This window comes from Streptomyces sp. 7-21, assembly GCF_016741785.1.
Lineage (GTDB): Bacteria > Actinomycetota > Actinomycetes > Streptomycetales > Streptomycetaceae > Streptomyces.
On record NZ_JAERRL010000007.1, the window covers coordinates 169,938 to 281,348 of the forward strand.

At 73.7% G+C, this 111,411-nt stretch carries 106 protein-coding genes, 5 tRNA genes and 1 pseudogene (2 of these 112 running past the window's edge); 31 read left to right on the plus strand and 81 right to left on the minus strand.

Going from position 1 to position 111,411, the window contains the following annotated elements:
• The 10 genes from ruvB to pgsA all read right to left on the minus strand — a co-directional run.
• On the minus strand, positions 1–896 hold the 5' portion of the coding sequence (gene ruvB, locus JK356_RS11525; protein ID WP_201867563.1) for a Holliday junction branch migration DNA helicase RuvB. Its footprint begins 187 nt before the window's first position; 896 of the gene's 1,083 nt are visible here — the first part of the coding sequence; the start codon lies at positions 894–896; its stop codon lies beyond the left edge, outside the window.
• A 27-nt stretch (positions 897–923) separates the two neighbouring features.
• Positions 924–1,538, minus strand: coding sequence for a Holliday junction branch migration protein RuvA (ruvA, locus tag JK356_RS11530; protein WP_201867564.1), 615 nt, complete (start codon positions 1,536–1,538; stop codon positions 924–926).
• Positions 1,535–2,104, minus strand: a complete 570-nt coding sequence (ruvC, locus tag JK356_RS11535; protein WP_201867565.1) for a crossover junction endodeoxyribonuclease RuvC — start codon at positions 2,102–2,104, stop codon at positions 1,535–1,537. The genes ruvA and ruvC overlap by 4 nt, the downstream gene beginning before the upstream one ends.
• A 106-nt stretch (positions 2,105–2,210) precedes the next feature.
• A complete protein-coding gene (locus JK356_RS11540) occupies positions 2,211–2,963 on the minus strand; it encodes a YebC/PmpR family DNA-binding transcriptional regulator (protein ID WP_201867566.1) in 753 nt (250 codons plus the stop codon).
• Positions 2,964–3,019: 56 nt separating this feature from the next.
• A complete protein-coding gene (gene pdxT / locus JK356_RS11545; RefSeq protein ID WP_201867567.1) occupies positions 3,020–3,613 on the minus strand; it encodes a pyridoxal 5'-phosphate synthase glutaminase subunit PdxT in 594 nt (197 codons plus the stop codon).
• 11 nt (positions 3,614–3,624) lie between these two features.
• Positions 3,625–4,539, minus strand: a complete 915-nt coding sequence (gene pdxS / locus JK356_RS11550) for a pyridoxal 5'-phosphate synthase lyase subunit PdxS (RefSeq protein ID WP_201867568.1) — start codon at positions 4,537–4,539, stop codon at positions 3,625–3,627.
• A gap of 184 nt (positions 4,540–4,723) precedes the next feature.
• On the minus strand, positions 4,724–5,296 hold the full coding sequence (locus JK356_RS11555; RefSeq protein WP_201867569.1) for a hypothetical protein: 573 nt from the start codon (positions 5,294–5,296) through the stop codon (positions 4,724–4,726).
• The gene (locus JK356_RS11560) at positions 5,293–6,510 is read right to left on the minus strand and encodes a glycosyltransferase family 4 protein (protein ID WP_201867570.1); all 1,218 of its coding nucleotides are present in this window, start codon (positions 6,508–6,510) and stop codon (positions 5,293–5,295) included. Before JK356_RS11560 ends, JK356_RS11555 begins: the two co-directional genes overlap by 4 nt.
• Positions 6,507–7,403: a phosphatidylinositol mannoside acyltransferase gene (locus JK356_RS11565; protein WP_201867571.1), complete on the minus strand. Its 897-nt coding sequence runs from the start codon at positions 7,401–7,403 to the stop codon at positions 6,507–6,509. Before JK356_RS11565 ends, JK356_RS11560 begins: the two co-directional genes overlap by 4 nt.
• A complete protein-coding gene (gene pgsA, locus JK356_RS11570) occupies positions 7,400–8,074 on the minus strand; it encodes a phosphatidylinositol phosphate synthase (RefSeq protein ID WP_201867572.1) in 675 nt (224 codons plus the stop codon). Before pgsA ends, JK356_RS11565 begins: the two co-directional genes overlap by 4 nt.
• 248 nt (positions 8,075–8,322) lie before the next feature.
• Here pgsA and JK356_RS11575 point away from each other — a divergent pair, with 248 nt between their 5' ends.
• The gene (locus JK356_RS11575) at positions 8,323–9,999 is read left to right on the plus strand and encodes a hypothetical protein (RefSeq protein ID WP_201867573.1); all 1,677 of its coding nucleotides are present in this window, start codon (positions 8,323–8,325) and stop codon (positions 9,997–9,999) included.
• A 9-nt stretch (positions 10,000–10,008) separates the two neighbouring features.
• Here the strand turns inward: JK356_RS11575 and JK356_RS11580 are convergent, their stop codons facing one another.
• The 3 genes from JK356_RS11580 to JK356_RS11590 all read right to left on the minus strand — a co-directional run bounded on the left by JK356_RS11580 (position 10,009) and on the right by JK356_RS11590 (position 12,822).
• Positions 10,009–10,566, minus strand: coding sequence for an HIT domain-containing protein (locus JK356_RS11580; RefSeq protein WP_201867574.1), 558 nt, complete (start codon positions 10,564–10,566; stop codon positions 10,009–10,011).
• A 32-nt stretch (positions 10,567–10,598) separates the two neighbouring features.
• The gene (gene thrS, locus JK356_RS11585) at positions 10,599–12,578 is read right to left on the minus strand and encodes a threonine--tRNA ligase (protein ID WP_201867575.1); all 1,980 of its coding nucleotides are present in this window, start codon (positions 12,576–12,578) and stop codon (positions 10,599–10,601) included.
• A 172-nt stretch (positions 12,579–12,750) separates the two neighbouring features.
• Positions 12,751–12,822: transfer RNA gene (locus JK356_RS11590), tRNA-Val, on the minus strand.
• Between the two features lie 524 nt (positions 12,823–13,346).
• Here JK356_RS11590 and JK356_RS11595 point away from each other — a divergent pair.
• Positions 13,347–13,760, plus strand: coding sequence for an SsgA family sporulation/cell division regulator (locus JK356_RS11595; protein ID WP_201867576.1), 414 nt, complete (start codon positions 13,347–13,349; stop codon positions 13,758–13,760).
• A 185-nt stretch (positions 13,761–13,945) separates the two neighbouring features.
• Positions 13,946–14,515 (plus strand): CGNR zinc finger domain-containing protein, encoded by a 570-nt coding sequence (locus tag JK356_RS11600; protein ID WP_201867577.1) that lies wholly within the window; start codon positions 13,946–13,948, stop codon positions 14,513–14,515.
• A 20-nt stretch (positions 14,516–14,535) separates the two neighbouring features.
• Here the strand turns inward: JK356_RS11600 and JK356_RS11605 are convergent, their stop codons facing one another.
• Positions 14,536–14,703, minus strand: coding sequence for a hypothetical protein (locus tag JK356_RS11605; protein WP_201867578.1), 168 nt, complete (start codon positions 14,701–14,703; stop codon positions 14,536–14,538).
• A 147-nt stretch (positions 14,704–14,850) separates the two neighbouring features.
• A complete protein-coding gene (locus JK356_RS11610) occupies positions 14,851–15,264 on the minus strand; it encodes a hypothetical protein (protein WP_201867579.1) in 414 nt (137 codons plus the stop codon).
• A 129-nt stretch (positions 15,265–15,393) separates the two neighbouring features.
• Between JK356_RS11610 and JK356_RS11615 the strand changes: the two genes are divergently transcribed.
• On the plus strand, positions 15,394–15,912 hold the full coding sequence (locus tag JK356_RS11615) for a DsbA family protein (protein WP_201867580.1): 519 nt from the start codon (positions 15,394–15,396) through the stop codon (positions 15,910–15,912).
• Positions 15,913–15,933: 21 nt separating this feature from the next.
• Here the strand turns inward: JK356_RS11615 and JK356_RS11620 are convergent, their stop codons facing one another.
• Together JK356_RS11620 and JK356_RS11625 are read right to left on the minus strand one after the other, a co-directional pair.
• Positions 15,934–16,740, minus strand: coding sequence for a GNAT family N-acetyltransferase (locus JK356_RS11620; protein WP_201867581.1), 807 nt, complete (start codon positions 16,738–16,740; stop codon positions 15,934–15,936).
• A gap of 31 nt (positions 16,741–16,771) precedes the next feature.
• Positions 16,772–17,596, minus strand: a complete 825-nt coding sequence (locus JK356_RS11625; RefSeq protein WP_201867582.1) for an aminotransferase class IV — start codon at positions 17,594–17,596, stop codon at positions 16,772–16,774.
• Between the two features lie 189 nt (positions 17,597–17,785).
• Between JK356_RS11625 and JK356_RS11630 the strand changes: the two genes are divergently transcribed.
• From JK356_RS11630 to JK356_RS11645, 4 genes are all read left to right on the plus strand, one after another.
• A tRNA-Gly gene (locus JK356_RS11630) sits at positions 17,786–17,858 on the plus strand.
• Positions 17,859–17,881: 23 nt separating this feature from the next.
• Positions 17,882–17,952: transfer RNA gene (locus JK356_RS11635), tRNA-Cys, on the plus strand.
• Position 17,953: 1 nt separating this feature from the next.
• Positions 17,954–18,025 (plus strand) — tRNA-Val (locus JK356_RS11640).
• Between the two features lie 24 nt (positions 18,026–18,049).
• A tRNA-Val gene (locus tag JK356_RS11645) sits at positions 18,050–18,124 on the plus strand.
• Positions 18,125–18,311: 187 nt separating this feature from the next.
• Here the strand turns inward: JK356_RS11645 and JK356_RS11650 are convergent.
• On the minus strand, positions 18,312–18,488 hold the full coding sequence (locus JK356_RS11650; protein WP_201867583.1) for a hypothetical protein: 177 nt from the start codon (positions 18,486–18,488) through the stop codon (positions 18,312–18,314).
• Positions 18,489–18,880: 392 nt separating this feature from the next.
• Here JK356_RS11650 and JK356_RS11655 point away from each other — a divergent pair, with 392 nt between their 5' ends.
• Complete coding sequence (locus tag JK356_RS11655) at positions 18,881–19,975, plus strand: serine/threonine-protein kinase (RefSeq protein ID WP_201867584.1); 1,095 nt, start codon at positions 18,881–18,883, stop codon at positions 19,973–19,975.
• A gap of 16 nt (positions 19,976–19,991) precedes the next feature.
• Here JK356_RS11655 and JK356_RS11660 read toward each other — a convergent pair whose 3' ends face one another.
• From JK356_RS11660 to JK356_RS11695, 8 genes are all read right to left on the minus strand, one after another.
• Entirely contained in the window at positions 19,992–20,843 is an 852-nt protein-coding gene (locus JK356_RS11660) for an RNA methyltransferase (RefSeq protein ID WP_201867585.1), read from the minus strand.
• Positions 20,840–22,099 (minus strand): uroporphyrinogen-III C-methyltransferase, encoded by a 1,260-nt coding sequence (gene cobA, locus JK356_RS11665; protein ID WP_201867586.1) that lies wholly within the window; start codon positions 22,097–22,099, stop codon positions 20,840–20,842. Before cobA ends, JK356_RS11660 begins: the two co-directional genes overlap by 4 nt.
• A 167-nt stretch (positions 22,100–22,266) precedes the next feature.
• Positions 22,267–25,077: a nicotinate-nucleotide--dimethylbenzimidazole phosphoribosyltransferase gene (gene cobT, locus JK356_RS11670; RefSeq protein ID WP_201867587.1), complete on the minus strand. Its 2,811-nt coding sequence runs from the start codon at positions 25,075–25,077 to the stop codon at positions 22,267–22,269.
• 157 nt (positions 25,078–25,234) lie between these two features.
• The gene (gene cbiE / locus JK356_RS11675; protein ID WP_201867588.1) at positions 25,235–26,503 is read right to left on the minus strand and encodes a precorrin-6y C5,15-methyltransferase (decarboxylating) subunit CbiE; all 1,269 of its coding nucleotides are present in this window, start codon (positions 26,501–26,503) and stop codon (positions 25,235–25,237) included.
• Between the two features lie 79 nt (positions 26,504–26,582).
• Positions 26,583–27,179, minus strand: coding sequence for a GNAT family N-acetyltransferase (locus tag JK356_RS11680; protein WP_201867589.1), 597 nt, complete (start codon positions 27,177–27,179; stop codon positions 26,583–26,585).
• Positions 27,180–27,301: 122 nt separating this feature from the next.
• Positions 27,302–28,165: a MetQ/NlpA family ABC transporter substrate-binding protein gene (locus tag JK356_RS11685; RefSeq protein WP_201867680.1), complete on the minus strand. Its 864-nt coding sequence runs from the start codon at positions 28,163–28,165 to the stop codon at positions 27,302–27,304.
• Between the two features lie 95 nt (positions 28,166–28,260).
• Positions 28,261–28,932 (minus strand): methionine ABC transporter permease, encoded by a 672-nt coding sequence (locus JK356_RS11690; protein ID WP_201867590.1) that lies wholly within the window; start codon positions 28,930–28,932, stop codon positions 28,261–28,263.
• The gene (locus JK356_RS11695; RefSeq protein WP_201867591.1) at positions 28,929–29,999 is read right to left on the minus strand and encodes a methionine ABC transporter ATP-binding protein; all 1,071 of its coding nucleotides are present in this window, start codon (positions 29,997–29,999) and stop codon (positions 28,929–28,931) included. Before JK356_RS11695 ends, JK356_RS11690 begins: the two co-directional genes overlap by 4 nt.
• Positions 30,000–30,412: 413 nt before the next feature.
• Here JK356_RS11695 and JK356_RS11700 point away from each other — a divergent pair, with 413 nt between their 5' ends.
• A complete protein-coding gene (locus JK356_RS11700) occupies positions 30,413–30,787 on the plus strand; it encodes a hypothetical protein (protein ID WP_201867592.1) in 375 nt (124 codons plus the stop codon).
• A complete protein-coding gene (locus JK356_RS11705) occupies positions 30,780–31,241 on the plus strand; it encodes a hypothetical protein (protein ID WP_307815530.1) in 462 nt (153 codons plus the stop codon). Before JK356_RS11700 ends, JK356_RS11705 begins: the two co-directional genes overlap by 8 nt.
• Here JK356_RS11705 and JK356_RS11710 read toward each other — a convergent pair.
• The gene (locus tag JK356_RS11710) at positions 31,221–31,718 is read right to left on the minus strand and encodes a GNAT family N-acetyltransferase (protein WP_201867594.1); all 498 of its coding nucleotides are present in this window, start codon (positions 31,716–31,718) and stop codon (positions 31,221–31,223) included. The two genes, JK356_RS11705 and JK356_RS11710, sit on opposite strands and share 21 nt — an antisense overlap.
• 513 nt (positions 31,719–32,231) lie before the next feature.
• Between JK356_RS11710 and JK356_RS11715 the strand changes: the two genes are divergently transcribed.
• Positions 32,232–32,912, plus strand: a complete 681-nt coding sequence (locus tag JK356_RS11715; protein ID WP_201867595.1) for a 1-acyl-sn-glycerol-3-phosphate acyltransferase — start codon at positions 32,232–32,234, stop codon at positions 32,910–32,912.
• Between the two features lie 82 nt (positions 32,913–32,994).
• On the opposite strand, the gene JK356_RS11720 is transcribed toward JK356_RS11715, so the two are convergent.
• Entirely contained in the window at positions 32,995–33,966 is a 972-nt protein-coding gene (locus JK356_RS11720; RefSeq protein ID WP_201867596.1) for an aldo/keto reductase, read from the minus strand.
• Between the two features lie 176 nt (positions 33,967–34,142).
• Here JK356_RS11720 and JK356_RS11725 point away from each other — a divergent pair, with 176 nt between their 5' ends.
• Positions 34,143–35,144, plus strand: a complete 1,002-nt coding sequence (locus JK356_RS11725; RefSeq protein ID WP_201867597.1) for a Gfo/Idh/MocA family protein — start codon at positions 34,143–34,145, stop codon at positions 35,142–35,144.
• Between the two features lie 52 nt (positions 35,145–35,196).
• Here the strand turns inward: JK356_RS11725 and argH are convergent, their stop codons facing one another.
• Together argH and JK356_RS11735 are read right to left on the minus strand one after the other, a co-directional pair.
• The gene (gene argH, locus JK356_RS11730) at positions 35,197–36,627 is read right to left on the minus strand and encodes an argininosuccinate lyase (RefSeq protein ID WP_201867598.1); all 1,431 of its coding nucleotides are present in this window, start codon (positions 36,625–36,627) and stop codon (positions 35,197–35,199) included.
• Positions 36,624–37,820, minus strand: coding sequence for an argininosuccinate synthase (locus JK356_RS11735; protein WP_201867599.1), 1,197 nt, complete (start codon positions 37,818–37,820; stop codon positions 36,624–36,626). The genes argH and JK356_RS11735 overlap by 4 nt, the downstream gene beginning before the upstream one ends.
• A 291-nt stretch (positions 37,821–38,111) precedes the next feature.
• Here JK356_RS11735 and JK356_RS11740 point away from each other — a divergent pair, with 291 nt between their 5' ends.
• Positions 38,112–38,612 carry a hypothetical protein gene (locus JK356_RS11740; RefSeq protein WP_201867600.1) on the plus strand — a complete coding sequence of 167 codons (501 nt, stop codon included), beginning with the start codon at positions 38,112–38,114 and terminating at the stop codon, positions 38,610–38,612.
• Between the two features lie 82 nt (positions 38,613–38,694).
• Here the strand turns inward: JK356_RS11740 and JK356_RS11745 are convergent, their stop codons facing one another.
• From JK356_RS11745 to JK356_RS11770, 6 genes are all read right to left on the minus strand, one after another.
• A complete protein-coding gene (locus JK356_RS11745; RefSeq protein WP_201867601.1) occupies positions 38,695–39,282 on the minus strand; it encodes an arginine repressor in 588 nt (195 codons plus the stop codon).
• 37 nt (positions 39,283–39,319) lie between these two features.
• Positions 39,320–40,519, minus strand: coding sequence for an acetylornithine transaminase (locus JK356_RS11750; RefSeq protein WP_201867602.1), 1,200 nt, complete (start codon positions 40,517–40,519; stop codon positions 39,320–39,322).
• Complete coding sequence (gene argB / locus JK356_RS11755) at positions 40,519–41,505, minus strand: acetylglutamate kinase (RefSeq protein WP_201867603.1); 987 nt, start codon at positions 41,503–41,505, stop codon at positions 40,519–40,521. The genes JK356_RS11750 and argB overlap by 1 nt, the downstream gene beginning before the upstream one ends.
• Complete coding sequence (gene argJ / locus JK356_RS11760) at positions 41,502–42,653, minus strand: bifunctional glutamate N-acetyltransferase/amino-acid acetyltransferase ArgJ (RefSeq protein ID WP_201867604.1); 1,152 nt, start codon at positions 42,651–42,653, stop codon at positions 41,502–41,504. Before argJ ends, argB begins: the two co-directional genes overlap by 4 nt.
• Positions 42,650–43,678: an N-acetyl-gamma-glutamyl-phosphate reductase gene (gene argC, locus JK356_RS11765; protein ID WP_201867605.1), complete on the minus strand. Its 1,029-nt coding sequence runs from the start codon at positions 43,676–43,678 to the stop codon at positions 42,650–42,652. Before argC ends, argJ begins: the two co-directional genes overlap by 4 nt.
• 104 nt (positions 43,679–43,782) lie before the next feature.
• Positions 43,783–44,424: a TetR/AcrR family transcriptional regulator C-terminal ligand-binding domain-containing protein gene (locus JK356_RS11770; protein ID WP_307815531.1), complete on the minus strand. Its 642-nt coding sequence runs from the start codon at positions 44,422–44,424 to the stop codon at positions 43,783–43,785.
• Between the two features lie 159 nt (positions 44,425–44,583).
• Between JK356_RS11770 and JK356_RS11775 the strand changes: the two genes are divergently transcribed.
• Complete coding sequence (locus JK356_RS11775; RefSeq protein ID WP_201867606.1) at positions 44,584–45,696, plus strand: FAD-dependent monooxygenase; 1,113 nt, start codon at positions 44,584–44,586, stop codon at positions 45,694–45,696.
• A 464-nt stretch (positions 45,697–46,160) separates the two neighbouring features.
• Here JK356_RS11775 and JK356_RS11780 read toward each other — a convergent pair whose 3' ends face one another.
• Positions 46,161–47,081: an alpha/beta fold hydrolase gene (locus JK356_RS11780; protein ID WP_201867682.1), complete on the minus strand. Its 921-nt coding sequence runs from the start codon at positions 47,079–47,081 to the stop codon at positions 46,161–46,163.
• 424 nt (positions 47,082–47,505) lie between these two features.
• Here JK356_RS11780 and JK356_RS11785 point away from each other — a divergent pair.
• Positions 47,506–48,219, plus strand: a pseudogene (locus JK356_RS11785) (type I glyceraldehyde-3-phosphate dehydrogenase); the annotation flags it as partial.
• Between the two features lie 114 nt (positions 48,220–48,333).
• On the opposite strand, the gene JK356_RS11790 reads toward JK356_RS11785, so the two are convergent.
• Together JK356_RS11790 and JK356_RS11795 are read right to left on the minus strand one after the other, a co-directional pair.
• Positions 48,334–49,395 carry a beta family protein gene (locus JK356_RS11790; protein ID WP_201867607.1) on the minus strand — a complete coding sequence of 354 codons (1,062 nt, stop codon included), beginning with the start codon at positions 49,393–49,395 and terminating at the stop codon, positions 48,334–48,336.
• Between the two features lie 151 nt (positions 49,396–49,546).
• On the minus strand, positions 49,547–50,950 hold the full coding sequence (locus JK356_RS11795) for an FAD-binding oxidoreductase (protein ID WP_201867608.1): 1,404 nt from the start codon (positions 50,948–50,950) through the stop codon (positions 49,547–49,549).
• 123 nt (positions 50,951–51,073) lie between these two features.
• Between JK356_RS11795 and JK356_RS11800 the strand changes: the two genes are divergently transcribed.
• Positions 51,074–52,066, plus strand: a complete 993-nt coding sequence (locus tag JK356_RS11800) for a YafY family protein (protein ID WP_201867609.1) — start codon at positions 51,074–51,076, stop codon at positions 52,064–52,066.
• Positions 52,067–52,087: 21 nt separating this feature from the next.
• Here the strand turns inward: JK356_RS11800 and JK356_RS11805 are convergent, their stop codons facing one another.
• On the minus strand, positions 52,088–52,648 hold the full coding sequence (locus tag JK356_RS11805; RefSeq protein WP_201867610.1) for a histidine phosphatase family protein: 561 nt from the start codon (positions 52,646–52,648) through the stop codon (positions 52,088–52,090).
• 97 nt (positions 52,649–52,745) lie between these two features.
• Here JK356_RS11805 and JK356_RS11810 point away from each other — a divergent pair, with 97 nt between their 5' ends.
• A complete protein-coding gene (locus tag JK356_RS11810) occupies positions 52,746–52,955 on the plus strand; it encodes a DUF1918 domain-containing protein (protein ID WP_201867611.1) in 210 nt (69 codons plus the stop codon).
• Between the two features lie 13 nt (positions 52,956–52,968).
• On the opposite strand, the gene JK356_RS11815 is transcribed toward JK356_RS11810, so the two are convergent.
• On the minus strand, positions 52,969–54,231 hold the full coding sequence (locus tag JK356_RS11815) for a glycoside hydrolase family 10 protein (RefSeq protein ID WP_201867612.1): 1,263 nt from the start codon (positions 54,229–54,231) through the stop codon (positions 52,969–52,971).
• Positions 54,232–54,440: 209 nt separating this feature from the next.
• Between JK356_RS11815 and JK356_RS11820 the strand changes: the two genes are divergently transcribed.
• Positions 54,441–55,301 (plus strand): 3-hydroxybutyryl-CoA dehydrogenase, encoded by an 861-nt coding sequence (locus JK356_RS11820; protein ID WP_201867613.1) that lies wholly within the window; start codon positions 54,441–54,443, stop codon positions 55,299–55,301.
• A gap of 12 nt (positions 55,302–55,313) precedes the next feature.
• On the opposite strand, the gene JK356_RS11825 is transcribed toward JK356_RS11820, so the two are convergent.
• Positions 55,314–56,369 carry a Ku protein gene (locus JK356_RS11825; protein ID WP_201867614.1) on the minus strand — a complete coding sequence of 352 codons (1,056 nt, stop codon included), beginning with the start codon at positions 56,367–56,369 and terminating at the stop codon, positions 55,314–55,316.
• A 38-nt stretch (positions 56,370–56,407) separates the two neighbouring features.
• On the opposite strand from JK356_RS11825, the gene ligD reads away from it, so the two are divergent.
• On the plus strand, positions 56,408–57,289 hold the full coding sequence (gene ligD, locus JK356_RS11830) for a non-homologous end-joining DNA ligase (RefSeq protein WP_201867615.1): 882 nt from the start codon (positions 56,408–56,410) through the stop codon (positions 57,287–57,289).
• A gap of 32 nt (positions 57,290–57,321) precedes the next feature.
• Here ligD and pheT read toward each other — a convergent pair whose 3' ends face one another.
• The 7 genes from pheT to infC form a co-directional block, all read right to left on the minus strand.
• On the minus strand, positions 57,322–59,847 hold the full coding sequence (pheT, locus tag JK356_RS11835) for a phenylalanine--tRNA ligase subunit beta (protein WP_201867616.1): 2,526 nt from the start codon (positions 59,845–59,847) through the stop codon (positions 57,322–57,324).
• Positions 59,847–60,971, minus strand: coding sequence for a phenylalanine--tRNA ligase subunit alpha (pheS, locus tag JK356_RS11840; RefSeq protein ID WP_201867617.1), 1,125 nt, complete (start codon positions 60,969–60,971; stop codon positions 59,847–59,849). Before pheS ends, pheT begins: the two co-directional genes overlap by 1 nt.
• 97 nt (positions 60,972–61,068) lie before the next feature.
• Positions 61,069–62,145, minus strand: coding sequence for an ATP-binding protein (locus tag JK356_RS11845; protein ID WP_201867618.1), 1,077 nt, complete (start codon positions 62,143–62,145; stop codon positions 61,069–61,071).
• Positions 62,146–62,205: 60 nt separating this feature from the next.
• Entirely contained in the window at positions 62,206–63,102 is an 897-nt protein-coding gene (locus tag JK356_RS11850; protein WP_201867619.1) for an RNA methyltransferase, read from the minus strand.
• A gap of 141 nt (positions 63,103–63,243) precedes the next feature.
• The gene (gene rplT / locus JK356_RS11855; RefSeq protein WP_201867620.1) at positions 63,244–63,627 is read right to left on the minus strand and encodes a 50S ribosomal protein L20; all 384 of its coding nucleotides are present in this window, start codon (positions 63,625–63,627) and stop codon (positions 63,244–63,246) included.
• Between the two features lie 114 nt (positions 63,628–63,741).
• Positions 63,742–63,936, minus strand: coding sequence for a 50S ribosomal protein L35 (gene rpmI, locus JK356_RS11860; protein ID WP_201867683.1), 195 nt, complete (start codon positions 63,934–63,936; stop codon positions 63,742–63,744).
• Between the two features lie 103 nt (positions 63,937–64,039).
• Positions 64,040–64,699 (minus strand): translation initiation factor IF-3, encoded by a 660-nt coding sequence (gene infC / locus JK356_RS11865; protein WP_374100643.1) that lies wholly within the window; start codon positions 64,697–64,699, stop codon positions 64,040–64,042.
• A 278-nt stretch (positions 64,700–64,977) separates the two neighbouring features.
• Between infC and JK356_RS11870 the strand changes: the two genes are divergently transcribed.
• Positions 64,978–65,331 (plus strand): DUF1844 domain-containing protein, encoded by a 354-nt coding sequence (locus JK356_RS11870; RefSeq protein ID WP_201867621.1) that lies wholly within the window; start codon positions 64,978–64,980, stop codon positions 65,329–65,331.
• Between the two features lie 34 nt (positions 65,332–65,365).
• Here JK356_RS11870 and JK356_RS11875 read toward each other — a convergent pair whose 3' ends face one another.
• Positions 65,366–66,124 carry an aquaporin gene (locus tag JK356_RS11875; RefSeq protein WP_201867622.1) on the minus strand — a complete coding sequence of 253 codons (759 nt, stop codon included), beginning with the start codon at positions 66,122–66,124 and terminating at the stop codon, positions 65,366–65,368.
• Between the two features lie 125 nt (positions 66,125–66,249).
• Entirely contained in the window at positions 66,250–66,975 is a 726-nt protein-coding gene (locus tag JK356_RS11880) for an SseB family protein (RefSeq protein WP_201867623.1), read from the minus strand.
• A 190-nt stretch (positions 66,976–67,165) separates the two neighbouring features.
• Between JK356_RS11880 and JK356_RS11885 the strand changes: the two genes are divergently transcribed.
• Entirely contained in the window at positions 67,166–68,152 is a 987-nt protein-coding gene (locus JK356_RS11885) for a serine hydrolase (protein ID WP_201867624.1), read from the plus strand.
• Here JK356_RS11885 and mycP read toward each other — a convergent pair.
• From mycP to JK356_RS11900, 3 genes are all read right to left on the minus strand, one after another.
• Positions 68,121–69,320 carry a type VII secretion-associated serine protease mycosin gene (gene mycP, locus JK356_RS11890; RefSeq protein ID WP_201867625.1) on the minus strand — a complete coding sequence of 400 codons (1,200 nt, stop codon included), beginning with the start codon at positions 69,318–69,320 and terminating at the stop codon, positions 68,121–68,123. The two genes, JK356_RS11885 and mycP, sit on opposite strands and share 32 nt — an antisense overlap.
• Positions 69,317–70,246 carry a hypothetical protein gene (locus tag JK356_RS11895; RefSeq protein ID WP_201867626.1) on the minus strand — a complete coding sequence of 310 codons (930 nt, stop codon included), beginning with the start codon at positions 70,244–70,246 and terminating at the stop codon, positions 69,317–69,319. The genes mycP and JK356_RS11895 overlap by 4 nt, the downstream gene beginning before the upstream one ends.
• A gap of 240 nt (positions 70,247–70,486) precedes the next feature.
• Entirely contained in the window at positions 70,487–71,695 is a 1,209-nt protein-coding gene (locus JK356_RS11900) for a cation:proton antiporter (RefSeq protein ID WP_201867685.1), read from the minus strand.
• Between the two features lie 278 nt (positions 71,696–71,973).
• Here JK356_RS11900 and JK356_RS11905 point away from each other — a divergent pair, with 278 nt between their 5' ends.
• On the plus strand, positions 71,974–72,879 hold the full coding sequence (locus tag JK356_RS11905) for a 5'-3' exonuclease (protein WP_201867686.1): 906 nt from the start codon (positions 71,974–71,976) through the stop codon (positions 72,877–72,879).
• Positions 72,880–72,910: 31 nt separating this feature from the next.
• Here the strand turns inward: JK356_RS11905 and JK356_RS11910 are convergent, their stop codons facing one another.
• The 15 genes from JK356_RS11910 to arc form a co-directional block, all read right to left on the minus strand.
• Positions 72,911–75,733 (minus strand): RNA helicase, encoded by a 2,823-nt coding sequence (locus JK356_RS11910; RefSeq protein WP_201867627.1) that lies wholly within the window; start codon positions 75,731–75,733, stop codon positions 72,911–72,913.
• Between the two features lie 57 nt (positions 75,734–75,790).
• Entirely contained in the window at positions 75,791–76,720 is a 930-nt protein-coding gene (locus tag JK356_RS11915; RefSeq protein ID WP_201867628.1) for a diacylglycerol kinase, read from the minus strand.
• Positions 76,717–77,577 (minus strand): twin-arginine translocase subunit TatC, encoded by an 861-nt coding sequence (tatC, locus tag JK356_RS11920; RefSeq protein WP_236671148.1) that lies wholly within the window; start codon positions 77,575–77,577, stop codon positions 76,717–76,719. The genes JK356_RS11915 and tatC overlap by 4 nt, the downstream gene beginning before the upstream one ends.
• A gap of 123 nt (positions 77,578–77,700) precedes the next feature.
• Positions 77,701–77,985 carry a Sec-independent protein translocase subunit TatA gene (tatA, locus tag JK356_RS11925; protein ID WP_201867630.1) on the minus strand — a complete coding sequence of 95 codons (285 nt, stop codon included), beginning with the start codon at positions 77,983–77,985 and terminating at the stop codon, positions 77,701–77,703.
• Positions 77,986–78,128: 143 nt separating this feature from the next.
• On the minus strand, positions 78,129–78,335 hold the full coding sequence (locus JK356_RS11930) for a hypothetical protein (protein ID WP_201867631.1): 207 nt from the start codon (positions 78,333–78,335) through the stop codon (positions 78,129–78,131).
• A gap of 17 nt (positions 78,336–78,352) precedes the next feature.
• Positions 78,353–79,321, minus strand: coding sequence for a WYL domain-containing protein (locus JK356_RS11935; RefSeq protein WP_307815532.1), 969 nt, complete (start codon positions 79,319–79,321; stop codon positions 78,353–78,355).
• Positions 79,322–79,368: 47 nt separating this feature from the next.
• Positions 79,369–80,322, minus strand: a complete 954-nt coding sequence (locus JK356_RS11940) for a YafY family protein (protein WP_201867633.1) — start codon at positions 80,320–80,322, stop codon at positions 79,369–79,371.
• A gap of 155 nt (positions 80,323–80,477) precedes the next feature.
• Positions 80,478–80,852 (minus strand): FKBP-type peptidyl-prolyl cis-trans isomerase, encoded by a 375-nt coding sequence (locus JK356_RS11945; protein ID WP_201867634.1) that lies wholly within the window; start codon positions 80,850–80,852, stop codon positions 80,478–80,480.
• Between the two features lie 42 nt (positions 80,853–80,894).
• On the minus strand, positions 80,895–81,854 hold the full coding sequence (locus tag JK356_RS11950; protein ID WP_201867635.1) for an FKBP-type peptidyl-prolyl cis-trans isomerase: 960 nt from the start codon (positions 81,852–81,854) through the stop codon (positions 80,895–80,897).
• Positions 81,855–81,996: 142 nt separating this feature from the next.
• Positions 81,997–83,358: a Pup--protein ligase gene (pafA, locus tag JK356_RS11955; RefSeq protein ID WP_201867636.1), complete on the minus strand. Its 1,362-nt coding sequence runs from the start codon at positions 83,356–83,358 to the stop codon at positions 81,997–81,999.
• A gap of 152 nt (positions 83,359–83,510) precedes the next feature.
• A complete protein-coding gene (gene prcA, locus JK356_RS11960; protein ID WP_201867637.1) occupies positions 83,511–84,302 on the minus strand; it encodes a proteasome subunit alpha in 792 nt (263 codons plus the stop codon).
• 41 nt (positions 84,303–84,343) lie between these two features.
• The gene (gene prcB, locus JK356_RS11965) at positions 84,344–85,189 is read right to left on the minus strand and encodes a proteasome subunit beta (RefSeq protein WP_201867638.1); all 846 of its coding nucleotides are present in this window, start codon (positions 85,187–85,189) and stop codon (positions 84,344–84,346) included.
• A 133-nt stretch (positions 85,190–85,322) separates the two neighbouring features.
• On the minus strand, positions 85,323–85,541 hold the full coding sequence (locus tag JK356_RS11970) for a ubiquitin-like protein Pup (RefSeq protein ID WP_201867639.1): 219 nt from the start codon (positions 85,539–85,541) through the stop codon (positions 85,323–85,325).
• 131 nt (positions 85,542–85,672) lie between these two features.
• On the minus strand, positions 85,673–87,184 hold the full coding sequence (gene dop, locus JK356_RS11975; RefSeq protein WP_201867640.1) for a depupylase/deamidase Dop: 1,512 nt from the start codon (positions 87,182–87,184) through the stop codon (positions 85,673–85,675).
• 180 nt (positions 87,185–87,364) lie between these two features.
• Complete coding sequence (gene arc / locus JK356_RS11980) at positions 87,365–89,128, minus strand: proteasome ATPase (RefSeq protein ID WP_201867641.1); 1,764 nt, start codon at positions 89,126–89,128, stop codon at positions 87,365–87,367.
• Between the two features lie 242 nt (positions 89,129–89,370).
• On the opposite strand from arc, the gene JK356_RS11985 reads away from it, so the two are divergent.
• Complete coding sequence (locus JK356_RS11985; RefSeq protein WP_201867642.1) at positions 89,371–89,682, plus strand: ferredoxin; 312 nt, start codon at positions 89,371–89,373, stop codon at positions 89,680–89,682.
• Positions 89,683–89,757: 75 nt separating this feature from the next.
• Here the strand turns inward: JK356_RS11985 and JK356_RS11990 are convergent, their stop codons facing one another.
• The 3 genes from JK356_RS11990 to JK356_RS22195 all read right to left on the minus strand — a co-directional run bounded on the left by JK356_RS11990 (position 89,758) and on the right by JK356_RS22195 (position 92,647).
• A complete protein-coding gene (locus tag JK356_RS11990) occupies positions 89,758–90,306 on the minus strand; it encodes a hypothetical protein (RefSeq protein WP_201867643.1) in 549 nt (182 codons plus the stop codon).
• A gap of 176 nt (positions 90,307–90,482) precedes the next feature.
• On the minus strand, positions 90,483–91,373 hold the full coding sequence (locus tag JK356_RS11995) for a tRNA (adenine-N1)-methyltransferase (RefSeq protein ID WP_201867644.1): 891 nt from the start codon (positions 91,371–91,373) through the stop codon (positions 90,483–90,485).
• A gap of 17 nt (positions 91,374–91,390) precedes the next feature.
• Positions 91,391–92,647: a site-2 protease family protein gene (locus JK356_RS22195; protein WP_307815533.1), complete on the minus strand. Its 1,257-nt coding sequence runs from the start codon at positions 92,645–92,647 to the stop codon at positions 91,391–91,393.
• A 105-nt stretch (positions 92,648–92,752) separates the two neighbouring features.
• Between JK356_RS22195 and JK356_RS12005 the strand changes: the two genes are divergently transcribed.
• Positions 92,753–93,769 carry a PD-(D/E)XK nuclease family protein gene (locus tag JK356_RS12005; RefSeq protein ID WP_201867645.1) on the plus strand — a complete coding sequence of 339 codons (1,017 nt, stop codon included), beginning with the start codon at positions 92,753–92,755 and terminating at the stop codon, positions 93,767–93,769.
• Between the two features lie 57 nt (positions 93,770–93,826).
• A complete protein-coding gene (locus JK356_RS12010; RefSeq protein ID WP_201867646.1) occupies positions 93,827–94,495 on the plus strand; it encodes a response regulator transcription factor in 669 nt (222 codons plus the stop codon).
• Positions 94,496–94,499: 4 nt separating this feature from the next.
• Here the strand turns inward: JK356_RS12010 and JK356_RS12015 are convergent, their stop codons facing one another.
• The 4 genes from JK356_RS12015 to metH all read right to left on the minus strand — a co-directional run bounded on the left by JK356_RS12015 (position 94,500) and on the right by metH (position 101,250).
• On the minus strand, positions 94,500–95,057 hold the full coding sequence (locus JK356_RS12015) for a GNAT family N-acetyltransferase (protein ID WP_201867647.1): 558 nt from the start codon (positions 95,055–95,057) through the stop codon (positions 94,500–94,502).
• Between the two features lie 55 nt (positions 95,058–95,112).
• The gene (locus tag JK356_RS12020) at positions 95,113–96,705 is read right to left on the minus strand and encodes an ABC transporter substrate-binding protein (protein WP_374100644.1); all 1,593 of its coding nucleotides are present in this window, start codon (positions 96,703–96,705) and stop codon (positions 95,113–95,115) included.
• A 126-nt stretch (positions 96,706–96,831) separates the two neighbouring features.
• Positions 96,832–97,566, minus strand: a complete 735-nt coding sequence (locus JK356_RS12025) for an HAD family phosphatase (protein ID WP_201867648.1) — start codon at positions 97,564–97,566, stop codon at positions 96,832–96,834.
• Positions 97,567–97,689: 123 nt separating this feature from the next.
• Positions 97,690–101,250: a methionine synthase gene (metH, locus tag JK356_RS12030; protein WP_201867649.1), complete on the minus strand. Its 3,561-nt coding sequence runs from the start codon at positions 101,248–101,250 to the stop codon at positions 97,690–97,692.
• A 218-nt stretch (positions 101,251–101,468) separates the two neighbouring features.
• Here metH and JK356_RS12035 point away from each other — a divergent pair, with 218 nt between their 5' ends.
• From JK356_RS12035 to JK356_RS12050, 4 genes are all read left to right on the plus strand, one after another.
• Positions 101,469–102,233, plus strand: coding sequence for an IclR family transcriptional regulator (locus JK356_RS12035; RefSeq protein WP_201867650.1), 765 nt, complete (start codon positions 101,469–101,471; stop codon positions 102,231–102,233).
• Between the two features lie 145 nt (positions 102,234–102,378).
• Entirely contained in the window at positions 102,379–103,191 is an 813-nt protein-coding gene (locus JK356_RS12040) for an MIP/aquaporin family protein (RefSeq protein WP_201867651.1), read from the plus strand.
• 33 nt (positions 103,192–103,224) lie between these two features.
• The gene (gene glpK / locus JK356_RS12045; protein WP_201867652.1) at positions 103,225–104,754 is read left to right on the plus strand and encodes a glycerol kinase GlpK; all 1,530 of its coding nucleotides are present in this window, start codon (positions 103,225–103,227) and stop codon (positions 104,752–104,754) included.
• Between the two features lie 198 nt (positions 104,755–104,952).
• Positions 104,953–105,942: a PAC2 family protein gene (locus JK356_RS12050; protein WP_201867653.1), complete on the plus strand. Its 990-nt coding sequence runs from the start codon at positions 104,953–104,955 to the stop codon at positions 105,940–105,942.
• A 72-nt stretch (positions 105,943–106,014) separates the two neighbouring features.
• On the opposite strand, the gene mshC is transcribed toward JK356_RS12050, so the two are convergent.
• From mshC to JK356_RS12075, 5 genes are all read right to left on the minus strand, one after another.
• The gene (gene mshC / locus JK356_RS12055; protein ID WP_201867654.1) at positions 106,015–107,253 is read right to left on the minus strand and encodes a cysteine--1-D-myo-inosityl 2-amino-2-deoxy-alpha-D-glucopyranoside ligase; all 1,239 of its coding nucleotides are present in this window, start codon (positions 107,251–107,253) and stop codon (positions 106,015–106,017) included.
• A gap of 63 nt (positions 107,254–107,316) precedes the next feature.
• On the minus strand, positions 107,317–108,177 hold the full coding sequence (locus JK356_RS12060) for an SCO1664 family protein (RefSeq protein WP_201867655.1): 861 nt from the start codon (positions 108,175–108,177) through the stop codon (positions 107,317–107,319).
• Positions 108,138–108,731 carry a DUF3090 domain-containing protein gene (locus tag JK356_RS12065; protein ID WP_201867656.1) on the minus strand — a complete coding sequence of 198 codons (594 nt, stop codon included), beginning with the start codon at positions 108,729–108,731 and terminating at the stop codon, positions 108,138–108,140. Before JK356_RS12065 ends, JK356_RS12060 begins: the two co-directional genes overlap by 40 nt.
• A gap of 118 nt (positions 108,732–108,849) precedes the next feature.
• Positions 108,850–109,542: an MSMEG_4193 family putative phosphomutase gene (locus JK356_RS12070; protein ID WP_201867657.1), complete on the minus strand. Its 693-nt coding sequence runs from the start codon at positions 109,540–109,542 to the stop codon at positions 108,850–108,852.
• Between the two features lie 149 nt (positions 109,543–109,691).
• The gene (locus tag JK356_RS12075) at positions 109,692–110,741 is read right to left on the minus strand and encodes an LLM class F420-dependent oxidoreductase (protein ID WP_201867689.1); all 1,050 of its coding nucleotides are present in this window, start codon (positions 110,739–110,741) and stop codon (positions 109,692–109,694) included.
• Between the two features lie 81 nt (positions 110,742–110,822).
• Between JK356_RS12075 and JK356_RS12080 the strand changes: the two genes are divergently transcribed.
• A protein-coding gene (locus tag JK356_RS12080; RefSeq protein ID WP_201867658.1) for an aldo/keto reductase crosses the window boundary here: on the plus strand, positions 110,823–111,411 show its 5' portion. The gene runs 395 nt beyond the window's last position; 589 of the gene's 984 nt are visible here — the first part of the coding sequence; it begins with the start codon at positions 110,823–110,825; its stop codon lies off the right edge, out of view.

The following is a 111,411-nucleotide window of genomic DNA, read 5'->3' on the forward strand; positions in this document are numbered from 1 at the left end:
GTGGACAGCCCCACCGGGCCGCCGCCGAAGAGGCGCAGCAGCGCGTCGAGGACGGCCCGGTCGAGCCGGTCCAGGCCCCGCTCGTCCACCTCGTACACGGCCAGGGCGCGTGCGGCGATCTCCCGCGTGATCACGCCGTCGGCCCGGACCTGGGCGTAGTCCCGCACCCGGCGCAGCAGCCGGTTGGCGATGCGGGGCGTGCCGCGGGAGCGGCCGGCGATCTCGGCGGCGCCGTCACTGGTGACGGCCACGTCCAGCAGCCGGGCGGAGCGGCGCACCACCTGTTCCAGCTCTTCCGGCTCGTAGAACTCCATGTGGCCGGTGAAGCCGAAGCGGTCCCGCAGCGGCGGCGGCAGCAGCCCGGCCCGGGTGGTGGCGCCGACGAGGGTGAAGGGGGGCAGTTCCAGGGGGATGGCGGTGGCGCCGGGGCCCTTGCCGACGACGACGTCGACGCGGAAGTCCTCCATCGCCATGTACAGCATCTCCTCGGCGGGACGGGACATCCGGTGGATCTCGTCGAGGAAGAGCACCTCGCCCTCGGAGAGGGAGGACAGCAGCGAGGCCAGGTCACCGGCGTGCTGGATGGCCGGGCCCGAGGTGACGCGCAGCGGGGCGCCCATCTCCGCGGCGATGATCATGGACAGCGTCGTCTTGCCGAGGCCGGGGGCGCCGGAGAGCAGCACGTGGTCCGCGGTCCCGCCGCGGGCACGCGCCGCGCGCAGCACCAGGTCGAGCTGCTCGCGCACCTTGGCCTGGCCGATGAACTCGCTGAGGTCGCGCGGCCGCAGCGCGGCCTCGACGGCCCGGTCCTCGCCGTCGGCCTCGGCGCCGACGAGGCGCTCGGGGGCGGCACGGGAGGCGGCGGGGGTGTGCGTGAGGTCGTCGTCCCGGGTCATGGGGGATCACTCCTGGCGTGGGCCGCGTCAGCGGGAGCGGTTGAGCGTGCGCAGGGCGGCGCGCAGCAGGTCGGGCACGGAGGGCTGGCCGTCCGCCGCCTCCGCCTGGGCGGCGACGGCCTCGACCGCCTCGTCCGCCTGCCGGGGCGCGTACCCCAGGCCGGTCAGCGCGCTGTGCACCTGCTCGCGCCAGCCGGAGGCGGCCGCCGGGGCCGGGCCGGCCGGCGGCACGGCGGCCGCCGGCTCGCCGAGGCGGCCGGCCAGCTCCAGCAGGAGCTTCTGCGCGCCCTTCTTGCCGATACCGGGCACGGCGGTCAGCGCCTTCTCGTCGCCCTCGGCGACCGCGCGGCGCAGCGCGTCCGGCGTGTGCACCGCGAGCATGGCCTGCGCCAGCCGGGGCCCGACGCCGCTGGCGGTCTGGAGCAGCTCGAACACCTGCCGCTCGTCGTCCGTGGCGAAGCCGTACAGCGTCAGGGAGTCCTCGCGCACGACGAGCGACGTGGCCAGGCGGGCCTGCTCTCCCACCCGCAGCCCGGCGAGGGTGCCGGGCGTGCACTGCACCGCGAAGCCGACGCCGCCGACCTCCACGACGGCGCTGTCCGGCCCGAGCGCGGCGACCGGGCCCGAAACAAAGGCGATCATGTCGGGGGCGTGCCCTTCCTGGGAATGGTGCGGCGGACGCCGGGCACAGCGGCACCGCGGACGGCGGCGGACGCCGACCGGAGCCTGGCCTGGGCCGGTGCCCGCCAGACGTGGCAGATGGCCAGCGCCAGCGCGTCGGCCGCGTCGGCGGGGCGCGGCGGGGCGTCGAGCCGCAGCAGCCGCGTGATCATGGCGCCCACCTGGTCCTTGCCCGCACTGCCGCTGCCGGTGACGGCGGCCTTGACCTCGCTGGGCGTGTGCAGCGCGACGGGAAGCCCGCGCCGGGCGGCGCAGAGCATGGCCACCGCACCCGCCTGCGCCGTGCCCATCACGGTGCGGACGTTGTGCTGGCTGAAGACACGCTCGACGGCGACGGCGTCGGGCCGGTGCGTCTCAAGCCACTCCTCAACGCCCCGCTCGATGCCCAGCAGCCGCCGGTGCGTCTCCTCGTCGGGCGGGGTACGGACGACCCCGGCCGCGACCATGCGCAGCGCGCGGCCGGGGAGGCCGTCCACCACGCCGATGCCGCAGCGGGTCAGCCCCGGGTCCACGCCAAGTACCCGCATGGCTCTCCTCGCTCGCCGGTCCGATCCTGTTCGCCGCAGGCTACCGGCGGGCACCGACAACGCCCGTGCGGGGCGCCGCCGGCCGGGCGCGCGGAGCGGGCAGGGCTCAGGCGCCGACCTTCGCCATGACGTCGTCGGGGACGTCGAAGTTGGCGAAGACGTTCTGCACGTCGTCGCTGTCCTCCAGCGCCTCGATCAGCCGGAAGATCTTCTTCGCGCCTTCCTCGTCGAGTTCGACCTGCATGGTGGGCACGAAGCTGTTCTCGGCCGAGTCGTAGTCGATCCCGGCCTCCTGCAGGGCGGTGCGCACCGCGACGAGGTCGCTGGCCTCGCTGATCACCTCGAAGGACTCGCCGAGGTCATTGACCTCCTCGGCGCCGGCGTCGAGGACCGCGCCGAGCACGTCGTCCTCGGTCTGCCCGTTCTTGGGCACGATGACGACGCCCTTGCGGTTGAACAGGTAGGACACCGAACCGGGGTCGGCCATCGATCCGCCGTTGCGCGTCATGGCGACGCGCACGTCGGAGGCGGCGCGGTTGCGGTTGTCAGTGAGGCACTCGATGAGGATCGCGACGCCGTTGGGCCCGTAGCCCTCGTACATGATCGTCTGGTAATCGGCGCCACCCGCCTCGAGTCCGGCGCCGCGCTTGACGGCGCGCTCGATGTTGGCGTTCGGGACGGAGCTCTTCTTGGCCTTCTGAATGGCGTCGTAGAGCGTCGGGTTGCCCTCCGGGTCGGGGCCGCCCAAGCGGGCCGCGACCTCGACATTCTTGATCAGCTTGGCGAAGAGCTTCCCCCGCTTGGCGTCGATCACCGCTTTCTTGTGCTTGGTGGTTGCCCACTTAGAGTGGCCGGACACAGCCCATGCTCCTTCGATGTCGCGACGTCGGGGGACCCGCCGATCTTACCGGGAGCTCACGGGCGCGCCTCGCGCACCATATCCGCGAAAAGCCGGTGGACCCGGTGGTCGCCGGTGAGTTCGGGGTGGAAGGCGGTGGCGAGCAGACGCCCCTGGCGCACGGCGACGGCGTGCCCGCCGTAGACGGCGAGCGGCTCGGCCCCCGCGCCGGTGGACTCGACCCAGGGCGCCCTGATGAACACGCCCTGCACCGGGCCGCCTTCGATGCCGGTGACGTCAAGCGCCGCCTCGAACGACTCGTTCTGGCGCCCGAAGGCGTTACGCCGCACGATCATGTCGATGCCGCCGATGGTCTCCTGGCCCGCGCGCGGGTCGAGGATCTTGTCGGCGAGCATGATCATGCCGGCGCACGAGCCGTAGGCGGGCATGCCCGCCGCGACGCGCGCCCGCAGCGGCTCCATGAGGCCGAACGCGCTGGCCAGCTTGGAGATCGTGGTGGACTCGCCGCCGGGGATAACCAGGCCGTCCACCGCGGCCAGCTCCTCGGGCCGGCGCACGGACTCGGCCCGCGCGCCGGCCGCGGTGAGCGCGGCGAGATGTTCCCTGACGTCGCCCTGCAGGGCCAGCACGCCGATGCGCGGAGCGGACACGGCGCCCCCGCTCACCAGCCGCGCGAGGCGTAGCGCTCGGCCTCGGGCAGCGTGTCGACGTTGATGCCGACCATGGCCTCGCCGAGACCGCGCGAGACGTCGGCGATGACCTTGGGGTCGTCGTAGAAGGTGGTGGCCTTCACGATCGCGGCGGCGCGCTGGGCCGGGTCGCCGGACTTGAAGATGCCGGAGCCGACGAAGACGCCCTCCGCGCCGAGCTGCCGCATCAGGGCGGCGTCCGCGGGCGTGGCCACGCCGCCGGCGGAGAACAGCACCACGGGCAGCTTGCCGAGCTCGGCGACCTCGCTGACCAGCTCGTAGGGGGCGCGCAGCTCCTTGGCCGCGGCGTACAGCTCGTGCCGGTCCAGGCCCCGCAGGCGGGCGATGTCGCCCTTGATGCGCCGCAGGTGGCGGACGGCCTCCACGACGTTGCCGGTGCCGGCCTCGCCCTTGGAGCGGATCATGGCCGCGCCCTCGGAGATACGCCGCAGCGCCTCGCCGAGGTTGGTGGCGCCGCAGACGAAGGGCGTGGTGAACGCCCACTTGTCCGTGTGGTTGACCTCGTCGGCGGGGGTGAGGACCTCGGACTCGTCAATGTAGTCGACGCCGAGGGCCTGGAGCACCTGGGCCTCGACGATGTGCCCGATGCGGGACTTGGCCATCACCGGGATCGAGACGGCGTTGATGATGCTCTCGATCATGTCCGGGTCGGACATGCGGGCCACGCCGCCGTGGGCGCGGATGTCGGCGGGGACGCGCTCCAGCGCCATGACGGCCACGGCGCCCGCGTCCTCGGCGATCTTGGCCTGCTCGGGCGTGACGACGTCCATGATGACGCCGCCCTTGAGCTGCTCGGCCATCCCCCGCTTGACCCGGGCGGTGCCGGTCTCGGGGCCCTGCGGGGTACTGGGAGACGCGCTCGACATGCTGTTTCGACCTCACTCACGTGCTGGAAACGGTGGCGGCCGCGCGCCATGGCGTGCTTCCGGTGCCCAGCGTCCATGGTAGGCAGGCCCGCTGGCATACCCGGCGGGCTTTCCGGCGCCGCGGTGGCGCACCGTCATCCAGGAGAACGCGAAGTGGCCCCGGCGGGAAAGGGCCAATCGTCCCTCAGTGGCCTGGTCCGCCGCGGCTCTGGGCGTACTCCACCAGGGCGGGCGGCGGCTCGTCGTCCATCTCGAAGGCGAGGGGGGCGGGCGCGTGCCCGGCCAGCCGCAGCCAGCGCACGGTGCGGTGGCGGCGCAGCGCGCGGGCGGCGCGCACAGCGTCGTTGTGGAAGCGGCGGGCCATGGGCACGCGGCGCACGGCGGCCGTCAGCTCCGCGACGGTGTCCTCGCCGCCGGGTGCCTCGCCGACGGCCCGCACCTGTGCACCGTCCGCGAACACCGCGCGCAGCGCCTGGCTCAGCTCGCTCTCGGCGACCTCGCGCTGGTCGTCTTCCGCCAGCCGCGCCGCGTGCGCGGCCTGGTACAGCACCATCGACGCGGCCGGGTCGAACACGCCGGAGGTGGCGAGCTCCTGGGTGATGGAAGCCCGGCGCAGCAGCTGGGCGTCGAGAGCGGCCCGCGCGGCGTCGATGCGGGCGTGGAGCCGGTCGAGCCGGCCGGCGGTCCAGCTGAGGTAGACGGCCACCAGCAGCAGGGCAGCCGCGGAGCAGACGAGGATCCAGACGGGAGTGGTCACACGTCGCCTCCGCGGTCACGCGTCTGGTCACGGTCCCGGGCCTGGTCCCGGCCCAGGTCGCGGTGGAAGCCCAGGCGGCCCAGCAGTCCGGCGCGCTCATCGGGGGCGACCGCCCCGGCGCCGTCCCGGACGGTTTCGTAGACGGCGAGGATGTCGGAGCCCACGGTGGACCAGTCGTAGCGCCGCACGTGCACGCTGCCCCGCGCCCGCAGCTCTTCCCGCCGCGCCGGATCGCCCAGCAGCCGGACGGCGGCGTCGGCGAGGGCGTCGGCGTCCTCGTTGCGGAACAGCTCGCCGGCGCGTCCGCCGTCGAGGACCTGCGCGAACGCATCGAGGTCGCTGGCCAGCACGGGCGCGCCCGCGGACATGGCCTCGACGAGGATGATGCCGAAGCTCTCCCCGCCCGTGTTGGGGGCCACGTACAGGTCAACGCTCCGCAGCAGCCTGGCCTTGTCCTCGTCGCTGACCATGCCGAGGAACTCCACGCGGCGGCGCGCCTCCTCCGGCAGCCCGGCCACGGCCTGCTGCTCGTCCCCCCGGCCCGCGACCAGCAGCCGGGCCCCGGGGTGCGCGGCCAGGATGGCGGGCAGCGCGCGCATGAGCACCGGCAGGCCCTTGCGGGGCTCGTCGATCCGGCCGATGAAGCCGATGGTCTGGCCCTGCCACTCGGCCTTGGGCTCGGCGCCGGCGAAGAAGGAGACGTCGACGCCGTTGGGGATGACGACGGCGTCGCCCCCCAGATGCTCGACGAGGGTGCGGCGGGCGTACTCGCTGACAGCGATGCGGGCACTGATCTTCTCCAGCGCCGGCTGCAGGATCGGGTAGGCCGCGATCATGGCCCGGGAGCGGGGGTTGGAGGTGTGGAACGTGCCGACGATCGGGCCGCGCGCCGCCCAGCAGGTCAGCAGCGCCAGCGAGGGGGCGGCCGGCTCGTGGATGTGCAGCACGTCGAAGTCGCCCTCATGCACCCAGCGGCGGGCGCGGGCGGCCGAGAGGAAGCCGAAGTTGAGCCGGGCCACGGACCCGTTGTAGGGGACGGGCACGGCACGCCCGGCGGAGACGACGTACGGGGGCAGCGGGGTGTCGTCGTCGGCGGGGGCGAGCACGGAGACGTCGTGGCCGCGCCGGGTGAGGTGCTCGGCCAGGTCGCGCACGTGGAACTGGACGCCGCCGGGCACGTCCCAGGAGTACGGGCAGACGATGCCGATTCTCATGCGCCGTGCCCCCCGTCCCGGTCCGGCCACAGCCGCTGCAGCATGTGCCAGTCCTGCGGGTGGCGGGAGATGCCCGCGGCGAAGCTGTCGGCGACGGCCTGTGTCATCACCCGCGCCTTCTCGGCCCGGGTCCCGGCCTCGGGGACCGCGACGGGCGGGTGGACGCGGCCGCGCATCACGGGCGGGTCGTCGTACCACAGGGTGACCGGCAGCAGCGCCGCGCCCGTGTGCAGGGCCAGCATGGCGGGTCCGGCCGGCATGCGGGCCGTCTCGCCGAAGAACGTCACCTCGGTGCCGGAGGCGGACAGGTCACGGTCGGCGACCAGGCAGACCAGGCCGCCCTTGCGGAGCCGCCGGGAGAGCGCCCCGAACGCCGTGCCGCCGTTGTGCGGCAGCACCTCCATGCCGAGGCCCTCGCGGTAGGCGACGAAACGGTCGTAGAGGCTCTCGGGCCGCAGCCGTTCGGCGACGGTGGTGAACGGGACACCGAGCTCGGTGACGACCCAGGCACCGGCCAGGTCCCAGTTGGCCATGTGCGGCAGCGCGAGGACGGCGCCGCGACCGGAGTCCAGGGCGTCGGTGAGCAGCTCGACGCCCTCGGGCGCGAAGCTGGCGCGGATGCGTGCGGCGCTCATCACGGGCAGCCGGAAGGACTCCATCCAGTACCGCAGGTAGGAGCGCATACCGGCGCGCGAGAGGGCGCGCAGCTCCTCGGGCGTCGCGTCCCGGCGCACACGCGCCAGGTTGTGTTCCAGGCGCCGGACGCCCGCGCCGCGGCGCCGCCAGGCCGCGTCGGCGACGCGGCGGCCGAGCGCCCGGGCGGCGGGCTCGGGCAGGCGCTTGACCGCGCCCCAGCCGAGCCCGTACAGCGCATCGACCGCCTGTTCTCTCATGCCTGCCCGCTCCCCTGATCGGCTTCGGACTGCTCCCGGGCGTCGGCCTCGGCGGCCTCGCGCCGGACGGTGACCACCCGCTGGACGAGGGTGATGAGGCTGCCGGCAGCCACGGTCCACAGGGCGATGGGCAGCAGCACGTCGATGTGCGGCACACCGAAGGTCTTCTCGAATCCGGCGAACCCGGTCAGGACAAGCGTGATCACCAGCCGCTCGGCCCGCTCCACCAGGCCGTTGACGCTCACCGGCAGGCCGATGCTCTGGCCGCGCGCCTTGGTATAGGAGACGACCTGCCCGCTGGCCAGGCAGAAGAGCGTGACCGCGCACAACATCTGGTCGTCGCCGTCCCCGGCGTACCACAGGGCGATGCCGGAGAAGACCGCCGCGTCGGCGAGCCGGTCGAGCGTGGAGTCCAGGAACGCGCCCCAGCGGCTGGAGGCGCCCGACTGGCGCGCCATATTCCCGTCGACCAGGTCGGAGAACACGAACAGCGTGATCACGACGGTGCCCCAGAAGAACTCGCCGCGCGGGTAGAAGGCCAGGGCCCCCGTCATCACTCCCGCCGTGCCGAAGAGCGTCACCGCGTCGGGGCTCACCCCCAGCCTCAGCAGCAGGGCGGCGAACGGCGTGAGGACACGCGTGAAGAAAGCACGCGCGTACTTGTTGAGCATGTCCTTCCCAGGGGTCGCAGCGGGCCGCACCGCGTCGGGCGGCTACCGGCAGGTGCCCATCGTAGCCACGCCCCCGCCGGCGCCTGACAGGCCCTAAGCTGATGCCACCGGCCCGCGTCCCGGTGGCGCCCCGCGCCCGGGGAGGGTTGCCCGGCGGGCGGGCCGGGAACGGGCCAGACGGTGAGGCGTGACGGCAGTGGCGCGCGCGGACGCGGCGCGGCCGGATGAGGTCAGGACTGGGGGTAGGGATGGCGGGGCTGGACGACCTGCGGAACGCCGCGGGCGTGGACTTCGACTTCGCGCCGGGCGCCCAGGTGCCGCTCTCCGGGGCAACGCAGGGAGGCAGCGGGCTCAGCCAGGCGATCGCGTCGGTCGCCTACCGCGACTCGCCGCCCGAGGAGATCCGCGAGCCGAACGACGGGGCCTCGGTCAGCAAGGGCAAGTTCTCCCTGCTGGAACCGGACCTGGGCGAGGCGTTCACCCGCGCCATCGAGCAGCGCATGCTGGGCGATGGCCGCAAGCCGCTGATCCAGTCCTTCGGCGTGGAACCGCAGACCGTGGTGGAGCACTGCCTGGCGGCCAAGCGGCTGCGGCGGCAGCGGGACCGGCGGCTCACGCTGATCATGGTGTCATTCGGGCTGCTGTTCCTGCCCGGCGTGCTGGTGTGGCTGGGCCTGTTCCAGCTGCGGCGCACGTTCGCGGGTTCCAAGGACCGCCGGGCCGGGATCCTGGGGCAGCTGGCGCTGGCCGCGCTTGCGGTGCTGATCGTGCTGGCGGTGCTGCGGCTGCCGCTCACCGGTATTCCCCGCATCTACTCGCTGGTCGTGCTGCCCGCCCCGGTCCTGGGCTGGTACTGGGCGCGCGGTATCTGCGAGCGGACGGCGAAGACGCTGCGCGCGCACTGGGACCAGCTCGCGGGCGGCGGCGGCAGCGGCGCCCGGATCCCTGAGGCCGTGCCGAAGAACCCGAACGACGCGGACGCCGAGCGGCTGCGGGTCGGTCTCGCCAAGCTGGCGGCCGAGCAGAGCAGCAACCTGGTCTTCTACGCCGGGCCCAAGGGGATACTCGGCATGGGCGTCCGCTGGGGCAGCTGGCAGCTCGCGGAGGAGCTGCGCCCGGCCGACCCGAACCGCGACATCGACCCGTTCCGCTCCTGGGACGTGGCGCGGGCCATCCACGACCGGCTCAAGCTGCTGGAGCGCGGCCCGCTGCACACCGGCGGTTTCCCCACGCCGTCGGTCGTCCACTGGGTGGTGCGGCATGTCGGCGAGGGCGCGACCGAGGTCTCCCGGCCCGAGGGCCCGACCGCGGACGGCTACAGCATCAGCGCCATCGAGGTCCAGCGGATCTGCAACGAGGACCAGTACGACAGCAACGACCGCCACTACGTGGGCGTGCAGTTCGTGCTCTGGGGCGGCGAGCTGGTGGTGACGATGATGATCAACGTCACCGTCCTGCACCACACGCTGCGGATCGAGGTGACGGGCCACGCGCTCGGCCCGCTGCACGGCTTCTTCCGCAAGAAGCCCGGCGGGAAGTCCAAGAAGGTGCGTCACCCGCTCAAGTTCTGGAAGACCGTGGACCGGCCGCTGCCGCTGGTGGACGCCAAGGAAGCGGTGCGGCTGGCGGCCCGGGCGCCGCTGACGTGGTTCCCCAAGCAGCTCGACAAGTGGGGCGGCACGGTCGCGCTGCCCGAGCCGTTCGGCCTGCGGCATACCTGGGCCACCTCGCCGTGGCGGCACCGCTTCATGGTCGACGACGTGCTGCGCACCGCCACCCCCGTGCTGCGGGTGACGCACGCCGCCGCGCTGCGGGTGCTGAAGGAGCACGGCGTGGACATCGCGCCGTTCGAGGCGCGGGCCCAGGCCCTCAGCGGGCAGGTGCAGGCGGCCGATCCCAAGAAGGCGGACGAGTACCCGATGTGAGCCGGCCGGTCAGGCGGGCCACGCCTCGGCCAGCATCCGCCGGGTGTCGCCGAGCAGCTGCGGCAGCACCTTGGTCTGGCCTACGACCGGCATGAAGTTGGCGTCGCCGCCCCACCGCGGCACCACGTGCTGGTGCAGGTGGGCAGCGATACCGGCGCCCGCGACAGCGCCCTGGTTCATGCCGATGTTGAAGCCGTGGGCCCCGGAGGCGGCGCGCAGCGCGGTCATGGCCTGCTTGGTCAGCTCCGCCAGCTCGGCCGTCTCCGGCGCGGTGAGGTCGGTGTAGTCGGCGACGTGCCGGTAGGGCACGACCATCAGGTGGCCCGGAGAGTACGGGTAGAGGTTGAGGACGGCGTACACCTGGTCGCCGCGGACGATGATGAGGCCGTCCTCGTCGCTCTTGCCGGGGATCGCGCAGAACGGGCAGCCATCGTCCGCTCCGGGACCGGTCGGCTTTCCCTCGCCCTTGATGTAGGCCATGCGGTGGGGCGTCCACAGGCGCTGGAAGCCGTCCGGGGTCCCCACACCGATCTGCTGCTCCGGCTCACTGCTCATGGCCGCCAGCATATGGCGTCACCGCAAGGGAGCGGCGCCCGGCGTCACACCTGGACGCGCCGCTCCACGGCCTCGGCGATCTCGCGCAGCGCCTCGGCGCGCGGGATGCCGTTCTTCTGCGAGCCGTCGCGGTAGCGGAAGCTGACCGCGCCCCGGGCCACGTCGTCGTCGCCCGCGATCACCATGAACGGCACCTTGGCCTTCTGGGCGTTGCGGATCTTCTTCTGCATGCGGTCGGCGGAGGTGTCCACCTCCATGCGCAGCCGCTGCTTCCTGGCCTCGGCGGCGAAGGACTCCAGGTACGGCACGTGGCTGTCGCCGACGGGGATGCCGACGGCCTGCACGGGGGCGAGCCAGGGCGGGAAGGCGCCGGCGTAGTGCTCCAGCAGGACGGCGAAGAACCGCTCGATGGAGCCGAACAGCGCGCGGTGCAGCATGACCGGGCGCTGCCGGGAGCCGTCGGGTGCCGTGTACTCCAGGCCAAACCGCTTCGGCTGCTGGAAGTCGACCTGGATGGTGGACATCTGCCAGGTGCGGCCGATGGCGTCCTTGGCCTGGACGGAGATCTTCGGCCCGTAGTAGGCGGCCCCGCCCGGGTCCAGGACGAGTTCCAGGCCCTGCTTCTCCGCCGCGCGGCGCAGGTACTCGGTGGCCTCGGCCCACTCCTCGGGCTCGCCCAGGAACTTGTCGGAGTCGTCTCGGGTGGACAGCTCCAGGTAGAAGTCGTTCAGGCCGTAGTCACGCAGCAGGTTGAGGACGAAGGTGAGCAGCCCGTCCAGCTCGTCGGGCATCTGCTCCTTCGTGCAGTAGATGTGCGAGTCGTCCTGGGTGAAACCCCGGGCCCGGGTCAGGCCGTGGACCACACCGGACTTCTCGAAACGGTAGACGGTGCCGAACTCGAAAAGCCGCAGCGGCAATTCCCGGTAGGACCGCCCGCGCGCCCGGAAAATCAGGTTGTGCATCGGGCAGTTCATTGCCTTGAGGTAATAGTCCTGTCCCTCGAATTCCATGGGAGGGAACATGGACTCGGCGTAGTTCGGCAGGTGCCCCGACGTCTCGAAGAGCTTGCGCTTCGTGATGTGCGGGGTGTTGACGAATTCGTAGCCCTCTTCCTCGTGGCGGCGCCGCGAGTACTCCTCCATGACGCGCCGCACGGTGCCGCCCTTGGGGTGGAATACCGCCAGGCCGGAGCCGAGTTCCTCCGGAATGGAGAACAGGTCCAGCTCGGCGCCCAGCCGCCGGTGGTCACGCTTCTCGGCCTCGGCGAGGAACGCCAGGTGGGCCTTCAGCTCGTCCCGGGTCGGCCACGCGGTGCCGTACACCCGCTGCAGCTGCGGGTTCTTCTCGCTGCCGCGCCAGTAGGCCGCCGCGCTGCGCATCAGCGAGAACGCGGGAATCAGCCGGGTGCTGGGCAGGTGCGGGCCGCGGCACAGGTCCTTCCAGCAGACCTCGCCCGAGCGCGGGTCGAGGTTGTCGTAGATGGTCAGCTCCCCGGCGCCGACCTCGGCCGAGGCGCCGTCGGCGGCCTGCCCCGCCGCGCCTTTGAGGCCGATCAGCTCCAGCTTGTAGGGCTCGTCGGCCAGTTCGGCGCGGGCCTCGTCGTCACTGACCACGCGGCGGGAGAACCGCTGGCCCTGCTTGATGATCTGCTGCATCCGCTTCTCGATGCGGCGCAGGTCCTCGGGCTGGAACGGCTCGCGGACGTCGAAGTCGTAGTAGAAGCCGTCCTTGATGGGCGGGCCGATGCCCAGCTTGGCCTCGGGGTACAGCTCCTGCACGGCCTGCGCGAGCACGTGCGCCGTGGAGTGGCGCAGGATGTCCAGGCCGTCGGGCGACCCGATCAGCACGGGCTCGACGACGTCGCCGTCGGCGAGCGGGTAGGACAGGTCACGCAGCTCGCCGCCCACGCGGGCGGCGACAACGGCGCGCTCGCCCTCGAAGAGCGCGGCGGCCGTCGTGCCCGTGGTCACCACACGCTCTTCCCGCTCGGAATCGCGCTGGAGGATCACACGGACTTCGGACACCGGTCTTCTCCTGACTCATGTGAGGGGGGCAGCGGTGCTGCCTCGGAAGGGCCGCGGCGGGCGCCGCGTAGCGCATCGTACCGGCCGCGCGACGGCGCCCGCGAAGGGGTAAGCGGCCGGGCACGGCACGCGAAAGGCCGGTCCGCCAAGGGACGGACCGGCCGGTTGCCGGTGGGCGATACTGGGATCGAACCAGTGACCTCTTCGGTGTGAACGAAGCGCTCTCCCGCTGAGCTAATCGCCCTTCAGGCCTGGCCTCGCGGCTCTTCGCCGCTCGGCACGGTGAGAACCATACAGGGCCACCGTCCGCCAGTCCAAATGGACTTCGCACGAGGCCGTCCGCACCCCGCTCCCGCGCCGCCGGGCGCCGTCCCCGGCACCGCCGCCCGCACCGCCTCCCCCTGCCGCTTTCCCCGCCGTCCCCCCGCCGTCCCCCCGCTCCGGCTGCCGGCCCCCGGCCGTCCCGGCACCGCGCCGCACGGTCCGGTCCGGCCGGCGGATTCACGGCCGGCGGGCGGGGTACCCGGCGGTGTCCACATCGTCCGCTCGCCGGCGGCGCAGCTCCCCTTCCGCCGCCCGGCACGGGTTTTTCTCATTCGCTATAGAACGATTCACGTCCGCCTTATCCGATCGAGAGACTGGTCCATTCGAATGATGTTATCCGGCACAATGATGCCGGAGGTGTTTACAACCGTCCCGCATGTGGCATGTCGATTTCGCCGACGTGCGAATCCCCGAGCGCACACTGAGCGAAAGGCCCTGGCGCTTATGAACACCACGGTCAGTTGCGAGCTGCATCTGCGCCTCGTTGTATCGAGCGATTCCTCGCTGCCTGTTCCCGCGGGGCTGCGGTATGACACGGCGGACCCCTACGCCGTCCACGCCACCTTCCACACCGGAGCGGAAGAAACCGTCGAGTGGGTTTTCGCCCGCGACCTGCTCGCCGAAGGTCTTCACCGGCCGACGGGCACCGGAGACGTGCGGGTGTGGCCCTCCCGCAGCCACGGGCAGGGCGTGGTGTGCATCGCCCTGAGTTCACCGGAGGGCGAGGCACTGCTGGAGGCTCCGGCCCGCGCCCTTGAGTCGTTCCTGAAGCGGACGGACGCCGCGGTGCCGCCCGGCACCGAGCACCGCCATTTCGATCTCGACACCGAGCTTTCCCACATTCTCGCGGAGAGCTGACAGACCCGCCGGTTCTCCGCGCCGTCTGACTCGGGGCGGCGGCGCGGAACCGGCGACGGCCACCACGGGCGGGGCGCGGCCATGCGCGGGTGCTCGCCGGCTCCGCCGGCATGGCCCGCGCCCCGCCCGCACGCAGCGGCTAGAGTCCTTGAGGGTGAACTCCCCCTACGGACCGGACAACCGCCGTGCTGCTCACTCACGACACCCGGTGCGCCCTTGACTGCGCCGTCGCGCTGCTGAACACCGAGCCGCACGGCGGCAGACCCGACCTGCTGACGGACGTCGACGCGCTGCGGCGCTTCGTGCGGGACCACGCGATCAGCGATGTGCGGCTGGAGCTGCTGGAGCCCCGGGACCTGCGGGACGTGCTGCGGGTCCGCGCCGGATTCGCCGACGTGTTCGCGGCGGATTCGGACGCCCGGGCCGCCGAGCTGATCAACGGCATGGTGGCGGCCGCCGGGACCACGCCGCGGCTGACGGACCACGACGGACACGACTGGCACGTGCACTACTTCGCTCCCGGCGCGGCCCTCGCCGACCACCTGGCCGCCGACTGCGGCATGGCGCTGGCGTTCCTGGTGGTGGCCGGGGAACGGGAGCGGCTGCGCCGCTGCGCGGCCCCGGGGTGCGGGCGGGCCTTCGTGGACCTCACGCGCAACCGGTCACGCCGGTACTGCTCCAGCCGCACGTGCGGCAACCGTCTCCACGTGGCGGCCTACCGCGCCAGGCGCCGGGGCGGCGGCGCGGGCGGCTGAGGGCCGCCGGGGAGAGGTTCTCAGAGCAGGAACTGGTCATGGAGCCCGGTGATCAGCAGCAGCCCGCCGATCACCGTGAGGAAGAGGATCAGCGGCGGCTGGGAGAGGGCGAACAGGCAGCCGCGCCCCTCCGGAGCGGGCTCGGTGTCCGGTGTGCGGGAGGTGTCTGGGCTGGTGCTGTGTGCCATGTCGCGGTGATCATGGCGCAGGCCGGGCCTCTCGCGCGATCAACACGTCTCGTTTCCGCCGTGATCTGTACAACATCGCTCTTGTCGCGTCCGCGGCCTTGATCCCGTTTCGGCCGGAGGCCGGGGCGGCGAGGGCGCACGAACGGCTCAGATGCCGTGCTTCTTCAGGATCGCCTCGATCTCGGAGAAGTCCGACAGGTCGTCCCCGCCTCCCGCCGCGGGCTTCCCGCTGCCGCGCGAGGAGGTCCTGGGCAGGGCGGCCGGGCCGGAAGCGCCCTCGCCGCCGGCCGCCGCCTGGCGGCCGCGCCCCCTGCCCTCCACCAGGCGGGCGACGAGCAACAGCAGCACGGCGAAGGTGAGCACCCCGAACCCGGCCCAGGCCACCGGGTTGACCGTCATGTTGACGACGAACCGCACCACCCCGGTCATCGCCAGGCCCACGGGCAGCAGTGCGACGGCGGCCACGCGCAGGGCGGTCGCGTACCGGCGCCTGCGCGCCACCAGGAGCGCGAGGCCGATGCCGGCGGCGGAAATCAGGGTGCAGACGGTGCCTATCAGCATCTTTCCATCCTGCCTCGCCGCCCGGCGCCGGGGAAATGGCCGGGCGGCAAGGATCAGGGACCTTTCCGGGGTCGCCGCCGGGACGGGGGCGTTCCGGTGCCGGGCGGAGCGGGTGGGAAACTGGGCGGCATGAGCGAACCGACCGCCGCCCGCGCCGTCCTCGAGGTCTGGTGTGACCTCCAGTGCCCCGACTGCCACCGCGCCGAGAGCGATCTGGCGGCGCTGCGGGAGCGGTTCGGGGACACGCTGGAGATCCGGCGCCGCCACTTCCCGCTGGCCTCGCACGCGCACGCCTACGCGGCCGCGCAGGCAGCCGAGGAGGCGTACGCGCAGGGCAAGGGCGACGAGTACTGCGCGGCGCTGCTGGCGCGCACCGACGACCTCGCCGCGCGCGGCGAGACGGTGCTCACCGAGGTGGCCCGGGAGTGCGGCCTGGACGCCGGCGAGATCGAGTCGGCCCTCATCGACGGCCGCCACCTGCTGGCCGTGGACGCCGACCAGGCCGAGGGCCAGGCGATCGGGGTCACCGGCACCCCGACGTACGTGATCGGCGGCAAGCGGCTGGACGGCGGCAAGAGCCAGCAGGGCCTGCGGGAACGCGTCGCCAGGCTCGTGGAGTCCGCGCTGGCGGGCACGGACGCCTCCTGACCGGGCTGCTCCGGCGGCCGCTCACAGCAGCGGCTTGCCGAGCCTGATTCCGCTGATGCGGTACCCCAGCGAGGCGTACAGGCGCAGCGCCGGGTCGTTCGCCGGGGAGACCTTCAGGCCCAGCCGGCGGACACCGGCCTGGCGGCAGATCCGCTCCGCCTCGTGCATCAGCGTCCTGCCGTAGCCGCGCCGCTGGTCGCGGGGCCGGACGGCGACGGAGACGACGTGGCCGCCCGTGCCGTGGCCCAGCCGCGCGCCGCCGAGGCCCAGCCACAGCGAGCCGACGTCGGTGCCCTCGCGGGCCAGCATGCGCAGCGCCGGACGCGTGCCGCCGGGGCCGGGCGGCAGCGTCCCCAGCGCGCCGGCGGCCGCGCCCGGGACGGCGTCCGGCAGGAAACCGGGCCCCTGCTGGGCGAGCCAGCCCAGGTACTCCTCCTCGGTGACCGCGCGGACGGCGGTGCCGGGCGGCGGCGCGGGCACAGGCTGGGTGAGGCCCTTGACCAGGGTGCGGGCCGACTCGGTGTAGCCGAGGGCCGAGGCCAGCGCCAGGGCGGCGCCGGCCGTCGCCGGGATGTCGGCCTGGATGTGGCGGCAGCCCCAGGAGCGCAGCACCTCCTCGGCGGCGAGCGCCGCGACGGTGGCACGGCCCCGGCGCCGCTCCGGGCCGTCGACCTCCAGCCGCAGAATGCGCCCGGTGCCGCCGGTCGCATCGGCGGCGAGGCGCAGCAGGCCCACCGCCCGGCTGTTGACGCGGATGTCGTACAGGCGGGCACGGCCCCCGGCCGCGTCGCGTTCCTCGGGGCCCGCCGGGCGCAGTGTCGTCGTCATCGCAGGTTTTCTTCCCGCTGCGGCGGCCGGATCACGGGTCGCTGTCGAGCGCCTCACGCTCCTGGAAGACGCGCATCACGCGCTGGGTCACCGGACCGGGGGCGCCGGGCAGCTCCCGGCCGTCGATCCGGCGGACGGCCTGCACGTCGCGGGTGGTGGAGGTCAGGAAGACCTCCTCGGCCCGCGCCAGGCAGTCCATGGGCAGGCCGGTCTCCTTGGCACCGGCCCATTCGAGCACGAGCGCCCTGGTGATGCCCGCCAGGCAGCCGGCGGACAGCGGCGGAGTGTGGAGCTCCCCGTCCAGCACCACGAAGACGTTGCTGCCCGTGCCCTCGCAGAGCTGGCCGGCGGTGTTCGGGAACAGCGCCTCGGAGGCGGCCCGCTGGCGGGCCCGGGCCAGGGCGATGACGTTCTCCGCGTACGAGGTGGTCTTCAGGCCGGTGAGGGCGCCGCGTTCATTGCGGGCCCAGGGCACCGTGATCACGGCGGTGGTGTCGGGCCGGCGCGTCCGCTCAGCGTGGGCGACGATCAGCGTCGGCGGCCCCTCGCCCCGGTCGGATCCCAGCGGCCCGCGGCCGCCCGTGTAGGTGATCCGCAGCCGGCCCAGCGGCAGCGGCACGGCGTCGAGGACGGCCCGGCAGGCACGGCGGACCTCACCGGGGTCGGGCTCGGGCAGCCCGATGCCGCGGGCGGAGGCGGCCAGCCGCTCCAGGTGCCGGGTCAGGGCGAACGGCTGGCCGTCCGCCGTCTTGACCGTCTCGAAGACCCCGTCTCCGACCGTCAGCCCGTGGTCGAAGACGGAGACCCGCGCCGCCCCGGGGTCGCGCAGCTGGCCGTCCAGCCAGATCAGCCCCATCGTGCTCTCTCCCGTCTGCCGGTTCCGTCGCCTGGTCCCCCGCTGCCGTTCCCCCCTACTGACGCTACCTGGCCCGGCCGCGACAGGGGGGTGGCACAGGTCTCCCGGCAGACGGAGTTTGAGCTGGCCCGCGAATCCGCTAAAGTTCATGACGTCCCCGGGATCACACCGAGACCGGAGGCAACGACTGCGGACGTAGCTCAGTTGGTAGAGCACCACCTTGCCAAGGTGGGGGTCGCGAGTTCGAGTCTCGTCGTCCGCTCGAAGGGGGCCTGCTCCCCCTGTGGTGGAGTGGCCGAGAGGCGAGGCAACGGCCTGCAAAGCCGTCTACACGGGTTCAAATCCCGTCTCCACCTCGGACGATTAGCTCAGCGGGAGAGCGCTTCCCTGACACGGAAGAGGTCACTGGTTCAATCCCAGTATCGTCCACCGGGGCCGCAGGCCCTCGCCCCCGCGCGATTAGCTCAGCGGGAGAGCGCTTCCCTGACACGGAAGAGGTCACTGGTTCAATCCCAGTATCGCGCACCATCCGTACATGGTCCGGGCCGGAGAGTCACGCTCTCCGGCCCGTTCCCGTGTGTGACACCCCGAAGGGCATCGGTGCCCGGGCAGCTCCCCAGCCACCCGGGCACATGCCGTCCGCCACCCCCGTCCCCACGGGGTTGCTCGCCGGTGTCCCCGGCCCGGGCCGCTCTTCCCGGGCCTGGGGCGCCGTTCAGCGCCCCAGCGTTCCGGCCACGGACGACGCCTGCGTGACGACGGCTTCCACGCCGCCGAAGACGGCAGCGAGGGCAAGAGCCAGCGGCAGCACCATGGCCGTGGCCACCAGCGGGTGGCGCCGGGAGGTACGCGCCTTCCCCCGCCTCGCGGCCGGCTGTGCGGTGACCGCCATGTCTCCCCTCCTGCCGTGGTGTTGGGAGCGGCGGGCGGGTGACCTCGGGGGACGAGTGCTGCGCCCGCCGCTCGGTCATCCACCTTAGGCTCGCGCGCCGTCCCGCACGTCAGACCGCCGTACCGGCCTGGGGGTATCCCGCAGGATGACACCGGGGCCGAGCGGCTACTCCCCAGGGTGGATGCGCGGCTACGGGCACCAGGGTTGTCCCCCAGGGGACGCCGGGAAAGCCGGGGAAAGCCGGAAAAAACCTGGGGACAGGCCCGGGAAGACACCGGGACAGGCGCCGGGAAGGGGCGCTGGGGCGGGTGCGCGCTGCGCGGCCTTTCGCCGCCGCGGCGGCGCAGTCCGTAAGCTGTGGCCCAGCACAAGCACCCGGCAGCGAGGTAGACATGGCGATGATGCGGCTCCGTCGCGAGGACCCGCGAGTCGTCGGCGCGTTTAAGCTCCACCGGCGGCTGGGGGCCGGCGGGATGGGCGTGGTGTACCTGGGCTCTGACCGGCGCGGCCAGCGGGTGGCGCTGAAGGTGATCCGGCCGGAACTCGCCGGGGACGCGGAGTTCCGCTCGCGGTTCGCCCGCGAGGTGTCGGCGGCCCGGCGGATCAGGGGCGGCTGCACGGCCCGGCTGGTGGCGGCCGATCTGGAGGCCGAGCGGCCGTGGTTCGCCACGCAGTACGTGCCGGGCCCCTCGCTCCACGACCGGGTGCAGCAGGAGGGCCCGCTGTCCGCCGCCGAGACCGCTGCCATCGGGGCCGCGCTGGCCGAGGGGCTGGTGGCCGTGCACGAGGCCGGGGTGGTGCACCGGGACGTCAAGCCCTCCAACATCCTGCTGTCGCCGAAGGGGCCCCGGATCATCGACTTCGGGATCGCCTGGTCCTCGGGAGCGAGCACGCTGACACACGTCGGGACGGCGGTGGGCTCCCCCGGCTTCCTGGCGCCGGAGCAGGTGCGGGGGCAGCCGGTCACGGCGGCGACCGACGTGTTCTCGCTCGGCGCCACGCTGGTCTACGCCTCGCTGGGCGACTCGCCGTTCGGGCAGGGCAGCTCCGAGGTGATGCTGTACCGGGTGGTGCACGAGGAACCGGAGCTGCGGGGCGTCCCGGCGGCGCTGGAGCCGCTGCTGCGGGCCTGCCTGGCCAAGGCACCGGGCGAGCGGCCCAGCACGCTCCAGCTGTCGCTGCGGCTGAAGGAGATCGCGGCCCGCGAGGCCCGGGGCAGCGTTCCGGTGGCACGCCCCGGCGCCGCCCGGCCGCGCCCGGCGCCGGCGCGGCCGCAGCAGGCGGCCCCCGCACCGTCCCGCTCCCCGTCCCGGCCCCGCAAGCCAGCGCCGCAGCGGCGGCCGGCGCCCGCGCCGCGCCGCCCGGCCCGGCCGCTGCAGCGGGTGGACCGGCGCCTGCTGCGGCAGCGTCTGATCGTCTTCGTCACGGTGACGGTGCTGGTGGCCCTTGGTATCGCCGCCGCGCAGGGCTGCCAGGGGCCGGTCTGACGGCCGGTACGGGCCGCTACGGCCGCGGGGCCGCGGGCCCGGACGCCTGGCGCGGGCGGGTGGCGTAGAAGGCGACGGCCGCTGCGGCCGCCACGTTGAGGGAGTCCACTCCCCCGCTCATCGGGATCGTGACCGTCAGGTCGGCGGCCGCGAGCGTCTGCGGGGCCAGGCCGTGGCCCTCGGTACCGAGGATGAGGGCCAGGCGCGGGTCGTCCCGCGCGGCCAGCTCGTCGAGGGTGATCGGGTCGCCGCCGAGCGCGAGGGCCGCCGTGGTGTAACCGGCGCCGCGCAGCAGGGATATGCCGGCCGGCCAGCTCGCCAGGCGTGTCCACGGCACCTGGAGCACAGCGCCCATGGAGACCTTGACCGACCGCCGGTACAGCGGGTCGGCGCAGCGCGGCGTGACGAGGACGGCACCCACGCCCAGGGCGGCCGCGCTGCGGAAGGCCGCGCCGACGTTGGCGTGGTCGACGATGTCCTCCAGGACGGCCACGCGCCGCGGCGCCGGGCGGTCCGGGGGCGCCAGCAGCCGGGCCGGGTCGGGCAGCGGGGTGCGGTGCATGGCGGCCAGGGCGCCGCGGTGCACGTGGTAGCCGGTGACGCGCCGCGCCACGTCCTCGCTCACCAGGTAGACCGGCGCGGCCGTGCGCTCGGTGAGGTCGCGCATGGCCTCGGCCCACCGGGGCGTCACCAGCACCGAGCGCAGCGGGTAACCGGCGGCCAGCGCCCGGCGGATCACCTTCTCGCCTTCGGCCATGAAGAGGCCCTCGGCGGGCTCGCGCCTGGTGCGCAGCGCGACGTCGGTCAGCGCGGTGTAGTCGGACAGCCTCGGGTCGTCCGGGTCGGTGACGGTGACGGGTGCGCTCACGCCGGTCCTTCCGGTCCTTCTTCCGGTCCTTCGGGTCCTTCCGCGTCCGCCGCGCCGACGCGCACGGTCTCGCCGACGACGATGACGGCCGGGGGCCGCACCTGCTCGGCCGCGAGGCGCTCGGCCACGGTGCCGAGGGTGGCGTCCAGCCGCCGCTGGCCGGGCGTAGTGCCTTCCTGGACGACGGCGACGGGGGTACGGGGATCGCGGCCGTGGCGGACGAGGACGTCGGCGATGGCGGGCATGTTCTCGACGGCCATGAGCAGCACGAGCGTGCCCTCCAGCGCGGCCAGGGCGGGCCAGCGCACCAGGGAGCGCGGGTCACCGGGCGGCACGTGGCCGCTGACGACGGTGAACTCGTGGGCGACGCCGCGGTGGGTCACGGGGATCCCGGCGGCGGCGGGCACGCTGACGGCGCTGGTGACGCCGGGCACGACGGTGACGGGGACGCCGGCCCTGGCGAGGGCCTCGGCCTCCTCCTTGCCGCGCCCGAAGACGTACGGGTCGCCGCCCTTGAGCCGGACGACGAACTTGCCCTCCCTGGCGTGCCGCACCAGGGCCTCGTTGATCGCCTCCTGCTGCATGGCGCGGCCGTAAGGGATCTTGGCGGCGTCAATGACCTCGACGTGCGGCGGCAGTTCGGCCAGCAGGTCACGCGGGCCGAGCCGGTCGGCGATGACGACGTCGGCCTCGGCCAGCAGGCGGCGCCCGCGCACGGTGATCAGGTCGGGGTCGCCAGGGCCGCCTCCGACGAGGGCGACACCCGGCGGCCGGTCGCGGTGGCGGGGGGCGGCGAGGGTGCCCTCGCGCAGCCCCTCGACGACGGCATCGCGCACGGCGGCGGAGCGGCGCGGGTCGCGGCCGGTGAGCACGGCGACGGTCACGCCGTCGCTGTGGCCGGTGGCGGGAGTCCAGGCGGTGGCGGCCTGCGCGTCATCGCTGCGGACGCACCACACCCGGCGGCGCTCGGCCTCCCGGGAGGCAGCGTCGTTGACGGCGGGGTCGTCGGTCGTGATCAGCACGTACCAGGCGCCCGCCACGTCGCCTTCCCGGTAGCCGCGCCGCTCCCACCGCAGCTCTCCGGCCGCGGCCATCGCCTCGACCGAGGGCGTGACCTCGGGGGCCACCAGCAGCACGTCGGCGCCCGCGGCGAGCAGCGCGGGCAGGCGGCGCTGGGCGACGGTGCCGCCGCCGAGCACCAGGACACGGCGTCCGGCCAGGCGCAGACCGACCGGGTAGGGAGGGATCTCGGGCATCGGTGTGCGGCTCCTCGCAGGGGGACGGGCTTCACTCCTCGTCGCCGCTGCTGCGCTGGAGCGGCGTGGTCACGGGGACGGCCGGGCCGCCCCCGTTCACGGTACGGCGCCGGCCCGGGGGCAGCCGGCGCCGCGGGGGTCAGTTCTTGCCGGTCAGTTCTTGCCGGTCAGTTCTTGTCGGTCACGCCCGCCGCGTCGAACGTCGCCACCTCGCGCAGGGCGCGGGCGGCGCTCTGCACGACCGGCAGCGCGAGCAGCGCGCCCGTGCCCTCGCCCAGGCGCAGGTCCAGGTCGACGAGGGGCCGCAGGCCGAGCGCGGTGAGCGCCGCCTGGTGGCCCGGCTCGGCGCCGCGGTGCCCGGCGACGCACACCGACACCGCCTCGGGGGCGATGGCGCGGGCGGCCAGGGCCGCGGCGCCCGCCGTGACGCCGTCGAGGATGACAGGCACACGCAGGGAGGCGCCGCCGAGGATGAAGCCGGTCAGCGCGGCGTGCTCCAGGCCGCCGACGGCGGCGAGGACGCCGAGCGGGTCGGCCGGGTCCGGCTGGTGGTGCTGGAGCGCCTGCCGCACGACCTCGGTCTTGTGCGCGTGCGTCTCGTCGTCGACGCCGGTGCCCCGGCCGGTGACCTCGGCGGCGTCGGCGTCGGCGAACACCGCGATGAGCGCCGCCGAGACGGTCGTGTTGGCGATGCCCATCTCGCCGGTCAGCAGGGCGCGGTTGCCCGCCGCGACGAGGTCGCGGGCGGTCTCGATGCCGACCTCCAGGGCCCGCAGCGCCTCGTCCCGGGTCATGGCCGGCCCGGCGGTGATGTCGCCGGTTCCGGGCCGGACCTTGCGGGGCATCAGGCCGGGGGCAGGCGGCAGGTCGGCCCGGACGCCGACGTCGACGACGCAGACCTCGGCGCCGACCTGGTGGGCGAAGGCGTTGCACACGGCGCCGCCGCGGAGGAAGTTGGCCACCATCTGGGCGGTGACCTCCTGCGGCCAGGCGGTCACCCCCTGGGCGTGCACGCCGTGGTCCCCGGCGAACACCGCGACGGCGGCGGGCTCGGGCACGGGCGGCGGGCAGGTGCGGGCGAGCCCGCACAGCTGGGCAGCCAGCACCTCCAGGGCGCCGAGCGAGCCCGCGGGCTTCGTCATCCGCTTCTGCCGCTCCCAGGCCTCCCCGAGCGCCTGCGCGTCCAGCGGCCGGATCTCGGCGAGGGTCTCGGTGAGCAGGTCGTGCGGCTCGGAGCCGGGCAGGGCGCGGCGGCCGTAGATCTCCTCGTGCACGACCCACGACAGCGGCCTGCGGCGCGCGGTGCCGCCCTGGGCGGGGCCGGGCTCCTCGGGGAACTCGTCGACGTAGCCCACGCACAGGTAGGCCACGACGTCGAGGTGCTCGGGCATGCCGAGGGCGCGCACGAGCTCGCGCTCATCGAAGAAGCTGACCCAGCCGACGCCGAGGCCCTCGGCGCGGGCGGCGAGCCAGAGGTTCTCCACAGCGAGCGCGGAGGAGTAGGGCGCCAGGTGCGGCCGGGGGGCGCGGCCGGGCGCGGAGCCGGCGCCCCGGGTGGGGTCGGCGGTGACGACGATGCTGACGGGGGCGTCGAGGATGGCCTCGTCGTGGAGCTCCTTGAACTGCCGGGCGCGGGCGCGGGGCTGGGTGGCCGCGTACTCCTCGCGCTGGCGGACCGCGAGGTCGTGGACCGCCTGGCGGGTCTCGGGGGAACGGATGATGACGAAGTCCCAGGGCGGGGCGAGGCCGACGCTGGGCGCGGTGTGGGCGGCCTGGAGGACGCGCAGCAGCACCTCGTCAGGGATGGGGTCGGGGCGGAAGCCCTCGTGCACGTCCCGCCGTTCACGCATGAGCCGGTGGACGGCGTCGCGTTCGGCGTCGGGCAGGGCCGCCGCCGGGGCGGGCCGCTGCTGCTCCGGCGCGGGAGCCGGCTGCGGTGCCGCGGGTTCCGGGGCGGCCGGTTCCTGGGCTTCGCCGGCCGCGGCGGGCTCCTCCGGCTGCGGGGGCTGCGCGGCGGCGGGCTGGGGCGGCTGCTCCGGAGCCGGCTCGGAGGCGGGCTGCTGCGCCGGGACGGCGGCGGGCGGCGGGGCCTGCCAGGCGCCGGCCTGTGCGGGCACGCCGGCCACGGGCTGCGGCGCGGCGGGCGGCGGCGTCTGCGGCGGACCGGCCTGGCCGGGCACGACAGGGGCCGGCGCGGGCGCGGGAGGAGCTGCCTGTGCCTCGGGGCCAGGGCCCGGCGCGGGCTGCTCCGGCACCGCGGGCGCCCCGGGCGACTCGGGCGCCGCGTTCCCCTCGGGGGCCTCGGCGGCGGGCGGCGCGGCGGGTCCGGGCTGCGCCGTGCCGGGGGCGGGGGCCTCGGCAGCGGGCGGCGCGGCGGCGGCCAGGTCGGCGGGGGCGGGCGCGCCGTCCGCGCCGTCCGCGCTGTCCGCGGGACCGGGAGCGCCAGGGGCCGGAGCGGGCTCCCCACTGTCCGCCGGCGCCGCCGGCGCGCCGCCGGCGGGCACGGCTTCGGACACGGTCTCGGGCACGGCCCCGGACGCGTCAGGTGCAGCTTCGGGCACGGCCTCAGCTGCGGCCTCGGGCGCGGGCACCGCCTGGGGCGGTTCCGCGGCCTCGTTCGCCGGGGCCTTTGGCACGGGTGCGGCCGGCGCCGGCTGGGGAGCAGGGGCCTGCCCGGCGGCCTGCTCCGGCGGCACCGGGCCGGGCACCGGCGCGGCCGGCCCGGGCGCCGGGGACACGGGTGTGCCGGACGAGGGCGCGGCCGTGCGGCCGGCCACGAGTGAGTCGCCCCAGGCGCCGGTGGCGCCCGGCATCAGCAGATCCTCCTCGTCCCCCTCCGCCGGCTCCGCGGTGTCCGCGGGCTGGCCGGGAAAGGGGTAGGCAGCGGGGTCCGGAACGCCCGGTCCCTCGTGCTGCGCCGGGGGCGGCGCCGCCTGCTCCGGCTCTGCCGCTTCCCGGATCCGGCCGGTGTCCGTCATGCGTACCCCTCGCGCATCGGTCGTGCTCCTTCCAGCCCGACGGGTGCACTGCTCCCGTCGCGTGCCCGCCACATCCGGACATAGGCGGAGGAATCCCCTGGGCCGGGGCGGCGGCACAACGATCCATCAGCCTACCCGCGCTGACGGGACGTGCCGGTCAGGGGTGGGAGGCGGGCCCGTTCGGCGCGGTCCTCGCCGCGGACGCGGCCGCCGGGCGGCGGCCGGTGAGAAGGAAGGCGACGCTGCGGTGCCGCTCCGACCAGTCGGCGGTGCGAAGTTCGACGGACTGCACGAGCGTGCAGCGGACTTCGTACCCGGCGCCGCGCAGGATCCGCCCGGCTGCTTCGGCCTGGTCCCGCGTCAGCACGTGCGTGACGATGCGCTGGGGCCTGCGGTCCGCGCACGCCGCCAGCGTGCGCGTGCCGCCCGCACCCACGCGCACCAGGTCGGGCTCGGGCAGACCGGCCAGCACGGACGGGGCCGGCCCGTTGACGACCTCGACCTGGAGGCCCTGCCGCCGGGCGGTGGCGCCGATGACGGCGCAGGCGCGGGCGTCCCGGTCGACGGTGATGACGGCGGCGCCGAGGCGGGCGGCCTCGATGCCGACCAGGCCGCAGCCCGCGCCGACGTCCCACAGCAGGTCGCCGGTGCCCGGGCCGAGGTCGGCGAGCTGGAGGGCGCGCAGCCGGGGGTCCCCGCCCGTGCCGTGGCCCCCGGGCGGCGCGGGCTGCTCGTACTCCTCGGGTTCCAGCCCCCAGCCGCGCGGCTGGGCGTCGTGCCCGGGGTCCGTGCCCGCGAGCCAGCCGCTGGCGGCAGCCGGCACGGTGCCGCCGATGACGAGGACGACGTTGGGGTCGGTCCAGCCGTGCTGGGTGACGTTGTCCGAGGTGAGGACCGAGACGCGTTCCCTGGGGGTGCCCAGCGACTCGCAGATGACGAACGTGCGGTGGACGCCGCCCAGCAGCAGCGCGATCTCGGCCGGGCCCGCCCCGGGTGAGGTGAGGACGGCGACCTTGGGGTGGGCCCGGCAGACGTTGACCGCGCGGCGCAGCGTGCGGCGGGTGGCGACGACGACGCGGGCGTCGTCCCAGGGCATGCTGGCGCGCGCGAACGCGGCGGCCACGGCGGAGACCGCAGGGATGACCTCGACCTCCAGGCCGTGCCGGGGGTCACGCAGATCCCGCACGACGCCGAAGAAGCCGGGATCGCCGTCCGCGAGCACGACGGCGGTGCCGCGGTGGGCGGCGATGCGGCGGGCGGCGAGGGGCACGCTGCCGAGCTGGATGCGTTCCGCGTGGGACGGGATCTCCGGGAGGGCCAGGTGACGGGGGGCGCCCGCCACGAGGGTCGCCGCCTGGAGCGCCGCCCGCGCGGCCGGGTCCAGAGGGCTGCCGTCCCATCCGATCACGGTGACGCGGTCGGCCATATCCGGGGGACTCCAGGACTTCGGAGACGTACGGGGAGGTGGAGGTCGGGACGGGAACGGCCCCGAGCCTACCGCGCGGTCAGCCCTGCGGGGCGTCCTCCAGGTCCTCGGGCAGCAGCCCCCAGACGATGAGGTCGGTGCGGATGTCGGTCCAGCCGCCGTCCTCGGTGCGCGAGCGCACTATCAGGGCGTTGCGCAGGACGCCCTCGCTGACGCAGCCGATCTTCTGGGCGACCTGCTGCCCGGCGGTGTTCCCGGCGGCGGTGCGCAGCTCAAGCCGCTCGAACTTCTGGTCGTCGAACAGCCAGTGGGCCAGCGCGAGCATCGACTCGGCCGCGTAGCCCTCACCCCGCGCCCACGGGGCGATGACGTACCCGGCCTCGGCGGAGAGGGTGTGCCAGTCGGTCCGGGTCAGGCGGACGCTGCCGACGAGCCGGTGGGTGAGGTTCTCGGCGACGGCGAAGACGATGCCGCGCCCCTCGGCGCGCTCGGCGGGGGCCACGCGCGTGATCCAGTCCCGGGCCAGCGCCGTCGTGTAGGGGACGGGCACGGCGGTCCAGGCCACGGTGAGCTCGTCGTTCATCATCTCGGTGAGCTCGGGGACGTCCGCTTCCTCGAACGGGCGCAGCTGGAGCCGGTCCGTACTGATGGTGATCGCGGGGAAGGTGGGTGTCATGCGCCGCTCCTGCCTGGGGTCTGCGGGGGACAGCATGCAGCATGGCCCGCGCGGACGCGGCACCCGGGCCCCGGCTCACGGCCGGGACCCGGGTGCGGGCGGGGCGCCCGGGGGCGCCGGGGTCAGGGGGCAGGCTCGCCGAAGGCCGGGATGACGGAGCCCTCGTAGGTGTCCTCGATGAACTGCCGCACCTCGTCGGAGGTCAGGAGGCGGGCGAGGGTCTGCACGCGCGGGTCGTCCTCGTCGCCCGCGTTGACGGCGAGGAAGTTGGCGTACGGGTTGTCCTCGGCGGCCTCGGCGATGAGGGCGTCCTCGACCGGGCTCAGGTCCGCCTCAAGGGCGTAGTTGCCGTTGATGACCGCGGCGTCGACGTCGCTGAGCGCGCGGGGCAGGGTGGCCGCCTCCAGTTCGCGGAACTCCAGGCCGTTCGCTTCCGCGATGTCATTGGTGGTGGCCTCGGCGCCGGCGCCGTCGGCGAGTTCGATGACGCCGTGCTCGGCGAGCAGGTTCAGGGCCCGGCCGCCGTTGGTGGCGTCGTTGGGGATGGCGATGGTGTCACCGGCGGACAGCTCACGGATGTCGCTCAGGGACTCGGAGTACACCCCCAGCGGCTCCAGGTGGACGTTGACCACCGGGACGATGTCGGTGCCCTGGTCGGCATTGAACTGGTCCAGGTAGGGCCGGTGCTGGAAGTAGTTGGCGTCCACCTCGCCGTTGTCCAGCGCGGTGTTCGGCAGCACGTAGTCGGTGAACTCCTGGATCCGCAGGTCGAGTCCGGCGTCCTCGGCGAGGTTGTCCCGGACGAACTCGAGGATCTCGGCCTGCGGCACGGGCGTGGCCGCGACGGTCAGGGGCCCGGAGGCGTCAGCCTCGTCCCCGCCCCCGCCGCCGGACGAGGGGTCGGAGTCGGTGCCGCAGGCGGTCAGGCCCAGGGTGAGGGCGGCAGTGGCGGCCAGGGCGGCCGCGAAACGGGGGTGTTCGGTGATACGCACGAAAAGTGCCTTTCGGTGTGTGCTTCTTCGGTGTCCGGTGCCGGTCGGGCGCCGGAGGCTTCGCGAGGGATTCGCATCGGGGAACGGGCTCAGGTGCTGGCGCGCTCGCGGCGGCGCAGGAGCCGCACCACGGCGTCGCCCAGCAGCTGGACGGCGGTGACGATGACGATGAGGACCAGCACCAGCAGGAGCAGCAACCGGTCCTCGAACCGCTGGTAGCCGTAGTTGAGGGCGAGGGTACCCAGCCCTCCGGCGCCCGCGGCGCCGGCCATCGCCGAGTAGCCGATCAGCACGATGACGGTGTTGGTCAGGCTGGCCACGAGCGACGGCAGGGCCTGCGGCAGCATCACCTTCAGCACCACCGTCCAGGTGCCGCCGCCCATCGCCCAGGCGGCTTCGATGAGACCGTGGTCGACCTCGCGCAGGGAGGTCTCGACCAGCCGCGCGAAGAAGGGGATGGCGCCGATGGACAGCGGAACGATGGCGGCGGTCGGGCCGATGGCGGTGCCGACGAGGAAGCGGGTGAACGGGATCAGCAGCACCAGCAGGATGACGAACGGCAGCGACCGGGCCACGTTCACGATGAGGCTGAGCGCCTTGTTCACCACCGCGTTGCGCAGCGGGCCGCCCTGGTCGGTGAGGACGAGCAGCACGCCCAGCGGCAGCCCGCCCAGGACGGTGTACAGCGTGGACCAGCCGACCATGTAGAGCGTGTCGATCGTGCCCTGGGTCAGCAGCGGCTCCATCTCGTCCCAGGTCATGCGGCGCTCCCCTCGTCGGTCGTCTGGCCGGCGGGGGCCTCGGCGGCCGGGACGCCCGCCCCGGCCGCGCCGGGTATCTCGACGGTCAGGCCGCGCTCGCGCAGGAACCGGAGCGTCTCGCGGTTCTCCTCGGCGCTGCCGGGCAGCTCGATGCGCATCCGGCCGGTCTGGCGGCCGCCGATGGTGTCCATGGCCGCGCCCAGGATGGACACGTCGACGTCGTGGTCCCGGGCGAGCTGGGAGATGACGGGCTGGCCGGCCGCGTCGCCGTGGAAGGTGATGTCCACGACGGTGCGTCCCGTGCCGCCCGTGCCGCCGCTGAGCGGGAACAGTTCGCGGGCGAGCCGGGAGCCGGGCGTGGCCAGCAGGTCGGCCACGCGGCCGGACTCGGTGATGCGGCCCTTCTCCATCAGGGCGGCGGAGTCGCAGACGGCCTTGACCACGTCCATCTCGTGGGTGATGAGCACGACAGTCAGGCCCAGCCGCTCGTTCAGCTCGCGCAGCAGGCGCAGCACGGACCGCGTGGTCTCGGGGTCCAGGGCGGAAGTGGCCTCGTCGGACAGCAGGACCTTGGGATCGCCTGCCAGGGCGCGGGCGATGCCGACACGCTGCTTCTGGCCGCCGGAGAGCTGGGCGGGGTAAGCGCGGGCCCGGTCGGCGAGACCGACGAGGTCCAGCAGGTCGAGGGCCTTGCGGGCGCGTTCCCTGCGGGTGAGGCCGAGGATCTCCAGGGGCAGCTCGACGTTGCCCTGGACCGTGCGGGCCGACAGCAGGTTGAAGTGCTGGAAGATCATGCCGACGCGGGTGCGGGCCCGGCGCAGGTCGCGGCCGGCGCGGACGCCGTGGGCGGCGAGTGCGGTGAGGTCCTGGCCGTCGATGGTGACCGTGCCGGAGGTGGGGCGCTCAAGGAGGTTGAGGCAGCGGATCAGCGTGGACTTGCCGGCGCCGCTGCGGCCGATGACGCCGAAGACTTCGCCCGTGCGGACGTGGAGGTTCACGTCCGCGACGGCGGTCACCTCGCGGCCACGTGAGCGGTAGACCTTGGTGAGGTCCGTGGTGGTGATCACTGGCGTTCCGTCACTGTCGGGCCCCTCGCGCGGGCGGGCGCGGCGGGGCGCGGGAATGTCCGGTGCGGGACTGGGGGTGTGAGCTCAACCCTGGCGGGCGGCCTGGCTGCGGCCGGCCTTGAGGGCTCGCTTCGGGGCGCGAGTCCGCTCACGGGGGCGTGGGCCCTCAGCGGTCACACATTCGGCACAGACAGCGAGCACCGGGCGTCATCGCGGCCGCGGTCGCCTGGGTGCGGGTGCTCGTCGTGTGCATGCGGTCCAGTAAAACAGACGTTCGCCGCGGGGCCGGCGGCGAAGCGGGCGTAACCGGGCGGGCTGTGGCCAACGCCACCCCGGGCGGTGGGGCCGGGGTCGGGCCCGGGGTGCCCCGGGGCGGCGGCGGGCGGCCGGGCGGGCCGCAGTAGAGTCGGCGCATGCTCACCCCGCTGACGGTTACGGTGCTGGTGACCGCGCTCGCCCTGGCCGGGTGGTGCGGCTACGCATCGCTGCGCGACCAGCCCGTCAAGGACTGGCACTACCTGGGCATGGCAGTGGTGCTGCTGCTGGCGCTGGTGCAGCTGGCGGTGAGCGTGTTCCAGCTGGCGGACGGGCAGCGGCCCGGCGGCGGGTCGGCGGCGGTGTTCGTGTCCTACCTGCTGGCGGTGGCGCTGTGCCTGCCGCTGGTGGCGATCGTCGCGCTGGGCGAGCGCAGCCGCTGGGGCTCGGCGACGGTGGCGGCCGGTGCCCTGGTGATGGCGGTGCTCCAGCTGCGGCTGGCGGACGTGTGGCAGGGAGGTGCCGGTGGCTGAGGAGGCGGCGGACGGCCGGAAGACACGGGGCACGCTGAGCCACGGCCCGGGGCGGCTGCTGGTGACGCTGTACGGGATCTTCGCGGTCGGGGCCGCGTCCCGGTCGGCCTACCAGCTGTCGACGCGGTTCGAAGAGGCGCCGCTGGCGTACACGCTCTCGGCGGTGGCAGCGGTGGTGTACGCGTTCATCACGCTGTGCCTGGTGCGCGGCGGTGACGGCGCCCGGCGGGCCGCGCTGGCGTGCTGCGGCGCGGAGCTGGCGGGCGTGCTCGTCGTGGGCACGTGGACGCTGGTGGAGCCGGAGGCGTTCCCCGACGCCACCGTGTGGTCCGACTACGGCATGGGCTATCTGTTCTTCCCCCTGGTCCTGCCGGTCACCGGGCTGCTGTGGCTGCGTGGTGACCGGCGGGACCGGCGGGAGCAGCGGGCCGCGTCAGGCGCTGGCAGCCAGTGAGCGGGGAGCCTCCTTCTCCAGCGTCACCGTGCTGAGCTTGCGGGAGACCTCTTCAGTCGCGACCGGCACGTAGCCCAGCCGGCGGTACAGCCGCAGGTGTGCCGGGCCGCGTGAGGCGAGGAGCCGGTAGCGGGCGGCGGCGCGCTCCTCGGCCAGCCGCTCTTCGATGGTGGCCAGCAGCCGGCCGCCGAGGCCGTGGCGGCGCAGGCGCGGGTGGACGATGAGGCGGCCGATGCAGGCGGTGCCGTCGGCGTCGACGGTGCCGCGGACCGAGCCGACGACCTCGTCGCCGAGGCGCGCGACCAGGACACAGCCGTTCTGGATCTCGTCGCGCAGCGCGGCGAGGGACTGTGTGAGCGGTTCGATGCTGTAGTCGCCGCGCATCTCCGCTTCGGCCTGGAAGCAGAGGTACTGGAGCTTGAGGATCTGCTCGGCGTCCTGCTCAGTTGCCTTGTCGATGGTGACACTCTTGCCCATGGACACACGCCTCCTCAGCGGTGGTGGGCCAGCCGCGCACGGGGGAGGGTCGCGCGGACGGCCGGGGGAGCCCTGACGGCGCGGGCGGGTCCGCGCCGTCGATATTGTGCTAGGGAGTTGGTGCCTTGGGAATGCGGCATGGCCAACTGCCGTGAGAGATATCTGACTCCCGGCGGGGTTGCGCGGTGCCGCCATGGTGTGGCGTTCCGTCAGTTCGAAAGCCGGCGGCGAGCGTGGCCGGAGCGGTGAGGGCGCCACCGCTGCCGGGGGATGACGGGGCGGTGACGGGCCCGGTGCCCTCGGCGGAGCGCGCGGTCTCGCCGAGACCCGGCCGGGGGTGTGCGGGCGGCAGCCGGAGGGGCCATGGCGGGCGGGGCGCGGCAGGGCCGAGAGGCCCGGGCGTCAACCCAGGTCGCACCCGGTGCGGCGGACGCGGGCGGACGCGAGTATCGTCCTGATGTCATGCGGCCGCGCGCATGACCATGTGCCGACCGGAGGGGAACCGGAGGGAAAGTGTCCCGTTTCGCGCTGCTGAAGGTGCTGCTCGGCCCGCTGCTGAAGCTGGTCTTCCGGCCCCGGGTCGAGGGGGCCGACCGCATCCCGGCCGAGGGCCCGGTGATCCTGGCGGGCAACCACCTGACGTTCATCGACTCGCTGGTGCTGCCGCTGGTCTGCGGACGGCAGGTCTTCTTCATCGGCAAGGACGAGTACGTCACGGGCCGGAGCCTCAAGGGGCGCCTGATGGCGTGGTTCTTCACCGGGGTCGGCATGGTGCCGGTGGACCGCGACGGCGGTCACGGCGGCGTGGCCGCGCTGATGACGGGCCGGCGGATCCTCGAGGAGGGGAAGGTCTTCGGCATCTACCCCGAGGGCACCCGCTCCCCCGACGGCCGGCTGTACCGCGGGCGGACGGGCATCGCACGGCTGACGCTGATGACCGGCGCCCCGGTCGTGCCGTTCGCGGTGATCGGCACCGACCAGGTGCAGCCCGGCGGGCGGGGGCTGCCGCGCCTGGGCCGGGGGCGGCGCATCACTGTGCGCTTCGGCCAGCCGCTGGACTTCTCCCGCTACGACGGCATGGACCGGGACCGGTACGTGCTGCGCGCGGTCACCGATGAGGTGATGACGGAGGTCATGCGCCTGTCGGGCCAGGAGTACGTGGACGTGTACGCCACGAAAGTCAAGGCCGCCTGACACCGTTTTCCCGCGGTCCCCGCAGCGTGCCCCGCGGCTTTCCCCGCCGCTGCCCGTCCGCGGCGCTCCCTCCCTCCGCTGCTCAGTGCCAGGGCAGGGACGAGCGGTGGCGCCAGTACACCTCGGGCGGCTCGGCCAGGCCCGCCAGGGCGGTGAGCTGCCGGGCGTCCAGCCGCAGCCGGGCGGCGGCCAGGTTGCTGGCCAGCTGCGCGACGGTGGCGGCGCCCGACAGCACGATGCCCGCCCAGGGCTGGTGCAGCACGGCCGCCAGCGCGACGGCGTCCTGTCCGGCGCCGGTCTCCGCGGCGAGGCGCCGCAGCGGCTCGGGGGCGTCGGGCGCGGCCAGCCTGCCGTTGGCCATGCCTTCCTTGACGATGACGGTCAGCCCCGCCGCGTGCGCCTCGGCGAGCGCGGCGCCGGCGGAGGTCTCCAGCACGTTGTAGGTGGCCTGCACGGTGCGGAACAGCGGCTTGCCGCCCTCGGTGACGCGCAGGGCGGCGCGGATGGTCTCGGCCTGGTGCGGGCCGCTGGTCGTCAGGCCCACGCTGACGCCGTCGCTGGCGAGCGCGGACAGGCGGGCGCGGAGGTCCGGGTCGCCCAGCGCGGGGCTGTCGGGAGTGACGGAGTGGATCTGGTACAGGTCCAGCCGGTCGCCCAGCAGGGCGCGGCTCTCGGCGTACTGGCGGTCGAAGGTGGCGGCGCTGTGGTCTTTGACCTCGTGGACCTCGGCGTCGGTGCGCCAGCCCGCCGTGTACGTGTAGCCCCACTTGCTGCCGGTGACCGCGTCGCCGGTGCCGGGGCGGGAGCGCAGCCACGCGCCGAGGAACTCCTCGGCGCGGCCGTAGGACCGGGCCGTGTCCAGGTAGCGCACGCCCGCCTGGTACGCGGCGTCCAGCAGCTGGTGGGTCCGCTCGCGCAGGGCCGCCGGGGTGCGCTCGGCGGGCAGGTCGCGGTCGCGTCCCAGGGTGAGGTAGCCGGGGCGGCCGACGGCAGCGAGCCCGAGGCCGACGCGGGCCACGGGGGTGGCGTGCGGGCGGAACCGGGAGAACGCCATCGGCGGGTGCCTCCTTCGGGGGCGGTCGGACGCTGCCCGCTCACCGTAACCCCCGCCCGCCGGGCGGGTCCGCGCGGCGGGGCGCTTACGATGCCGGAGGCCGTCCGGGCACACCCGGGGTGACCGGGCCGGATGGCGCGGAAACTGGCCCACGGAGCGAGACGGAAGGGTGTGGCATGAGCGGCGGCACAACGGCTGCGGTGCGGCCGGTGCGGTGGGGAATCCTGGCGACCGGCGGCATCGCGGCGAGGTTCACGGCCGACCTGCGGACGATGCCGGACGCCACGGTGGCGGCCGTCGGCTCGCGTTCCGCCGCGTCGGCGGAGGAGTTCGCCCGGCGCTTCCAGATACCCCGGGCCTACGGCACCTGGGCCGAACTGGCCGCCGACCCGGACGTGGACGTGATCTACGTGGCCACGCCGCACAGCGCCCACCGGGACGCCGTGCGGGAGTGCCTGCGCGCGGGCAAGGCGGTGCTGTGCGAGAAGCCGTTCACCCTCAACGAGGCCGAGGCGAAGGAGCTGGTGGCCCTGGCCCGGGAGCGGGACGTCTTCCTCATGGAGGCCATGTGGATGTACTGCAACCCGCTGGTCCGCCGGGTCGCCCAGCTGGTGGCTGACGGCGCCATCGGTGAGGTGCGGACCGTGCACGCCGACTTCGGCCTGTCCGTGGACGTGCCCGCCACGCACCGGCTGCTCAACCCGGAGCTCGGCGGCGGCGCGCTGCTGGACCTGGGCGTGTACCCGGTGTCGTTCTCCCACCTGCTGCTGGGCGAGCCCGCGGACGTCACGGCGTGGGCGCGGCTGCGCAATGGCGTCGACGTCAACACCGGCGTGGTGCTGGGGCACGCCTCCGGGGCGGTGGCCGCGCTGACGTGCTCCCTGGAGTCGGACACCCCGAGGACCGCGTCGGTGACCGGCACGGCGGGACGGATCGAGATCCCGCGGGGCTTCTTCCACGCGGAGCGCTGCGTGCTGCACCGCGCGGGCCGGGACCCGGAGGAGATCACCGTGCCCGGCCCGGGCGACTCGTATGTGCACCAGGCGGCCGAGGTGATGCGCGCGCTGCGGGCGGGCGAGCGCGAGTCGCCGCTGGTGCCGCTGGACGGCTCGCTGGCCGTGATGCGGACGCTGGACGCGGTGCGGGCCCGGATCGGGGTGCGCTACCCCGGCGAGTGAGACGCCCGCCGGGTCCCGCCGGCCAGCGAGCCGGCCCGGCGGGTGCCGGGCGTCAGCTCGTGCGCGTGGCCCAGGCCCGCTGGACGGCCAGCTGGTCCTTGGCCTCCTTCAGCTGGACGGCGACCGCGGCGGGCGCGGTGCCGCCCCGGGCGTCGCGGGCGGCCAGCGCCCCCTCGACGGTGAGCACGGCGCGCACCCCGGGCGTCAGGTGGGGCGAGATCGCGGCGAACTCCTCGTCGGTCAGCTCGTCCAGCTCGATGCCGCGGGCCTCGCAGGCCTTGACGCACTCCCCCGCGATCTCGTGCGCCTCGCGGAACGGCACGCCCTGCTTGACCAGCCACTCGGCCACGTCCGTGGCCAGGGAGAAGCCCGCGGGCGCCAGTTCGGCCATCCGGTCGCGGTGGACGGTCAGGGTGGCGAGCATGCCGGTGAAGGCGGGGAGCAGCACCTCCAGCTGGTCGCAGGAGTCGAAGACCGGCTCCTTGTCCTCCTGGAGGTCGCGGTTGTACGCCAGCGGCAGGGCCTTCAGCGTGGCCATCAGGCCGGTGAGGTTGCCGATGAGGCGGCCGGATTTGCCGCGCGCCAGCTCGGCGATGTCCGGGTTCTTCTTCTGCGGCATGATCGAGCTGCCGGTGGAGAAGGCGTCGTGCAGCGTGATGAAGGAGAACTCCTTCGTGCTCCAGACGATGATCTCCTCGGCGATCCGCGAGACGTCCACGCCGATCATGGCGGTGACGAACGCGAACTCGGCCGCGAAGTCCCGCGAGGCGGTGCCGTCGATGGAGTTGGCGGCTGAGCCCGACTCGAAGCCCAGCTCGGCGGCGACCGCCTCCGGGTCGAGCCCGAGCGAGGAGCCCGCGAGCGCGCCCGAGCCGTAGGGCGACACGGCGGTGCGGGCGTCCCACTGCCGCAGCCGCTCGCCGTCCCGCGCCAGCGCCTGGACGTGCGCCAGGACGTGGTGGGCGAAGAGCACCGGCTGGGCGTGCTGGAGGTGGGTGCGGCCGGGCATCGGGGCGTCGGGGTGCGCCTCCGCCAGGCCGATGAGGGCCTCCTGGAGGTCGGCGAGCAGGCCGCCGATGATGCGGGCGTGGTCGCGCAGGTACATCCGGAACAGCGTGGCGACCTGGTCGTTGCGGGAGCGCCCGGCGCGGAGCTTGCCGCCGAGCTCCGGGCCGAGCCGCTCCAGCAGGCCCCGTTCCAGGGCGGTGTGGACGTCCTCGTCGGCGACGGTGCCGGTGAACGTGCCGTCCGCCACGTCGGCGGCGAGCTGGTCCAGGCCCTGGAGCATCCGCTCCAGCTCGTCGTCGGTGAGCAGGCCGGCGCGGTGCAGCACCCGGGCGTGGGCCCGGGAGCCGGCGATGTCGTACGGCGCGAGCCGCCAGTCGAAGTGGACGGAGGCGCTGAGCTTCTCCAGGGCCTCGGCGGGGCCGTCGGCGAACCTGCCGCCCCACAGGCGGACGTCGGAGGGCTGCTGTCCGGTCACTGGGCCAGGTCCCGCTTGCTCGCGATCTTGCTGGACAGGCTGAAGATGTCGATGAAGCCCTTGGCCAGCGACTGGTCGAAGGCGTCGCCGGTGTCGTACGTGGCCAGGTTGAAGTCGTACAGCGAGGAGTCGGACCGGCGGCCGGTGACGACGGCGCGGCCGCCGTGCAGCGTCATCCGGATGTCGCCGCTGACGTGCTCGTTGGCCTCGGCGACGAAGCCGTCCAGGGCGCGCTTGAGCGGGGAGAACCACATGCCGTCGTAGACCAGCTCGGTCCAGCGCTGCTCGACCTGCCGCTTGAACCGGGCCAGCTCGCGCTCGACCGTGACGTTCTCCAGCTCCTGGTGCGCGGTGATCAGCGCGATGGCGCCGGGTGCCTCATAGACCTCGCGGGACTTGATGCCGACCAGCCGGTCCTCGACCATGTCGATCCGGCCCACGCCGTGGGCGCCGGCCCGCTCGTTCAGCTCCTGGATGGCCTGGAGCATGGTGACGGGCCGGCCGTCGATGGCGACGGGCGCGCCGCGCTCGAAGGTGATGACGACCTCGTCGGGCTCCCGCGGGACGGCCGGGTCCTGCGTGTAGCCGTAGATGTCCTCGATCGGCGCGTTCCAGATGTCCTCCAGGAAGCCGGTCTCGATGGCGCGGCCGAAGACGTTGGCGTCGATGGAGTACGGGGACTTCTTGGTGGTGGCGATCGGCAGGCCCTTTTCCTCCGCGAAGGCGATCGCCTTGTCCCGGGTCATGGCGTAGTCCCGGACCGGGGCGATGCAGGCCAGGTCGGGGGCGAGGGCGGCGATGCCGGCCTCGAAGCGGACCTGGTCGTTGCCCTTGCCGGTGCAGCCGTGGGCGACGGTGTCGGCGCCGTGCTTCCGGGCGGCCGCGGCCAGGTGCTTGACGATGAGCGGCCGGGAGAGCGCCGAGACCAGCGGGTAGCGGTCCATGTACAGGGCGTTGGCCTTGACCGCGGGCAGGCAGTACTCCTGGGCGAACTCCTCGCGCGCGTCGACGACCTCGGCCTCGACGGCGCCGCAGGCCAGCGCGCGCTTGCGGATGACGTCCAGGCTCTCGCCGCCCTGGCCGACATCGACGGCGACGGCGACGACCTCGGCCCCCGTCGCCTCGGCGATCCAGCCGATGCAGACGGAAGTGTCCAGGCCGCCGGAGTAAGCGAGTACGACGCGCTTGGTCACGGAGGTCTCCTTGGTGAGTGCTGCCCACGACATCTGAGAATAACTATGCAGCACTCCGCATGATTCGTCAAAGCGGGGCGCCGGGCACCGGTGACCGGAACCCCGGGGCGCGGGACCAGGCGGCCGCGCACCCCCCGGGACCTGCGGATTCTGGCGTGAAGTAGCCCTGGCAAGCCCTGCCCGCGCCCATATGCTTCAACAGTCAACTAATCGTCGCCGGCCTGCCGCCCGGTACGGGCCAGCGTTCCGGCCGCCCCGGGTGCGGGCCATGTGCCGCAGGAAGGCAGCTGTATGAGCATTCAGTCCGTCGTACGGGGTACGGCAGCCGCGGCCGCGGTGGCGGTGGGCGCGCTGGTCATGGCGCCCCCGGCCCCGGCCGCCGCGCCCGCCACCGCATCCGCCGGCGCACCCTCCGAATCCGCCACCGCGACTGTCGAGGTGTACTGCGGGTACTTCTACGGTTCCGGGGAGGCCACTCTTGCGGCCGAGCGGCACGGGGACGAGGTGACCCTCACCCTGACAACTCCCGTGCTGTGGGCGACACACGCGATCCCGGCCGGAATGGTGCGCACGACGGTGACGCTGTCCTCCCCGGACGGCGAGGAGGTCACCTTCACCGGGCGCGCCAACCCGGACTGGACGGTGCTCGGGCAGCCCTTCGACTCCGGCCCGATGACGGGCACCCCGCCCGCGGGTGAGGAACTGCGGTTCGCGTCCCTCGTCAGCACGGCCGGCACGATGCGCCTGGAATGCACGCCCCTGTCACCGCAGGAGCCGCCGTTCGTCTTCTGACGGCGGGGCAGGTGACGGCCCGCGGCCTGACGGGCCGTCACTACCCCGGCTCCGCGGAGGCGCCGGGCGGCAGGGCGCGGGCTCAGCCCACGCGCTCGTCGCTGACCCGGTGCTCGGCCTGCCGCTGTGCCAGGCGCAGCAGGTGGTCGGCGAGCGACTGGCCGCCGGCCGGGTCACGGCTGATCAGCAGCACGGTGTCGTCCCCGGCGATGGTGCCGAGGATGTCGTGCACCTCGGCCGCGTCGATGGCCGAGGCAAGAAACTGGGCGGCGCCGGGCGGGGTCCGCACCACGACCAGATTGGCCGACGCCTCGGCGGAGATCAGCAGCTCGCCGGCGAGCCGGGCCATGCGCTCCTCCTTGGCCGACTCCCCCAGCGGCGCCCGGGGCGTGCGGAAGCCCCCCTCGCTGGGGACGGCGTAGATCAGCTCCCCGCCGGTGTTGCGGATCTTCACCGCCCCCAGCTCGTCCAGGTCACGGCTGAGCGTCGCCTGGGTCACGGTCAGCCCGTCGTCCGCCAGCAGCTTGGCCAGCTGGCTCTGGGACCGCACCGGCTGCCGGTTGAGGATCTCCACGATCCGCCGGTGCCGCGCGGCGCGTGTCTGCGGTACGGACGGCCCCGCCGAACTCACGGGTCTGGTCGTGCCCCGGTGCTGCCGCTCTTCTGCCATGCTCCCTCTCAGGGTCCTCTCCGGGTCGTCCTCCGGGTCACTGGCCGGCGGCGGAGGCGCGCGCCGCGTCGGCCGCGTCGAGGATCCCTGGCAGCGCCCGAAGGAAGGCGTCCACCTCCGCGTCGCCGATGATCAGCGGCGGCGCGAGCCGCACCACCTCGGGGGTGGCCGCGTTCACCAGGAATCCCGCATCCTGAGCCGCCTGCTGGACGCGCGGTGCGAGCGGCTCGGTGAGCACGATACCCAGCAGCAGCCCTTCGCCCCTGACGCGGTCCACGAGCGGGTGCCCCAGCCGCCAGATGCCCTCCCGCAGCCGCTCCCCCGTCTCCTTCACCCGCGTCAGCAGGCCCTCGGACTCGATGGTGTCGAGCACGGCGAGCGCGGCCGCGCAGGAGACGGGGTTGCCGCCGAAGGTGGAGCCGTGCTGCCCGGGGCCGAACAGGTCCGCGGCGTCACCGAAGGCGAGGGTGGCGCCGATGGGCATGCCCGCCGCCAGGCCCTTGGCGAGGGTGAGGACGTCCGGTTCGATCCCCTGTGCCTGGCTGGCGAACCAGTGGCCGGTCCGGCCGATGCCGGTCTGCACCTCGTCGATGACGAGCAGGGTGCCGGTGGCGCGGGTAATCTCGCGGGCGGCGGCGAGGTAGCCGCCGGGCGGGACGATCACGCCGGCCTCGCCCTGGATCGGCTCGATGATCACCAGGGCGGTGTCGGTGGTGACGGCGGCGCGCAGCGCGTCGGCGTCACCGTAGGGGACGTGCGTGACGTCGCCGGGCAGCGGGTGGAAGCCTTCCTGCTTGGCGGGCTGCCCGGTCAGGGCCAGGGCGCCGAGGGTGCGGCCGTGGAAGCCGCCCTCGGTGGCGACCATGTGGGTCCGGCCGGTGCGGCGGCCGAGCTTGAACGCCGCCTCGACGGCCTCCGCACCGGAGTTGCAGAAGTAGGCCTTGCCGGGGCGGCCGGCGAGCGCGAGGAGCCGTTCGGCCAGGGCGACCGGCGGCTCGGCGATGAAAAGGTTGGAGACGTGGCCGAGCAGCGCGATCTGGTCGGAGACGGCGCGGACGACTGCCGGGTGGCCGGTGCCGAGCGAGCTGACGGCGATGCCGCCGAGGAAGTCGAGGTACTCCTTGCCGTCGGCGTCCCACAGCCGGGCGCCCTCGCCGTGGGTGAGGGGGACGCGGGGGGTGCCGTAGTTGTTCATCAGGGCGGCCTGCCACCGCCGGGTCAGTTCCTGATTGCTCATCAGTGCGCCTCCTCCGCGGTGCCGCCGGCCTCGTTCGTCCCGTCCGCCTCGCTGGCCTCCCCGGCCCCGCCGGGCTCGTCGGGGACGACCATGGTGCCGATGCCCTCGTCGGTGAAGATCTCCAGCAGGATGGAGTGCTGGACCCGCCCGTCGATGACGCGGGCGGTGCGCACGCCGTTGCGGACGGCGTACAGGCAGCCCTCCATCTTGGGCACCATGCCGCTGGCCAGGTCGGGCAGGAGCTGCTCCAGCTCGCTGACGGTCAGCCGGCTGATGACCTCGTCGCTGTGAGGCCAGTCCGCGTACAGGCCCTCCACGTCGGTGAGGACCATCAGCGTCTCGGCACCGAGCGCGGCGGCGAGGGCCGCGGCGGCGGTGTCCGCGTTGATGTTGTAGACGTGGTCGTCGTCGGAGGACCGGGCGATGGAGGAGACGACCGGGATGCGGCCGTCGTCCAGCAGCGCCTGGATGGCGCCGGTGTCGATGCCGGTGATCTCGCCGACGCGGCCGAGGTCGACGGGCTCGCCGTCCACCTCGGCGTAGCGCTTGGCGGCGGACATGGTGCGGGCGTCCTCGCCGGTCATGCCGACGGCGAGCGGCCCGTGGCGGTTGAGGAGGCCGACGAGTTCGCGCTGCACCTGCCCGGCGAGCACCATGCGGACGACGTCCATGGTCTCGGGGGTGGTCACGCGCAGGCCGCCGCGGAACTCCGAGGTGAGGCCGAGCCGGTCGAGCTGCGCGGTGATCTGCGGCCCGCCGCCGTGGACGACGACCGGCCGCAGTCCGGCGTGGCGCAGGAAGACGACGTCCTGGGCGAACGCGGCCTTCAGCTCCTCGTCCACCATGGCGTTGCCGCCGAACTTGATGACGACGGTCTTGCCGTGGTGGCGGGTGAGCCAGGGCAGCGCCTCGATGAGGATGCGGGCCTTGGGCAGCGCGGTGTGCTTGCGGGCGGGTACGGGTGCGGGTGCGGGCGTCGCGGTCATGAGGAGTAGGCGCTGTTCTCGTGCACGTAGTCGGCGGTGAGGTCGTTGGTCCAGATGACGGCCGAGGCGTCGCCCGCGGCCAGGTCGGCGGTGATGTGCACCTCGCGGGGGCGCATGTCGACCCGGTCCCGGTCCTCGCCGATGGCGCCGTTCTTGCACACCCACACGCCGTTGATGGCGACGCTGAGCCGGTCGGGTTCGAAGGCGGCCGAGGTGGTGCCGATGGCGGCCAGCACACGGCCCCAGTTGGGGTCCTCACCGTGGATGGCGCACTTGAGGAGGTTGCTGCGGGCCACGGCGCGGCCCGCCTCGACGGCGTCGTCCTCGGTGGCGGCGTTGATGATCTCGACGCGGATGTCCTTGGAGGCGCCCTCGGCGTCGGCGACGAGCTGCCGGGCGAGGTCCGCGCACACGGCGTGCACGGCCCCGGCGAACTCCTCGCGCGGCGGCGCGATGCCGGAGGCGCCGGAGGCCAGCAGCAGGACGGTGTCGTTGGTCGACATGCAGCCGTCGGAGTCCACGCGGTCGAACGTGGTGCGGGTGGTCTCGCGGAGCACGGAGTCGAGCTCGGCGGCGGGCAGGTCGGCGTCCGTGGTGAGGACGACGAGCATGGTGGCCAGGCCGGGGGCGAGCATCCCGGCCCCCTTGGCCATGCCGCCCACCGTCCAGCCGTCCCGCTCGGCGACGGCCGTCTTGTGGACGGTGTCCGTGGTCTTGATGGCGATCGCGGCCCGGTCGCCGCCGTACCGGGACAGCCCGGCGGCGGCGGTGGCCAGGCCCGGCAGCAGCTTGTCCATGGGCAGCCGTACGCCGATGAGGCCGGTGGAGGCGACGGCGATCTCGGCGGCCGAGTGGCCCAGCTCCGCGGCGGCGCGCTCGGCGGTGGCGTGGGTGTCCTGGAAGCCGAGCGGGCCGGTGCAGGCGTTGGCGCCGCCGGAGTTGAGGACGACGGCGCTCACCGTGCCGCCGCGCAGCACCTGCTCGGACCACAGCACGGGCGCGGCCTTGACGCGGTTGGCGGTGAACACACCCGCCGCGTCGCGGCGGGGGCCGTCGTTGACGACGAGCGCGAGGTCCGGCTCCCCGTTCTCCTTCAGTCCGGCGGCGATGCCCGCCGCCCGGAATCCCTGTGCGGCCGTGACGCTCATGGTGCGACTCCGATCGTGGGAAGTCCCCGCTCCTCGGGAAGTCCGAGAGCGATGTTCATGCACTGCACCGCCGCGCCGGCGGTGCCCTTGGTGAGGTTGTCGACGGCGCTGACGACGACGATGCGGCCCGCCCGCTCGTCGAGCGCGACCTGCACGAGCACGGTGTTCGAGCCCTGCACGGCGCCCGTGGACGGCCACTGGCCCTCGGGCAGCAGGTGCACGAACGGCTCGGCGTCCAGCGCCGCGGCGTACGCCTCGCGCAGCGCCCCGGCCGTCACCCCGGGCCGGGCGCGGGCGCTGCTGGTGGCGAGGATGCCCCGGGCCATGGGGGCGAGGGTGGGCGTGAAGGAGACGGTGACCGGCTCGCCCGCGACGGCCGTCAGGTTCTGGATCATCTCCGGGGTGTGCCGGTGGACGCCGCCGACGCCGTAGGGACTCATGGCGCCCATGACCTCGCTGCCCATCAGGTGCGGCTTGGGCGCCTTGCCGGCGCCGGAGGTGCCGGAGGCGGCGACGACCACCGCCTCGGGCTCGGCCAGCCCGGCGGCGTACGCCGGGAACAGCCCGAGCGTGACGGCGGTGGGGTAGCACCCGGGGACCGCGACGCGCCTGGACCCCTTGAGGGCGTCACGGGCCCCGGGCAGTTCCGGCAGGCCGTAGGGCCAGGTGCCGGCGTGCGGCGAGCCGTAGTACCGCTCCCACTCCCCGGGCTCACGCAGGCGGAAGTCGGCGCCGCAGTCGATGACCAGGGTCTGCTCGCCGAGGGCACGCGCGACCTCGGCGGACTGGCCGTGGGGCAGGGCCAGGAAGACGACGTCGTGCCCGGCAAGCGTCTCGGGGCTGGTGGGCTCCAGGACCCGGTCGGCCAGAGGGGTCAGGTGGGGCTGGAGCGCGCCCAGGCGCTGGCCGGCGTTGGCGCCGCCGGTGAGCGCGCCTATCTCCGTGTCCGGGTGCGCCACGAGCAGGCGCAGGAGTTCACCCCCCGCATAACCACTCGCACCCGCCACCGCCGCGCGCACTGTCATGGCGACTCCCTCCTGCTCACATCAATGGCATGACTATACGCAGCACGGAACGTTTATGCAATGGCGGGAACCGGCCGCCCCGGCCCGGCAGACCGGCCCGGGGCTCAGGAGCGTGAGGGCCGCGGAGCCGTGGCCCGGATGCCCGCGAGAACGACGCTGACGACGCGCTCGGCGTCCTCGCGGGTAAAGGGGCGGGCACCGCGGTTGACGACGAGGTGAGCCGGGCCGGAGATCATCTCGCCGAGGAAGGAGCTGTCGACCGGAGGGATGTCACCCCGGTCGACGGCGGCGTCCACCCGGCGCCGCAGGGCGGCCTGCCGCTGCTCGAGGATCCTGGTCAGCGTGCGGACGGCGGACCCCTGGCGGGCGGCCTGGAGCGCCTGCTCCAGCGCCCGCCCGAACGGCGTCGCCAGGCCGCTGGCGAGCGCGAGCACGTAGTCCACCAGGTCGCGGTGGAGGTCGCCGGTGTCGGCGACCGAGGCCAGGTCCTCGGCGTAGCGCAGCACGGCCTCGACGACGAGCTCCTCACGGTCGGGCCAGTTGCGGTAGACGCTCGTCTTGTGCACGCCGGCACGCTCAGCGACCTGCTCGTAGCGGAAGCCCGTGACGCCGTCGCGGGCCACGAGTTCGACGGTCGCTTCCAGGATCCGTGCCCGGACGCGCGCGTTGCGGCCGCCGGGGCGCCGCGCGGGCGGCCGGGCAGCGGTCTCGTCGGCGGCCATCGCCGCGCTCACCTCCCGTTTCACCAGGGCGCCGATTGTCGCCAGGGGCGGCGTTGCGGTGCAAGCGAGCGGCACGTACGCTGCTTAAAGCAACAGTTTGTTTCTTTTAGAGCGGCCGGCGCGCCGCACCCGCGGCTCCAGCGCCGCGTTCCGCACCCGTCCCAGCAGCCCCTGGAGGGCACCGTGCACATCCTTGTCTCCGGAGCGGGCATCGCCGGGCTCGCCTGCGCCGGCGAACTCGCCCGCCGCGGCCACGACGTCACCGTCGTCGAGTACGCGCCCCGGCTCCGCCTCACCGGCACCCCCATCGACATCCGCGGCGACGCGATCACCACCGCGGACCGGATGGGGCTGCTGAAGGGAATCCGCCAGCGGCGGATCCGCATGTCCGAACGCACCCAGTTCGTCGACCACGCCGGCGAGCCGGTGGCCTGGCTGCCGCTGGATGAGGTCGGCGACTCCGACGACGACATCGAGATCCTCCGCGAGGACCTGGTGCGGCTCCTCGCCGACGCGCTACCGCCGTCCGTGGCGCTCCGCTTCGGCGACTCGGTCGCGGCGCTGGACGACGGCGGCGACGGCGCCACCGTGCGCTTCGCCTCCGGCCGCACCGGCCGGTACGACGTGGTGATCGGCGCCGACGGCCAGCACTCGGCGGTGCGCGCCCTGGCCTTCGGGCCCGAGGCGGCCTACGTGCGGCATCTCGGCGCCTACGTCGCGCTCGCCTCCTATCCCGCCGAGGCGGGAGGAACGGGCCCCAACCTGATCTGCAATGTCCCCGGCCGGATGGCGGGCCTGTTCCGGTACGGGGGCACGGCCACCGCGGTGTTCCAGTTCCGCTCGGAGCCGCTCGGCTACGACCACCACGACGTGGCCGCCCAGAAGCGGATCCTCGCCGGCGTCTTCGCGGACTGCCGGTCATGGCGGATCCCCGAGCTGCTCGACGCGGCCCTCGCCGACCCCGGCTTCTATCTCTCCTCCGCCAGCCAGATTTGCATGCCCAACTGGCACCGCGGCCGGGTCGTCCTCGTCGGGGACGCTGGCTACAGCCCCGCCTACCTCTCGGGCCGCGGCACCTCGCTCGCCCTCACCGGCGCCCGTTTCCTCGCTGAGGAGCTGGACCGGTGCGACGGCGACCACGCCGCCGCGTTCGCGCGGTACGAGGAGCGGCAGCGCCCCTACGTCACATTCGCCCAGGACCGCGTCCACGCCGGCCGCGCCCGCGTCCTGCCGGCGACCTGGGAGGACATCGCCGCCCGCAACGCGGCGCTGCGCGCGGCCGGCGCCGCCGCGTGACCGGCGCGCCGCCCCGCTCCGCGGCACCGGCGGCGCCCCCGCCCGCCGGAGAAAGCGCTGGTGAACGACCCGCCCCGGCTCCGCCGAGCGACTCTGGCACCAGCGGGTCCTGCTCCCGCGGCCGTCCTCACCCTCGCCACCGTCCCGGCGGACGTCCCGGCGGACGTCCCGGCGGACATGGTCACCGGCTCGCCCATGAGGGTTTTGCCCCGGCTGCTGGACCACGTCGGCCCCGGCCAGGCCGCGTGGCTGAACGCCAGCACGATGCCGGCCGGGGCCTGCTGGCCGCCGCTGCTCGCCAGGCGTGCCGGGCGGCGGTCCCGGCGCGCGGCTTTCCCGGCTGTCCCGCGAGCCCGCTGCGCGCGGCTGCCGCGGCGTCGAGGAGGCCGGACCAAGGGGGACACTGCGGGGAGGGCCGCCTGCCCCGGCGCCAGTGCCGGGGCAGGCGGCCGGCGCCCCGTGCGTCAGGAGACGATCTCCGCCACGACGGCCTCGACGGCGTCGACGGCGACCTCAGGCTCGTCCACGTAGATGTAGTGGCCGCTGTTCTCGGCGGTGATCAGCTCACTGTTGCTCGACAGGTTGAGCCAGTCGCGCTGGCCCTTGGTCCAGTCCTCCTCCAGGCCCTCCCCGTACTCGGGGACCTCCGCGAGGTACTGCTGCCCGTGCTGGATCACGCGCACGGGGATGTCGCCCGCGGACGCCACCTCGCCGTCCTCGAAGCGGAGCTGCTCCGGGTTCTCCCCGTTGTAGACCGCCAGCGTCTGGGCGCGCAGCTCACCCGCCTCGCCGGTGGCGGACTCCGGGATCCGGGCCATCAGGTCGGTGGCGGCGGTCGGCGACGTGGCGTCCAGCAGCACCAGGCCCTGGACCCGGTCCTGGTGCTCCGGGGCGTAGCGGCCGGCGATCAGGCCGCCCGCGGAGTGCCCGGCCAGGACGACCGGCGCGTCCCCGGCCACATGGTCGATGACACCGGTCAGCGTCTCGCCGACGTCCGCGAGCTCCTGCGGGCCGGCCGGCTGGTCGCTGGCGCCCGCGCCGAGCCGGTCGTAGGAGCACACGCGGTTGCTGGCGCTGAGCGTCTGCTGGAAGTCCGCCATCGCCGTCAGGTCATCACCCATGCCGTGCAGCAGGATGATCACCGGGCGGTCCCCGTCCTGCTCACCGGAGCAGGACACGTTCACCGAGTACTCTCCGACCGTGATGGTCTCGGTGCCGGCCGGCGCGTCCCCGCCGTCGTCAGGCGAGGAGGTCGCCGATCCCCCCTCCCCCTGCTCCGGGTTCGGGTCCGACTCCGCGTCGTCGTCGCAGCCGGCCAGGGCCGCGCCGGCCAGGGCGCAGCACAGGGCGATCGCGGCGGGGAACCCTATCTTCTTGCGGATCATGTGGTGCTCCAGCGTGCTCACGGGGGAGAAAAGAGAAAGCGGCGACGTCCGCCGGGCGGCGTGATGCACCGGCGGGCACGGCAAAGCTGACGGCGCGTCAGCGTCATGCCCCGCCCCGGCGTCGCCCGTGACGTCGCGTCACACCTTAAACCCGCGGATTTCCGGCGCCGCCCGACGGCGGGAGGTTGTCCCCCGCGATCACCGGACGTGCCCTTTCGGGCAGCCCCGCAGGGCAGAACGCTGCCCGCGCCCGCGCGCGTGCCGGCCGCGTCACCCCCGTACCCTCAGTGCCGTGCCAGCCGACCGTCTCCACCGCGTCGCCGTGCTCGTACTCGAGGGCGCCAAGCCGCTCGACGTCGGCATTCCCGCCCAGGTCTTCACCACCCGCGCGAGCATGCCGTACCAGGTGCGGGTGTGCGGCCCGGCTCCCGGCCGCTTCACCTCGGCCGGCGCCGCCCGCGCCCACCTGGCGGCGGGCGCGTCGAAGGTGCTGGTGAGCGCCCCCTCCAGCGGCGCCGACGTGACCCTCGCCTACGGCATCAACACCGGCGCCTACGACCCGGCCGCCCACACGGTCATCTCCAGCGCCTCGTGCACCACCAACGCGCTGGCGCCGCTGGCCGCCGTGCTGGCCGACCTCGCGGGCATCGAGCACGGCTTCATGACGACGGTGCACGCCTACACCCAGGAGCAGAACCTCCAGGACGGCCCGCACCGCGACGCCCGCCGGGCCCGCGCCGCCGCCGTCAACATCGTGCCGACCACGACCGGCGCCGCCCGGGCGATCGGCCTGGTGCTGCCCCGGCTGGACGGCAAGCTGTCCGGCGACTCGCTGCGCGTGCCGGTGCCGGTGGGCTCGATCGTCGAACTCAACACCACGGTCTCCCGCGAGGTGACGCGCGACGACGTGCTGGCTGCCTACCGGGCGGCGGCGGACGGGCCGCTGGCGGGTGTGCTGGAGTACTCGGAGGACCCGCTGGTGTCGTCCGACATCACGGGCAACCCGGCCTCGGCGGTGTTCGACTCGGCGCTCACCCGCGTCGACGGCCGCCACATCAAGGTGGTCGCCTGGTACCACAACGAGTGGGGCTTCTCCAACCGCGTAGTCGACACGCTGGAGCTCCTCGCCGCCGGCTGACCGCGCCGCCACCCCGGCGGCGGGGACGGGGTCGTGGCCGGAGCTGGCCGCCCTGGCCGGTGAACCAGGGTGCGGGACCGTGCGGACCAGGACGCGTCCGCGGTGATGGACGCGTCAGGGCGGCGTGAGGCTCTGGACGACATGGGTCATGTGCTGCACGTTTCCCATCCGCAGCCAGACCGCCACCTGCCCGGTGCCCTCCTTGTCGGTGAGAGAACCCGCGGCGCAGTCGCGCAGCCATCTCTCCCCTTCGCTGGCGGCGGCGCCCCGGAACTCCGGCAGACCGCGGAGCATCCGCGCGGCTCCCCGCACCGCCGCGGCACGATCGGGCCCCTGGTTCACGACGCGGCACAGCACGAACGAGTCGTCGGTGGTGTAGCCCAGGACTCCCCAGGAAAGCGCTATGCCTCCTCTGGTCCGGCGGTTGGCGATTCCTCTGGCGGGCTGGATGCCGTAGTCACCGTAGGTGAGGTGCGGCACGTACGGGCGCGCGCTCGTGCGCAGCTCGCGCCAGGTCTGCCAGTCGGTGCGCGGCACGCGGCAGAGTGCGCCCAGCGGGAAGTCCGCTGCCGTGACGCGGGGGAAGCCGCCGCCGAGCACCGCGCCGGTGCGCCACGGTGCCAGGGGCCACAGGGTGTCCAGGGCGCGCAGCGCCTCCTTGCCGGCGCCGGGACGGCTGGGCAGCACCTCGCCCAGGTCCAGCAGCAGGTCGACGGGGAGGCCGCCGCCGGTCTGGGCGAGGAGGCGCGCGACGTCCTCGGCGGAGCGGCTGTCCCACTCCCCCGGCAGCCGTACCCGCACTCCGAGCCCGGTGCCGTTCCGGCGGGCCGCGGCCAGGGCGGCGGACTGCTGGGCCGGACTCCGGCCGGGGCCGGTCACCGGGCGCAGCAGCCCGGCTAGTCCCGTCTCCTCCGCCATGATCTCTGTCAGCGCTGCTGCCTGCTGCTCCTCGGCGAAGGGCGCGTCGATCCATCCGTGATGGTGGCGGTGCAGGCGCCGCACCTCGCGGAGTTCCGGCCTGTTCGCGGGTCCCAGCTCTGCCACGGGCACGCCGGGGCACGGTGGCAGGTTCCACAACGGTGCCAGGGCGGCCCGCACGTCTGGGCGCAGTAACCCGTAGGCGCGCCGGGCGTGCTGCCGGGCCGGGAGGACGGGGACGTAGAGCAGACCGGGCATCGCGGCTCCCCTCGCGCGACCCTCGTGGGTACCTGCTTTGAGGGTGCGAGGCGGGCAACACGGGCGGAAAGAGCGCCTTTTCGGCCGGCCGACTGAAATGAACACGACCACGCGCTCCCCCGGCCGGGGCCGCGGCCCCGGCCGGCGGCCGCTAGCCGGTGATGCGGTGGCCGAGGCGGAAGAGGCCGGCCGGGTCGCGGCGGGCCTTCAGGGCGGTGAGGCGCTCGTAGTCGCCCGGGTCGTAGGCGGTGCGCACCCGGTCGGGAGCCGCGGCCGGGCCGTGGCCCATGAAGTTGACGAAACGGCCCGCCGTCCAGGGGGCGAACGGCGCCAGCAGCGCGTCCTGCCGCCGCACCACCGCCTCCCGTTCCGCTTCGCTCTCACCGCCCGTCATCCGCGTCAGCACGCCCAGCGAGTACCGGGCATCGCGGTGCCCCACGGCGCTCGGCGCCGCGCCCGGGCGGGCGAGCGCCCCGCCGAGGTGGCGCAGCTCCAGGACGGCCGGTTCGTCGGCGGCCGGCCCGGCCGCCGCCAGCAGCCCGCGCAGCGCCGTCTCGTCCAGCGCGCTCAGCAGTGCGATGTCGCTGTTCCAGGCCATGGGCCGGGCCGGGTCGTTGTGGACGCTGCCGGCCTGGGTGACGGGCAGGACGGCGAGGGACTCCAGCACCGGGGCGCCGGTGCGCGCCCGCAGCCGGGCGACGAGCCGCTCGCCCTCTTCCGGCCGCTGGCCCGCGTAGGCGATGCGGACGTGCGCCACGTACTGGCCCCGCAGCGGCTCGGGGAGCGCGGGCACGTCAGGCACGGCCACGAAGGCCAGGGAGCTGTTCATCTCCTCCGGCAGCCCTTCGGTCCACTCCGCCCAGGCGCGCGCGGTGGCGAGCGCCTGCCCCGGGGTGCCGTTCCGGTAGTACAGGCCGCCGCCCCACAGCGTGGTGAGCGGCAGCAGCTCCGTCTCAACGGCGGTGACCAGGCCGAAGTTGTCGCGCCCGCCGCGCAGCGCCCAGAACAGCTCCGGGTCGCTGCCGGCGGTGACCCGCACCAGCTCGGCGCCGGCCGTGACGACCTCCAGGGCCCGCACCCGGTCGGCGGCGTAGCCGAACGTGCGGCCCAGCAGGGGAAGGCCGCCGCCGAGCAGGTAACCCACCGCGCCGGTGTGCGGGGCGGAGCCGCTGAGCGGGGCCAGGCCGTAGGCCGCCGCGGCGGGGGTGACCTGCTCCCAGCGGGCGCCCGCGCCGATACGGGCGAGCCGGGCCGCCGGGTCCACCGTGACGTCCGCCATGGCGCGCGTGACGACCAGTACTCCCCCGTCACCGCCCCCGGCGGGCCCGTGGCCGGTGCTGCGCACGCCCACCGGCAGGCCGTGCGCGGCGGCGAAGGCGACGGCCTCACGGACGTCGGCCGCCTCGCGCGCGGCCACGATGAGGTCCGGGCGGCTGCGGACGGCGGTGTTGAAGCCGCGCGCGTGCTCCTCGGCGAACGCGTCGTCGCCGGCGGCGAGTACGGTGCCGCTGATCCGGCTCCGCAGGGCGGCGACGCCCCGGGAGGACAGGGTCATGTGTGCTCTCTCCTTGTACGTGCGGGCGCCGGGCGTGGTCAGGTGCCCGGCGGCGACACATCGTGCCGCACAAACCTGACACTGGCCGTCAGGTTTTCCGGGCACCCGCGCGATGCTGGAAGGGTGAAGTCCGACCGCCTGCTGTCGATCCTGCTGCTGCTCCAGACCCGGGGCCGCGTGAGTGCGGCCGAGCTCGCCGAGCGGCTGGAGGTGTCCGTCCGCACCATCTACCGGGACGTCGCGGCGCTCTCGGCAGCGGGGGTGCCGGTGTACGCCGAGCGGGGCCGGCACGGCGGCATCGCGCTGCTGCCGGGCTACCGCACGGACGTGACGGGGCTGACGGCCGACGAGGCCAGGGCGCTGTTCGTGCTGGGAGCGCGCGGCACGCACGAGGCGCTGGGCCTGGGCGGGGCGCTCGGCTCGGCGCTGCGGAAGGTCATGGCGGCGCTGCCCGCGCCGCACCGCCCGGCGGCCGAGGTGGTCAGCCAGCGGATCCTGGTGGACCAGGGGCGCTGGTACGGGCGGCGGGAGCGCGAGCCGGAGGCGCTGCCCGCGCTGCGTGACGCGGTGTTCTCCGACCGCCGGCTGCGGCTGCGGTACCGCCGGGGCGGCGAGAGCCGGGCGCGGACGTACACGGTCGATCCGTACGGCCTGGTGGCCAAGGCCGGCGTCTGGTACCTGGTGGCGGACCGGGCGGGAGCAGAACGGATGTTCCGCGCGGACCGGGTGGTGGCCGCCGAGGTGCTGCCCGCGCCGGTGCGGCGGCGTCCCGGGGTGGACCTGGCCGGGCTGTGGGAGTCGATGCGGCGGCGCGTGGACGAGGCGCCGGTGGCAGTGCGGGTGGAGGCCCGGGTGCGGCGGGCCCGCCTCGACCTTTTCGAGGACGTCTCCGGAGCGGCCGTCGAGCGCGCGGACGGCGGGGAGCCCGGCGAGCGGGACGAGCGGGGGGACGACTGGGTGAACGTCGTCCTCAGCTACCCGCAGCTGAGCGCCGTGCGGCAGGTGCTGGCGTTCGGCACCGACGTCGAGGTGACGGGCCCGCCGGAGGCGGTGCGCTTCCTGGCGCAGACCACCGCGGCGCTGGCGGCGCGCTACGCGGCCACGGCGGAGACCTGAGCGGCCGGTCCGCCGGGCGCTTCATCCCAGGCGCAGGCTCCAGTCGCCGCGTCCGCCGGCCAGGCTGACCACCGACAGCGGGTGGACCTCGGTACGCCAGTAGGAGTGGGGCGGTGCCTTGAGGGCGTACAGCATGGCGGCGCGGATCACGGAGGACTCGGCGACGGCGACGACGTGCCCGTCGCGGCCCACCGGCCGGGTGTCGAGCCAGCCGCCGATGCGGGAGACGAAGGCAACCAGGCTCTCGCCGCCGTGCGGGGCGGCGTGCGGGTCGGTCAGCCACACGTTGACGGCGGCGGGCTCGGCGGCGGTGACCTGGGCGAGCGTGAGCCCGTGCCAGCGGCCCATGTCGCAGTCGCGGAGCGCGACCTGGGTGAGCGGGGATAACCCGAGCACTTCCCCCGTCTGGCGGCTGCGCGGCGTGGGCGAGCAGTAGCGCAGGTCGGCCGCGGCCAGCGGCAGCAGGGCGGGGGCGGCGCGGCGCGCCTCCTCCCACCCGGCGGCGTCCAGCGGGCGGTCGTCGCCGAAACGGGTGTCCAGCAGCGGCGAGCTGCGGGCCGCGGCGATCAGCGTCACCAGCATGGCGAGATGGTACGAGCGCTCGAACAGGCGCACCAGAAGCGAACAGCCCTAGACTGGAACGTGACGTACCTCACACGGACGACGGGAGGTCACCCTGATGCGAGCCAGCGTGGGCGACAGGCTGCTGACCCACGGCCGGACCGTGGGCCAGGAAGACCGCGAGTGCGAGATCGTCGAGGTGCTGGGGCAGCGGGGCGAGCCGCCGTTCCGGGTCCGCTTCGAGGACGGCCACGAGGCCGTGCTGTCCCCGGGGCCCGACTCGGTCGTCGAGCCGCAGCGGCCCGGCCGGGGCGGACGGGACCGCTGACGGCCCGCCCCTCTCAGCGCCGGCGCCCCCGGCCCCGGTCTGGCGCCGGCGTGCCGTAATGGTCGGCGACGACCCGGTCCATCGCGCCGATGGGGTCCTCGGCGACGTAGCGCGCCGAATAGAAGACGTGCCCCGCGACGAGCGGGTAGTCCTGGCAGAACGTCAGGTGCTCCGACAGCTCGGCGGGGTTCTGCCACGCCGCCGGCTGCTCCGGGTCGCCCGCCTTGTACAGCGCCTCGCCCACGTACAGGGCGACGTCCGTGCCCTCGGCGACTCCTGACCACCAGTCGACCAGGGTGGCGTAGTCGGCCGCCTCGAAGCCGATGTGCCAGTACAGCTGCGGGATGACGTAGTCGATCCAGGACTCCCTGACCCAGGTGCGCACGTCGGCGTACAGGTCGTCGTAGGTCTCCACGCCGCCCTGGGTGTCGGAGCCCTCCGGGTCGGTGGTGCTGTTGCGCCAGATGCCGAACGGGCTGACGCCGAAGGGCAGTCCGGGCTTGGCGGCGCGCACCCGGTCCCGCATCTCACGCACCAGCAGGTCGATGTTGTTGCGGCGCCAGCCGGCGCGGTCCTCGAAGCCGCCGCCGTACCGCTCCCAGGCCGCGTCGTCGTCGAAGGTCTCGCCCGCCACCGGGTACGGGTAGAAGTAGTCGTCCCAGTGCACGCCGTCGATGTCGTAACGCGTGACCGCGTCCATCATGGCGTCCTGCACGAAGGCCCTCACCTCCGGCAGCCCCGGGTTGTAGTACAGCGCCCCGCCGTAGGGCACGACCCAGTCCGGGTTCAGCCGGGCCGGGTGCTCCGGCGCCAGGCGCGAGAGATCGTCGTGCTGGGCGACCCGGTAGGGGTTGAACCAGGCGTGCAGCTCCAGCCCCCGCGCGTGCGCCTCACGGACGGCGAAGCCCAGCGGGTCCCAGCCCGGGTCCCGGCCCTGCTCACCGGTCAGCCAGTGCGACCACGGCTCGAACCGGGACGGCCACAGCGCGTCGGCCGTGGGGCGGACCTGGAGGAAGACGGTGTTCAGGCGCCGCTCGACCGCGGTGTCCAGCAGCCCGGTGAGCGCCGCTCGCGCCTGGTCCGGCGTCAGGTCCTGGCGCCGGGGCCAGTCGATGTTGGCCACCGTGGCGATCCACATGCCCCGCATCTCGCGCGGCGCGGGGCCGTCCCGCCGGGCGCCGGGCTGGGCCGCCGCGGACGCGTTGAGCGTCAGCAGCCCGGTGATGGCTCCGGCGGCCGCGAGCGCGACTCCCCTGCGGGTGAGCTGTGGTGCCATGGATAAGTGCCCCCTGTCACGACTGGTCGTCCCGTCCTGCCCCGGACGGCCCGGCCGGCACGCGCCCGCGGCCGCCCTCTGGCGGCCTAGCGCGCCCCGGCGCTGGCAGCGCGCGGCGGGTCCGGCCGCCCGCGCGTCCCGCCCGGCTGGCACGAAAGGGTAACGTCTTGCGGGCCGAGCCGATCCGAACGAGCAGCGAAGGGGCAGCAGTGGCCGACATCGAACGCGTCGGAGTGGTGGGCAGTGGCCAGATGGGCGCCGGGATCGCGGAGGTGTGCGCCCGGGCAGGGCTCGCGGTCCACGTCGCCGAGACCACCGGGGAAGCGCTGGAACTGGGCAGGACCCGCATCGTGTCCTCGCTCGGCAAGGCGGTGGAACGCGGCAAGCTCAGCGCTGAGGAGCGGGACGCGGCGCTGGACCGGCTGACGTTCACCACGGACCTGGGTGAGTTCGCCGACCGCGACCTGGTCATCGAGGCGGTCGTGGAGAACGAGCAGGTCAAAACGGAGATCTTCCAGGTCCTCGACCAGGTGGTGACCCGCCCGGACGCGATCCTGGCCTCCAACACCTCGTCCATCCCGCTGGTGAACCTCGCGGTGGCCACCTCGCGGCCCGGGCAGGTGCTCGGCATCCACTTCTTCAACCCGGCGCAGGTGCAGCGCCTGGTGGAGCTGATCCCGGCGCTGACGACGGACGCGGAGACCATCCGGCGCGCCGAGGCGCTGGTGACCGAGGTCCTGGGCAAGCACGCCATCCGCGCCCAGGACCGCTCGGGCTTCGTCGTGAACGCCCTGCTCATCCCGTACCTGCTGTCGGCGGTGCGGATGTTCGAGTCGGGGGCGGCGAGCCGGGAGGACATCGACAGCGGCATGGAGCTGGGCTGCGCGCACCCGATGGGCCCGCTGAAGCTGGCGGACCTGATCGGCCTGGACACGGTCGCGTCCGTGGCCGACTCGATGTACCAGGAGTATCGCGAGCCGCAGTACTCCGCTCCCCCGCTGCTGCGCCGGATGGTCGCCGCCGGCCGGCTGGGGCGGAAGACAGGAGCGGGCTTCTACTCCTACGGGTGAGTGCCGGGCGGGTCAGGAGGCGCGCTTGCGCGGCGCGGCCTTCTTGCCCGCCTTCTTGGCGGCCTTCTTGGCGGTGTTCCCGGCCGTCTTCCGGCCGGTGCTCTTCTCCGCCGGCGCGGCGCCCTTCTTCTGCGCCGCGCCGCTCCTGGAGGCGGTCTTCTTCGCGGCGGACTTCTTCGCGGACTTCCTGCCGGGGGTCTTCTTCCCGCCACCGGGACGGGTCAGCGGCGCGACGGTGGCTCCGCCGCCGTCCTCGCCCTCGTCCTCGCCCCCGTCCTCCTCGCCGCGGGCCCGGCGGGCGCTGCGGACACTGTCCTCCAGGGCGGACATCAGGTCGATCACCTTGCCGCCGGTGGGCACCGGCTCGCCGGGGCGCTCGGGGGCGGCGCCGGCGAGCTTGGCGCTGACGAGTTCCTCGACGGCGCCCCGGTACTCGTCACGCAGCGAGCCGAGGTCCACGGAGCCGAGCGTGTCCATCAGGGTGTCGGCCAGGTCGAGCTCGGCCTCCCTGATGGTCACCTGCTCCGCCGGCACCAGGCCCGTCGCGGGCCGCACCTCGTCCGGCCAGAGCAGGGTGTGCATGCCCAGCACGTCCTCGCCGTCGCCGAGGGCGCGCACCATGGCCAGGGTCTCGCGCCCGCGCATGGCGAGCTTGGCGACCGCGGCCCGCTCCGCGCGCCGCAGCGCCTCGCGGAGCAGGGCGTAGGGTTTGACGGCCCCGGGGTCGGGCGTGAGGTAGTAGGAGCGGTCGAGCTGGTAGGGGTCGATCGAGCCGAGGGGGACGAAGCCGAGGATGTCGACAGTGCGGGCGGTGGGCAGCGGCAGGGCGGCCAGGTCCTCGTCGGTGAGCTGGACCAGCGAGCCGTCCGCCGTCTGGTACGCCTTGCCGATCTCCTCAGGGGGCACCTCTTCGCCGTCGAGTTCGCACACCTTCCGGTAGCGGATCCGCCCCTGGTCGCGGGTGTGGACCTGGCGGAACGAGACGCTGTGGCTCTCGGTGGCACTCACCACGCCGACCGGGATGTGCACCAGACCGAACGATATGGAGCCCTTCCAGACAGTACGCATCGGTTGCCCCTTTTTTCCCTGATGTGCAGTCTCAGGGTATGCCGGTCGTGGAGGTCGAGGGGCGCCGCCTGTCGCTGTCGCGCCTGGAGAAGGTGCTGTACCCGGACGGCACGGCCAAGGGGGAGCTGCTGCACTACTACGCGCTGGCCGGGCCCGCGCTGCTCCCCCACCTCGCGGACCGGGCCGTGAGCTTCCTGCGGTACCCGGACGGGCCGGAGGGCGAGACGTTTTTCATGAAGAATCCCCCGCCCGGCACCCCCGACTGGGTGGAGATCGCGGAGATCCCCCGCGCCGAGGGCGGAGCGCGGCGGCAGGTGGTGCTGCGGGACATGCCCTCGCTGATGTGGGCGGCCAACCTGGTGGTGGAGTTCCACACCTACCAGTGGCCGGCCGCCCGCCCGGGGATCGCCGACCGGCTCGTCTTCGACCTCGACCCGGGCGCCCCGGCGGCGCTCGCCGAGTGCTGCCTGGTGGCACGGTGGCTGCGCGAACGGCTGGCCGCGGACGGCATCGCGGCCTACCCGAAGACGTCCGGCTCCAAGGGCCTGCACCTGCTCAGTCCCATCGAGCCCGCCCCGTCGTCCCGGGTCCGCGGCTACGCCCGGGAGCTGGCGGGCGAGGCCAGCGCCGCCTTCCCCGACCTGGCCATCACCGCCATGGCCAGGCACCTGCGGCCGGGCAAGGTGTTCATCGACCACAGCCAGAACGCCGCCGCGAAGACCACGGCCGCGCCCTACACCGCGCGGGCACGCCGCTCCCCCACCGTCTCCGCGCCCGTGACCTGGGAGGAGGTCGAGGAGGCGGAGCACGGCGGCAAGCTGGTCGTGACCATCGCGGACGTGCCGGGGCGGCTGGCCGCCCACGGCGACCTGATGGCGCCGCTCACCGACCCCCAGTCCGCCCGCCCGCTGCCCGGCTGAGGGCCCCGGCCGCTGCCGGGGCCCCGATGCCGTCAGGCGCCGCGGAGCACGGCGCCGGTGCGCTCGGCCGCGGCGGCCACCGCGGCCTCGCGGGCGGCGGTGGCGTCCTCCGCCGTGAGCGTCCGGTCGCCGGCGCGGAACCGCAGGGTGTACGCCAGCGACTTCTTGCCCTCGCCGAGCTGCTCGCCCGAGAAGACGTCGAACAGCCGCAGCGACTCCAGCAGGTCCCCGGCGCCGGCGGCCAGCGCCTCGGTCACCTCGCTGGCCGGCACGGACTCGTCCACCACCAGCGCCACGTCCTGCGTGGCCACCGGGAACGACGAGATCCGCGGCGCGGTCACCGCGCCCTGGCCCGCCCGGGCCAGGGCATCGAGGTCGGCCTCCATCGCGCAGGTCCGCGGCGGCAGCCCCAGCATCTTCAGCACCCGGGGGTGCAGCTCGCCCGCGTGCCCGACCAGCACCCGCTCGCCGCCCTCGCGCACAAACAGCGCGGCGCAGCGGCCCGGGTGCCACGGCGCGTACCTGGCCTGCTCGATGATCAGTTCCGCCCCGGCCTCGCGGGCGACCAGGCGCGCGGCCTCGATCGCGTCGGCCCACCCGGCCGGGCGGCCCTTGCCCCACCAGCCGTCCAGCTCGCGGGCGCCCGCGAGCACGACCGCCACGTGGCGCGGCTGGCGCGGCAGGGCGGCGTCGAGGGCGGCGAGTTCCTGCTCGGAGGGGCGGCCGGTCACGGGCAGCCGCGGCGGCGTGGCCTCCTCGCCGGTGGGCAGGAAGACCAGGCCCGTCTCGAACAGCGCCAGATCGTGGCTGCCGCGGCTGTCGTTGCGGCGCAGCGCCTCCAGCAGTCCCGGCAGCAGCGTCGTGCGCAGCGACGGCTCCTCGGCCGACAGCGGGTTGACCAGCCGGACCGTGCGGCGGCGCGGGTCCTCGGCAGGCAGGCCGAAGGCGTCGAACACGGCGTCGCCCACGAACGGGTAGTTCAGCGCCTCCACGTACCCGGCGCCGGCCAGCGCCCGGCCGGTCCGGCGGCGCAGCCGCTGCCGCGGCGTCAGCCCGCGCCCGGCGGGCAGCCGGGGCAGGGTGGAGGGCAGCGCGTCGTAGCCCTCCAGCCGGATGACCTCCTCGGCCAGGTCGTTCGGGTCGCGCAGATCGGGCCGCCAGCTCGGCACCGTCACGACCAGCTCGTCCGTGCCGGACACGTCGCAGCCGATCTCCTGGAGGCGGCGCACGACGGTCTCCCGGCCGTAGGTCACGCCCGCCACGCGGTCGGGGTGGTCGGCGGCCAGGGTGACCGTCCGGGGCGGGGACTCGGCCGCCACCTCGGTGACGCCCGGCTCCGCCGTGCCGCCCGCCAGCAGCACCAGCAGGTCGGCGGCCCGCTGCGCCGCCGCGGCGGCGGCCTGCGGGTCCACGCCCCGCTCGAAGCGGCGGGACGCCTCGGAGCTGAGCTTGTGGCGGCGGGAGGTGCGGGCGATGGCGACCGGGTCGAAGTGCGCGGCCTCCAGCACGATCTCGGTGGTGCCGCGGGCCGGGCCGACCACGGACTCCTCGACGCCCTCGGTGATCTCGGTGCCGGTGCCGCCCATCACGCCGGCGAGCCCGATGGGCCCGGTGCTGTCGGCGATCACCAGGTCCTCGGGGTCGAGCGCCCGGTCCACGCCGTCCAGCGTCACCAGCCGCTCCCCCGGCTTCGCGCGGCGCACCACGATCCCGCCCGCGACCCGGGCGCGGTCGTAGGCGTGCAGCGGCTGGCCGATCTCGAGCATCACGTAGTTGGTGACGTCGACGGCCAGCGAGATGGGGCGCATGCCCGCCTTCTGGAGGCGGCGCTGGAGCCAGATCGGCGACCGCGCCTCCGGCCGCACGCCGGTGACGGTCCGGGCCGTGAAGCGGTCGCAGGCGGCACGGTCCTCGACGGTGACCGGGTAGCCCTCGCCGTTCGGCTCGGGCACGTCCAGCAGCGCCGGGTCGCGCAGCGGCAGGCCGAAGGCGGTGGCCGTCTCGCGGGCGACGCCCCGCATCGACAGGCAGTAGCCGCGGTCGGGGTTGACGGCGATGTCGAGGACCTCGTCGACGAGTTCGAGCAGCTCGATGGCGTCGGTGCCCGCCTCGTGCTCCGGGGGCAGCACCAGGATGCCGTCGTGGTCGTCGCCCATGCCCAGCTCCCGGGGCGAGCAGATCATGCCCTCGGAGACGTGGCCGTAGGTCTTCCGGGCGGTGATCCGGAAGTCACCGGGGAGCACGCCGCCGGGCAGGACCACCACGACCTTGTCGCCGACGCGGAAGTTCGTGGCGCCGCAGATGATGTTCTGCGGCTCGCCCGTGCCGTTGGCGGTGCCGACGTTGACCTGGCAGTACCGGATCGGCTTCTTGAAGCCGGTCAGCTCCTCGATGGCCAGGACCTCGCCGACGACCAGCGGGCCCTTCAGGTCGGCACCGAGCTGGTCGACGGTCTCGACCTCCAGGCCCGCGGAGATCAGCCGCGCCGCCACGTCGCGGCCGGTGACCTCGGCGGGAAGGTCCACGTACTCCCTCAGCCAGGACATCGGGACGCGCATCAGATCTCCATTCCGAAGGGCCGGGTGAACCGCACGTCAGCCTCGATCATGTCGCGCATGTCGTCGACGTTGTGCCGGAACATCAGCATCCGCTCGATGCCGAAGCCGAAGGCGAAGCCGCTGTACCGCTTCGGGTCGATACCGGCGGCGACCAGCACCCGGGGGTTGACGACGCCGCAGCCGCCCAGCTCGATCCAGCCCTCGCTGGAGCAGGTGCGGCAGGGCCGGTCGGGGTTGCCGACGGACTCACCGCGGCACTTGTAGCAGAGCATGTCCATCTCGGCGGACGGCTCGGTGAAGGGGAAGTGGTCCGGGCGCAGCCGGGTGCGCAGGCCCTCACCGAAGAGCGAGGTGACCATGTGGTCGAGCGTGCCCTTCAGATCGGCCATGGTCAGGCCCTCGTCCACCGCCAGCAGCTCGACCTGCGTGAAGACCGGGGTGTGCGTGGCGTCCAGCTCGTCGGTGCGGTACACGCGGCCGGGGCAGATGACGTAGATGGGCGGCTCGCGGTCCAGCATCGAGCGGATCTGCACCGGCGAGGTGTGGGTGCGCAGCACGACGCCGGACTCCTCCGCCTCGCCCTTGGGCCCGGCGACGAAGAAGGTGTCGCTGGCGGTCCGCGCCGGGTGGTCGGGGGCCATGTTGAGGGCGTCGAAGTTGAACCACTCGGCCTCGACCTCGGGGCCCTCGGCCACCTCGTAGCCCATGGCCGTGAAGATGTCCTCGATGCGCTCGGAGAGCGTGGTCAGCGGGTGGCGGGCGCCGGGCGTCACGCGGTCGTACGGCAGCGTGACGTCCACCGTCTCCTCGGCCAGCATCCGCTCCTCGCGCTCCGCCTCCAGCTCCTCCTGGCGGGCACGCAGTGCCTTGGCCACGGCGCCCCTGGCCTGGCCGACCCGCTTGCCCGCCTCGGCGCGGGCGTGGGGCGGGAGGGCGCCGATCTCGCGGTTGGCCAGGGCGAGCGGCGAGCGGTCGCCGGCGTGGGCCGTCCTGGCCTCGCGCAGCGCGTCCAGGTCCTGGGCGGCGGCGATGGCCGCGAGCGCGGCGTCGCGCGCCCGGTCGACCTCTTCCGGTTTCAGTGCCTCGACCTCGACAGGGTCGTACGACTTGTTGGGTGCCGACATCTCTTCCCGTGTTTCCGTGTTGGCTTGCGGCTTCGGCCGCGCGCCCCGTGGCGTGGCCCGCCAGGGGTCGAGTCTACGGGGGGCGCCCGCGGGGACTTCAGGCGAGGAACGCCGGGGTGCCCGCGGGCAGGATAAATCGGAAGCGGGCGCCGCCGCGGGGGGTGCGGCCGGCCGTGACCGTCCCCCCGTGGGCCTCGATGATGCCCTTGACGATGTACAGGCCGAGCCCGATGCCGCCGCGGTCGCTGCCCCGCCAGAAGCGGGTGAAGACGCGGTGCATCATTTCCTCCGGAATGCCGGGGCCTTCGTCGCTGACCGTTACCGCGACGCCCTCCTGGCGGGTCCGGGTGGGGGCGACGCGGTGCAGCTCGATGGTGACAGTACCGTCGCCGTGGCGCACGGCGTTTTCCAGCAGGTTGCCGATGACCTGGTCGATCTTGCCGGGGTCGGCCCAGACGCCGGGCAGGTCCGTACCGAGGCGCACGTCGAAGCGGTCGGCGCCGCAGCCGCCGTTCACCAGCGTCTTCACGTGGCGGCGGACCGCCTCTTCCAGGCGCAGCGGCTGCCGCCGCAGCTCCAGCCGCCCGGCGTCGATGCGGGAGACGTCGAGCAGCTCCGTGATCAGGCGCGTGACCCGGTCCGCGTCCGCGTCCACGGTCTGGAGCATGAGCCGCTTCTGGTCGTCGGTGAACCGGTCCCACTTGGCGAGCATGGTGGCGGTGAAGCCCTTGACGGAGGTCAGGGGCGACCGCAGCTCGTGGGCCACCGTGGCGATCAGCTCGGCGCTGCCGCGTTCGCTGCGCTGCCGCGCCTCGGTGCCGCGCAGCGTCACGACGAGCCGGTGCACCGGCCCGGCGGGGCGGGAGCGCACGTAGCGGGCGGCGACGAGCACCTCCCGGCCGCCGGGCAGCAGCAGGTTCCGCTCGGGCTGGCCGGTGCGGATGGCCAGGCCCCGGTAGGGGTCGGTGGTGCGCCACCAGCGGCGGCCGTCCGGGTCCTCCAGCGGCAGGACCTGGTCGATCGGGCGGCCCAGCGCGGCGGCCGGGCGCTGGCCGGTCAGCCGCGCGGCCGCCGCGTTGAAGCAGCGGACCAGGCCGAGCCGGTCGGCGACCACGAGGCCGTCGGGGAGGTCGTCAGAGTCCAGACCCGTCTCCCCACTGGTCGCGATGTCCATCCCCGTTCGCCCCTCTCGCGCGCTGGCCAGCGTACTAGGTGGAGTGGCCCGCGGGGCCGCTCAGCCAGCCAGCCCCGGGCCCCCGCCGGTGCCGTCCCCGCCGCCGGTGCCCGCCGCCCGGCAGCCTCCGGGCGCCCGCTGCGCGCGGGCGGAGGCGTACAGGCAGACAGCGGCGGCGGTGGCGAGGTTGAGGCTCTCGGCGCGGCCGTGAAGCGGCACGCGCACCACGGCGTCGGCCAGCGCCCGGGTCTCCGGCGGCAGGCCCCACGCCTCGTTGCCGAAGATCCACGCGGTGGGGCCGCCCATGGCGCCCGCGTCCAGCTCGGTGTCCAGGTCCCGTTCCCCGCCGCCGTCGGCGGCCAGCACCCGCACCCCGGCCTGCGCCAGCCCGGCGGCGGCGCTCGCGACGGGAACCCCGACGGCCACCGGCAGGTGGAACAGGCTCCCGGCGGACGCGCGGACCGCCTTGGGGTTGTACAGGTCGACGGAGGCGTCGGTGAGGATCACGGCGTCGGCGCCCGCGGCGTCCGCGCAGCGCAGCACGGTGCCGGCGTTGCCCGGGTCGCGGACGTGGGCGAGCACCGCCACCAGCCGGGGCCGGGCGGCCAGGATCTCGGCCAGCGGGCGGTCGAGGAAGCGGCAGACGCCGACGAGTCCCTGCGGCGTCACCGTCTGCGACAGCCCTGCGACCACCTCATCGCTGGCCCGGTGCACGGCGCAGCCCGCCGCCCGGGCCCGCTCCAGCAGGCCGCTGTGGCGCTCGGCCGCCTCGGCCGTCGCGAACAGCTCGAGCAGCGTGGGCCCTTCGGGCGTGCGGTGGGCGACGGCCTCCCGCACCGCCTGCGGGCCCTCCGCCAGGAACCGCCGCTCCTTGCCGCGGAAGCCGCGCCGGCCCAGCCGCCTCGCGGCCACGACGCGCGGGGAACGCGGGGAGGTCAGTTCGGCGGCGGAAACCATGCGGCGGCTCGCTTCTGGCTTGCTTCTGGCGTGGCGGAGACGGAACGTACCGGACCCGCAGGCGCGTGCCTGCGGGTCCGTGAGGTGCCCGGCGGGCCGCCGCCGTCAGAGCGGACGGCCGGCCGCCGGGTGCGGCCGGCTTCAGGCGGCCTTCGGCGCGTTGACGTCGCTGGGCAGGGCCTTCTGCGCGGTCTCGACCAGCGCGGCGAACGCCGCGGGGTCGCTGACGGCCAGCTCGGCGAGCATCTTGCGGTCCACCTCGATCTCAGCGGCCTTCAGGCCCTGGATGAAGCGGTTGTAGGTGATGCCGTTGGCGCGGGCGGCCGCGTTGATGCGCTGGATCCACAGCTGCCGGAAGTCACCCTTCCGCCGCTTGCGGTCGTTGTAGTTGTAGACGAGGGAGTGGGTGACCTGCTCCTTGGCCTTGCGGTACAGGCGGGAGCGCTGCCCCCGGTAGCCGCTGGCCTGCTCCAGGATCGCCCTGCGCTTCTTGTGGGCGTTGACCGCCCGCTTGACGCGTGCCACGTGTCTGCTCCTTGTCGGGGGCCGCGGAATGGTCACGCGGCCCGGAAACGGATAGGTCCCGGTCGTTCGCTCCGGCGTCCGTGCGGCCGCGGGGCGGCGCGCGGACCCGTTACGTCACTTGCCGAGAAGCTTCTTGATCCTCTTGGCGTCGGCCGGAGCCGCCTCCGTCCTGCCGGCGAGACGACGGGTGAGCGTCGACGGCTTGTGCTCCAGGTAGTGACGGCGACCTGAGCGCTGGCGCATCACCTTGCCGGAGCCAGTGATCCTGAACCGCTTGCTGGCACCGCTGTGCGTCTTGTTCTTCGGCATGTCGCCGCAACTCTCCTCGTCCATGGCGCTCCGGGCGGCCGGGCGGCCGCCCGACGCGAGCGCCGGGTGCTCTGTCTGCTCGTGTGCGCCGCCGGCGAAGGCGTTACGCGGACGTCTTCCCCTGCTGGCGGCTGGCCTTGCGGGCGGCCTGCGCCTCCCTGGCCTCGGCCATGGCCTCGGTCTTCTTCTTGTGCGGACCGAGAACCATGATCATGTTCCGCCCGTCCTGCTTCGGATTGGACTCCACGAAGCCCAGGTCCTGCACGTCCTCGGCGAGCCGCTGCAGCAGCCGGTAACCGAGCTCGGGCCGGGACTGCTCGCGGCCCCGGAACATGATCGTGATCTTGACCTTGTCCCCCTGCTTGAGGAACCGGACGACGTGACCCTTCTTCGTGTCGTAGTCGTGCGGATCGATCTTCGGCCGGAGCTTCATCTCCTTGATGACCGTGTGCGCCTGGTTCTTGCGCGCCTCACGGGCCTTCATAGCCGACTCGTACTTGTACTTGCCGTAGTCCATGAGCTTGCAGACCGGCGGGCGGGCGTTGGCCGCCACCTCGACCAGGTCCAGGTCATACTCCTGGGCAAGCTCCAGGGCCTTCGCAAGCGGCACGATACCGACCTGCTCGCCACTGGGACCGACGAGTCGCACTTCGGGAACGCGAATCCGGTCGTTGATGCGGGGCTCGGCGCTGATGGGGCCTCCTCGGTTGCGCCGCGCGATTGCCTGGCGGGCAGCCGCGCTGGGATATGTCTGGATGACCACCGCCCCTTGGCGCGGAAAACGCCCCGGGCGGTACGCAGCGGGGCTCCTTAGCAGACCGGGAGCACCGCCACGGAAGATCCGCGGGGCGCAGCCTGACCAGTGACCCGCCGACCCGTTGGGTCGGTCAGGTGGGAGTCCGGAGCCTCCACTTACGGGCCGGGCACACAGGTGTCCGGCCGGTCGCCTTCCAGACTACACCACGCGCGGCGGTCCGCTCCCCGGCGTGCGCGTACCGCCCGCCCCGCGGCCCGCCGGCGGCGGGCCGTAGGCTGGGCGGCATGAGCGAAGCCCGGCCTGGCGCGGACACCGCCAGCATGACCCGCGACATCGCCGACGTGCCCGCGGTTGAGGTGATCACGACCCTGGCGGTGCATCTGATGAGTTCGGCCGCGGTGCACCTGGGCCTGGCCGAGGACGGCGAGCGCTACCGGGACCTGGACGAGGCAAGGAAGCTGATCACGGCACTCGCGGGCCTGGTGACGGCCAGCGCGCCGGAGATCGGCACCTACCACGCGGCGCCGCTGCGGGACGGCCTGAAGTCGCTCCAGCTCGCCTTCCGCGAGCAGTCGGCGGTGCCGGACGAGCCGGGCCAGGGACCGGGCGAGAAGTTCACCGGCCCCGTCCTGGGATAGTCCCGGTCCTGCGGCAGCATCACCGGGCACCGGGTCACCGGACGGGCGCGCCCGCGTCCCGGACCGCGGCCGCGCGCGGGTGGGTCACCCAGTGGACGGCGACCGCGACGGCCGCGCCGATGAGCGGCGCCAGCAGGAACAGCCACAGCTCCGTAAGCGCCGAGCCGCCCGCGAAGAGCGCCGGCCCCAGCGAGCGGGCCGGGTTGAGGGAGGCGCCGGTCAGCGGCACGGCGACCAGGTACGCGGCGCCGTAGGCCAGCCCCACGGCCAGCCCGGCGTACCCGGCGAGCGTGACCCGGTCGGTCACCGCGAGCCACACGTAGACGAGCAGGAACGTCAGCAGCACCTCCGCGACGAACGCGCCGCCGCCGGAGACCCCCACGGCCGAGCGGTCGCCGAAGCCGTTGCTGCCCATGGCCTCGCTGGTCTCCAGCCCCGGTACCTGGCGGGCCACGATGAACAGCAGCAGGGCGCCGAGCACCGCGCCGACGACCTGGGCGATCCAGTAGCCGACGGCGGTGCGCGGGCTCATCCGGCCGGCGAGCAGCATACCCAGCGTCACCGCCGGATTGACGTGGCTGCCGGAGACGGGGCCGAGGGCGTAGGCGAGCGCCAGCAGCGTGAACCCGGCGGCGAGGGCGACGCCGAAGCTGCCGGCGTACTCACCGGCCAGCACGGCGGTGCCCACCGCGACGAAGACGAGGATGAGGGTGCCGACCAGCTCGGCGGCCAGCGACTCGGGCTCGGCTTCCAGGGACTTGTTCACGGACTCCCGGGACCACCACGCGGACATGGCGCCTCCACTGCTCACTGCCCGGACCGTTCGCCGGGCCCTGACTGGCAGTGTCGGCCCCCGGAGCCGGCACCGCACGCCGGCCGGGGCAACCGAGGCACCGGGGCCAGGGGCGGGCAGCGCCGTCAGCGGCGGTAGACCGGCTCCCCGGGCAGGGCGGCGCCCGGCGGCAGCACGGCCAGGTCGAGGCCGCGGACCAGGTGGGCGCGCAGCGTCTCGTCCGCCGCCAGGGCGCGGGCCAGCCGGGACAGCGCCGGGGCCGCCTCGCCGGTGCCGTCCAGGACGAGCGCCAGGGTGCCGTCGGCGGAGCCGCCCGGCACCAGGTGCGCGGCGGCCACGGCGGGCTCGGCGGCGAGCAGCGCGCGCAGGGCCTCGGCCACGGCGGGCGCCGCCAGCGGCGAGCCGCCGGCGGCCAGGGCGCGCAGGGCCGGGCCGCGCGCCTCGTAGGTGACGGGCCCGGCGAGGTCGAGCACAAGGGTGTCGGCCCCCTCCTGCACGGCCGCCCGCAGCGCCTGGGCGGTGGTGACGGCCACGGGGCGGGCGTCGGGGCGCCACTTCGCGAGCGTGTCGGTGGCGCTGAACACGGGCAGCGCGCGGCGGCCGCTGGGCACGGTGAGCGTGAGCACGGCCATGTCGCTGGTCTTCTCGCGCCGCAGCCCGTCCTCCCCGGTCTCTGCCTCGCCGAGGATGGCGACGACGGGCACGAGGAGCCGGGAGCGCGCCAGCACCGCCAGCAGGGCCGGCTCGGTCGCCGGGTCGCGGGACCAGTCGTCAAGTGCCGTGCGGAGGGCCGGGTCGGCCGTGCCGTCGTCGTCGGCGAAGGGGGACCGCGGGATGTTTTTCAGGGCCACCCGCCGAGGGTATCCGGGCGGCGGCGGGCCGGGCCGCCCGCAGGGGGGCGGGGCGTTGCCGCGCCGGTTGCCGCCCCCGGCGTTTACTCCGGTTTTGTTCTGTTTCATCCCAGTAGCCGCCCCGGCTGTGACGCGTTCGTCACACGGCAGCCCCTGACTCGTGCACGTGTGCGAGATAGCGTGCGGAGCCATGACGCCACCGGACACGCGCCACCGAGCGCGTCGGCCGCGCCCGGTCCTGGTGGCCCACGCGGCCCTCACGACGGCGCTGCTGGCGTGCGCCGGCGCCTCCGGCGTGAGCGGGGACCAAGCGGAGCCGGCCGCGGCGCAGCGCCCGGACGGCGGCGCGGCGGACAGCGGGGAGTGGGAGATACGCGCGGCGGACGGCAGCAGCGTCCCGCCGTCCGCCTGGCACGCCTCCCCTCCGGAGCCGGCCGCGCCACGCGACGCCGACACCGCCCTCGCACTGGCGCTCGCGGACCTGCCGTCGGCCCCCGGCACGCGGCTGTCGGTCGCGGTGCTCGACCTGGCGACCGGCACGCACGCCAGCTACGGCTCCGCCGCGTTCGATACCGCCAGCATCGTCAAGGTCAACGTGCTGGCCGCGCTGCTGCTCCAGGCGCAGGACGAGGGCCGGGAGCTGACGGCGTCGGAACGGCGCCTGGCCTCGGAGATGATCCGGCGCAGCGACAATGACGCGACCGACGCGCTGTGGCGCCGTATCGGAGGCGCCGAGGGCCTGGACGCGGCGAACGCCCGGCTGGGGCTGACCGGCACCGTGGCGGGGCGCCAGGGGCTGTGGGGGCTCACGCAGACGACCAGCACCGACCAGATCACCCTGCTGCGGGCGATCTTCGCGCCGGATTCCGAGCTGTCGCCCGCCTCCCGCGCCTACATCCAGGAGCTGATGGCCACGGTCGTGCCGGGCCAGCGCTGGGGGGTGTCGGCGGCGGCCGACGGCGGCTTCGCGCTGAAGAACGGCTGGCTGCCCCGCAGCCAGACCGGTCTGTGGGACGTCAACAGCATCGGCTGGGTGACCGCCGGGGGCCACCCCTGCCTGGTCGCCGTGGTCTCCGCGGGCCACGGCACGCAGCAGGCGGGCATCGCGGCCGTGGAAGCCGCCGCCCGGTCAGCGGTCGCGGTGGTCACGGGCCGGGCCGGCGACCCGGGCGCCTGAGCCGGGCCAGGAGCACGGTGGCAACGCCGAGGAACGCGGTGCCCAGCGTCGCCGCGGCGGGCGCCAGCCAGCCCGCGCCGGAGCCGCCGCTGTCCCCGGTGGGGCCGGGCCCGAAGTACTCGGGGACCTCGGGCCGGGCGGCCGGGCCGGGTCCCGGGGCACCCTCGGCCGCCGCCCGGAGCGCCGCCGCCGGGTCGACGAGCCCGCTGCCGACCGCGTCATCGCGCCCGCCTTCGGGCGGGTTCTGCGCTGTGCTGGCCAGCAGCCGGGTGACCTCGGCCGGGGTGAGGTCGGGGTAGGCGGAGAGCAGAAGGGCGACGGAGCCGGAGACGAAGGCGGCGGCCGAGGATGTGCCCCAGGCGGTGTAGTAGTTCCCGTCCGGGTCCGGCACGATGACGTCCTGGCCGGGGGCGCAGACCGTGGCGTACCAGCGTTCCGTGGAGAAGTCGGTGGGGGTGCCGGTGCGGTCCACGGCGGTGACGGCGATGACGCCCGGGTAGCCGGCCGGGTAGGAGACGGGGTCGCCGTTCTCGCCGCCGTTTCCCGCGGAGGCGACGACCACGGCGCCCTTGTTCAGGGCGTAGCGCACGGCCGCGTCCTCCTCCGGGTCGTGGTGAGCGGACTCGCTGTCGTCGCCGAGCGAGAGGTTGATGACGTCGGCGCCCTGGTCGGCGGCCCAGCGTATGCCCTCGGCGAGCGCGTCGCCGCGGGTCTCGCGGGCGCGGTCGCGGGCCGGGTCGTCGTCCTCGAGCAATACGCGGACGGGCAGGATGCGGGCCTCGGGGGCGACCCCGATGACGCCGTCGTTGCCGCCGGGCCCGTGGCCGTGCCCGGCGATGATGCCCGCCATCGCCGTGCCGTGGGCGGCCCACTGCGGGTCGCCCGGCCCGGCGCCCATGCCGACGAAATCCCGGCCGGGGAGAACCGAGCCCGCGAGGTCCGGGTGGTCCTCATCGACGCCGGTGTCGAGGACGGCGACGGTGACGCCTGCCCCGCGCGTGGTCTGCCACGCCTCCGGCACGTTGATGGCGTCCAGCGCCCACTGCTGCTGCTCGCGGATGGAGTCGGCGCGGGCCGGGGCCGCGGTGGCGAGCGGGGCCGCCGCGGCGGCGGCCACCGCGGCGAGCGCGCTCCAGGCCGGCAGCGCGCGGCGGAGCCGTGACGTCATCGGACCTCCTCGGCGTACTCGGCGGTCGTCCGGCGCACGGTGTCGGCGACGAGGCGCGCGAGGGCCCGCGCGTCGTGCCCGAGCCCGGACAGCGCGACGGTGGTGTCCTCCTCCTGGGAGACCGCCTGGGACGCGGGCTGGGGCTCGGGGATGGGGCGGCCGTCGGCGAAGCCGGAGACCGCGTAGGCGACGACCGGGGCGCTGGTGAGAATCCGGAAGCTCCAGGAGGCGCGCTGCGCGTCGCCGAAGTCCTCAGCGAGGGTGTTCTCGGGGGCGTAGCCGCGCGGCATCAGGTCCGGGCGCTCGCCCAGGCCCTCCCGCTCGAAGCGGTCGCGCAGCGCCTCCATGCCCGCCCGGTCGGCCTCGGTGAACAGCAGGCCGACGGTGGTGATGCGGCTCTCCGTCTCGTCCATGTAGGTGGCGCGCACCAGGCGGTGGCAGCCGACCTGGGCGAGCACGTCCGCGAGCAGCGGGTCGAAGGCCTCGGCGCAGCCGCTGGCGGGTGCGACGGCGAGGCGGAGCCAGCGGCGGTCGGCCCCGCCGGGGCCGGCGTTCTCGCCGGTCAGTTCCGGCGGGAACAGCTCGTCCACCGGCAGGTCGCGCCACAGCGAGCGCCCATCGTCGAACGCCTGCTCCGCCGCGGTGCCGCCGTCGTCGGTGAGCCAGGTGCCGGCGGCGGCGCCGCCGAGCAGGCCGGTGCCGAGCACCAGGCAGACCAGGGGCGCGGCGAGGCGGGCGGAGCGCCGCACCACGATGACGGCCGGCGCGGCGGGCGGAGGGGGCCCGGCCGGTTCCGGCGGGGCGGCGGGCTGCGGCGGTGCCGCCGGCCGGGGCGGCACCGCGGGCTTCGGCGGGGCGGCGGGCCGCGGGGGCCGCTGCGGCGGTGGCGGGACGGAGGCACGCCGCGGAACGAACTCGGTGCTCATCCGTCTACCCCCATGGCCTAGGCCCCACCGCCCGTCGCAATCGACGCGCTTACTCTACGGGCGCCGGGTCAGACCTGGGTACCGGGTCCGCGGTCGCGGCCGGCACCCCGGCGGTGTTCCCGGCCCCGGCGGCGGGCGGCGCGCTCCGGCCCGCCCGCCGCCGGGGGCGGACCGGGCGGGCCGGAGCCCGGATCCGGCGACCGCCGCGCGTCCCCCTCCGCGCGGCGCGGCCGGCGCCGTCTACCGCTCGCTGAGCGCGGGGTCAGGCAGCTCCTCCGCAGCGATTGCGGCCTGCGGCTCGTTCTCCTTCTTGCGCTCTTTGGGCAGCAGCCGGGCTACCCAGTGCGAGCGTCCGGCGACCAGCGGGGACACGACCGCCAGGATGAGCACGTAGCCCGCGATGAACGGCGACAGCCGCGCATCGAGCCCGGCCGCTGCGGCCATGGTGGCCAGGATGAGGGCGAACTCACCGCGGGCGACCAGCGTGGTGGCCACGTTGGCCGTGGCACGCGGCCCGAAGCTGTAGAGCCGTGCGGTGAACAGCCCCGAGGCCAGGTTCACCGTCAGCGTCACGAGGACGGCGATGAGCACCGGCCAGATCACGCTCGGCAGGTCCCCGGGATCGATGGACACTCCGAAGCCGAAGAAGAAGATCGCGGCGAAGGCATCGCGCAGCGGGTGGACCAGCTTGCGGATGCGCTCCCCGGAGCCCGTGTTGCCGAGCATGAAGCCGACCATGAAGGCGGCGATGGCGTCGGCCACGCCGAAGCGCTCAGCGATGCCGGAGACCAGCACGGCTGCCCCGAGGAAGGAGATGACGAGCAGCTCGTCGTCGTTGATGGCGAAGAGCCGTCCGACGATGCGCCTCCCGTACCGTGCGGCCAGGGCGAGGACGAGCAGGAAGCCGAACGCCTTGGCCATCTGCCAGAGCATCTCACCTGAGTTCTCCGCGCCCGAGATCACGGGCTGGAGCGCCGCGAGGTACATCGCCAGGAAGATGTCGTCGACGACGATGATGCCCAGAATCGGCTTGCTCTCGGGGTTCCCGATGCGGCCGAGGTCGACCAGGATCTTGGTGACGATGGCCGATGACGAGATGCCGAGCACACCGGCGAGGACAAAGGCCTCCGCGGTGCCCCAGCCGAGGGCGAAGCCGAACGCGAGCCCCGCGCCCACGTTGAGCACGAGGTACATGGTCCCCGCCGCCACCATCTTCTTGCCGCCGGCTTTGAGGTCGTCCACGTTGAACTCAAGGCCGAGGTAGAACAGCAGCAGCACCAGGCCGAGGGCCGTGAGCATCTCCAGATCGTGCGCATCCTCGATGAGCACGTATCCGGGGGTGTGGGGGCCGAGCATGATGCCGGCCAGGATGAACAGGGGAATCGTGGGCAGCCCGATGCGGCTGCCGAGACGGGCGAGGATCGCGGCGGCGACGAAGGCGCCGCCCATGGCAAGCAAGGTGTCAGCGTGTCCCACGGCCGTCACCCGCGTCCGTCATGAGCGGGGACGAAACGGACTTCGCGCGGGTGGCGGCTGCCGGGTCGGGCGGGCGTCAGTGAGCGGATGGTTCCTCCTCCTTAGCTCCTTGGCGTCCGACAGTTCGGTCAGGATCAGCGTCAAGAAAGCGTTAATGGTTAGCTTAACAAACCAATTTCTGGCGAGCCAGATGTCCTCGTTCCTCACGGTGCGGGATGATCGCTGCTGTGACGTCTACGCCCAGCCGCCTGATGCTGCTCGACACCGCTTCGCTGTACTTCCGGGCCTACTTCGGGGTCCCCGAATCAGTCCGCGCCCCCGACGGCACCCCCGTCAACGCCGTGCGCGGCCTGCTCGACTTCCTCGCCCGCCTGGTCCGCGACCACCGCCCCGCAGGACTCGTGGCCTGCATGGACGAGGACTGGCGCCCCGCCTGGCGCGTCGAACTGATCCCCAGTTACAAAGCGCACCGGGTAGCAGAGGAGACGGATACGGGCGCCAGCACCGAGACCGTCCCCGACACCCTCTCCCCGCAGGTGCCAGTCATCGAGAACGTGCTCGACGCGCTCGGTATTCCCCGCCTCGGCGCCCCCGGATACGAAGCGGACGACGTGATCGGCACTCTCACCGCGCGCGCCAGCGGCCCGGTGGACATCGTCACCGGCGACCGCGACCTGTACCAGCTGGTCGACGACGCGCGCGGCGTCCGCGTGCTCTTCCCCGTCAAGGGCGTCGGCACGCTGTCCGTGGTCGACGGCGCCGCGCTGCGGGAGAAGTACGGCGTCGACGGCCCCGGCTACGCCGACCTGGCCCTGCTGCGCGGCGACCCCAGCGACGGCCTGCCGGGCGTCCCCGGCATCGGTGAGAAGACCGCCGCCAGGCTGCTCGCCCGCCACGGCGACCTTGACGGGATCCTCGCGGCGCTCGATGACCCGTCAGCACCGTTCACCCCCGCCCAGCGCAGGCGCCTGGACGAGGCCCGGCCGTACCTCGCCGTCGCGCCCCGCGTCGTCCGCGTCGCCACCGACGTGCCGCTGCCCGGCCACGACCCGGCGCTGCCGCGCGCGCCCCGCGATCCGCAGGGCCTGGCGGCGCTTGACGCCCGCTGGAACCTCGGCGGCCCGCTGCGCCGGCTGCTGGAGGCGCTGGCTGGCTGACGGAGGGCCAGCCGGCCCCGCCGGCCAGCGTTCAGCCCACAGAGCTGTACGCCACCACGCCGCGCCGCATCGCGTCCACCGCCCGGCGGGCGGTCGGCCCGACGGTCCCGTCCTCCGGCGCCGCCACCGCGAGCTGCCCCAGCACGTCGATGATCTGCTTGCACCAGCGGACGAAGTCGCCGGCGGGCATATCGGCGTCCCTGAGCACCTGGTCGAGGCCGCGGCCTTGGGCCCACTGGTACGCGGCCCAGGCGAAGCCCAGATCGGGCTCGCGCTGGCCGACGCCGGACGCCTGGTTGATGCGGTGGCGCTCCTCGGCGTCGTCCAGCCGCCCCCAGATGCGGACCATCTCGCTCAGCGCCTGCCGGGTCCTGCCGCCCGGCAGCTCCGGCGGCGGCGCGTCGTCGGTGACCCTCGCCTCGTACACCAGCGCGGAGGCGCAGGCCGCCAGGTCGGCCGGGCCCAGGCCCTCCCAGACCCCTTCCCGCAGGCACTCGCTCGCCAGCAGGTCCAGCTCGCCGTACAGCCGCGCCAGCCGGCGGCCGTGCGCCGTCACCTCGTCCCCGCGCAGGTAGCCGAGCTCGGTCAGCAGGGCGCAGACCTGGTCGAAGGTGCGGGCAATGGTGTTCGTCCTGCCCTCGATGCGGCGCTCCAGCTGCCGGGTGTCACGGCGCAGCCGGTAATACCGCTCCGCCCACCGCGCGTGATCCTCGCGCTCGTCACAGCCGTGGCAGGGATGGGCGCGGATCGCGGCGCGCAGGCGGGTGATCTCCTCGTCCTCCGCCGCGTCCGAGCGGCGGCGCCGGTGCCGCCGCGGCTGGTCGTCCGCCCAGGCCGCCGCGCCCGCCTTGGTGCGCAGCGCCGAGGCCAGATCGCGGCGCGAGGCGGGGCTGCGCGGGTTGAACGACTTCGGGATGCGCATCCGGTCCAGCGGCTCGACCGGCACCGGGAAGTCCGCCGAGGCCAGCCGCTTGACCTGCCGCTCGGCGGTCAGCACCAGCGGCCGGGGCGCCTCGTGGTAGTCATAGCCGCGGCGTCCGGGGCTGCGGCCGCCCGAGGTGCCCGGATCCAGCACGAGCGCCAGGCCGGCGAACCTGCCCGCCGGCACCCGGATGATGTCACCGGGCCGCAGCCGCTCCAGCGCGGTCGCGGCGGCGGCGCGGCGCTGGGCGGTGCCCTGGCGCGCCAGCTCCTTCTCGCGGTCCTTCAGCTGCCGGCGCAGCGCCGCGTACTCCTCAAAGTCGCCCAGGTGGCACGTCATGGCCTCCCGGTAGCCGGCCAGGCCCGCCTCGTTGCGCTGCACCTGGCGGGAGATGCCGACCACCGCGCGGTCCGCCTGGAACTGCGCGAAGGAGGTCTCCAGCAGCTCGCGCGAGCGGTGCCTGCCGAACTGGCCGACCAGGTTGACCGCCATGTTGTACGAGGGCCGGAACGACGAGCGCAGCGGGTACGTGCGCGTACCCGCCAGCCCGGCCAGCGCCTCGGGGTCCATGCCGCGCTGCCACAGCACCACGGCGTGGCCCTCCACGTCGATGCCGCGCCGCCCGGCGCGGCCGGTCAGCTGGGTGTACTCGCCCGGCGTGATGTCGGCGTGCTGCTCGCCGTTCCACTTCACGAGCTTCTCCAGCACCACTGACCGCGCCGGCATGTTGATGCCCAGGGCGAGGGTCTCGGTGGCGAAGACGGCCTTCACCAGCCCCCGCACGAACAGCTCCTCGACGACCTCCTTGAAGGTCGGCAGCATGCCGGCGTGGTGCGCCGCGATGCCGCGCTCCAGGCCCTCCAGCCACTCGAAGTAGCCCAGCACGTGCAGGTCCTCGTCCGGGATGGACGCCGTGCGCGCCTCCACGATCTCGCGCACCTCGCTGCGGGCGCGCGCGTCGTTGAGCCGCAGCCCCGCGTACAGGCACTGCTGCACGGCGGCCTCGCAGCCCGCGCGGCTGAAGATGAACGTGATCGCCGGCAGCAGCCCCGCGGCGTCCAGTCTGCTGATCACCTCGGGGCGGCTGGGCGTGTACAGGCGGGCGCGCTGGCGCCGCTCCCGCTCCCGCTCGGCGGCGCGGCGGCGGTCACGGCCGCCCCGGTAGCGCTCGCGGCCGAGCGGGCGGCTGTTCTCCAGCCGCGCCATGCGCAGCAGGTCGGGGTTGACCGCGCGCCGGTCGCCCTTCTCCTCGAACAGGTCGTACAGGCGCCGCCCGGCGAGCACGTGCTGCCACAGCGGCACCGGGCGGTGCTCGGAGACGATGACCTCCGTGTCGCCGCGCACGGCCTCCAGCCAGTCGCCGAACTCCTCGGCGTTGGACACCGTCGCGGACAGCGAGACCAGCGTCACGGACTCGGGGAGGTGGATGATCACCTCTTCCCACACCGCGCCCCGGAACCGGTCCGACAGGTAGTGCACCTCGTCCATGACCACGTAGCCGAGGCCGGCGAGTGAGGAGGAGCCCGCGTAGAGCATGTTCCGCAGCACCTCGGTGGTCATCACGACCACGGGCGCCTCGGGGCTGACGCTGTTGTCGCCGGTGAGCAGGCCGACCTTGCCCGGGCCGTAGCGCTTGACCAGGTCGGCGTACTTCTGGTTGGACAGCGCCTTGATCGGCGTGGTGTAGAAGCACTTGCGGCCCTGCGTCAGGGCCAGGTGAACGGCGAACTCACCGACCACCGTCTTGCCGGAGCCGGTCGGTGCCGCCACCAGAACGCCCTTCCCGGCTTCGAGGGCCCGGCACGCCTCGAGCTGGAACGGGTCCAGCTCGAAGCCGTACATCTCGCGGAAGGGGGCGAGCGCGGTAGCCTGCTCGGCCGCGCGCCGGCGAGCGGCGGCGTAGCGCTCGGCGGGTGACATCTCGGCGGTCATTGTGGCTACGAGCCTACCGGCCGCCCGCCGCCCGGGCCGCAGATGCCGTGGCCCGCCTCACAGCCGGGCTCCCAGGACGCGGACGGCGCCCCGGACGCAGGTGGCGGTCAGCGGCAGCGGGCCGAGCCGCTCGCCGTCGGCGTAGCCGGTCACGCCCGGCGCGTGCAGCGTGACCGCGGCGGCACGGTGCACGGTCACGGCGGGGTGGCTCAGGTGCGTGCCGCGGAAGACGCGGGGGAAGAAGCGCAGCAGTTCCGCCCGGCCGCACTCCCCCACGATCGTCACATCGAACAGCCCGTCGTCCGCACGCGCGCCCGCGCAGATCCGCATGCCGCCGCCGTAGCTGGCGCCGTTGCCGACCGCGACGAGCGTGGCGGGGACGGGCAGCCAGTCGCCGCCGTCGAGCCGGATCCGGAACGGCAGCGGGCGCAGCGCGGCCAGTTCGGCGAGCACGGCCGCGTCGTACCGGAGCCGGCCGCGGGGCCAGCGCATCCGGTTGCCCCGCTCGGTGACGCGCGAGTCGAAGCCGGCGGCCAGCACCCCGCCGAACCAGGTGGAGCCGGCGCGGCCCAGGTCGACGGCGGTCAGGTCGCGCGTGCGCAGTGCCGCCGCGACGGCGACGGCGGCCGCAGCGGGACCGCGCCGGGGCAGGCCGCAGGCGCGGGCGAAGTCGTTGCCGGTGCCGGCGGCGATGATGCCGAGGGGGACGCTGGTGCCGGCGACCGCCTGGAGCGCCAGCGAGACCAGACCGTCGCCGCCGACCGCGACCAGCGCCGCGGGGTCTCCGGCGACCGCTGCCCGCGCGCGGCGCAGCGTGTCCGCCGCGTCGGCGCCCGTGACCGCGCGCACGGTGTGCCCGGCGCCGCGCAGGACGCGGGCGGCGAGGAGGGCGTCACGGGCGGCGCGGCCGCGGCCGGCCGCCGGGTTCACCAGGAGGGCTATGTCCCGGGCCGCCGCCCCGGCCGCGGCCGGGCCGGGCGCCGTCACGTGGCGTCGTCGTAGCCGTTGCGCCGTTCCCCGCCGTCATCCGTTCCGAGGGAGGAGGCAGGCTCGATGACGGACGGCGTGAGATCGAGCTCGGAGGCCTCGTCGTCGCTCAGCTCGGCGTCCGGGTTGCGCTTGCGCCGCCGCAGGTCGTTCACGAGCGCGATGAGGACGGCGATGAAGTACAGGCCCGTGACGGGGATCTGGAGCGCGATCATCGACATGATGTCGGTCGGAGTGACCGCGGCCGCGAAGACCGCGATGCCGACGACCATCCAGCGCCACCAGCTCAGCATCCGCTTGCCGCTGACGACGCCGCCGAAGTTCAGCAGGACCAGCAGCAGCGGCAGCTCGAAGGCGAAGCCGAAGCCGATGGCCATCCGCATCGTGATGTCGAGCACATCCTCGACGGAGACCAGGTTCTGCGCGTCGTCGGCGGTGAAGCTCAGCAGCACCGGGAGGGCGCGGGGCAGCATCCAGTACGCGAAGTACGCGCCCAGCACGAAAAGCGGCACACCCACGGCGACGACGGCGCGGCTGTACTTCTTCTCGTGCTGGTGCAGGCCGGGCGCGATGAAGGCCCACGCCTGGTAGAGCCAGACCGGCGAGGCCACGATGAGCCCCACGAGGAGGGAAACCTTGATGTAGGTCGCGAACGGCGTCGTCACGCCGTGCTGCGTGACCGTGGCGCAGTGCCCGCCGGTCGGGTCGTCATCCGGGCCGCATTCGGGCACCGGATCCGTCAGGAAGTTCAGAACATCCTTGGCGAAGAACAGCGCGACGATGCAGACGACGATGATCGCCACGACGGACACCGCAAGGCGGTTGCGCAGCTCACGGAGGTGTTCCGTCAGCGGCATCCGCCCCTCGGGATCCCTCTGCTTCCGGGCGGTCCTAGGCACCCCACGTCCTCATCTCGTAGGGCGGCCGGACCCGTCCGGCCGCCTCACCCTCACTCTCCGGCCTCGTCAGGCAGCGGATCGTCAGCTCTGCGTGGTGCCCTTCGGCTCGTCGACCGGCCGGGCGCTGGCCACGTCGCCGGGAGCGGCCTGGATGGTCTTGGGCGCCACCGTCTGCTGGGCGGTGCCGTCCTGCGCCGGCTCGGGGCTGGCGGTCTTCCCGTCGTTGCGCATGGCGGACGTCTCACTCTTGAGGATGCGCATCGACTTCCCCAGCGCACGCGCCGTGTCCGGCAGCCGCTTCGCCCCGAAGACGAGGACGACGATGACGAGGATGAGGACGATCTGCCACGGTCCGATCTGGCCCATAATTCCGTCTTCTCTCTCATCGGGGGAAAGTTCTGGCAGCCGTGCCGGAGAGGAAGACTACCTCCTTATCCCGCACGAGCTGCAATCCTAACGCCCGGGGGTGAACAGAAATCAATGCCCAGGCGTACCCAAATTCTTCCCCGCTATTCCCGCTGTACTCCCGCGCGCCTCATCTGTCCCGCCCTCGCGGCCAGCGGCGCGGCGGACCGCTCCAGGTCAGCGGCGGCGCGCTCGAGGCGTTCCGTCGACTCGGCGACGGCGCGGGCCAGCCGCCGCACCTCCAGCCCGACCCGCACGGCGAGCACCCCAAGCACGGCCAGGCCCGCCACCGCCAGCACGATCTGCGTCATCGGCCAGAACACCGCCGTCAGGCCATCCTCTCGTACTGCTCCAGCGCCGCGCGGGCCGCGTTCCGGGCGGACTCGGCCAGCTCCGGCGGCGCGATGATCCGGCCGTCGCCGCCCAGCCGCAGTGCGAGCCGGCGCAGCGTCGCCGGGTCCGGCGTGCGCAGCGTGATGCGCAGGCCGCCGTCCGGCAGCTCCTCGGCCTTGTCGTGCGGGTAGTACTCGGCGACCCACCGGCCGCCCGGCCCCACCTCGATGAGCACCTCGGGGTCGGTCGGCGACGGCTGCACCAGCCCCTCGCTGAGGTCGCGCGGCTCCACCGGCGGCGGATCGGACGGGGTGTCGAGCAGCTCGACCCGCTCCACCCGGTCCAGGCGGAACGTCCGCCGCGCCTCGGTCCTGCGGCACCACGCCTCGACGTAGGTGTGCCCGACGGCGAACAGCCGGATCGGGTCGATCTCCCGCTCCGTCAGCTCGTCCCGCCCCGGCGAGTAGTACCGGATCCGCAGCCGCCGCCCTTCGCTCAGCGCACGGTCCACGACGGCGAAGACCTCGCCCTCCGACTCGAACGTCACGTTCAGCCGGGAGCTCGCCCGGGCGCTCTCCCCCGCCGCGGCCTCCAGCTTCGCCGTCGCGCGCAGCAGGGCGTCCCGGTCCCGCTGCCGCAGCCCTGGCAGGGTGGCGACGGCGCGCGCCGCCACGAGCAGCGCGGTCGCCTCGTCGGCGGCCAGCCGCAGCGGCTGGCCCGTGCCGGTACCCACGGCCCGCGAGTTGTGCCACCAGATGTGCTCGCCGTCGGTGTCGATGTCCAGCAGGTCCCCGCCGCGGAAGCTCGTGCCGCACATCGGCAGCACGCCCAGGTCGGAGATCAGTTCCGCCTCGCTCACGCCGAACGCCCGCGCCACCTCGTCCACGCGGGCGCCGGGGCGCTCGCGCAGGTAGGTGATGAGGGACAGCATCCGCCGGGTCCGGTCGATGGCGGTGGTCGTCACGCGTTGCCTCCCTTGTCTGCCATCCCTGTCCGCCATGCCTGCTCCCCTCAGCCCTTGGCGACGCCGCGCAGCCGCTCGATGACGTCCGCCCGCAGGTCCGCGGGCTCGAGCACGAGCACGTCGGGGCCGAACTCCGCCAGCCAGGCACCCATCCCGTGACCATAGGGCAGCTCAAGCTCGTCCCACTCGCCGTCACGGGACGTCACCGAGGTGGCGCGGGCGCGCAGCGGGTAGCCGGAGCCGGCGCGCAGCAGGATGCGGGCCTGGGCGATGGCCGTCTCCCCCGCCCAGCGGGCGACGCTCTCGCGCACGGCGACGTGGCTGGGCACCTCCGCGGTGAAACGGCCGGAGCGCGACCGCACCCGCCCGGTGATGCGCGACAGCCGGAAGACGCGTTCGGCGCCGCGGTCGCGGTCGTATCCAGCCAGGTACCAGTGGCCGCGCCAGCACTCCAGCGCCCATGGCTCGACCTGCCGGGTCTCGGGCTGCGCGGCGTTGGACTTGCGGTAGTCGAACGTGACGGGCCGCCGGTCGCGGCAGGCGATCATCAGCGGCTCGAACGCGGCCTCGCCCGCCGGGATCCGCGGTTCCAGCGCCCCGTAGGGGTCCTGGTCGTCGCCGGTGAGCGGCATCCCGGCCGCCCGCAGCTTCTGCAGCGCGCCGCTGGCCGCCCCGGCGAGCCGGGCCTGCTGCCAGACGCGGGCCGCCAGGCCCAGCGCCGCGGCCTCCTCCGCGTCGAGCGTGACCGGCGGCAGCTGGTTGCGGTCCCGGTGCGCCTGGTAGCCGATGTCGCCGTCGATGCTCTCCACGGTCTCGATGACCATGCCGAGTTCGCGCAGGTCGTCCTTGTCGCGCTCGAACATCCGGTTGAAGGCGTCCTCGCTGCCCGCCTCGATGTACGCCTCTATGGAATTGCGCAGCTCCCGCTTGGTCAGCGGACGGCTGGTGCCCAGCAGACACAGGGCAAGGTTCATCAGCCGCTCGGCCTTGGCAATCGCCATCGGCGCGCCGCCCCCTCTTCCTTTCCGAAAAAAGCCACGTCTGCGGACAGGCACGAGCACGCGGGAGAAACCGCGCGGGAGAAACCACGCGGGAAGACGCCGTGGGCCCATCCGTACGGGATGGGCCCACGGTACCGCTATGACGGGCGGTGCGATTACGCGGCGACCAGATCGCAGACGAAGATCAGCGTCTCGCCCGGCGCGATGCGCCCCCCGCCAGCGCCGGCGTCGCCGTAGGCGAGGTGCGGCGGGATGACGAGCTGGCGCCGCCCGCCGACCTTCATGCCCTGCACGCCCTGGTCCCAGCCGGGGATGACCTGGCCGGCGCCGAGCTGGAAGCTCAGCGGCCTGCCGCGGTTCCAGCTGGCGTCGAACTCCTCACCGGTGCTGAAGGCGACACCCACGTAGTGGACGGACACCTGGTCCCCTGCCTGGGCGGTCTTGCCGTCGCCCTCCCACAGGTCCTTGATCTCCAGGTCCGCGGGCGGCTCGCCGCCGGGAAAGTCGACCTCGGGCTTCTCGTTCCTCACGTGTACTCCTGTCGGTGGCGGTTGCTGCCGCGGTGCGCCTGCTCAGGCCGCACCGAGGATGTCGACGACGAAGACCAGCGTGGAGCCGCCGGGGATGGTGTCGTTGCCGTCCTCGCCGTAGCCCATGTCGGGCGGCAGGACCAGCAGCACCCGGTCACCGACGTGCTTGCCGACCAGGCCCTCGTCCCAGCCCGGGACGACCTGGCCGGTGCCGATCTGGAACGCCGAGGCGCTGTCGCGGTCCCAGGAGGAGTCGAACTTCTCGCCGCTGTCCCACAGCACACCGGTGTACTGCACGGCGAGTGCCTGCCCTGCCTCGACCTCGGCGCCGTCGCCCTCGATCAGCACCTGCTCCTGCAGCTCCTCGGGCGGCTCCTGGCCCTCGGGGATGGTGATGGTCGCGGGCTCCTTGCCTCCGGCCTGGACCTCGGGCATGCCCTCGGCGGTCTCCGCCTGCTCGCCCTCCACCTCGGACTCAAGGTCCACGCTGAGGGCCGCGGCGATGTCGATGACCCAGACGGTGCCCTCGCCCTCGGGGAAGCTGCCCTCGGCGGCCGAGCCGAAGATCTCGGTGGCGGAGCCCTCGACCTGCACGCGGCTGCCGACCCGCCGCTGGATCAGCTCGTCGGTGACGGTCTTCGGCAGGAAGGACTCCACGCCCGCCTGGGCGACGATCTGGGCGTGCGGCTCCCCCTCCTGCGCGCTGGCCCAGGTGTTGAGCAGCTCGGCGTCGTCGCTCACCGTCCTGGCGACCACGTCGAGGCGGAGAAAGTCGCCCTCGCCGACCTCCCTGCCGTCGCCGTCGGTGACCACCTTGGACGTCGGCGCGCCGAGGTCGGCGTCCTCGTTGACGGAGATCTCCGGCTGCTCGCCCGGCTTGCCGGAGACGGTGGCCGCGGGACCGCCGTCACCGGCGTCTTCCGAGCCGCAGGCGGCGGTGAACAGGAACGCGGGGACGGCAAGGGCCGCGACGATGCGGCTCGCTCGTTTCGTGGGGATCATCAGTCCAAACTCGGGGGGTAGGGGGTCAGGGGCGGGACCCGCTGGTCCCGCCCCACCCTACGGCCTCCCGGGCCCGCGTCACCTCTCCGCGGCGCGGAGTGTGCCTGGCGCGCCGCGGTCGCGCGCCGGGCGGCGCGGGGCGTCACATGCCGGCGATAAGCTTCTCCACCCGCTCGTCCACCGACCGGAACGGGTCCTTGCACAGCACCGTACGCTGCGCCTGGTCGTTGAGCTTCAGGTGCACCCAGTCAACGGTGAAATCACGCCGCTGTTCCTGGGCCCGCCGGATGAAGTCGCCGCGCAGCCGGGCACGAGTGGTCTGCGGCGGCACGGACTTGCCCTGGAAGATCTTCAGGTCGTTGCAGACGCGCTGGGCCTGCCCCTTGCGTTCCAGCAGGTAGTACAGGCCCCTGCGGCGGTGGATGTCGTGGTAGGCGAGGTCTATCTGCGCGATCCTCGGGTGGGACATGCTCAGGCCGTGCTTGGCGCGGTACCGCTCCAGGAGCTGGTACTTCATCACCCAGTCGATCTCGGTGTTGATCTTGTCCAGCTCCTGCGTGCGGATGGCCTCCAGGGCGCGGCCCCACAGCTCCAGCACCCGCTCGGTCAGGCCGGTCCGCATGCCTCTGCGTTCGCAGAAGTCAAGGGCCTTGTCGAAGTACTCCTGCTGGATCTCCAGCGCCGAAGCCTCCCGGCCCGTGGCCAGCCGCACCCGGCGCTGGCCGGTGAGGTCGTGGCTGACCTCCCGGATGGCCCGGATCGGGTTCTCCAGGGTGAGGTCACGCATCACGGTGCCCGCCTCGATCATGCGCAGCACCAGGTCGGTGGCGCCGACCTTCAGCAGCATGGTCGTCTCGGACATGTTGGAGTCTCCCACGATGACGTGGAGCCTGCGGTAGCGCTCGGCGTCGGCGTGCGGCTCGTCGCGCGTGTTGATGATTGGCCGGGACCGGGTGGTCGCGGAGCTCACGCCCTCCCAGATGTGCTCGGCGCGCTGGCTGACGCAGAACACCGCGCCACGCGGCGTCTGGAGCACCTTCCCGGCGCCGCAGACGAGCTGCCGCGTCACCAGGAACGGGATCAGGACGTCGGCGAGGCGGGAGAACTCCCCGTGCCGCGCCACGAGATAGTTCTCGTGGCAGCCGTAGGAGTTGCCCGCCGAGTCGGTGTTGTTCTTGAACAGGTAGACGTCTCCGGCGATGCCTTCCTCGTGCAGCCGGCGCTCGGCGTCCACGAGGAGCCCTTCCAGGATGCGCTCGCCCGCCTTGTCATGCGTAATGAGCTCGACGACGTTGTCGCACTCCGGCGTGGCGTACTCGGGGTGCGAGCCGACGTCCAGGTAGAGCCGGGCGCCGTTCCGCAGGAACACGTTGCTGCTGCGTCCCCAGGAGACGACTCGGCGGAAGAGGTACCGCGCCACCTCGTCCGGGGACAGCCGCCGCTGCCCTCGGAACGTGCAGGTAACGCCGTACTCGTTCTCAAGCCCGAAGATGCGGCGGTCCATGACTGAACAGTACGCCCGAACACCCGCTTCGAAACCGGGTTACCGCACGGCGTTTCGACCGTTTCCGCTCGCAAGGGACCACCGGGGCCACCGGGAAAGCTGCGCCGGGGCGCCGCGTGCCGGGCGGCACGCGGCGCCCCGGCGCGGAACGGTTACTCTGCGGAGCCGCCGGACTCCTGCCCTTCCCCGGCCGGAGCGTCCGCGTCTTCCTGGGCGGCGGAGCCCTGGGAGCCCTCCCCCTGTTCCTCCTGCAGCAGCCGCACCAGCTGCTCGCCCAGCACGCGCTTGAACTTCCGCTGCTGCGTCCGGGTCCGGTCCAGCACGGCGACTTCCAGCTGGTCAGCGGTCAGCCGGCGCTCGCTGCCGCCGTTGCCGTCGCGGGACAGGGCGGCGACGGCCAGCCGCAGCGCCTCGCCCAGGCTCATGCCCTCGCGGTGCCGCTCGTCAAGGTAGCTGCCGATCTGGTCGGAGTTGCCGCCCACGGCGACCGAGCCGTGCTCGTCGATGATCGACCCGTCGTGCGGCAGCCGGTAGATCTCGTCCTCGGCCGGGGTCTCGCCGACCTCCGCGACGAGCAGCTCCACCTCGTAGGGCTTCTCCGCCTGGCTGGAGAAGATGTTGCCCAGCGTCTGGGCGTAGAGGTTGGCCAGGCCCCGGGCGGTGACGTCCTCGCGGTCGTACGTGTAGCCGCGCAGGTCGGCGTAGCGGGTGCCGCCGATCCGCAGGCTCTCGTACTCGTTGTACTTGCCGGTGGCGGCGAAGGCGATCCGGTCGTAGATCTCGCTCACCTTGTGCAGCGCGCGCGAGGGGTTCTCGGCGACGAACACGATGCCGTCGGCGTACTGGAGCACGACCAGGCTGCGGCCGCGCGCGATGCCCTTGCGGGCGTACTCGGCGCGGTCGGCCATGGCCTGCTGAGGTGAGACATAGAACGGCGTGGACACCGGGTAGTCGTCCCTTCCTGTCCGTGGAGAGATTCGCGGGTCTACAGAACCGGGGCCTGCGGCCCGTTGGGCAGCTCCAGGCGGCCCTCGTGCACGGCGCGTGCGATGTCCGCGGTCTCCTCCTCGGGCAGCCGGCGGAAGCCCTCGGCGGTGACGACCGCGACCACGGGGTAGATACGGCGCGCCATGTCAGGCCCGCCCGTAGCGGAGTCGTCGTCGGCCGCGTCGTACAGGGCCTGGACCACGACGGTCGCGGTCTGCTGCTCCGTCAGGCCCTCCCGGTACAGCTTCTTCAGGGCGCCCCGGGCGAAGACGGAGCCCGAGCCGACGACGGCGAAGCCCGTCTCCTCACTGCGCCCGCCCGTGACGTCGTAGGAGAAGATCCGCCCCCGGTCGCGCTCCAGGTCGTACCCGGCGAACAGCGGCACCACGGCCAGGCCCTGCATGGCCATGCCGAGGTTGCCGCGGATCATGGTGGACAGCCGGTTGGCCTTGCCCTCCAGCGAGAGCACGTCGCCCTCGACCTTCTCGAAGTGCTCGAGCTCCAGCTGGAACAGCCGCACCAGCTCCACGGCGATGCCCGCCGTGCCCGCGATGCCGACGGCCGAGTACTCGTCAGCGGGGAAGACCTTCTCGATGTCGCGCTGGGCGATGACGTTGCCCATGGTGGCCCGCCGGTCGCCCGCGAGCACGACGCCGCCGGGGAACGTGGCCGCCACGATGGTCGTGCCGTGCGGGGCCTCGACGGGCCCCTGCACCGGCGGCAGGGGGCGGTTTCCCGGAAGCTGTTCGGGAGCGTAGTCGGACAGGAAGTCCAGGAACGAGGACGATCCCGGCCTGAGGAAGGCCGCCGGGAGTCGCCCCGTGCCATGGGAGTTGGCTGCCACCAGATGTCCTTCCAGGTAGGTAGGGGGACGGCCCGATGCAGAGTACGACACGGACCCTACCCGCCGCAGAGTGATGATCCACATGCACGGCGGGCGGGCGCGCCCGCAGAGCGCGCCCGCCCGCGGTGAAGCGTTACTCCCCGCCCTTCTGGACGAAGCTGCGCACGAAGTCCTCGGCGTTGGACTCCAGGACCTCGTCGATCTCGTCCAGGACGGAGTCCACGTCGTCCGTCAGGGCCTCCTGGCGCTCCTTGAGCTCCTCCGAGACCTCTGCGTCCTGCGTCTGTTCCTCGGTCTCCTCGCTCGTGCGCGACGCCCGCTGCTGGCCGCCGCCGGTATCCTTCGTCGCCATCTCCCTCACCCCATCAAGCTTCGACGTGTCAAGATCAGACCCTACTAGTCAGGACTGACATCGGCTCCTTCACTTTTCTGTCCGGTCCAACGCTCCGGACCCCTCCGGATGATTCCCTCCCACGCCGCCGCTCAGCCGCCGGACAGCGCCCGGACCAGGTCCTCGGCGCTCTCGCAGCGGTCCAGCAGCTCCTTGACGTGCTCCCGGGTACCCCGCAGCGGGTCCATAGTCGGCACGCGCTGGAGGGAATCCCGGCCCGGCAGGTCGAAGATCACCGAGTCCCACGAGGCGGCCGCCACGTCGTCGGCGTACTGCTCCAGGCAGCGGCCCCGGAAGTAGGCCCGGGTGTCCTCCGGCGGGCTGGTCCGGGCCCGCTCCACGTCCTCCTCGCTGAGCAGCCGCGTCATCCGGCCGCGGGCGACGAGGCGGTTGTACAGGCCCTTGTCCGGGCGCACGTCGGCGTACTGGAGGTCGACCAGGTGCAGGCGGGCCGCGTCCCAGCCGAGGCCGTCGCGGCGGCGGTAGCCCTCCAGCAGCTCGCGCTTGGCGACCCAGTCCAGTTCGCCGGCCAGGCTCATCGGATCGCGCTCCAGCCGGGTGAGCACATCCTCCCAGCGGGCGAGCACGTCGGTGGTCTGCTCGTCGGCGTCCGCGCCCCAGCGCTCCTCGACATACTTGCGGGCGAGCTCGCAGTACTCCATCTGGAGCTGCACCGCGGTCAGGGTGCGGCCGCTGCGGAGCGTGATCAGCTCGCGCAGGTCGGGGTCGTGGCTGACCCGGTGCAGGGTCCGGACCGGCTGGTCGACGGCGAGGTCGACGGCGATGAAGCCGTCCTCGATCATCGACAGCACCAGCGAGGTGGTGCCCAGCTTGAGGTAGGTGGAGACCTCGGCGAGGTTGGCGTCGCCGATGATGACGTGCAGCCTGCGGTACTTCTCCGCGTCGGCGTGCGGCTCGTCGCGGGTGTTGATGATGGGCCGTTTGAGCGTCGTCTCCAGGCCCACCTCGACCTCGAAGTAGTCGGCGCGCTGGCTGATCTGGAAGCCGTGTTCCCCGCCGTCCTGGCCGATGCCGACGCGGCCGGCGCCGCAGACGACCTGGCGCGAGACGAAGAACGGCGTCAGGTGGCGCACGATGTCGGAGAACGGCGTCTCCCGTTTCATGAGGTAGTTCTCGTGCGTGCCGTAGGAGGCGCCCTTGTTGTCGGTGTTGTTCTTGTACAGGTGGATCGGCTGGGCGCCGGGGGTCTCGGCGGCGCGCAGCGCGGCCTCCGCCATGATCCGCTCGCCGGCCTTGTCCCACAGCAGCGCGTCGCGCGGACTGGTCGTCTCGGGCGCGCTGTACTCCGGATGGGCGTGGTCGACGTAGAGGCGGGCGCCGTTGGTCAGGATGACGTTGGCGAGGCCGATGTCCTCGTCGGTGAGCTGGCTGGCGTCGGCGTTCTCGCGGGCGAGGTCGAAGCCGCGCGCGTCCCGCAGGGGGTTCTCCTCCTCGAAGTCCCACCGGGCACGACGCGCCCGGTGCATGGCGGCCGCGTAAGCATTCACGACCTGCGACGAGGTGAGCATGGCATTGGCGTTCGGGTGGCCGGGCACGGAGACGCCATACTCCGTCTCGATGCCCATCACGCGCCGTACGGTCATGCGGCCCTCCTTGCCCGGCGACGCCCCGGCACGGCCCCGCCGCCGGGCGCGGGCCCGGGCGGCACGGGGCGCGGTGGGGAGGTCACGGCGGGTTTCCTCCGGGTTGTCTGGTAAAACGTCCGGCTGCGGGGCACGGGTTCGCCGTGCCCCGCAGCCGGACGCCGCGTACGGTGAGTATTACTACAGGTACTGGCCGGTGTTGGCCACGGTGTCGATGGAGCGGCCGGTGTCCGCCCCCTGCTTTCCGGTCACGAGGGTGCGGATGAAGACGATCCGCTCGCCCTTCTTGCCGGAGATCCGGGCCCAGTCGTCGGGGTTGGTCGTGTTCGGCAGGTCCTCGTTCTCCTTGAACTCGTCCTGGCAGGCGGCGAGCAGATGGGAAACGCGAAGACCCTTCTGATTGTGATCGAGGTAGTCCTTGATGGCCATCTTCTTGGCCCTGTCGACGATGTTCTCGATCATGGCGCCGGAATTGAAGTCCTTGAAGTACAGGACTTCCTTGTCACCGTTGGCGTAGGTGACCTCAAGGAAGCGGTTCTCCTCCGTCTCGGCGTACATCTGCTCGACGACGGTCTGGATCATCGCCTCCACGGCTGCCTCGGCGTTGCCGTGCTCCGCGATGTCGTCGGCGTGCAGCGGCAGCCTGGGTGTGAGGTACTTGGAGAAGATGTCCTTGGCCGCCTCGGCGTCCGGACGCTCGATCTTGATCTTCACGTCGAGCCGTCCGGGCCGGAGGATGGCCGGATCAATCATGTCCTCGCGGTTCGAGGCGCCGATGACGATGACGTTCTCCAGGCCCTCGACGCCGTCGATCTCGGACAGCAGCTGGGGAACGATCGTGTTCTCCACATCCGAGCTGACGCCGGAGCCGCGGGTGCGGAACAGCGAGTCCATCTCGTCGAAGAAGACGATGACCGGCGTGCCCTCGCTCGCCTTCTCGCGGGCGCGCTGGAACACCAGGCGGATGTGGCGCTCCGTCTCCCCGACGTACTTGTTCAGCAGCTCCGGGCCCTTGATGTTGAGGAAGAAACTCTTCCCCGCGGGCTTGCCCGTCACCTCGGCGACCTTCTTGGCAAGGGAGTTGGCGACCGCCTTGGCGATGAGGGTCTTGCCGCAGCCGGGCGGGCCGTAGAGCAGGACGCCCTTGGGCGGGCGCAGCTCATGCTCGCGGAAGAGGTCGGGGTACAGGTACGGCAGCTCCACGGCGTCGCGGATCAGCTCGATCTGGCCGCTGAGGCCGCCGATCTGGGTGTAGTCGATGTCCGGGACGTCCTCGAGAACGAGCTCCTCGACCTCGCTCTTGGGGACGACCTCGTAGACGTAGCCGGAGCGCGGTTCCAGGAGAAGGGAGTCGCCGGCGCGCAGCGTGGTTCCCAGGAGCGGCTCGGCGAGCCGGACCACCCGCTCCTCGTCCGTGTGCCCGACGACCAGGGCGCGCTCGCCGTCCTCCAGGACCTCCTTGAGGGTGACGATGTCGCCGGCGTTCTCGAAGTCCAGCGCGGCGACCACGTTGAGCGCCTCATTGAGCATCACCTCCTGGCCGCGCCGGAGGTCCTTGAGGTCGATGTTCGGGCTGACGTTGACCCGCAGCTTGCGGCCGCCGGTGAAGATGTCGGCCGTGCCCTCGTCGGTGGCACGGAGGAACACGCCGAAGCCGGAGGGGGGCTGGGCGAGCCGGTCCACCTCTTCCTTCAGCGCCACGATCTGGTCGCGAGCCTCACGCAGCGTGCTCGCCAGCCGCTCGTTCTGCGCGGAGACTCCCGCCAGGTTGGTCTGCAGCTCGACGATCCGCTCTTCGAGAATGCGGGTCTGCCGCGGAGTCTCGGCCAGCTTGCGGCGCAGGACGGTGATTTCCTGCTCAAGCTCGGCTACCTTCCGGGAAGGCTCGTCGGAACCCCGTCCGGGCCGGGTGCCGCGGTTGCTGTCGTCGTCGTGGGATACCACGGTCCTCACCTCCTCCAAGGGGAGCTGGACGCTTCCAGACCCTACCTGGACCGGTGCAGTTCGAAACCCCTAGATCACATCAACGGTCGGGGCGTGTCCGATCTTCACCCTTGCGCACTCCCTCACGCCAGGGAATACCCACCCCGCGCCGCCGGGAAGCGGGCGGCTGTATCGTCGTAAGCGGTCAACACCCAGCGGGGACGGCACTCGTTGCACCACGCCCACTAGGAACGGTAGGCCATATGACCGTGCGGCACGAAGCGGAAGAAGAGCTCGAGGTCTGGATCGACCAGGACCTCTGTACGGGCGACGGCATCTGCGCCCAGTACGCCCCGGAGGTGTTCGAGCTCGACATCGACGGTCTCGCCTACGTGAAGCCGCCGGCCCCTCCCGGCGAGGAGGCGGACCTGCTGACGGAGCCCGGCGCCACCGCGCCGGTACCGCTGCCGCTGCTGACGGACGTCGCGGCGTCGGCGAAGGAGTGTCCCGGCGAGTGCATCCACGTGCGCCGGGTCCGTGACGGCGTCGAGGTGTACGGACCCGACGCGGAGTGACGTGCCGCCGCCGGGGCGTTTGGGAGACGCCGCAGGCGGCCACTGATCAGAACCTGCCAGAACCTGCCAGACGCCTCAGATGCTGGGGGACGCCGGGGCGGGCCGCAGCTCCAGCCGCCCGTCCTGCCAGACCCACGCGACCTCGCGCTGCATGTCGGGGCAGCACCGCGGCACGTCCGCCGAGGAGTACCCGAGCAGACGCAGCGTGACCTCGCTCTCGCCGGCTGTGAGGGTCTCGACCGTCATCCCCTCCTCCGGGTCCACAAGCGTCTCGGCGACGCGCGGCGTCTCCCCCTCGGCGGCATGGGTCAGCAGATACACGCCGTGCGGCGGCGTGCCGGAGCCGGCGTCGCAGCGGACGGCAGCAACCGTCTCGGCGCGCCCGTCGCCGTCGAAGTCCACCGAAGCGTGGTCGGTGACCACCGGCTCCAGCGGCCCGCAGTCCATCGGGTACGACACCTGGTCGGGGTCCGGTCCCGGCTCCGGTTCCGGGCTGGCGCTGGCGCCCGAGGGGCCGGCGAGCGCGGCGACGGCGGTGACGGCGACGAGGGCGGCGGCGGTGATCAGCCAGTGCCGGGGGGCGGCGTGGGTGTGCGGGAGGCCGGTTCCGTCCGAGGGCTGCACGCGGGGGACTCCTGAGACGAGGGCGGGGCAGCGGGGCACGCGGCACCGGGTGAGGAGGTGCGCGCGGGCGTGACGTGACGCGGCACACATGGTGTCACACGTCACAGGCCTGCGGAACGCCGGGGTCCCCTTTCCGGGGGTGCCCGGAGGGCTCCGGCGCCGCGCGCCCGCTGCCGTCAGCCTCCGGCGTTCGGCCCGGTGTAGTCCGCGCCGTAGGCGCCGGGCGCGGGACGGCGGCGGCGGCGCGGCGGCTCGACCCCGTCCGCCAGGCGGCGCGCGGTGACCAGGAAGCCGGTGTGGCCGATCATGCGGTGGTCGGGGCGGACCGCGAGGCCTTCGACGTGCCAGGTGCGGACCATCGTCTCCCACGCCGTCGGCTCGTTGAACGTGCCGTGCTCGCGGATGGTCTCCACGATCCGGGCCAGCTGGGTAGTGGTGGCGACGTAGGCGCACACGATGCCGCCGGGCACCAGCGCCTTGGAGACCACGTCCAGGCACTCCCAGGGGGCGAGCATGTCGAGAATGACGCGGTCGACGTCGGTGTCGGACAGGTTGTCCTGGAGGTCGCCGACGGTCAGCTGCCAGGCGGGGTGCGGGCCGCCGAAGTAGCGGGTGACGTTCTCCTCGGCGATGCGGGCGAAGTCCTCGCGGCGCTCGTAGGAGTGCAGCATGCCCTGGTCGCCGATGGCACGCAGCAGGAAGGTGCTCAGCGAGCCGGAGCCGACGCCCGCCTCCACGACGCGGGCCCCGGGGAAGATGTCGGCCATGGCCAGGATCTGCCCCGCGTCCTTGGGGTAGACCACGGCGGCCCCGCGCGGCATGGACAGGACGTAGTCGGGGAGCAGGGGACGCAGCGCCAGGTAGGCGACGTTTCCGGTCGTGCGGACGACGGTTCCCTCGGGCGCGCCGATCAGCTCGTCGTGGGGGAAGGCTCCCTTGTGAGTGTGGAAGCTCTTGCCCGCCTCGAGCGTGAACGTGTAGTGGCGGCCCTTGGGATCGGTGAGCTGGACCTGGTCCCCGACCTTGAAGGGCCCGCGGCGGCGGGCGGCACCGGTCGGTTCGGACATGATCCCCAGCTTAGGCCCTATCCGGAGGCGGGCCGCCGGGGGGACGAGGGTGAGGGGCGGGCCATGGCGTCGAGGAAGGCGCGTTCGACGTCGCGGGTGGAGAGCACGCCGTAGATCTCGCCGGTGTCCTCGACGACGAGGTACTCGGTGGCGGGCGTCGCCCGCAGGTGCTCCAGCAGTTCCTCGCCGGTCAGCCGGGCGGGCACGCGCATGCCGTCGGTCAGGTCCTGTGCGAGGGAGCCGACGGCCACCCAGGGGCGGCGGTGGACCGGGACCTGGGCGATCGCTGCCTCGCGGGCGAGCGCGACGGGGGCGCCCTCGGCGTCCACGATGACGAGGGCGCGGGCGCCCGCGTCGTTGGCCCGGCGCAGTGCCTCGGCAAGCGGGGTGTCGGCGGTGACGGGGATGGCCCGGCGGGTGAGCGCCCGGGCGGTGAGGGAGGGAAGCCGCTCACGCAGCCGGGCCATGCGCAGGCTGTTGCCCGCGCCGGTCCACATGACGGCGGCCAGGATGGCGGCGAGCAGGGCGTCGGTGAGGGAGGCCAGGCCCGTGAGCGAGTCACCGTCGCTGACCGGCCCGGCGTAGGCGGCGAGCGGCAGCCCGATGAGGACCGCGACGGCGAGGACCCTGCCGGTCCACGCGGCGGCCACGCTGCCGGTCATGGCGCGCCCGGTGAGCTTCCAGACCACGGCGCGGAGCATGCGGCCGCCGTCGAGCGGGAGGCCGGGCAGGAGGTTGAAGACGGCGACGATCAGGTTGGAGAGCATCAGCCCGGTCAGGAGGACGCCGGGGACCGTGCCGCGCTCAACGGTGTGCATCCCGGCGTAGAAGACGCCCGCGAGCACCAGGGACAGCAGCGGCCCGGCCCCGGCGAGGACGAACTCGCGGCCGGGCGTCGGGGAGTCCTTCTCGATCTCGGAGACGCCGCCGAAGAACTGGAGCTGGATGCGGCGCACCGGCAGGCCGAAGCGGAGGGCGGCCAGGGTGTGGGCGAGCTCGTGGACCAGGACGGAGGCGTAGAAGGCCACCGCGAAGAACAGCGACACCACGTAGCGCCCGAGGCCCAGTTCGGGCAGCACACGGTCCAGCTGGTTGCCGAACACCCAGGTGATCAGGGCCGCGACCAGGAACCAGCTGGGGCCGACGTACACGGGCACGCCGAGCACCCTGCCCATCAGCAGCCCGCCGCCGGGCTCGCGGGCGCGCTCCGTCGGCGCGCTGGCGCCCGGCTGGCGCTCGGCGCTCGGTGTCCGGTCGGGTTCGGAGTCTGCCACGGGTCCCCTCGCTGCTGTGCGGCCCGCTCACATCCCTGCGTGACCGCCGGCCGGAGTCGATGGTATGCGGCGGAGTGTCAGTGACGCGCCGTAGGGTTCCCTGTCATGGAAGGCACTCACCCCTCGCGTCCCGTCGCCCTGTCCCCTTCCCGGGCCGCCGACTTCATGCAGTGTCCCCTGCTGTACCGCTTCCGGGTGATCGACCGGCTGCCGGAGCCGCCGAACGCCGCGGCCACGCGGGGCACGGTGGTGCACGCGGTGCTGGAGCGGCTCTTCGATGTCCCGGCGCCGGAGCGGAACGTGGCCCGGGCGCGCGCGCTGGTGGCGCCGGAGTGGGAGCGGCTGCTGGCCAAGCGGCCCGAGCTGGCCGGGCTGTTCGCCGCCGAGGAGGCCGGCGAGGGCACGCCCCCCTCCGGTGAGGATGCCGCGGCGGAGTCCTCCGGGGAGGGCGCCGCGGCCAGGATCGACCAGGAGCGGCTGGCGGCGTGGCTGGCGGAGGCCGAGCGGCTTGTGGAGCGGTGGTTCTCGCTGGAGGACCCGACGCGCCTGGAGCCGGCGGAGCGGGAGCTGTTCGTCGAGACGCGCCTGGAGTCAGGGCTGCGGCTGCGCGGGGTGATCGACCGGGTGGACGTGGCGCCGACGGGCGAGATCCGCATCGTGGACTACAAGACGGGCAGGGCGCCGAGCCCGGAGTACGCGGGGCAGGCGCTGTTCCAGATGAAGTTCTACGCGCTGGTGCTGTGGCGGCTGCGGGGCGTCCTGCCGCGGCGGTTGCAGCTGGTGTACCTGGGCAGCGGCGAGGTGCTGACGTACGACCCGGACGAGGCGGACCTGCGGGCCGTGGAGCGGAAGGCCCAGGCGCTGTGGGAGGCGATCCAGCGGGCCACGGAGAGCGGCGACTGGCGGCCCAGCCCCGGGCGGCTGTGCGGCTGGTGCGAGCACAAGGCGCGCTGCCCGGAGTTCGGGGGCACTCCCCCGCCGTATCCGTTGCAGGTGCAGATGTCGCTGCCGGTGCAGGCGGCAGCGGGCGGTGGTGAGGAGGGCAGCGGGGCCACCGCCGGCACTGACCGCCGGGAGGCGCCGGCGGGCGGGCCCGCGGGGGCAACCGGGGCACCGGCGTAGGGTCCGCGGGGCTGGCCGTGGGTCACAATGGGGACCGGCCGATGCGAAGGGTGTGCCATGCCGATCCGCGTTCTGCTCGTCGACGACCAGCCGCTGCTGCGTACCGGGTTCCGGATGATCCTCGAGGCGGAGGGTGACGTCGCCGTGGTCGGCGAGGCCGGGGACGGCGTGCAGGCGCTGGACCAGGTGCGGGCGCTCCAGCCGGACGTGGTGCTGATGGACATCCGGATGCCCCGGATGGACGGCGTGGAGGCGACGCGCCGGATCACCGGCCCGGACCGGGACGGCCCGGCGAAGGTGCTGGTGCTGACGACCTTCGACCTCGACGAGTACGTGGTGGAGGCGCTGCGGGCGGGGGCCAGCGGGTTCCTGCTGAAGGACGCGCCCGCGGCCGAGCTGGTGCAGGCGATCCGGGTGGTGGCGGCGGGCGAGGCGATGCTGGCGCCCAGCGTGACGCGGCGCCTGCTGGACATGTACGCGGGCAAGCTGCCCTCGGGCGAGGAGCAGACCCCGCAGGGGCTCGACTCGCTGACGGAGCGCGAGATCGAGGTGCTCAAGCTGGTGGCGCGCGGGCTGTCGAACGCGGAGATCGCCGCGGACCTGTTCGTGAGCGAGACGACGGTCAAGACGCACGTGGGCCACGTGCTGACCAAGCTGGAGCTGCGGGACCGGGTGCAGGCGGCGGTGTTCGCGTACGAAAGCGGGCTGGTACGCCCCGGCGCGTGAGCCGTCAGGCGGCGGGCTCGGGGTCGGTGGCCAGGCGGGCGTGCAGCTCGACGTCGTAGCGGACGCCGTCGTAGCAGAGCTTCTGCCGCTGCCTGCCCTCGACGGCGAACCCGGCGGCGCGGGCGACGGCGCAGGAGGCGGGGTTGTTCACGCGGTGCCCGAGCTCCAGGCGGAACAGCCCGGCCTCGTCGAAGGCCCAGCGGGCGGCGGCGCGGCAGGCCCGGGAGGCGATGCCGCGGCCCCGCGCCGCGGGCACCGTCCAGTACGAGACCCAGCCGAGCGCGTGGCGCGTGTTGACGGCGCCGACCGACACGTGGCCGAGCACCGTGCCGCGGCCGCCCGGGCCGGCTGCCTCGGCGACCGCGAAGGAGTAGGCGGTGCCGGCGTCCCACTCGGCGCCGCGCCCGGCGATCCACGCCGCGGCGGCCGCCAGGGTGCCGACCGGTTCGGCGGACTGGCCCCGCATGAGGGGGTCGGCGAAGGCGTCCTTCACCGCTGGGGCGTCGCTGGCGTGCCAGGGGCGCAGCACCAGCCCTCCGGTCAGGGTCACCGTGTCCCGCACCCGGGCATGATGCCCGGGCCGCGCGGCGGTGTCACCGGGTTTTCCGGTGGCGGGCTCAGTCGGAGGACTTGCTGATCTCCCAGAACCGGAAGACGGTCGAAGCGTCGAGGCTCCACTGGAGGCCGGCGATCTCGTCGGCGGCGACCGCGTACTGCTTGCCCTGCCACAGCGGGATGACGGGCAGGTCCTCGGCGACCAGGTCCTGGATGGCCCCGAAGTCCTCGACGGTGTCGGCGCGGTTGGCCGCCTGTGCGGTGCGCGGCAGCAGTTCGCTGGTGATGGGGCCGGCGTCGTAGTTGTTGGCCAGGACGTTGTCCGGGCCGAAGAAGGGCGCGGTGAAGTTGTCGGGGTCCGGGTAGTCCGGTACCCAGCCGCGCACGTAGACGCCGTAGTCACCGTTCTCGACGCCCTCGGCGAACTCCTCGGCGTCCGCGGTGCGGACGGTGGCGTCGAACAGGCCGCTGGCGTTGAGCTGGTCCGCGATGTGCTCGAACGCGGCGACCGTGTCGGGGCCGAAGCGGATGGGCGTGGCCCACAGCGTCAGCTCGACGGGATCGGTGTAGCCGGCTTCCTCGAGCACCTCGGCGGCCCGGTCGGGCTGGGGCCGGTCCCCGTAGGTGTCGAAGAAGGCCGTGTTGTGGCCGGTGATGCCCGCCGGGACGATCGAGTACAAGGGCTCGGCGGTGCGCTGGTAGACGTCGCGCACCAGGGCGCTGCGGTCCAGCAGGTAGGCGATGGCCTGCCGCACGGCGAGGTCGCCGGCGACGGGGTCGTCCATGTTGAAGACCATGTGCTGGACCTCGGCGCTGGTGCCGTCCACGACCTGGATGCCGGTGTCCTCGGTGAGGGTGGAGGTCTCCAGCTCGGCGATGTCGTGGGCGGTCAGGCCCCGGTAGGCGACGTCCACCTCCCCGCTCTCGACGGCCTGCCGCAGCCGGTCCTGGTCGCCGTGGAACAGCCGCATGGTCATGCCGCTGTTCTTCACCTCGGCCGGGCCGGTGTAGTCCGGGTTGACGGAGAAGACGGCCTCGTCCTCGCTGTAGCGGTCGAGGATGTAGACGCCGGAGCCGACGGCCTGGCCGTCGGTGCGGAGCCTGTCGGCGGGGTACTCGCGGTGGTCGACGATGGAGCCGGCACCGGAGGCTATCTTCTGCGGGAACGTGGCGTCGGGCTGGTTGAGGTGGAAGGTGACGGTGTGCTCGTCCGGCGTCTCGATCCGGTCGATGGTGGACAGCATCACGGCGGGGCCGTCGGGATCGTCGATGCGCAGCGTGCGCTCGAAGGAGAACCTGACGTCCTCGCTGGTCAGCTGGTTGCCGTTGCTGAAGGTCAGGCCGTCACGGAGGGTGCAGGTGAAGCGCTGGCTGACGCGGTCGGTGAAGCCGCACTCCTCGGCGGCCTCGGGCCGCGGCTCGGTCCCGCCGGGCGGGAAGCTCAGCAGGGACTGGAAGACGTTGTTGAAGACGAGCCACGAGCCGGGGTCATAGCCGGAGGCGGGATCGAGGGAGACGATCTCGTCCGACATCCCCATGACGATGGCTTCGCCCTCGCCGGCCTCGTCGTCACCGGTCCATCCGCAGGCGGGGAGGAGCGCGGCGGCGAGCACGGCGGCGAGCGGCGGCAGCGCCCTTCCGAGGCGTGTCCTCACGGTGGCTTCCTCACTTCGGGTCGGGGGGGTGAGCCGCCTCCACGCGGCCGGGCGGCGCGGTGCGCCCCCGACAGTAGTTCGTCCCCCCACGGCCGGTGCGCGGCGGACGGCGGAGAGTGAGATAGTTCACGGCCTGACCGGCGCCACCGGGTCGGGCGCGGCCGCCGGGGCCGGTTCGAGGGCGCGGAGGAAGGGCAGCGTCACCTCGCTCAGGGAGCCGACGACGCTGCGTCCCGCGGCGGGCGGGATGGGCGCGACGGACGGAACGGCGACGACGCGGCAGCCGGCGGCCTCGGCGGAGGCGACGCCGGTGGCGGTGTCCTCGATCGCGACGCAGCGCACCGGGTCGGCGCCCAGGCGCGCGGCGGCCGTGAGGTAGGGGTCGGGGTGGGGCTTGGTGCGCGGCAGGTCATCGCCCGCGAGCGTGACGGCGAAGTTCCCGGCGCCGAGGGAGGCCAGCACGCGGTCCACGACGGTGCGGTGGGAGGCGGTGACCAGGGCGGCGGGCACCTGCTGGGCGCGGAGCTGCTCCAGCAGGTGCCGGGCGCCGGGCATGAGCGGGACGCCGCGCTCGAGGCGGCGGAGGAACGCGGCGTTGAGCAGGTCCTTCAGCTGGTCGAGCCCGATCCGCGCGCCGGTGGCCTGCAGCAGGTAGCCGGCGCTGCGGGTCATGGGGCCGCCGACGACGACCTGGCGGTGCTCCTCGGCCAGTTCGTGGCCCAGGCCGCGGAAGACCTCGACCTCCGCCTCCCACCAGAAGCCTTCGGTGTCGACCAGCGTGCCGTCCATGTCGATCAGCACGGCCTGCGGGAACGGGCCGGACGCCTCGCGGGCGCCGGCGGCGGTCAGGGAACGCGTCATGCGCGTACACCTCCATAGGAGCCAGCAGGCCGGCCGCGTCCCGGGTGGGGGCGGCCGGCCGGAACCGGGCCGATCAGTGTACGTCGGCGGGTGAACGGGCGCCTGACGTGCGGGGCGCGCCGGCTAGCGCGCGTTGAAATAGTTGGCCTCGGGGTGGTGAAGGATGATGGCGTCGGTGGACTGCTCGGGGTGGAGCTGGTACTCCTCCGAAAGGGTCACGCCGATGCGTTCGGGCTTAAGCAGCGCAGCGATCTTCGCCCGGTCCTCCAGGTCGGGGCAGGCGGGGTAGCCCAGGGAGTAGCGGCAGCCCTGGTACTCGGTGCGGAACATGCCGTCGAGGCTTGCCGGGTCGTTGCCGGCGATGCCCAGCTCGGCGCGGACGCGGGCGTGCCAGTACTCCGCGAGCGCCTCGGCCAGCTGCACCGACAGGCCGTGCAGTTCGAGGTAGTCGCGGTAGGCGTCGGCGGCGAAGAGCTCGGCGGTGGCCTCGCTGATGCGGGAGCCGACGGTGACGGTCTGCAGGGCGACGACGTCGGTTTCGCCGCTGTCCGCCGGGCGGAAGAAGTCGGCCAGGCACAGCCGCCTGCCGCGGCGCTGGCGCGGGAAGGTGAAGCGGGTGCGCTCGCGGCCGTCCTCGCCGAGGATGACCAGGTCGTTGCCCTCGGCGTGGCAGGGGAAGTAGCCGTAGACGACGGCGGCGGACAGCAGCCCGTCGGTGTGGAGGCGGTCGAGCCAGGCGCGCAGCCGGGGCCGCCCCTCGGTCTCGACCAGCTCGGCGTAGTCCGGGCCGTCACCGCTGCGCGCCGCCTTCAGCCCCCACTGGCCCTTGAACAGCGCGTCCTCGTCGAGCCACTCGGCGTAGTCCTTCAGCGGGATGCCCTTGACGACGCGGGTGCCAGTGAAGGGGGCGGCGGGGACGGGCACGTCGGTGGCGACGTCGGAGCGGGCGGGCGCGGTGTCCCCGGTGTCCGCGGCGGCGGGCGTCTCGCGGCGCGGCACGCGGCGGGTGCGCAGCTCGGGCAGCGTGGCGCCGGGGACGCCCCGCTTGACGGCGATGAGGGCGTCCATCAGGCGCAGGCCCTCGAAGGCGTCGCGGGCGTAGCGGACCTCGCCCTGATAGATCTCGTGCAGGTCCTGCTCCACGTAGGCCCGGGTGAGGGCGGCGCCGCCCAGGATCACGGGGTAGTCGGCCGCCATGCCTCGGCGGTTCAGCTCCTCCAGGTTCTCCTTCATGATCACGGTGGACTTCACCAGCAGCCCCGACATGCCGATCACGTCGGCGCGGTGCTGCTGGGCGGCGTCCAGGATGGCGGAGACGGGCTGCTTGATGCCGAGGTTGACGACGTTGTAGCCGTTGTTGGTGAGGATGATGTCGACGAGGTTCTTGCCGATGTCGTGCACGTCGCCCTTGACCGTCGCCAGGACGATGGTGCCCTTGCCCTGGGCGTCGGTCTTCTCCATGTGGGGCTCGAGGTAGGCGACGGCCGCCTTCATCACCTCGGCCGACTGGAGCACGAACGGCAGCTGCATCTGGCCGGAGCCGAACAGCTCGCCGACGGTCTTCATGCCCGCCAGCAGGGTGTCGTTGATGATCTCCAGCGCGGGCCGGGTGGTCAGGGCCTCGTCGAGGTCCGCTTCCAGGCCGTTGCGCTCGCCGTCGATGATGCGGCGGCGCAGCCGCTCCTCCAGCGGCAGGGCGAGGAGCTCCTCGGTCTTGCCGGCCTTCATGGACTTGGCGTCGACGCCTTCGAACAGCTTCAGGAAGCGCTGGAGCGGGTCGTAGCCGGGGCGGCGGCGGTCGTAGATCAGGTCGCGTGCCGCCTCGGCCTGCTCGGGGTCGATGCGGGCGACCGGCAGGATCTTGGCGGCGTGCACGATCGCGGAGTCGAGACCGGCCTGCACGCACTCGTGCAGGAAGACGGAGTTGAGCACGAGGCGGGCGGCCGGGCTGAGGCCGAAGGAGATGTTGGACAGGCCCAGCGTGGTCTGCACGTCGGGGTGGCGACGCTTCAGTTCTCTGATGGCCTCGATGGTGTGGAGGCCGTCCTTGCGGGACTCCTCCTGCCCGGTGCAGATGGTGAAGGTGAGGCAGTCGATGAGGATGTCGTGCTTGGCGATGCCCCAGTTGCCGGTGAGGTCGGCGATGAGCCGCTCGGCGATGGCGACCTTGTCCTCGGCGGTGCGGGCCTGCCCGTTCTCGTCGATGGTGAGGGCCATCAGCGCCGCGCCGTGCTCGACGGCCAGGCGGGCGATGCGCGCGAAGCGGGAGTCGGGGCCGTCGCCGTCCTCGTAGTTGACCGAATTGATGATGGCCCGGCCGCCGAGCTTCTCCAGCCCGGCCTGGATGACGGCCGGCTCGGTGGAGTCCAGGACGATGGGGAGGGTGGAGGCGGTGGCGAAGCGGCCGGCCAGCTCGGACATGTCGGCGACGCCGTCCCTGCCGACGTAGTCGACGCACAGGTCGAGCAGGTGGGCGCCCTCGCGGATCTGCTCGCGGGCCATCTCGACGCAGTCGTCCCAGCGGCCCTCCAGCATGGCGGTACGGAACTTCTTCGACCCGTTGGCGTTGGTCCGCTCGCCGATGGCCAGGTAGGAGGCGTCCTGGCGGAACGGGACGGTCTGGTAGAGGGAGGCGGCGCCGGGCTCGGGGCGCGGCTCGCGCGGGGCGGGGGTCTTGCCGCGGACGCGGTCGACGACCTGCCGCAGGTGTTCCGGGGTGGTGCCGCAGCAGCCGCCGACCAGACTGACGCCGTACTCGGAGACGAACGTCTCGTGCGCGTCGGCGAGTTCGCCGGGGGTCAGCGGGTAGTGCGCGCCGTCGCTGCCGAGGACGGGCAGGCCGGCGTTGGGCATGCACGACAGCGGCAGCCGCGCGTGCTGGGAGAGGTAGCGCAGGTGCTCGCTCATCTCGGCGGGGCCGGTGGCGCAGTTGAGTCCGATCATGTCCACGCCGAGCGGTTCGAGCGCGGTGAGGGCGGCGCCGATCTCGGAGCCGAGGAGCATGGTGCCGGTGGTCTCGACCGTCACCTGGACCAGCAGCGGCTGGCCGGTGCCGGCCGCGGTGAGGGCCCGGCGGGCACCGAGCACGGCCGCCTTGGCCTGGAGCAGGTCCTGGCTGGTCTCCACCAGCAGCGCGTCGGCGCCGCCGGCGAGCAGCCCTTCGGCGTTGCGCTGGTAGGCGTCCCTCAGGTCGGCAAAGGCCACGTGGCCGAGCGTGGGCAGCTTGGTGCCCGGGCCCATCGAGCCCAGCACCCAGCGCGGCCGGCCGTCGCGCGCGGTGAACTCGTCGGCGGTCTCGCGGGCGATCCTGGCGCCGGCCTCGGACAGCTCGGCGATGCGGTCCGCGATCTCGTACTCGCCGAGCGCGGAGAGGTTGGCGCCGAAGGTGTTCGTCTCGACGCAGTCGACGCCGGCCTCGAAGTAGGCGCGGTGGACAGAGGCAACGATGTCCGGGCGGGTGACGTTGAGGACCTCGTTGCAGCCCTCGAGCTGCTGGAAGTCGTCCAGGGTCGGGTCCTGGGCCTGGAGCATGGTGCCCATCCCGCCGTCGGCGATGACGGTGCCGGTGGCGAACGCGTCCCGCAGCGCAGCCGCCCGCCCGCCGGGCGAGGAGCCGGCGTGCGGCGGGGTGCCTGCGGCGGCGCTGGCGGATGAGGGCGCGGTGGTGCGGCTGTACGAGGCCATGTACGTGCTCCCGGGATGCGACGGCTGTCGGCTTTGCGCCCGTACGGGGCGCACCGGGCCAGGGTAGCCCGGCTGCCGGACGTGCCAGGGAGGATTCCGGTGGGCGGACACCGGCGCGGGCTTCTCGCGGCTTCCCGCCTACCGGCATGGCCCGATGATGTTCGACAATGGCGACCGCACCGCGCGTCACCGGACCGGTGGACAGCAGGAGGAAGCCGATGGCTCGGAGCATTCAGTCGGTGCAGCGCGCCGCGGCCGTGCTGCGGCTGCTGGCCACGGGCGAGCGGAGCCTGGGGCTGTCGCGCATCGCCTCCGCGCTCGGGCTGGCCAAGGCCACGACGCACGGGCTGCTGCGCACCCTCCAGGAAGAGGGCCTGGTCGAGCAGGACCCCCGCTCGGGTGCGTACCGGCTGGGCCCCGAGCTGCTGCGGCTGGGCACCGGGTACCTCGACACGCATGAGCTGCGGGCGCGCGCCCTGGGAGCGGCCGCGGAGCTGGCGCGCGCGAGCGGCGAGGAGGCATATGTGGGGGTGCCGCATCGACGGGGGGTGCTCGTCGTGCACCACGCGCCGCGCCCCGGCGATGGGCGCCCGGGGACCGAGGTGGGCTCGATGCGGCCGCTGCACAGCACGGCGCTGGGCAAGGCCCTGGCCGCCTTCGACCCGGCGGCGCGAGCCGAGGCGCTGGCCGCAGGGCTGACGGCGGTCACGCCGCGGACAGTGACGGACGCCGCCGCGTTCGACGAGGAGCTGGCCGGAGTGCGCGGCCGCGGCTGGGCCTGCGACGTCGGGGAGACGTGGGAGGGGGTCGCCTCGGTCGCCGCGCCGGTGTTCGGCCACCGGCGGGTGCTGGTGGGTGCGGTCGGCGTCGCCGGGGCGGTGGAACGCGTGCTGACGGGAGCGGAGCCGCACCCGCGTCTGGTCGCGTCGGTGCGGGATTGCGCGCGGTCCGTGTCGCACGAGCTGGGAGCGGGCCGCTTCTAGGACAATCCGGTCTCAGAAGCTGTCACCGCCGCGCACCCTCTTGACGGCAGTGGCCCCGGAAGAAACACTCCCGTTCATTGGTCGACATTGCCGAACAACGGACGGGTCGGCCAGGATTTCCTGGACCAGGACAAAGGAGTCACCGGTGTCCAGCTCCGACATTTTCTTCGGCGAGGTGCTCGGCACCGCCGTCCTGATCGTGCTCGGCTGCGGCGTCGTCGCCGGCACGGTCCTGAAGAAGTCCAAGGCGTTCGAGGCGGGCTGGGTCGCCATCACCTTCGGGTGGGGCTTCGCCGTGCTCGCCGGCGTCTACGCCTCCGCCCAGCTCTCCGGAGCCCACATCAACCCCGCCGTGACCGTCGGCCTGGCCGTGGACAGCGGCGAGTGGGGCGACGTCCCCACCTACATCGCCGGCCAGATGGTGGGTGCCCTGATCGGCGCCACCCTGGTCTGGATCGCCTACTACGGCCACTTCCAGGCGCACCTGCGGGACAGGGAGATCGTCAGCGGCTCGGTCACCCCGGGCCCGAAGGCCTTCGACACCCATGAGGAGCGCGAGGAACGGGCCCCTGCCCAGCCGGGAGCGCCCGGTCCCGTCCTCGGGGTCTTCGCGACCGCCCCCGAGATCCGCAACACCTGGCAGAACCTGGCGACAGAGATCATCGCCACCGCCGTGCTGCTGCTCGTCGTGCTCGCCACCGGGATCGACCAGGGGCTCGGCGAGTCCGGCACCGCCGGGCTCATGGTGGCGCTGACCGTCGTCGGCATCGGCCTGTCGCTCGGCGGGCCGACCGGTTACGCCATCAACCCCGCCCGCGACCTCGGCCCGCGCATCGTGCACGCCCTGCTGCCCCTGCCGCACAAGGGCGGATCTGACTGGGGCTACGCCTGGATCCCCGTGGTGGGGCCGCTGATCGGCGGCGCGCTGGGCGCCGGCATCCACCACCTCGCCTTCTGACCTACGCACCTCCCGGACAGGAGCCGTCGCACCATGACTGACACACCCACCGCCTCGGCCGAGTACATCGCGGCGATCGACCAGGGCACCACCTCAAGCCGCTGCATTGTCTTCGACCGGCAGGGGCGGATCGTCTCGGTCGAACAGAAGGAGCACCAGCAGATCTTCCCGCGGCCCGGCTGGGTGGAGCACGACGCCATCGAGATCTGGACCAACGTGCAGGAGGTGGTCGCCGGGGCCATCGCCAAGGCCCGCATCGGCCGGGAGCAGGTCAAGGCCATCGGCATCACCAACCAGCGCGAGACGACGCTGCTGTGGGACAAGACGACCGGCGAGCCGGTCCACAACGCCATCGTCTGGCAGGACACCCGCACCGACGCCCTCTGCCGCGAGCTGGGCCGCAACGTCGGGCAGGACCGCTTCCGCCGCGAGACCGGCCTGCCGCTGGCCTCCTACTTCGCCGGCCCCAAAATCCGCTGGCTGCTCGACAACGTCGACGGGCTCAGGGAGCGCGCCGAGCGCGGCGAGCTGCTGTTCGGCACGATGGACTCCTGGGTCATCTGGAACCTCACCGGCGGCGTCGACGGCGGCGTGCACGTCACGGACGTCACCAACGCCTCGCGGACCCTGCTGATGAACCTGCGCACCCTCCAGTGGGAGGAGCGCATCCTCCAGTCCATCGGTGTGCCCGCCTCCCTGCTGCCCGAGATCCGCTCCTCGGCCGAGGTCTACGGCTACGCCAAGGGCGGCCCGCTCGACGGCGTGCCCGTCGCCTCCGCGCTCGGCGACCAGCAGGCGGCCCTGTTCGGCCAGACCTGCTACGACAAGGGCGAGGCCAAGTCGACCTATGGCACGGGCACGTTCCTGCTGATGAACACCGGCACCCAGGCCATCAACTCCTACGCCGGCCTTATCACCACCGTCGGCTACCGCATCGGCGACCAGGACCCGGTCTACGCGCTGGAAGGCTCCATCGCCATCACCGGCGCCCTGGTCCAGTGGATGCGCGACCAGATGGGGCTCATCAGCACGGCCGCCGAGATCGAAGACCTGGCCCTGAGCGTGGAGGACAACGGCGGCGCCTACTTCGTGCCCGCGTTCTCCGGTCTGTTCGCGCCGTACTGGCGCGACGACGCCCGCGGCGTCATCGCGGGCCTGACCCGTTACGTCACCAAGGCCCATCTCGCCCGCGCCGTGCTGGAGGCGACAGCCTGGCAGACCCGCGAGATCACCGACGCCATGAGGAAGGACTCCGGCGTCGAGCTGACCTCGCTGAAGGTGGACGGCGGCATGACCGCCAACAACCTGCTGATGCAGAACATCGCCGACTTCCTCGACGCCCCCGTGGTGCGTCCCGAGGTCGCCGAGACCACGTGCCTGGGCGCCGCCTACGCGGCCGGTCTGGCCACCGGGTTCTGGTCGGACACCCACGAACTGCGCGCCAACTGGCGCAAGGATGCGGAGTGGACCCCCCGCATGGACCCGGCCGACCGGGAGCGCGAGTACAAGTTCTGGCTGAAGGCCGTACAGCGCACCATGGGCTGGCTGGAGGACGAGAACTGACCGGCAGCCAGGCGGCCCCGCCCTCCCGTACCGGGGGGCGGGGCCGCTGCGTGCGTCCCGCCGGAGGGACCGCGCGGCCGTGATGCGTACGAGGGCTGCGGGCTGGGCACGGTCACGCCGTAGGCTTGGGCCCGCACGTATGACAGACGGCAGCCGTTCCGGGCGTATTCGCCCGGGCCGGCCGGAAGGAGGCGCTGGGTGATCGAGCTCGAGGGGGTTCCCGAGCTGATCGACCCGGTCATGGTGGCCGCGTTCGAAGGCTGGAACGACGCGGGTGACGCCGCGTCCGCCGCTGTCGCTCATCTGGAGCGGGAGTGGAAGGGCGAGGTGTTCGCCGCCCTGGACGCCGAGGACTACTACGACTTCCAGGTCAACCGGCCGCACATGTGGCTGGACGGCGGCGTACGCCGCGTCACCTGGCCGACGACCCGGCTGTCGGTGGCCCGGGTCGGCGCCGACGGCCGACCGGGAGGACGGCGGGACCTGGTGCTGGTGCGCGGCATCGAGCCGAGTATGCGCTGGCGCTCCTTCTGCAACGAGATCCTCGGCTTCGCGCACGAACTCGGGGTGGAGATGGTGGTCGTGCTCGGCGCGCTGCTGGGCGACACGCCGCACACCCGCCCGGTCCCGGTGACGAGCGTCACCTCGGACGAGGCGCTGGCGCGGACGCTGAACCTGGAGGAGTCGCGCTACGAGGGACCGACCGGCATCGTCGGCATCCTGCAGGAGGCATGCGCGCACGCCGGTGTCCCCGCCGTGAGTCTGTGGGCCTCGGTACCGCACTACGTCTCGCAGCCGCCGAACCCCAAGGCGTCGCTGGCCCTGCTCAACACGCTGGAGGACCTGCTCGGCGTCAGCATCCCGCTCGGCGACCTGCCCGAGGACGCGCGCGCCTGGCAGATCGGTGTGGACCAGCTCGCGGCCGAGGACAGCGAGGTCGCGGAGTACGTGCAGTCGCTGGAGCAGGTGCGGGACACCACGGAGCTGCCCGAGGCATCGGGCGAGGCCATCGCCAGGGAGTTCGAGCGCTACCTGCGGCGCCGCGACGGCAGCGGCCCGGCCACCGGCGAGGGCGGCTCCTACCTGCGCGACCCGGGCAGCGGCCGCACCAGGCGGCGCCGGCCGCCCGAGAGCGAGGGCGGGCAGGGCCCCCAGGAGCCGGGCGGCTCCGCGGACGGCGACGACTGACGGCCCGCCCGGCCGCCCCGGACGCGCGGGGCGGCCGTCGCCACCCGGGTCTCACCGGGTCGTCTCACCGGGTCACAGGGCAACGCCGAGCAGGGCATCCACGGCCCGGGTGACGACCCCGGGCGCGCCGCTGTCACTCCGGACACCGCCGCCCCCGCTCTCCTGTGCCTCGGCCCACCGGTCCACGGCGGCCAGCGCGGCGGGCGCGTCGAGGTCCGCCGCGAGCGCCTCGCGGATCTCGGTGACCAGGCCGTCAGCCTGCGGGCCCTCCGGCCGGGAGACGGCCGCGCGCCACCGCGCCAGCCGCCGCTCGGCCGTCCGCAGCTCCTCGGCCGTCCACTCCCAGTCGGTGCGGTAGTGGTGGGCGAGCAGCGCGAGCCTGAGGGCCGCCGGGTCGGTGCCCGCGGCGCGCAGCCGGGAGACGAAGACCAGGTTCCCCCGGGACTTCGACATCTTCTCGCCCTCGTAGCCGACCATCCCGGCGTGCAGGTACGTCTTCGCGAAGGGGTACTCCCCCGTCAGCGCCTGGGCGTGCGAGGCGCCCATCTCGTGGTGGGGGAACGCCAGGTCGGAGCCGCCGCCCTGCACGTCGAAACCCGTGCCGAGGTGCTCCAGCGCGATCGCGACGCACTCGATGTGCCAGCCCGGGCGGCCGCGGCCGAGCGAGCCGCCGTCCCAGGCAGGCTCCCCGGGCCGCTCCGCCCGCCACAGCACCGGGTCCAGCGGGTTCTTCTTCCCGGGGCGGGTCGGGTCGCCGCCGCGCTCGGCGGACAGCTTCCGCATTTCCTCGCCGCCGAGCCCGGCCACGGAGCCGAAGTGCGAGTCGGACTCGACGGAGAAGTAGACGTCCCCGTCGAGGTCGTAGGCGGCGCCGCGGGCACGCAGCCGCTCCACCAGCGGCACGACCAGCGGTATGGACTCGACGGCGCCCAGGTAGTGGCGCGGCGGCAGCATCCGCAGCGCGGTCATGTCCTCGCGGAACAGATCGGTCTCGCGGCGGGCGAGTTCCCGCCAGTCCTCGCCCGTGACCTCGGCGCGCTCCAGCAGCGGGTCGTCGACGTCCGTGACGTTCTGCACGTACTCCACCTCGTGCCCGGCGTCGCGCCAGGCACGCTGGAGGAGGTCGAAGGCCGTGTAGGTGAAGGCGTGGCCGAGGTGGGTGGCGTCGTAGGGCGTGATCCCGCAGACGTACAGGCGGGCCACGGGGCCGGGGCTGAGCGTCACGCGCCCGCCGGTGGCGGTGTCGTGGACCGTCAGCTCACGGCCCGATCCGGGCAGGTCGGGGACTGTAGGAGCGGGCCAGGCGTGCATGCTCCGAGCCTACTTGGCCGGTGCGCGGAAGTGTCCCCCCTGGCCGCCGCCGCGGGTGCCGGCTCACACCAGCGGCCAGGGGATGGCGGGCCACTGCCCGCTGGGGCGCGGGTAGGTGCCGGTGCGCAGCAGGGCCGCGGTGCGCTCGCGCAGCGCGGCGCGCTCCTCCTCGCTCAGCAGCTCGGCCAGCCGCCGCGCCAGCGGGCCGTCCGCGTCGTCCAGCCGCTCGGCCAGGCCGCGCAGCGCCGCGGTGACGGACGGCGGCAGCGGCTCGCCCGCCCAGCCCCACAGCAGCGTGCGCAGCTTGTCCTCCGTGTGGAACGTCACGCCGTGATCGATGCCGTACAGGCGGCCGTCGGGCAGCGGCAGCAGGTGGCCGCCCTTGCGGTCGGCGTTGTTGATGACGGCGTCCAGGGCGGCGACACGGCGCAGCCGCTCGTCGTCGGCGTGCACCAGCAGCGCCGTCCTGCCGCCGCCGACCTCGGCGCGCACCACGGGGCGCCAGCCGGGGCCGGGCACCTCGCCCTCGATGAGGGCCAGCAGGGTCTGGGGATCCTGCCCAGAGTCCTGCCCGCTGTCCCCGGCGTCCGGTGCGGGGCCGACCCACTGCTGGCACATGCCCTCGCCGTGGGGCCCGTCGCGCAGCACGGTGGGCGGCACCAGGTCCCAGCCGAGGGCGCGGCAGACCTCGTAGGCGGCGACCTCGCGCCGGGCGAGGGTGCCGTCGGGGAAGTCCCACAGCGGCCGCTCTCCCGCGACCGGCTTGTAGACGCACGGCAGGCGGCGGCCGGCGAGTTCGGCGGTGGCGTACAGAACGGTGTTCGAGGCGTCGGCGACCCGGCCGTGGACGGTGAGTTCGCCGCGGGTGAGGACCTCGGCGGCCGTCACGCCCTGCTGCGGCGGTATCCGTTCTGGCGCGGGCATACATGTCCCTCCGGGTCGAGCGGCAGGCTGCACAGCGGGCAGGGCGGGCGCCCGGCGTTGACGACGTCCATCGCCCGCTTGGCGAAGGCGCGGGCCATGGTGCCGCTGATCCGCACGCGCAGCATGGGCGGGCCGTTCTCGTCGTCGCGCAGCAGACGCTCCTCGGCCTCGGCGAACTCCTCCTCGGAGTCTGCGTCGAGCTCGACCAGCGCCTGGGCCTCGACGATCATGCGCTCGTTCTCACTGTCCCAGGCCAGCGCCATGGTGCCGACCCGGAACTCCTCCTCGACCGGCGTGGCCAGCGGCGCGGTGTCGGTCAGCTCGGCCGGGGCGACGGCGGGCACGGAGGTCTTGCCTCCCGAGCGCCGCACAACCTCGTCGAGCAGCTCGTCGATCCGCTCGGCCAGCGCCTCTACCTGGGCCTTCTCCAGCGCGACGCTGGTCGTCCTGCCTGCTGCCGACGCCTGGAGGAAGAAGGTACGCCGGCCAGGCAGTCCGACCGTCCCGGCGACGAAGCGTTCGGGAGGGTCGTAGAGGAACACCTGACGGGACACGTACGGCTCCGTGTGAGTGAGTGTGAGGGACAGTCTGAAACAGCGGGATGGGGACGGATCGAGGTCACGGGGTTGTCGCGGGTCACTGGCACCCTACTGCGCGGCGCCGCCGGAGTGCTCAGGCACCACCGCCCACGGGCGCCTCGGTGTCCCGGGCGGTCTCACGCGCGTCGCCGCGCCCGTCTGGCGTGAACTCCGCCAGGTCGCCGGTGTCGCCGAAGCGCAGCAGCAGCGGCGGCTCGCCGTAGCGGATGGCGGTCACCGACGCCGGGTGGGGCACGAGCCGCTGGAACAGGTCGAGGTGCAGCCCGAGGGCGTCCGCCACGATCGCCTTGATGTTGTCGCCGTGCGTGCACATCAGCCAGACCGCGTCGTCCCCGTAGTCGCGGGCGACCCGGGCGTCCCAGTCGCGCGCCGCGTCCACGACCCGGGCCTGGACCGCGCGCAGCGACTCGCCGCCGGGGAAGACGACGGCGGCGGGCTGGTGGCGCACGGTGGCCATCAGCGGCTCCTTGGCCAGGTCCTCCAGCGTGCGGTTGGTCCACTCGCCGTAGTCGCACTCCAGGAGGCGCTCGTCCTCGTGCACCGGCATGTCGGGGCGGGCGGCGCGCAGCGGGCCGAGGGTCTCCAGGCAGCGCTGCAACGGGCTGTGCACCGCGACGGCGAGCGGGATGCCGGCCAGCCTGGCGGGCAGCGCCGCCGCTTGCGCGGCCCCCCGCTCGTCCAGGCTGACGCCCGGGGTACGTCCGGCCAGCACGCCGGAGGAGTTGGCGGTCGTGCGGCCATGGCGGAGCAGCAGCATGGTGGGCATGGCGCCAAGCCTAAGACGCCACGGGGCGCGGCGGAGGCCCGTGCGGCGCCATATCGCACGCCCGGGCGCGTGTTCGCATCAGGGGGCGGCCGCGGCGGGGCGGCCGCGCCCGCGGCCGGTCCGCCGCGCGGTCAGCGGCGGCCGCCGTATCAGCCGAGGCCCGCCCGCTCCAGGGCCTCGGCCCCGGCCCTGAGGTTGGCGAGCCGCTCCTCGCGGGTCAGGCCGGCGGGCGCCAGGGTCAGCGTGGTGACGCCGGCGTCGGCGTAGGCGCGCATGCGGTCGGCGACGCGGGCCACGGGGCCCACCAGCGTGGTGGAGTCGATGAGGTCGTGCGGGACGGCGGCCGCCGCGCCCTCCCGGTCGCCGGCCAGGTACCGCTCCTGGATCTCGGCGGCCTCGCGGCCGTACCCCATGCGCTGCGCCAGGCGGTTGTAGAAGTTGTGCTCGCGGCTGCCCATGCCGCCGACGTACAGGGCCGTGTAGGGGCGGAAGTGGTCGGCGAGCGCCCGCACGTCCTCGCCGACGGCCAGCGGCACGGTCGGCACGATGTCGAAGCCGTCGAGCCCGGCCCCGGCCTTGGCGCGCCCGGCGCGCAGCGGGGCGAGGACGGTCTCCTCGGCGTGCTCGGGAGCGAAGAAGACCAGCAGCGCGCCGTCGGCGATCTCGCCCGTCAGCTCCAGGTTCTTCGGCCCCAGGGCGGCGATGTACAGCGGCACGCGCGGCCGCGGCGGGTGGATGGTCAGCCGCAGCGGCTTGCCGGGGGCGCCGGGCAGCGGCAGCGTGAAGTGCCGGCCCTCGTGGGTGAGGCGCTCGCGGGCCATCACGCGCCGCACGATCTCGACGTACTCGCGGGTGCGGCCCAGGGGGCGCGCGAAGCTGACGCCGTACCAGCCCTCGGAGACCTGCGGGCCGGAGACGCCGAGCCCGAGGCGGAACCGGCCGCCGGAGAGGGTGTCGAGCGTGGCCGCGGTCATCGCGGTCATGGCCGGGGCACGGGCGGGGATCTGCATGATGCCCGTGCCCACGTCGATCCGCTCGGTGTGGGCGGCGACCCAGGCCACGACGGTCGGCGCGTCCGAGCCGTAGGCCTCGGCGGCCCAGCAGACGTCGTATCCGAGCCGTTCGGCCTCGCGCGCGACCGCGAGGTTGTCCTCGTCCATCCCGGCACCCCAGTAGCCGAGATTGATGCCCAGCCGCATACCCACTGACCCACTCCTTACTCGCTGGTAACGAGACCGTCCCACGGACTGTACCGGCCGCCGCAAGTACCCTCAACGGCCATGGATCTCAGGCACCTGGGCCGGACCGGCCTGCGCGTCTCCCGGCTCGGACTCGGCACGCTCACCTGGGGCCGCGGCACCGACGAGGGCGACGCGGCTCAGCTGCTGAAGACGTTCTGGGAGGCCGGCGGCACGCTCGTCGACACCGCCGATGTGTACGCAGACGGCGGCGCGGAGGTGATCCTGGGACGGCTGGTCGGCTCGCTGGTGCCGCGCGAGGAGCTGCTGATCGCCACCAAGGCGGGCAGCGTCCCCGATCCCGAGCGCCGCTTCGACACCTCACGCGGCCACCTGCTGCCGGCGCTGGACGCCTCGCTGCGGCGGCTGGGGACCGACTACGTCGACCTGTGGCAGATCCACGCCTACGACCCGCTGACGCCCCTGGAGGAGACGCTCCAGGCGCTCGACATCGCCGTCAGCAGCGGCCGGGCACGGTACGCGGGGGTGTCCAACTTCTGCGGCTGGCAGCTGGCCAAGGCGGCCACCTGGCAGCAGGCGGGGCTGGGCACGCGGACGGCCCTGGCCAGCACGCAGATGGAGTACTCGCTGCTCCAGCGGGGCGTGGAACGGGAGGTGCTGCCCGCCGCGA

Bases quoted from the DNA above. Each gene is read 5' to 3' on its own strand.
- metH (WP_201867649.1), bottom strand. From the start codon at position 101,250: ATGGCCTCGTACAGCCGCACCACCGCGCCCTCATCCGCCAGCGCCGCC.
- ruvA (WP_201867564.1), bottom strand. From the start codon at position 1,538: ATGATCGCCTTTGTTTCGGGCCCGGTCGCCGCGCTCGGGCCGGACAGC.
- pheT (WP_201867616.1), bottom strand. From the start codon at position 59,847: ATGCGCGTCCCGATGTCCTGGCTGAGGGAGTACGTGGACCTTCCCGCC.
- JK356_RS11825 (WP_201867614.1), bottom strand. From the start codon at position 56,369: ATGCGTACTGTCTGGAAGGGCTCCATATCGTTCGGTCTGGTGCACATC.
- JK356_RS12025 (WP_201867648.1), bottom strand. From the start codon at position 97,566: ATGACGCGTTCCCTGACCGCCGCCGGCGCCCGCGAGGCGTCCGGCCCG.
- JK356_RS11700 (WP_201867592.1), top strand. From the start codon at position 30,413: ATGCTCACCCCGCTGACGGTTACGGTGCTGGTGACCGCGCTCGCCCTG.
- JK356_RS12010 (WP_201867646.1), top strand. From the start codon at position 93,827: ATGCCGATCCGCGTTCTGCTCGTCGACGACCAGCCGCTGCTGCGTACC.
- JK356_RS11995 (WP_201867644.1), bottom strand. From the start codon at position 91,373: ATGTCCGAACCGACCGGTGCCGCCCGCCGCCGCGGGCCCTTCAAGGTC.
- ruvC (WP_201867565.1), bottom strand. From the start codon at position 2,104: ATGCGGGTACTTGGCGTGGACCCGGGGCTGACCCGCTGCGGCATCGGC.
- JK356_RS11805 (WP_201867610.1), bottom strand. From the start codon at position 52,648: ATGCTGGTGACGCTGATCGCCGCGGCCCGCAGCTCGCCGCTGCTGGAC.
- pdxS (WP_201867568.1), bottom strand. From the start codon at position 4,539: ATGTCGAGCGCGTCTCCCAGTACCCCGCAGGGCCCCGAGACCGGCACC.
- JK356_RS11810 (WP_201867611.1), top strand. From the start codon at position 52,746: ATGCGAGCCAGCGTGGGCGACAGGCTGCTGACCCACGGCCGGACCGTG.
- JK356_RS11940 (WP_201867633.1), bottom strand. From the start codon at position 80,322: ATGGCGATTGCCAAGGCCGAGCGGCTGATGAACCTTGCCCTGTGTCTG.
- pafA (WP_201867636.1), bottom strand. From the start codon at position 83,358: ATGGACCGCCGCATCTTCGGGCTTGAGAACGAGTACGGCGTTACCTGC.
- JK356_RS11910 (WP_201867627.1), bottom strand. From the start codon at position 75,733: ATGACCGCCGAGATGTCACCCGCCGAGCGCTACGCCGCCGCTCGCCGG.
- JK356_RS11575 (WP_201867573.1), top strand. From the start codon at position 8,323: ATGGCGGGGCTGGACGACCTGCGGAACGCCGCGGGCGTGGACTTCGAC.
- argJ (WP_201867604.1), bottom strand. From the start codon at position 42,653: ATGAGCGTCACGGCCGCACAGGGATTCCGGGCGGCGGGCATCGCCGCC.
- cobT (WP_201867587.1), bottom strand. From the start codon at position 25,077: ATGACGGACACCGGCCGGATCCGGGAAGCGGCAGAGCCGGAGCAGGCG.
- JK356_RS11780 (WP_201867682.1), bottom strand. From the start codon at position 47,081: ATGATCCGCAAGAAGATAGGGTTCCCCGCCGCGATCGCCCTGTGCTGC.
- glpK (WP_201867652.1), top strand. From the start codon at position 103,225: ATGACTGACACACCCACCGCCTCGGCCGAGTACATCGCGGCGATCGAC.
- JK356_RS11815 (WP_201867612.1), bottom strand. From the start codon at position 54,231: ATGGCACCACAGCTCACCCGCAGGGGAGTCGCGCTCGCGGCCGCCGGA.
- cobA (WP_201867586.1), bottom strand. From the start codon at position 22,099: ATGCCCGAGATCCCTCCCTACCCGGTCGGTCTGCGCCTGGCCGGACGC.
- ligD (WP_201867615.1), top strand. From the start codon at position 56,408: ATGCCGGTCGTGGAGGTCGAGGGGCGCCGCCTGTCGCTGTCGCGCCTG.
- JK356_RS11580 (WP_201867574.1), bottom strand. From the start codon at position 10,566: ATGCTGGCGGCCATGAGCAGTGAGCCGGAGCAGCAGATCGGTGTGGGG.
- JK356_RS11655 (WP_201867584.1), top strand. From the start codon at position 18,881: ATGGCGATGATGCGGCTCCGTCGCGAGGACCCGCGAGTCGTCGGCGCG.
- dop (WP_201867640.1), bottom strand. From the start codon at position 87,184: ATGACCGTACGGCGCGTGATGGGCATCGAGACGGAGTATGGCGTCTCC.
- JK356_RS11795 (WP_201867608.1), bottom strand. From the start codon at position 50,950: ATGACCCTGTCCTCCCGGGGCGTCGCCGCCCTGCGGAGCCGGATCAGC.
- JK356_RS11740 (WP_201867600.1), top strand. From the start codon at position 38,112: ATGAGCATTCAGTCCGTCGTACGGGGTACGGCAGCCGCGGCCGCGGTG.
- JK356_RS11595 (WP_201867576.1), top strand. From the start codon at position 13,347: ATGAACACCACGGTCAGTTGCGAGCTGCATCTGCGCCTCGTTGTATCG.
- mshC (WP_201867654.1), bottom strand. From the start codon at position 107,253: ATGCACGCCTGGCCCGCTCCTACAGTCCCCGACCTGCCCGGATCGGGC.
- JK356_RS11870 (WP_201867621.1), top strand. From the start codon at position 64,978: ATGAGCGAAGCCCGGCCTGGCGCGGACACCGCCAGCATGACCCGCGAC.
- JK356_RS12075 (WP_201867689.1), bottom strand. From the start codon at position 110,741: ATGCGGCTGGGCATCAATCTCGGCTACTGGGGTGCCGGGATGGACGAG.
- JK356_RS11650 (WP_201867583.1), bottom strand. From the start codon at position 18,488: ATGGCGGTCACCGCACAGCCGGCCGCGAGGCGGGGGAAGGCGCGTACC.
- JK356_RS11790 (WP_201867607.1), bottom strand. From the start codon at position 49,395: ATGCCCGGTCTGCTCTACGTCCCCGTCCTCCCGGCCCGGCAGCACGCC.
- JK356_RS12005 (WP_201867645.1), top strand. From the start codon at position 92,753: ATGGAAGGCACTCACCCCTCGCGTCCCGTCGCCCTGTCCCCTTCCCGG.
- JK356_RS11745 (WP_201867601.1), bottom strand. From the start codon at position 39,282: ATGGCAGAAGAGCGGCAGCACCGGGGCACGACCAGACCCGTGAGTTCG.
- JK356_RS11710 (WP_201867594.1), bottom strand. From the start codon at position 31,718: ATGGGCAAGAGTGTCACCATCGACAAGGCAACTGAGCAGGACGCCGAG.
- JK356_RS11970 (WP_201867639.1), bottom strand. From the start codon at position 85,541: ATGGCGACGAAGGATACCGGCGGCGGCCAGCAGCGGGCGTCGCGCACG.
- JK356_RS11985 (WP_201867642.1), top strand. From the start codon at position 89,371: ATGACCGTGCGGCACGAAGCGGAAGAAGAGCTCGAGGTCTGGATCGAC.
- JK356_RS11620 (WP_201867581.1), bottom strand. From the start codon at position 16,740: ATGACGACGACACTGCGCCCGGCGGGCCCCGAGGAACGCGACGCGGCC.
- cbiE (WP_201867588.1), bottom strand. From the start codon at position 26,503: ATGGCCGACCGCGTCACCGTGATCGGATGGGACGGCAGCCCTCTGGAC.
- JK356_RS11885 (WP_201867624.1), top strand. From the start codon at position 67,166: ATGACGCCACCGGACACGCGCCACCGAGCGCGTCGGCCGCGCCCGGTC.
- JK356_RS12035 (WP_201867650.1), top strand. From the start codon at position 101,469: ATGGCTCGGAGCATTCAGTCGGTGCAGCGCGCCGCGGCCGTGCTGCGG.
- argB (WP_201867603.1), bottom strand. From the start codon at position 41,505: ATGACCGCGACGCCCGCACCCGCACCCGTACCCGCCCGCAAGCACACC.
- rpmI (WP_201867683.1), bottom strand. From the start codon at position 63,936: ATGCCGAAGAACAAGACGCACAGCGGTGCCAGCAAGCGGTTCAGGATC.
- pheS (WP_201867617.1), bottom strand. From the start codon at position 60,971: ATGTCGGCACCCAACAAGTCGTACGACCCTGTCGAGGTCGAGGCACTG.
- JK356_RS11900 (WP_201867685.1), bottom strand. From the start codon at position 71,695: ATGGGCGGCGCCTTCGTCGCCGCCGCGATCCTCGCCCGTCTCGGCAGC.
- JK356_RS11850 (WP_201867619.1), bottom strand. From the start codon at position 63,102: ATGGTTTCCGCCGCCGAACTGACCTCCCCGCGTTCCCCGCGCGTCGTG.
- JK356_RS11895 (WP_201867626.1), bottom strand. From the start codon at position 70,246: ATGAGCACCGAGTTCGTTCCGCGGCGTGCCTCCGTCCCGCCACCGCCG.
- JK356_RS11950 (WP_201867635.1), bottom strand. From the start codon at position 81,854: ATGATCCCCACGAAACGAGCGAGCCGCATCGTCGCGGCCCTTGCCGTC.
- tatC (WP_236671148.1), bottom strand. From the start codon at position 77,577: ATGCCGCTGACGGAACACCTCCGTGAGCTGCGCAACCGCCTTGCGGTG.
- JK356_RS11845 (WP_201867618.1), bottom strand. From the start codon at position 62,145: ATGGACATCGCGACCAGTGGGGAGACGGGTCTGGACTCTGACGACCTC.
- JK356_RS11605 (WP_201867578.1), bottom strand. From the start codon at position 14,703: ATGGCACACAGCACCAGCCCAGACACCTCCCGCACACCGGACACCGAG.
- JK356_RS11875 (WP_201867622.1), bottom strand. From the start codon at position 66,124: ATGTCCGCGTGGTGGTCCCGGGAGTCCGTGAACAAGTCCCTGGAAGCC.
- pgsA (WP_201867572.1), bottom strand. From the start codon at position 8,074: ATGCTCAACAAGTACGCGCGTGCTTTCTTCACGCGTGTCCTCACGCCG.
- JK356_RS12070 (WP_201867657.1), bottom strand. From the start codon at position 109,542: ATGCCCACCATGCTGCTGCTCCGCCATGGCCGCACGACCGCCAACTCC.
- JK356_RS11690 (WP_201867590.1), bottom strand. From the start codon at position 28,932: ATGACCTGGGACGAGATGGAGCCGCTGCTGACCCAGGGCACGATCGAC.
- mycP (WP_201867625.1), bottom strand. From the start codon at position 69,320: ATGACGTCACGGCTCCGCCGCGCGCTGCCGGCCTGGAGCGCGCTCGCC.
- JK356_RS11680 (WP_201867589.1), bottom strand. From the start codon at position 27,179: ATGACACCCACCTTCCCCGCGATCACCATCAGTACGGACCGGCTCCAG.
- JK356_RS11930 (WP_201867631.1), bottom strand. From the start codon at position 78,335: ATGACGCAGATCGTGCTGGCGGTGGCGGGCCTGGCCGTGCTTGGGGTG.
- JK356_RS12060 (WP_201867655.1), bottom strand. From the start codon at position 108,177: ATGCCCGCGCCAGAACGGATACCGCCGCAGCAGGGCGTGACGGCCGCC.
- JK356_RS11565 (WP_201867571.1), bottom strand. From the start codon at position 7,403: ATGAGAGAACAGGCGGTCGATGCGCTGTACGGGCTCGGCTGGGGCGCG.
- JK356_RS11720 (WP_201867596.1), bottom strand. From the start codon at position 33,966: ATGGCGTTCTCCCGGTTCCGCCCGCACGCCACCCCCGTGGCCCGCGTC.
- JK356_RS11750 (WP_201867602.1), bottom strand. From the start codon at position 40,519: ATGAGCAATCAGGAACTGACCCGGCGGTGGCAGGCCGCCCTGATGAAC.
- tatA (WP_201867630.1), bottom strand. From the start codon at position 77,985: ATGGGCCAGATCGGACCGTGGCAGATCGTCCTCATCCTCGTCATCGTC.
- argC (WP_201867605.1), bottom strand. From the start codon at position 43,678: ATGACAGTGCGCGCGGCGGTGGCGGGTGCGAGTGGTTATGCGGGGGGT.
- JK356_RS11625 (WP_201867582.1), bottom strand. From the start codon at position 17,596: ATGGGGCTGATCTGGCTGGACGGCCAGCTGCGCGACCCCGGGGCGGCG.
- JK356_RS11560 (WP_201867570.1), bottom strand. From the start codon at position 6,510: ATGAGAATCGGCATCGTCTGCCCGTACTCCTGGGACGTGCCCGGCGGC.
- JK356_RS11905 (WP_201867686.1), top strand. From the start codon at position 71,974: ATGCTGCTCGACACCGCTTCGCTGTACTTCCGGGCCTACTTCGGGGTC.
- JK356_RS11725 (WP_201867597.1), top strand. From the start codon at position 34,143: ATGAGCGGCGGCACAACGGCTGCGGTGCGGCCGGTGCGGTGGGGAATC.
- JK356_RS11610 (WP_201867579.1), bottom strand. From the start codon at position 15,264: ATGCTGATAGGCACCGTCTGCACCCTGATTTCCGCCGCCGGCATCGGC.
- JK356_RS11615 (WP_201867580.1), top strand. From the start codon at position 15,394: ATGAGCGAACCGACCGCCGCCCGCGCCGTCCTCGAGGTCTGGTGTGAC.